100 protein-coding genes and 1 riboswitch (1 of these 101 cut by a window edge) are annotated in these 112,900 nt (G+C 72.4%); of the genes, 47 read left to right on the top strand and 53 right to left on the bottom strand.

What is annotated here, in order from left to right:
* Both IEZ27_RS13615 and IEZ27_RS13610 read left to right on the top strand, forming a co-directional pair.
* Positions 1–873 carry the 3' portion of a Gfo/Idh/MocA family protein gene (locus IEZ27_RS13615; RefSeq protein WP_189647505.1) on the top strand. It extends 135 nt beyond the left edge of the window, so the window shows 873 of its 1,008 coding nt (coding positions 136–1,008); its start codon lies beyond the left edge, outside the window; the stop codon is at positions 871–873.
* 125 nt (positions 874–998) lie between these two features.
* Positions 999–1,493 (top strand): hemerythrin domain-containing protein, encoded by a 495-nt coding sequence (locus tag IEZ27_RS13610; protein ID WP_189647504.1) that lies wholly within the window; start codon positions 999–1,001, stop codon positions 1,491–1,493.
* A gap of 115 nt (positions 1,494–1,608) precedes the next feature.
* Here the strand turns inward: IEZ27_RS13610 and IEZ27_RS13605 are convergent, their stop codons facing one another.
* From IEZ27_RS13605 to IEZ27_RS13565, 9 genes are all read right to left on the bottom strand, one after another.
* The gene (locus IEZ27_RS13605; RefSeq protein ID WP_189647503.1) at positions 1,609–4,287 is read right to left on the bottom strand and encodes a multicopper oxidase domain-containing protein; all 2,679 of its coding nucleotides are present in this window, start codon (positions 4,285–4,287) and stop codon (positions 1,609–1,611) included.
* 210 nt (positions 4,288–4,497) lie between these two features.
* Complete coding sequence (locus IEZ27_RS13600) at positions 4,498–5,562, bottom strand: Acg family FMN-binding oxidoreductase (RefSeq protein ID WP_189647502.1); 1,065 nt, start codon at positions 5,560–5,562, stop codon at positions 4,498–4,500.
* A 74-nt stretch (positions 5,563–5,636) separates the two neighbouring features.
* Complete coding sequence (locus tag IEZ27_RS13595) at positions 5,637–6,074, bottom strand: hypothetical protein (protein ID WP_189647501.1); 438 nt, start codon at positions 6,072–6,074, stop codon at positions 5,637–5,639.
* Complete coding sequence (locus tag IEZ27_RS13590; RefSeq protein ID WP_189647500.1) at positions 6,071–6,439, bottom strand: hypothetical protein; 369 nt, start codon at positions 6,437–6,439, stop codon at positions 6,071–6,073. The genes IEZ27_RS13595 and IEZ27_RS13590 overlap by 4 nt, the downstream gene beginning before the upstream one ends.
* Positions 6,432–7,616 (bottom strand): TIGR04053 family radical SAM/SPASM domain-containing protein, encoded by a 1,185-nt coding sequence (locus IEZ27_RS13585; RefSeq protein ID WP_189647499.1) that lies wholly within the window; start codon positions 7,614–7,616, stop codon positions 6,432–6,434. Before IEZ27_RS13585 ends, IEZ27_RS13590 begins: the two co-directional genes overlap by 8 nt.
* Entirely contained in the window at positions 7,613–9,034 is a 1,422-nt protein-coding gene (locus IEZ27_RS13580; protein WP_229823957.1) for a nitronate monooxygenase, read from the bottom strand. Before IEZ27_RS13580 ends, IEZ27_RS13585 begins: the two co-directional genes overlap by 4 nt.
* Positions 9,027–9,542 carry a hemerythrin domain-containing protein gene (locus IEZ27_RS13575; protein WP_185844615.1) on the bottom strand — a complete coding sequence of 172 codons (516 nt, stop codon included), beginning with the start codon at positions 9,540–9,542 and terminating at the stop codon, positions 9,027–9,029. The genes IEZ27_RS13580 and IEZ27_RS13575 overlap by 8 nt, the downstream gene beginning before the upstream one ends.
* Positions 9,543–9,592: 50 nt before the next feature.
* Entirely contained in the window at positions 9,593–10,078 is a 486-nt protein-coding gene (locus tag IEZ27_RS13570; protein WP_189647498.1) for a hypothetical protein, read from the bottom strand.
* A 36-nt stretch (positions 10,079–10,114) separates the two neighbouring features.
* Complete coding sequence (locus IEZ27_RS13565) at positions 10,115–11,281, bottom strand: globin domain-containing protein (RefSeq protein WP_189647497.1); 1,167 nt, start codon at positions 11,279–11,281, stop codon at positions 10,115–10,117.
* Positions 11,282–11,490: 209 nt separating this feature from the next.
* Between IEZ27_RS13565 and IEZ27_RS13560 the strand changes: the two genes are divergently transcribed.
* Positions 11,491–11,913, top strand: a complete 423-nt coding sequence (locus IEZ27_RS13560) for a pyridoxamine 5'-phosphate oxidase family protein (RefSeq protein ID WP_189647496.1) — start codon at positions 11,491–11,493, stop codon at positions 11,911–11,913.
* A 40-nt stretch (positions 11,914–11,953) separates the two neighbouring features.
* On the opposite strand, the gene IEZ27_RS13555 is transcribed toward IEZ27_RS13560, so the two are convergent.
* Positions 11,954–12,709 carry a sigma 54 modulation/S30EA ribosomal C-terminal domain-containing protein gene (locus tag IEZ27_RS13555; RefSeq protein ID WP_229823956.1) on the bottom strand — a complete coding sequence of 252 codons (756 nt, stop codon included), beginning with the start codon at positions 12,707–12,709 and terminating at the stop codon, positions 11,954–11,956.
* Between the two features lie 120 nt (positions 12,710–12,829).
* Positions 12,830–13,297 carry a MarR family winged helix-turn-helix transcriptional regulator gene (locus IEZ27_RS13550; RefSeq protein WP_229823955.1) on the bottom strand — a complete coding sequence of 156 codons (468 nt, stop codon included), beginning with the start codon at positions 13,295–13,297 and terminating at the stop codon, positions 12,830–12,832.
* Between the two features lie 69 nt (positions 13,298–13,366).
* Between IEZ27_RS13550 and IEZ27_RS13545 the strand changes: the two genes are divergently transcribed.
* The 3 genes from IEZ27_RS13545 to IEZ27_RS13535 are packed head-to-tail and all read left to right on the top strand — an operon-like array spanning position 13,367 to position 15,646.
* Complete coding sequence (locus IEZ27_RS13545) at positions 13,367–14,137, top strand: SDR family NAD(P)-dependent oxidoreductase (protein WP_189647493.1); 771 nt, start codon at positions 13,367–13,369, stop codon at positions 14,135–14,137.
* 55 nt (positions 14,138–14,192) lie between these two features.
* Positions 14,193–15,008 carry an SGNH/GDSL hydrolase family protein gene (locus tag IEZ27_RS13540; RefSeq protein WP_189647492.1) on the top strand — a complete coding sequence of 272 codons (816 nt, stop codon included), beginning with the start codon at positions 14,193–14,195 and terminating at the stop codon, positions 15,006–15,008.
* Positions 15,005–15,646, top strand: coding sequence for an NAD(P)-dependent oxidoreductase (locus IEZ27_RS13535; protein ID WP_189647491.1), 642 nt, complete (start codon positions 15,005–15,007; stop codon positions 15,644–15,646). The genes IEZ27_RS13540 and IEZ27_RS13535 overlap by 4 nt, the downstream gene beginning before the upstream one ends.
* Before the next feature lie 37 nt (positions 15,647–15,683).
* On the opposite strand, the gene IEZ27_RS13530 is transcribed toward IEZ27_RS13535, so the two are convergent.
* Complete coding sequence (locus IEZ27_RS13530) at positions 15,684–16,529, bottom strand: alpha/beta hydrolase (protein ID WP_189647490.1); 846 nt, start codon at positions 16,527–16,529, stop codon at positions 15,684–15,686.
* 95 nt (positions 16,530–16,624) lie between these two features.
* Between IEZ27_RS13530 and IEZ27_RS13525 the strand changes: the two genes are divergently transcribed.
* Complete coding sequence (locus IEZ27_RS13525; protein WP_189647489.1) at positions 16,625–16,921, top strand: DUF4287 domain-containing protein; 297 nt, start codon at positions 16,625–16,627, stop codon at positions 16,919–16,921.
* 45 nt (positions 16,922–16,966) lie between these two features.
* Here IEZ27_RS13525 and IEZ27_RS13520 read toward each other — a convergent pair whose 3' ends face one another.
* Positions 16,967–18,400, bottom strand: a complete 1,434-nt coding sequence (locus IEZ27_RS13520; RefSeq protein WP_229823954.1) for an MFS transporter — start codon at positions 18,398–18,400, stop codon at positions 16,967–16,969.
* 84 nt (positions 18,401–18,484) lie between these two features.
* Between IEZ27_RS13520 and IEZ27_RS13515 the strand changes: the two genes are divergently transcribed.
* Positions 18,485–18,805, top strand: a complete 321-nt coding sequence (locus IEZ27_RS13515; RefSeq protein WP_189647488.1) for an ArsR/SmtB family transcription factor — start codon at positions 18,485–18,487, stop codon at positions 18,803–18,805.
* Between the two features lie 141 nt (positions 18,806–18,946).
* On the opposite strand, the gene IEZ27_RS13510 is transcribed toward IEZ27_RS13515, so the two are convergent.
* Positions 18,947–19,801: a ferritin-like domain-containing protein gene (locus IEZ27_RS13510; protein WP_189647487.1), complete on the bottom strand. Its 855-nt coding sequence runs from the start codon at positions 19,799–19,801 to the stop codon at positions 18,947–18,949.
* A 456-nt stretch (positions 19,802–20,257) separates the two neighbouring features.
* Here IEZ27_RS13510 and IEZ27_RS13505 point away from each other — a divergent pair, with 456 nt between their 5' ends.
* Positions 20,258–20,533, top strand: coding sequence for a hypothetical protein (locus IEZ27_RS13505; RefSeq protein WP_189647486.1), 276 nt, complete (start codon positions 20,258–20,260; stop codon positions 20,531–20,533).
* Here the strand turns inward: IEZ27_RS13505 and IEZ27_RS13500 are convergent.
* Complete coding sequence (locus tag IEZ27_RS13500; RefSeq protein WP_189647485.1) at positions 20,511–20,762, bottom strand: hypothetical protein; 252 nt, start codon at positions 20,760–20,762, stop codon at positions 20,511–20,513. The two genes, IEZ27_RS13505 and IEZ27_RS13500, sit on opposite strands and share 23 nt — an antisense overlap.
* Positions 20,763–20,792: 30 nt before the next feature.
* Entirely contained in the window at positions 20,793–21,533 is a 741-nt protein-coding gene (locus IEZ27_RS13495; RefSeq protein WP_229823953.1) for a L,D-transpeptidase, read from the bottom strand.
* A 90-nt stretch (positions 21,534–21,623) separates the two neighbouring features.
* Between IEZ27_RS13495 and IEZ27_RS13490 the strand changes: the two genes are divergently transcribed.
* The 3 genes from IEZ27_RS13490 (at position 21,624) to IEZ27_RS13480 (ending at position 24,846) form a co-directional block, all read left to right on the top strand.
* Positions 21,624–22,307, top strand: a complete 684-nt coding sequence (locus IEZ27_RS13490) for a response regulator transcription factor (RefSeq protein ID WP_189647484.1) — start codon at positions 21,624–21,626, stop codon at positions 22,305–22,307.
* On the top strand, positions 22,304–24,079 hold the full coding sequence (locus tag IEZ27_RS13485) for a sensor histidine kinase (RefSeq protein ID WP_189647483.1): 1,776 nt from the start codon (positions 22,304–22,306) through the stop codon (positions 24,077–24,079). Before IEZ27_RS13490 ends, IEZ27_RS13485 begins: the two co-directional genes overlap by 4 nt.
* 119 nt (positions 24,080–24,198) lie before the next feature.
* Entirely contained in the window at positions 24,199–24,846 is a 648-nt protein-coding gene (locus IEZ27_RS13480) for a LysE family translocator (RefSeq protein WP_229823952.1), read from the top strand.
* A gap of 94 nt (positions 24,847–24,940) precedes the next feature.
* Here IEZ27_RS13480 and IEZ27_RS13475 read toward each other — a convergent pair whose 3' ends face one another.
* Both IEZ27_RS13475 and IEZ27_RS13470 read right to left on the bottom strand, forming a co-directional pair.
* Entirely contained in the window at positions 24,941–25,936 is a 996-nt protein-coding gene (locus tag IEZ27_RS13475; RefSeq protein ID WP_189647482.1) for a ribonucleotide-diphosphate reductase subunit beta, read from the bottom strand.
* A 17-nt stretch (positions 25,937–25,953) separates the two neighbouring features.
* On the bottom strand, positions 25,954–28,347 hold the full coding sequence (locus IEZ27_RS13470) for a ribonucleoside-diphosphate reductase subunit alpha (RefSeq protein WP_229823951.1): 2,394 nt from the start codon (positions 28,345–28,347) through the stop codon (positions 25,954–25,956).
* A 133-nt stretch (positions 28,348–28,480) separates the two neighbouring features.
* Positions 28,481–28,685: riboswitch (cobalamin riboswitch) on the bottom strand.
* A gap of 364 nt (positions 28,686–29,049) precedes the next feature.
* On the opposite strand from IEZ27_RS13470, the gene IEZ27_RS13465 reads away from it, so the two are divergent.
* Positions 29,050–29,289: a hypothetical protein gene (locus tag IEZ27_RS13465; protein ID WP_189647481.1), complete on the top strand. Its 240-nt coding sequence runs from the start codon at positions 29,050–29,052 to the stop codon at positions 29,287–29,289.
* A gap of 648 nt (positions 29,290–29,937) precedes the next feature.
* Here IEZ27_RS13465 and IEZ27_RS13460 read toward each other — a convergent pair.
* Positions 29,938–32,268 carry a DUF4132 domain-containing protein gene (locus IEZ27_RS13460; RefSeq protein ID WP_189647480.1) on the bottom strand — a complete coding sequence of 777 codons (2,331 nt, stop codon included), beginning with the start codon at positions 32,266–32,268 and terminating at the stop codon, positions 29,938–29,940.
* Between the two features lie 132 nt (positions 32,269–32,400).
* Between IEZ27_RS13460 and IEZ27_RS13455 the strand changes: the two genes are divergently transcribed.
* Positions 32,401–33,375 carry a hypothetical protein gene (locus IEZ27_RS13455; RefSeq protein ID WP_189647479.1) on the top strand — a complete coding sequence of 325 codons (975 nt, stop codon included), beginning with the start codon at positions 32,401–32,403 and terminating at the stop codon, positions 33,373–33,375.
* A 28-nt stretch (positions 33,376–33,403) separates the two neighbouring features.
* On the opposite strand, the gene IEZ27_RS13450 is transcribed toward IEZ27_RS13455, so the two are convergent.
* Positions 33,404–34,018, bottom strand: a complete 615-nt coding sequence (locus tag IEZ27_RS13450) for a TetR/AcrR family transcriptional regulator (RefSeq protein ID WP_189647478.1) — start codon at positions 34,016–34,018, stop codon at positions 33,404–33,406.
* A gap of 111 nt (positions 34,019–34,129) precedes the next feature.
* Here IEZ27_RS13450 and IEZ27_RS13445 point away from each other — a divergent pair, with 111 nt between their 5' ends.
* Together IEZ27_RS13445 and IEZ27_RS13440 are read left to right on the top strand one after the other, a co-directional pair.
* The gene (locus IEZ27_RS13445; RefSeq protein WP_189647477.1) at positions 34,130–34,777 is read left to right on the top strand and encodes an FMN-dependent NADH-azoreductase; all 648 of its coding nucleotides are present in this window, start codon (positions 34,130–34,132) and stop codon (positions 34,775–34,777) included.
* A gap of 2 nt (positions 34,778–34,779) precedes the next feature.
* Positions 34,780–35,100 (top strand): DMT family transporter, encoded by a 321-nt coding sequence (locus IEZ27_RS13440; RefSeq protein WP_125634024.1) that lies wholly within the window; start codon positions 34,780–34,782, stop codon positions 35,098–35,100.
* Positions 35,101–35,140: 40 nt separating this feature from the next.
* Here IEZ27_RS13440 and IEZ27_RS13435 read toward each other — a convergent pair whose 3' ends face one another.
* On the bottom strand, positions 35,141–36,673 hold the full coding sequence (locus tag IEZ27_RS13435; RefSeq protein WP_189647476.1) for an FAD-dependent monooxygenase: 1,533 nt from the start codon (positions 36,671–36,673) through the stop codon (positions 35,141–35,143).
* Between the two features lie 69 nt (positions 36,674–36,742).
* On the opposite strand from IEZ27_RS13435, the gene IEZ27_RS13430 reads away from it, so the two are divergent.
* Positions 36,743–37,381, top strand: coding sequence for a TetR/AcrR family transcriptional regulator (locus tag IEZ27_RS13430; RefSeq protein ID WP_189647475.1), 639 nt, complete (start codon positions 36,743–36,745; stop codon positions 37,379–37,381).
* Positions 37,382–37,401: 20 nt separating this feature from the next.
* On the opposite strand, the gene IEZ27_RS13425 is transcribed toward IEZ27_RS13430, so the two are convergent.
* Positions 37,402–37,959 carry an RICIN domain-containing protein gene (locus tag IEZ27_RS13425; RefSeq protein ID WP_189647474.1) on the bottom strand — a complete coding sequence of 186 codons (558 nt, stop codon included), beginning with the start codon at positions 37,957–37,959 and terminating at the stop codon, positions 37,402–37,404.
* A 49-nt stretch (positions 37,960–38,008) separates the two neighbouring features.
* Positions 38,009–38,782, bottom strand: a complete 774-nt coding sequence (locus IEZ27_RS13420) for an enoyl-CoA hydratase-related protein (protein WP_189647473.1) — start codon at positions 38,780–38,782, stop codon at positions 38,009–38,011.
* Between the two features lie 94 nt (positions 38,783–38,876).
* On the opposite strand from IEZ27_RS13420, the gene IEZ27_RS13415 reads away from it, so the two are divergent.
* The gene (locus tag IEZ27_RS13415) at positions 38,877–40,211 is read left to right on the top strand and encodes an aminotransferase-like domain-containing protein (RefSeq protein ID WP_189647472.1); all 1,335 of its coding nucleotides are present in this window, start codon (positions 38,877–38,879) and stop codon (positions 40,209–40,211) included.
* A 22-nt stretch (positions 40,212–40,233) separates the two neighbouring features.
* Complete coding sequence (locus IEZ27_RS13410) at positions 40,234–41,010, top strand: class I SAM-dependent methyltransferase (RefSeq protein ID WP_189647471.1); 777 nt, start codon at positions 40,234–40,236, stop codon at positions 41,008–41,010.
* Between the two features lie 16 nt (positions 41,011–41,026).
* Here IEZ27_RS13410 and IEZ27_RS13405 read toward each other — a convergent pair whose 3' ends face one another.
* Both IEZ27_RS13405 and IEZ27_RS13400 read right to left on the bottom strand, forming a co-directional pair.
* Positions 41,027–41,656, bottom strand: coding sequence for a response regulator (locus IEZ27_RS13405; RefSeq protein ID WP_189647470.1), 630 nt, complete (start codon positions 41,654–41,656; stop codon positions 41,027–41,029).
* Positions 41,653–42,717 carry a sensor histidine kinase gene (locus IEZ27_RS13400; RefSeq protein ID WP_189647469.1) on the bottom strand — a complete coding sequence of 355 codons (1,065 nt, stop codon included), beginning with the start codon at positions 42,715–42,717 and terminating at the stop codon, positions 41,653–41,655. The genes IEZ27_RS13405 and IEZ27_RS13400 overlap by 4 nt, the downstream gene beginning before the upstream one ends.
* Before the next feature lie 121 nt (positions 42,718–42,838).
* Between IEZ27_RS13400 and IEZ27_RS13395 the strand changes: the two genes are divergently transcribed.
* Both IEZ27_RS13395 and IEZ27_RS13390 read left to right on the top strand, forming a co-directional pair.
* The gene (locus tag IEZ27_RS13395) at positions 42,839–43,852 is read left to right on the top strand and encodes a hypothetical protein (RefSeq protein ID WP_189647468.1); all 1,014 of its coding nucleotides are present in this window, start codon (positions 42,839–42,841) and stop codon (positions 43,850–43,852) included.
* Between the two features lie 94 nt (positions 43,853–43,946).
* On the top strand, positions 43,947–46,184 hold the full coding sequence (locus tag IEZ27_RS13390; protein WP_189647467.1) for an Orn/Lys/Arg family decarboxylase: 2,238 nt from the start codon (positions 43,947–43,949) through the stop codon (positions 46,182–46,184).
* Positions 46,185–46,203: 19 nt separating this feature from the next.
* On the opposite strand, the gene IEZ27_RS13385 is transcribed toward IEZ27_RS13390, so the two are convergent.
* Positions 46,204–47,076, bottom strand: a complete 873-nt coding sequence (locus IEZ27_RS13385; RefSeq protein WP_189647466.1) for a hypothetical protein — start codon at positions 47,074–47,076, stop codon at positions 46,204–46,206.
* A gap of 134 nt (positions 47,077–47,210) precedes the next feature.
* Between IEZ27_RS13385 and IEZ27_RS13380 the strand changes: the two genes are divergently transcribed.
* From IEZ27_RS13380 to IEZ27_RS13355, 6 genes are all read left to right on the top strand, one after another.
* On the top strand, positions 47,211–47,723 hold the full coding sequence (locus IEZ27_RS13380; protein ID WP_189647465.1) for a SigE family RNA polymerase sigma factor: 513 nt from the start codon (positions 47,211–47,213) through the stop codon (positions 47,721–47,723).
* Positions 47,710–48,438, top strand: coding sequence for a hypothetical protein (locus IEZ27_RS13375; protein WP_189647464.1), 729 nt, complete (start codon positions 47,710–47,712; stop codon positions 48,436–48,438). Before IEZ27_RS13380 ends, IEZ27_RS13375 begins: the two co-directional genes overlap by 14 nt.
* Before the next feature lie 96 nt (positions 48,439–48,534).
* On the top strand, positions 48,535–49,128 hold the full coding sequence (locus IEZ27_RS13370; protein ID WP_125633997.1) for a helix-turn-helix domain-containing protein: 594 nt from the start codon (positions 48,535–48,537) through the stop codon (positions 49,126–49,128).
* 55 nt (positions 49,129–49,183) lie between these two features.
* The gene (locus IEZ27_RS13365; RefSeq protein WP_125633994.1) at positions 49,184–49,453 is read left to right on the top strand and encodes a metal-sensitive transcriptional regulator; all 270 of its coding nucleotides are present in this window, start codon (positions 49,184–49,186) and stop codon (positions 49,451–49,453) included.
* Between the two features lie 119 nt (positions 49,454–49,572).
* Positions 49,573–50,964, top strand: coding sequence for an MBL fold metallo-hydrolase (locus tag IEZ27_RS13360; RefSeq protein ID WP_189647463.1), 1,392 nt, complete (start codon positions 49,573–49,575; stop codon positions 50,962–50,964).
* Positions 50,965–51,004: 40 nt separating this feature from the next.
* A complete protein-coding gene (locus tag IEZ27_RS13355) occupies positions 51,005–51,598 on the top strand; it encodes a rhodanese-like domain-containing protein (protein WP_189647462.1) in 594 nt (197 codons plus the stop codon).
* Between the two features lie 60 nt (positions 51,599–51,658).
* Here IEZ27_RS13355 and IEZ27_RS13350 read toward each other — a convergent pair whose 3' ends face one another.
* Positions 51,659–52,252 carry a TetR/AcrR family transcriptional regulator gene (locus IEZ27_RS13350; protein WP_189647461.1) on the bottom strand — a complete coding sequence of 198 codons (594 nt, stop codon included), beginning with the start codon at positions 52,250–52,252 and terminating at the stop codon, positions 51,659–51,661.
* 61 nt (positions 52,253–52,313) lie between these two features.
* Between IEZ27_RS13350 and IEZ27_RS13345 the strand changes: the two genes are divergently transcribed.
* A complete protein-coding gene (locus tag IEZ27_RS13345) occupies positions 52,314–52,721 on the top strand; it encodes a VOC family protein (RefSeq protein ID WP_189647460.1) in 408 nt (135 codons plus the stop codon).
* A gap of 106 nt (positions 52,722–52,827) precedes the next feature.
* Here the strand turns inward: IEZ27_RS13345 and IEZ27_RS13340 are convergent, their stop codons facing one another.
* Complete coding sequence (locus IEZ27_RS13340) at positions 52,828–53,415, bottom strand: TetR/AcrR family transcriptional regulator (RefSeq protein WP_189647459.1); 588 nt, start codon at positions 53,413–53,415, stop codon at positions 52,828–52,830.
* Between the two features lie 66 nt (positions 53,416–53,481).
* Here IEZ27_RS13340 and IEZ27_RS13335 point away from each other — a divergent pair, with 66 nt between their 5' ends.
* The 4 genes from IEZ27_RS13335 to IEZ27_RS13320 are packed head-to-tail and all read left to right on the top strand — an operon-like array spanning position 53,482 to position 56,930.
* On the top strand, positions 53,482–54,723 hold the full coding sequence (locus tag IEZ27_RS13335; RefSeq protein ID WP_189647458.1) for an FAD-dependent monooxygenase: 1,242 nt from the start codon (positions 53,482–53,484) through the stop codon (positions 54,721–54,723).
* Positions 54,720–55,553, top strand: a complete 834-nt coding sequence (locus IEZ27_RS13330; protein WP_189647457.1) for a sugar phosphate isomerase/epimerase family protein — start codon at positions 54,720–54,722, stop codon at positions 55,551–55,553. Before IEZ27_RS13335 ends, IEZ27_RS13330 begins: the two co-directional genes overlap by 4 nt.
* A 23-nt stretch (positions 55,554–55,576) precedes the next feature.
* Entirely contained in the window at positions 55,577–56,011 is a 435-nt protein-coding gene (locus IEZ27_RS53840; protein WP_229823950.1) for a hypothetical protein, read from the top strand.
* Positions 55,995–56,930: an oxidoreductase gene (locus tag IEZ27_RS13320; RefSeq protein ID WP_229823949.1), complete on the top strand. Its 936-nt coding sequence runs from the start codon at positions 55,995–55,997 to the stop codon at positions 56,928–56,930. The genes IEZ27_RS53840 and IEZ27_RS13320 overlap by 17 nt, the downstream gene beginning before the upstream one ends.
* A gap of 21 nt (positions 56,931–56,951) precedes the next feature.
* On the opposite strand, the gene IEZ27_RS13315 is transcribed toward IEZ27_RS13320, so the two are convergent.
* The 4 genes from IEZ27_RS13315 to IEZ27_RS13300 form a co-directional block, all read right to left on the bottom strand.
* Positions 56,952–62,678 carry a WXG100-like domain-containing protein gene (locus tag IEZ27_RS13315; protein WP_189647456.1) on the bottom strand — a complete coding sequence of 1,909 codons (5,727 nt, stop codon included), beginning with the start codon at positions 62,676–62,678 and terminating at the stop codon, positions 56,952–56,954.
* A 6-nt stretch (positions 62,679–62,684) separates the two neighbouring features.
* Positions 62,685–62,987 (bottom strand): hypothetical protein, encoded by a 303-nt coding sequence (locus IEZ27_RS13310; protein ID WP_189647455.1) that lies wholly within the window; start codon positions 62,985–62,987, stop codon positions 62,685–62,687.
* A complete protein-coding gene (locus tag IEZ27_RS13305) occupies positions 62,984–63,367 on the bottom strand; it encodes a YbaB/EbfC family nucleoid-associated protein (RefSeq protein WP_229823948.1) in 384 nt (127 codons plus the stop codon). Before IEZ27_RS13305 ends, IEZ27_RS13310 begins: the two co-directional genes overlap by 4 nt.
* Positions 63,368–63,574: 207 nt before the next feature.
* Positions 63,575–65,047, bottom strand: coding sequence for an MFS transporter (locus tag IEZ27_RS13300; protein WP_189647454.1), 1,473 nt, complete (start codon positions 65,045–65,047; stop codon positions 63,575–63,577).
* 106 nt (positions 65,048–65,153) lie between these two features.
* Here IEZ27_RS13300 and IEZ27_RS13295 point away from each other — a divergent pair, with 106 nt between their 5' ends.
* Positions 65,154–65,741, top strand: a complete 588-nt coding sequence (locus IEZ27_RS13295) for a TetR/AcrR family transcriptional regulator (protein ID WP_125633969.1) — start codon at positions 65,154–65,156, stop codon at positions 65,739–65,741.
* Positions 65,742–65,932: 191 nt separating this feature from the next.
* Positions 65,933–66,187 (top strand): hypothetical protein, encoded by a 255-nt coding sequence (locus tag IEZ27_RS13290; RefSeq protein WP_189647453.1) that lies wholly within the window; start codon positions 65,933–65,935, stop codon positions 66,185–66,187.
* 5 nt (positions 66,188–66,192) lie between these two features.
* Here IEZ27_RS13290 and IEZ27_RS13285 read toward each other — a convergent pair whose 3' ends face one another.
* Together IEZ27_RS13285 and IEZ27_RS13280 are read right to left on the bottom strand one after the other, a co-directional pair.
* Positions 66,193–67,356, bottom strand: coding sequence for an MFS transporter (locus IEZ27_RS13285; protein ID WP_229823947.1), 1,164 nt, complete (start codon positions 67,354–67,356; stop codon positions 66,193–66,195).
* On the bottom strand, positions 67,353–67,817 hold the full coding sequence (locus IEZ27_RS13280; RefSeq protein ID WP_189647452.1) for a GNAT family N-acetyltransferase: 465 nt from the start codon (positions 67,815–67,817) through the stop codon (positions 67,353–67,355). The genes IEZ27_RS13285 and IEZ27_RS13280 overlap by 4 nt, the downstream gene beginning before the upstream one ends.
* A gap of 26 nt (positions 67,818–67,843) precedes the next feature.
* Here IEZ27_RS13280 and IEZ27_RS13275 point away from each other — a divergent pair, with 26 nt between their 5' ends.
* Positions 67,844–68,371, top strand: a complete 528-nt coding sequence (locus tag IEZ27_RS13275; RefSeq protein ID WP_189647451.1) for a CGNR zinc finger domain-containing protein — start codon at positions 67,844–67,846, stop codon at positions 68,369–68,371.
* Positions 68,372–68,436: 65 nt separating this feature from the next.
* Here IEZ27_RS13275 and IEZ27_RS13270 read toward each other — a convergent pair whose 3' ends face one another.
* Positions 68,437–69,072, bottom strand: coding sequence for a transcriptional regulator (locus IEZ27_RS13270; RefSeq protein WP_189647450.1), 636 nt, complete (start codon positions 69,070–69,072; stop codon positions 68,437–68,439).
* Entirely contained in the window at positions 69,069–69,464 is a 396-nt protein-coding gene (locus tag IEZ27_RS13265; RefSeq protein ID WP_189647449.1) for a DNA-binding protein, read from the bottom strand. Before IEZ27_RS13265 ends, IEZ27_RS13270 begins: the two co-directional genes overlap by 4 nt.
* Positions 69,465–69,523: 59 nt before the next feature.
* Between IEZ27_RS13265 and IEZ27_RS13260 the strand changes: the two genes are divergently transcribed.
* Positions 69,524–70,765: a PEP/pyruvate-binding domain-containing protein gene (locus tag IEZ27_RS13260; RefSeq protein ID WP_189647448.1), complete on the top strand. Its 1,242-nt coding sequence runs from the start codon at positions 69,524–69,526 to the stop codon at positions 70,763–70,765.
* An 88-nt stretch (positions 70,766–70,853) separates the two neighbouring features.
* Positions 70,854–71,468, top strand: a complete 615-nt coding sequence (locus IEZ27_RS13255; protein ID WP_189647447.1) for a histidine phosphatase family protein — start codon at positions 70,854–70,856, stop codon at positions 71,466–71,468.
* Between the two features lie 30 nt (positions 71,469–71,498).
* Here the strand turns inward: IEZ27_RS13255 and IEZ27_RS13250 are convergent, their stop codons facing one another.
* From IEZ27_RS13250 to IEZ27_RS13230, 5 genes are read right to left on the bottom strand one after another with little or no spacing between them, the layout of a single operon-like run.
* Positions 71,499–74,594: a DUF5722 domain-containing protein gene (locus IEZ27_RS13250; protein WP_229823946.1), complete on the bottom strand. Its 3,096-nt coding sequence runs from the start codon at positions 74,592–74,594 to the stop codon at positions 71,499–71,501.
* Between the two features lie 9 nt (positions 74,595–74,603).
* Entirely contained in the window at positions 74,604–76,046 is a 1,443-nt protein-coding gene (locus IEZ27_RS13245) for an ABC transporter substrate-binding protein (RefSeq protein WP_189647445.1), read from the bottom strand.
* 48 nt (positions 76,047–76,094) lie between these two features.
* Entirely contained in the window at positions 76,095–76,919 is an 825-nt protein-coding gene (locus tag IEZ27_RS13240) for a carbohydrate ABC transporter permease (protein ID WP_229823945.1), read from the bottom strand.
* Entirely contained in the window at positions 76,916–77,797 is an 882-nt protein-coding gene (locus IEZ27_RS13235; RefSeq protein ID WP_125634795.1) for a carbohydrate ABC transporter permease, read from the bottom strand. Before IEZ27_RS13235 ends, IEZ27_RS13240 begins: the two co-directional genes overlap by 4 nt.
* Before the next feature lie 30 nt (positions 77,798–77,827).
* Positions 77,828–80,974: a glycoside hydrolase family 78 protein gene (locus tag IEZ27_RS13230; RefSeq protein ID WP_189647444.1), complete on the bottom strand. Its 3,147-nt coding sequence runs from the start codon at positions 80,972–80,974 to the stop codon at positions 77,828–77,830.
* Between the two features lie 173 nt (positions 80,975–81,147).
* On the opposite strand from IEZ27_RS13230, the gene IEZ27_RS13225 reads away from it, so the two are divergent.
* Complete coding sequence (locus tag IEZ27_RS13225; RefSeq protein WP_229823944.1) at positions 81,148–82,185, top strand: LacI family DNA-binding transcriptional regulator; 1,038 nt, start codon at positions 81,148–81,150, stop codon at positions 82,183–82,185.
* A gap of 89 nt (positions 82,186–82,274) precedes the next feature.
* The gene (locus IEZ27_RS13220; RefSeq protein ID WP_229823943.1) at positions 82,275–83,825 is read left to right on the top strand and encodes a DUF5722 domain-containing protein; all 1,551 of its coding nucleotides are present in this window, start codon (positions 82,275–82,277) and stop codon (positions 83,823–83,825) included.
* A 57-nt stretch (positions 83,826–83,882) separates the two neighbouring features.
* Here IEZ27_RS13220 and IEZ27_RS13215 read toward each other — a convergent pair whose 3' ends face one another.
* From IEZ27_RS13215 to IEZ27_RS13205, 3 genes are all read right to left on the bottom strand, one after another.
* Positions 83,883–88,334: a ThuA domain-containing protein gene (locus IEZ27_RS13215; protein ID WP_189647443.1), complete on the bottom strand. Its 4,452-nt coding sequence runs from the start codon at positions 88,332–88,334 to the stop codon at positions 83,883–83,885.
* A gap of 206 nt (positions 88,335–88,540) precedes the next feature.
* Complete coding sequence (locus IEZ27_RS13210) at positions 88,541–89,728, bottom strand: ROK family transcriptional regulator (protein ID WP_229823942.1); 1,188 nt, start codon at positions 89,726–89,728, stop codon at positions 88,541–88,543.
* A gap of 101 nt (positions 89,729–89,829) precedes the next feature.
* Complete coding sequence (locus IEZ27_RS13205) at positions 89,830–91,005, bottom strand: PAS domain-containing sensor histidine kinase (RefSeq protein ID WP_189647442.1); 1,176 nt, start codon at positions 91,003–91,005, stop codon at positions 89,830–89,832.
* A 79-nt stretch (positions 91,006–91,084) separates the two neighbouring features.
* Between IEZ27_RS13205 and IEZ27_RS13200 the strand changes: the two genes are divergently transcribed.
* From IEZ27_RS13200 to IEZ27_RS13180, 5 genes are read left to right on the top strand one after another with little or no spacing between them, the layout of a single operon-like run.
* Complete coding sequence (locus tag IEZ27_RS13200; RefSeq protein ID WP_189647441.1) at positions 91,085–91,627, top strand: helix-turn-helix domain-containing protein; 543 nt, start codon at positions 91,085–91,087, stop codon at positions 91,625–91,627.
* Positions 91,628–91,630: 3 nt separating this feature from the next.
* Positions 91,631–91,993 (top strand): hypothetical protein, encoded by a 363-nt coding sequence (locus IEZ27_RS13195; RefSeq protein WP_189647440.1) that lies wholly within the window; start codon positions 91,631–91,633, stop codon positions 91,991–91,993.
* Positions 91,990–92,877 carry an ABC transporter ATP-binding protein gene (locus IEZ27_RS13190; RefSeq protein ID WP_189647439.1) on the top strand — a complete coding sequence of 296 codons (888 nt, stop codon included), beginning with the start codon at positions 91,990–91,992 and terminating at the stop codon, positions 92,875–92,877. Before IEZ27_RS13195 ends, IEZ27_RS13190 begins: the two co-directional genes overlap by 4 nt.
* Complete coding sequence (locus IEZ27_RS13185; RefSeq protein ID WP_189647438.1) at positions 92,874–93,671, top strand: ABC transporter permease; 798 nt, start codon at positions 92,874–92,876, stop codon at positions 93,669–93,671. The genes IEZ27_RS13190 and IEZ27_RS13185 overlap by 4 nt, the downstream gene beginning before the upstream one ends.
* 52 nt (positions 93,672–93,723) lie before the next feature.
* The gene (locus tag IEZ27_RS13180; protein WP_189647437.1) at positions 93,724–94,731 is read left to right on the top strand and encodes an alpha/beta fold hydrolase; all 1,008 of its coding nucleotides are present in this window, start codon (positions 93,724–93,726) and stop codon (positions 94,729–94,731) included.
* A gap of 48 nt (positions 94,732–94,779) precedes the next feature.
* Here IEZ27_RS13180 and IEZ27_RS54940 read toward each other — a convergent pair whose 3' ends face one another.
* From IEZ27_RS54940 to IEZ27_RS13155, 5 genes are all read right to left on the bottom strand, one after another.
* Positions 94,780–101,016: an RHS repeat domain-containing protein gene (locus IEZ27_RS54940; protein ID WP_189647436.1), complete on the bottom strand. Its 6,237-nt coding sequence runs from the start codon at positions 101,014–101,016 to the stop codon at positions 94,780–94,782.
* A 19-nt stretch (positions 101,017–101,035) separates the two neighbouring features.
* Positions 101,036–104,242, bottom strand: a complete 3,207-nt coding sequence (locus IEZ27_RS13170; RefSeq protein WP_229823941.1) for a LamG-like jellyroll fold domain-containing protein — start codon at positions 104,240–104,242, stop codon at positions 101,036–101,038.
* Between the two features lie 368 nt (positions 104,243–104,610).
* Positions 104,611–104,967 (bottom strand): hypothetical protein, encoded by a 357-nt coding sequence (locus IEZ27_RS13165; protein ID WP_189647434.1) that lies wholly within the window; start codon positions 104,965–104,967, stop codon positions 104,611–104,613.
* A gap of 11 nt (positions 104,968–104,978) precedes the next feature.
* Positions 104,979–105,536 carry a TetR/AcrR family transcriptional regulator gene (locus tag IEZ27_RS13160; RefSeq protein WP_189647433.1) on the bottom strand — a complete coding sequence of 186 codons (558 nt, stop codon included), beginning with the start codon at positions 105,534–105,536 and terminating at the stop codon, positions 104,979–104,981.
* Between the two features lie 86 nt (positions 105,537–105,622).
* The gene (locus IEZ27_RS13155) at positions 105,623–106,075 is read right to left on the bottom strand and encodes a winged helix-turn-helix transcriptional regulator (RefSeq protein ID WP_229823940.1); all 453 of its coding nucleotides are present in this window, start codon (positions 106,073–106,075) and stop codon (positions 105,623–105,625) included.
* Between the two features lie 86 nt (positions 106,076–106,161).
* Between IEZ27_RS13155 and IEZ27_RS13150 the strand changes: the two genes are divergently transcribed.
* Complete coding sequence (locus tag IEZ27_RS13150; RefSeq protein WP_189647431.1) at positions 106,162–107,370, top strand: MFS transporter; 1,209 nt, start codon at positions 106,162–106,164, stop codon at positions 107,368–107,370.
* 10 nt (positions 107,371–107,380) lie between these two features.
* Here IEZ27_RS13150 and IEZ27_RS13145 read toward each other — a convergent pair whose 3' ends face one another.
* From IEZ27_RS13145 to IEZ27_RS13135, 3 genes are all read right to left on the bottom strand, one after another.
* The gene (locus IEZ27_RS13145; protein ID WP_229823939.1) at positions 107,381–108,205 is read right to left on the bottom strand and encodes a nitroreductase/quinone reductase family protein; all 825 of its coding nucleotides are present in this window, start codon (positions 108,203–108,205) and stop codon (positions 107,381–107,383) included.
* A 237-nt stretch (positions 108,206–108,442) separates the two neighbouring features.
* Positions 108,443–108,856 (bottom strand): VOC family protein, encoded by a 414-nt coding sequence (locus IEZ27_RS13140; protein WP_189647429.1) that lies wholly within the window; start codon positions 108,854–108,856, stop codon positions 108,443–108,445.
* An 89-nt stretch (positions 108,857–108,945) separates the two neighbouring features.
* Positions 108,946–111,429, bottom strand: a complete 2,484-nt coding sequence (locus tag IEZ27_RS13135; RefSeq protein ID WP_189647428.1) for a tetratricopeptide repeat protein — start codon at positions 111,427–111,429, stop codon at positions 108,946–108,948.
* 180 nt (positions 111,430–111,609) lie between these two features.
* Between IEZ27_RS13135 and IEZ27_RS13130 the strand changes: the two genes are divergently transcribed.
* Together IEZ27_RS13130 and IEZ27_RS13125 are read left to right on the top strand one after the other, a co-directional pair.
* The gene (locus IEZ27_RS13130) at positions 111,610–112,065 is read left to right on the top strand and encodes a carboxymuconolactone decarboxylase family protein (RefSeq protein WP_189647427.1); all 456 of its coding nucleotides are present in this window, start codon (positions 111,610–111,612) and stop codon (positions 112,063–112,065) included.
* A gap of 61 nt (positions 112,066–112,126) precedes the next feature.
* A complete protein-coding gene (locus tag IEZ27_RS13125) occupies positions 112,127–112,591 on the top strand; it encodes an iron chaperone (protein ID WP_189647426.1) in 465 nt (154 codons plus the stop codon).
* Between the two features lie 85 nt (positions 112,592–112,676).
* On the opposite strand, the gene IEZ27_RS13120 is transcribed toward IEZ27_RS13125, so the two are convergent.
* The coding region (locus tag IEZ27_RS13120) for a hypothetical protein (RefSeq protein ID WP_189647425.1) at positions 112,677–112,900 on the bottom strand (224 nt) is incomplete at its 5' end.

The following is a 112,900-nucleotide window of genomic DNA, read 5'->3' as shown; positions in this document are numbered from 1 at the left end:
GCCGACTTCGGGGTGCCCGCCTTCACCGACCCGGCCGAGCTGTACGCCTCCGGCCTGGTGGACGGCGTCGTCATCGCCACCCCGCACGCCACGCACCACGCGCCGGCCAGAGCCGCGCTGGAGTCCGGCGTCCACGTGCTGGTCGAGAAGCCCATGACGACCAGCGCGGCCGAGGCGTGGGACCTGGTGGCCACGGCCGAGCGCACGGGGACGCACCTGTCGGTCGGCTACACCGGGCAGTACAGCGCCGCCGCTGTACGGGTGCGGCAGGCCGTACGGGAGGGGGAGATCGGCGAGCTGGTCTGCGTCAACGGCGACTTCTCCTCCGTCATGATGAACCTGCTGACCGGCACCCCCACCTACGCCGCCCCCGGCGCGGGCGGGCAGGGCCACTCGCAGCTCACCCACCTGGCCGGCGCCCTGACCAGGGCCACGGGACAGGGCGCCGAGCAGGTCTTCGCCTACATGGACCACCGCTCGCTGCCGGTCGACGTGGTCGACGCGCTCACCTTCCGCCTGGCCGGTGGCGCGGTGGGATCCCTGACGGCGACCGGGACCGTGCCCGAGGGCCTGCCGACCCGCCAGCGCCTGCGCCTGTACGGCACGTCCGGCATGGTCGAGCACGACCTGCAGTACGGCACGGCCACCGTGCACCGGCCGGACGGCACCCGGGTCCGCCTGTCCCCCGATCCGAGCCGGCCCGCGTGGGGCAAGCACGCGCCGGTGGAGGCGTTCGGGGAGCTGATCGCGGGCCGGGGCCCGAACCACGCGCCGGGCGACGAGGCCGCCGCGGCGGTGGACCTGGTCGAGGCCGCCTACCGGTCGGCCCGTACGGGCCTCCCCGTCACCATCACCCCGGCCTTCCGCAGGTGACCGATGGCGGGGGTCCGGGGGACCTTCGGCCCTGACCAGGGGTCAGTACGGCCGGGAAGGGTGGAAGGCGGGATCCGGCCGCCGCGGCACGCGCGCCCGGACCGCTACGCCCTGAGGACGTGACCATGTGCAATTACTGTGGCTGCCGGGACTTTCCGCTGATCGGCCGCCTGTCCCAGGAGCATTGGGACATCCAGGAGAGCGCGGGTGCGCTGCGCCGCGCCATCGGCGAGGCACGGCACGGCGAGGCCGTGACACTGCTGGACGACCTGGTGGCCCGGCTGATCCCGCACACCGACACCGAGGAGAACGGCCTGTTCGCCGAGCTGCGCGCCGAAGGGTCGCTGGCCGAAGAGGTCGAGCGGCTGTGCGCCGAGCACGCCGACATCCACGGCGTGCTCGGCGCGATCGACCGGGCGGCGCCCGACTGGCCCGCCGTGCTGGACGCCCTGGAGCGGCTCCACCGGCACATCGACCACGAGGAGCACGGCCTGTTCCCGGCGGCCGTCATCATGTTGCCGCTCGCCGCCTGGGACCGCATCACGCCGGGCCGGTCCCCTGCCGCGACCGATGAGCGGCACCGATCCGCCGGCCCGACACCCGGTCGGTGGCGCTCATGACGGGCATGCACCCAGCGGGTGGCGAGCCGTTCTTGTGAGGGCCCCGTCTCCCGGCTCGCCGCCCCTCGGGTGAAGCCGCCGCGATCTGTCGCGGCGGCTTTCCGCGTTCCGGCGGTCAGTCCTTCTGGCGGGCGCCGACCTTGAACACGCCGTGCGCGCCCGCCTCAGCCTGGCGCATCGTGTGGTCCACGATCGGGTACGTGCCCGCCTCGGGGAAGACGAGCTCGGCGAAGCCGCCCTGCGCAGGGGCCAGGTCGAGCGCCTGCGCGCCGCCGGCGTCCCGGGTGCGCAGCCGGTAGGCGCCCTCCTTGTAGACCGTGTCGAACGGCGCGCCCACCACGTGCAGCGACGTGCCGGAGCTGGGCCCGGCGGACACGGCCCAGATGCGCACCCGCTCCCCCGCCTCGGCCGTCAGCGGCGCGTGGTCGTAGCCGGCGGCGGTGCCGTTGAACATCCAGCCGTCCGGGTCGCCCTCGCGGATCTTGGCGACCTGGGCCTGGCCGCCCGGCTCACCGAGATACAGCTCGCCCTGGACCAGCAGGTACTCGCGGTCCACCGCGGGCAGATCCGGCGGATCGATGACGACGGCGCCGTACATGCCGTTGGCGATGTGCTGGGTCATCGGCATGGTCGAGCAGTGGTAGAGCCAGGCTCCGGCGTAGTCGGCGCGGAAGCGGTAGGTCAGCCGTTCGCCGGGCTGGATCGTGCGCATCGGGCCGTCCGGCGCGGTCGCGCCGGCGTGGAAGTCGATGCCGTGGCCCATGGTCGCGGCGTTGACGAACGTCACGACGAACACGTCCCCGACCTTGCCGCGCAGCACCGGGCCGGGCATGGTGCCGTTGAAGGTCCAGACGCGTTGCCGTACCCCGGGCGCGACCTCCTGGACGAGCCTGTCGTCGGCGCGGATCTCGACGTGGTGCTCAGTGCCGCCGGGGGCGGGCTTGAGCGTCGCGTCGTACGGCTTCCAACCGGGCGACATGGGCGCCGCCAGATCGAGCGGCGCGGCGGGATCGGTGCCGGTCATCGTGTGGCCGTCGTGGCCGGTGGCCGATCCCGCCGGTGAGGCCGGTGGGGCCGGTGGGGCCGCCCGCGTGCCGCCGGTCGGGACCAGGCGCATGGTCATGCCCGCGGTGCGGTGCCCGGCGACCGTGCACCAGCCGTCCACGGGCGCGCCCAGCGGGGCCAGGGTCAGGGTCGCGTTCTGGCCGGGGCCCAGCAGCGGGGTGCGTTCGCCGGTCGCCAGGCGCAGGTCGTGCCGCTGGGCGTCGGCGTTGGTGACCCGCAACGTCAGTACGGTCCCCACGGGGGCCTCGATCACGGCGGGACGGATCCTCATCCCGGACAGCGTCACCTCGACCGTGCGGGAGCCGGTCGCGGTGACCGTGGCGGGTGCCGTACCGCTGGTCGTGGCGGCGACGACGGCGGCGGCGGTCAGCAGACACCCGACGGCCACCCCGGCGAGCGCGGGCAACGCCCCCCGCCACCCCGCGCCCGACCGGCCGGAGCCCGCCTTCTCTCCTGAAGCCCCCGCGGCCGTCCGATGTGGGGCCGGGCGGTGGGCGCGGGTCAGGGCGGTCACGGCCAGTACGACGAAGGCCGTCGCGGCCGCCAGCACCAGCCCCCACCCCAGCAGCCTCACCGGCGGCGGCACCGGCAGCACCAGCAGCGGCACCCCGAGATTCAGCGCCACCAGCCGGACCACCCAGCCGCGCTCCAGCAGCGCCGCGTTCTCCTTGAACCGGACCGGCCCGCCGCCCAGCACCGCGGGCAGCAGGTGCAGCAGCGAGCCGAGCAGCACCTGCGCGACGAACCCGGCCAGCACCAGCGGCAGCAGCGGCGCCAGCGCGGCGGCGACCTCGTGCGCCGGTCTGGTGGCCACGACCACGAGGTCGGCGGCCAGCGCCACCTCGAACCAGACGATCGCCGCCCCCAGCATCCACGCCGCGCCCGTGTGCGGCCTCCGGCGCCGCAGCGCGTCGCCCAGCGGTACGAGCACCGCCAGCCCACCGGCCGCGTACGCGACCAGCCCCGTGAACGCGATCCACCGCCAGCCGGCCAGCAGCCCGGCGACGGCCACGGCCAGCCCCGGCGCGGCCAGCCACAACCCCACCCGGGAGGCCCGGCGGGTCCGGTCCGACATACGGGTACGCAGGACCGTCGGCCACAGCGTGAACAGGGTGCCGAGCACGGTGAGGCCGATCCAGCCGAAGACGTTCACCTGGGCGTGCGCGGCGCTCATCCGCTCGTGGACCGCGCCCTGGACGGTCTGGGCGGCCATCAGCCCGCCGAGGACGCCGCCGGTGGCGAGCGCGCAGCCGGCGGTGACGTACCAGCCGATGACGTGCCCGAACCGGCCGGGCAGCGCCGCGCGGACGAGCAGGACGAGGACGGTCGCGTGCCACCCGACCACCCCTGCCAGCAGCGCCGCGCCGGCCGCCGCCACCTGCCAGGGGCCGTACGCGACCCCGGCCAGGACCGCGACCGTGGCCGTGTTGAGCAGGGCCAGCCGGGTCAGGCTGCCCCGCTCGGACGGGCCGCGGACGCGCAGCAGCGCCACGGTGAAGTGCTCGCTCCAGATGAGGACGGCCGTGCTGACAGCGCCCAGCAGGAACACGTGGATCAGCAACCACGACGGCGCCGGCAGCACGTCGCCGGCCAGTGCCACCGCGACCGTCAGGGCCAGCCAGGCGACGACGATCGCGTTCGCGCGCAGGTGCCAGGACGCGCGGGGACGTTTCGGCGGCGGCGGCAGGTCGATCGGTCTGCTGTTTTCTATGCGGATATCGACCGGCATTCCGGACACCTTCCTTTCGCGGCCGGAGAGCGTCAGCACGATCGCGCGTCCGGCGAACATCAGCAGAGCGAGGGCAGCCGGCGGAACCCGCACGCTCACGGCCGCGAACGCCGCACAACACACCCCCGGGAACCACCGACACACCCCCGGAGCCCGAGCGGGGGGCCTGGACGGAAGGCCGGACGGGAGGCCGGGTGTCGGGTGGGTGGGTCAGGCATGTCGGGGGCCTCGGCGGTCGAGGACTTCGTAGACCGGGCGGCGGGGGACGCGCGGGACCGGTGGGCCGTAGCCGAACCTGATCAGCATCTGCACGTGCCCGAACGGTCCCGCCTTGTCACCGCGGTGCTGAGGCGGGCGCAGGTCGAGCGGCTGGCTGAACATCGAGGCGGCCACGCCGTGCGCGGTGGCGGTGAGCAGGACGCGCTGCAACGCCTGCCCGGCACGCAGCCAGTCGCCCGGACCGTCCCCACGGGTGAACAGGGCGGCCAGCTGCGGATCCGCCTCGAAGTCCGCGACCTCGCCCCCCGGCCCGCCACTCACCGCGAACCCCCTCGTCCCGGGAGCGCCGTCGTGGAGGTGGGTGGTGGGGATGGCCGCGGGTGGGGTGCCGTTCCGGAGGGGGGTGGTGGTGAAGTCGCGCATGGGGAGGGTGGCCGTTCGGGGGCGGGGGCCGGCCGCGTGGCCGGGGACGCCGTCGGGGCCACTCTCGGAACGGGTCCAGCGGGCCAGCTCGGCGCGGTACGCCGGGTCGGCCGTCAGCGTGTCGTCGGCCTCGGCGACCATGTCCAGCACGCGCCTGGCCGTCCCGCCCTTGACCAGGAGCAGCGTGGCGCCCTCGTCGTGGGCGGCGTTGACCAGGTCGACCAGGACGTTCCTGGGCAGCGGGCGGCCGTCGAAGGGAAAGCGGCTGGTACGCCGGTGCGGGATCATGTCGTGCAGCAGCCGCTCGTCCGCGCTGGGCGGGCCGCCGGGCGTCGCGCGTACGGTCGCCAGCAGCTCGGGCCGGTCGGCGGGGTCGGGCAGCGGCAGGACGCGCGGGTCGTGCCCGGTCATCCGGACCGCCAGCCGCAGGTTGAACAGCGCGGCCCCGCAGCTGATGCCGAGCCCGCGCCCGAGGGGGTCGGTGACGGTGAGCAGCCGGTCGAGGTCGGCGTACAGCTCGACGGTGGTGTCGTCGACGCGGCGGAAGCGCCACGGCTGGGTGTTGTGCACCGAGGGCGCCGCGACGGCGGCGGCGACGACCCGGCGCAGGCCGGCACGCGAGGCGAAGGGCATGTCTCCACGATGTCGCGGCGGCCGTGCGCCCGGCAGGGACGAAAGTCCCTTCCCGTACGTCCGATCGGCCATGATCAGGTGGCGGGCAGCGCGGCGGCCAGCAGGACGACGCCGATCGAGCCGACCAGCGCGCCGACCGCCATCGTACGGGCGAACCCGGCCCGGCCCGAGGCGCTGGCCCAGCCGTGCAGGCCGGCGGCGGCCATGACCGCGCAGAACAGCAGCAGTTTGGCGGCCAGGACGCGGCCGTAGCCGGGCTCGGCCAGGGAGGCCCAGGTGACGCCCTTGTGCCAGGCGATGGCGACGCCGGTGGCGAGCTGGAGGGGCAGGAAGAGCGTGCCGGTGAGCATTCCGAAGCGGCGTCCGACGGCGTTGAGCATCTCGGCGCGCCGGCTTTCGTCGAGCAGGCGGCGGGCCAGGGGCAGCACCACGAGGGAGACCGCGAGCTGGCCGCCGACCCACAGCGCGGCCCCGAGCACGTGCAGGAAGCGCACCACCGACCACCAGGTCATCGCGCGCCCGCCCGGTCCGCCGGGGCCCGGCGGGGGATGCCGGTGGCTCCCAGGTGGAGCCGGTCGTAGAAGTCCTCGATGGCGGCCAGGGTGCTGTTGATCGTGCTGGGGGCGTAACGGCCGCCGAGCTCGCCGTGGTAGGCGTGCGCGGTGCGTACGGCGACGATCGTGTCGGCCAGCGGTTCGCGGGCGAGCAACCCTTGGGCCGAGGCCGAGGCGACCCAGGTCAGGTAGCGGCCGACGCGGCGCAGGTAGCTGGCCCTGCTGGAGGCGGCCAGCGGCGAGCCGGCCAGCGCGGCGGCGTACGCGGCCAGCATGGTGTCGTAGGGTGCGGCCAGCCCGCGGGCCGTCCTTCTCTCATACATGGGCGGCCAGCTCCCGCTGGTAGGGGAAGCTGCCCGGCTCGTAGGCGCACCAGGGCTCCTCGCCGAGCACGTCGCCGGAGCAGGCGTAGGCGCGGGAGCGGGAGCCGCCGCAGATCGTCCGGAACTCGCACGCCCCGCACCGGCCGCCCAGCCGGTCGGGGTCACGGAGAGCGGTGAACAGCGGCGCCGACCGGTAGATCTCGGTCAGGGGCCGGTCGCGCACGTTCCCGGCGTCCACCGGCAGGAAGCCCGACGGGTGCACGGACCCGGTGTGGGAGACGAAGACGAAGCCGCGTCCGGCGTTGACGTCGACGGGCGGGCGGCGGGTGCGTCGTTCCTCGACCAGCCCGGCCTGCTCGGCGCGGAGCCGCAGGGTGCGGTAGAGCGGGCCGAGCCGGAGCGCGTCGGCGTGGTCCACGCCGTGTCCGTCCAGGACGAGCCGCTGTACGGCGACCCGGCGGAAGTGGTGGGCGGTCTTGACTGGGATCGCCGTGCCGACGTCGTGCAGGAAGTGCAGGACGTCCTCGGTCTCCTGCGGGGTCAGGGCCGACAGGTCGCGGCCCCGGCCGGTGGGCACGAGGAAGAACACGCTCCACAGCAGCGCGCCCTCGTCGCGTACCAGGGTGGCGATGTCCGGCAGGCAGGCCAGGTTGTGGCGGGTCACGGTGGTGTTGATCTGCACCTTGAGCCCGGCCTCGCGGGCCGCCCGCCAGGCTCGCAGGGTACGGGTGAACACGCCGTCGTACCCCCGGAAGGCGTCGTGGACGGGGGCGGTCGCGCCGTCGAGGCTGAGCGAGACGGCGGCGGCCCCGGCCTTGCGCAGACCGGCCAGGTTCGCCGGCGTGAGGGCCGGGGTGGCCGACGGGGACACGGCGGGGGCCAGGCCGCGGGCGCGGGCGTACCGGACCAGGTCGAGCAGGTCGGGCCGCTCGAACGGGTCGCCGCCGGTGATCACGAACAGCGGCGGCGGCGTGCCGAAGGCGGCCACCTGGCGCATGAGCCCGTGGGCCTCCTCGGTGGTCAGCTCCAGCGGGTGCCGGTCGCGTACGGCCTCGGCGCGGCAGTGCAGGCAGGCCAGCGGGCAGGCCCGGGTGGCCTCCCAGATCACGATGAACGGGCTCACGGCGACGTCGCGCCGGATGCGGCGCAGCGGCCGCCGCCCGGGTGGTGCGGTCATGCGGGTGCTCCTCGCAGGATGTGGTCCACGACGTCGGCGGCCGAGTGGTCGTCTGGCAGGCCGTCCAGGAAGTCGAGGTCCTGGCCCAGGGTGAGCAGGGCGGGCTCGTGGTATCCGTCGGCGCGGCGCTGGCCCAGGCCGATGGCGGCGGTCAGCCCGTTGCACAGGCACTGGCGGCCTTCGGCCTCCTCGGCGGGCCGGCCCTTGCGGGCGTAGGTGTCGACGGGTTCGGCGGGACAGCGGTAGCCGATCGAGCCGCCGGTCCGGACGTACGGGGTGCGCAGGTAGCCGAGGTCGCACAGCCGGGGGCGCCGTTCGTGCAGTTCGGGCTCCGACAGAGTGCCGGGCACGCGCGCGACCTTGAACGGGAAGCCGGTCGGCGAGGCGCGCGGGTCGTTGCGGACCTCCAGCGCGCCGTCGCGGGCCCGGCGCAGCAGGCTGCGCCTGTGGTCGTCGTCGAGGCCGGACTCCCGGCACAGCGCGAAGGCCGACCCGACCTGGATGCCGGTGGCTCCGGCGGCCCGCGCCCGGTCCGCCCCGCCGGGGGTGGCGTAGCCGCCGGCCAGCCAGAACGGCAGCCCGAGCGCGGCGACCTTACCGGTGTCGGCCTCGTCGCGCGGCCCGTAGACGGGCTCGCCGCCCTCGTCCAGGCGCAACCGTCCGCGCGGCGGCGCGCTGTGCCCGCCGGCCACCGGCGTCTCCAGCACGAACCCGTCCGGCCTGGTGGCGGGCGAACGGGCCAGGTAGGCGGCCAGCACGTGGGAGGAGACGATCGCCAGCAACCGGGGACGCCGCAGCGGCCGGGCGGGCGCGGGCCACAGCGCGGCCGGGTCGAGCCCGGTCGTGTGCCGGGCGTCGCCGGCCTCGGCCACGGCGACGGAGATCTCGGCCGGGCGGTGCGCGGCGAAGGCGTCGAGCAGCGCCGGGATCTCGGCCGGGATGCCGGCGCCCATCAGCACGAAGTCGACGCCGGCCAGCATCGCCCCGTAGGCGGCGGCCGGCGTGGCGAGCTGGATCTTCTCCAGGTAGTTGACGCCGACCGGCCCGTCGTGGCCCTGCTTGGCCAGGAACACCTCGGCGAAGTTGGCGACCACGGCCAGTTCGTCGCGGGCCGGGCTGGGCCGCAGCCCGAGCCGGGGCACCGGCCGGTACGGCGTCCCCGGCGCGATCCCGCCGGGCACGAAGTAGCGTCCGAGCACGCGTTCGGCGATCGCCGGGATCGGGAAGCAGGCCAGCGCCCGGCGCAGGTCGCCGCCCGGGTCGCCGCGTTGCAGGCGGCGGGCCAGGGTGACGTCCAGGGCGGTGCCGGACACCACGCCGAGCTGCCCGGTACGGGCGACCGCGCGGGCCAGCCGCCACCCCGACACCCCGACGCCCATGCCGCCCTGGATCAGGACGGGGAGCCGGGCCTCAGACACGCCGCGCCCGCAGCGTCCCGGCCCACGTCAGCACGTCGGCGTTGATCTCCCTGGCCACCTCGCGGGTGGCCAGGATGTGCACGACGTCGTCCTCGGGCAGCGTCTCCACCATCAGGGACAGGCCGTCGCAGTCGCTGAGGTGCGGCAGGATCTCCCGTACCAGCGCGATGCCCCAGGCGGCCTGGTTCTCGCCGATCGTTCCCAGGGTGTCCACCTCGGCCGTCTCGGCCAGTTCGGCCAGCTCGCGGATGTTGCGGATCGTGTCGTCGTGGTCGCTGAGCAGTTTGTCCATGTAATGCGCGCCGAAGACCGGTTTCAGGCCGGGGTACATGGCCTCTTCCTCGTAGCGGAAGTGGGGCCCGATCGCCGCCGACAGGGCCTCCACCAGTTTCCTGACCTGTGCCGCGTCGCCGCCGGTGAAGGCGTCGATCAGCGCGAGCAGCAGGTCCCTGACCTCGCGGTGCTCGGCGTGGAAGGTCTCGGTGAAGTGATGGGCGATGGACAGCACACAGTCCTCCAGCTGTGTCGTTCCGGACGGTCGCACGGGTGGCCGTCCCGTCACTCGGCGAGGGTGGCGCCGGTGGCCAGCAGGGCGGCGCCGGTGGCGGTGAGCAGACCGCCCAGGCCGACGACCAGGGTGCTGAGCTGCCAGGCCTGGTAGGCGTTGAGCAGGGAGGCGCGCAACATCTGGCCGGTGAACGCGGTCCGCCGCAGCTCCTCCAGCTTCTCGTCCGCGCCGCCCGCGGCGAACAGGTCGGCGCTGACCTGCGCGTACGTCCGGCCCCCGGTGGCCGTCAGGACGTTGCGCCCGATCACCTCGGCGTACGCGCGGGCCTGCGGGCCGGTCAGGACCGTACGGCCGTGGTGGGGGGCCAGCTCGGCGGGCAGCCCCTTGCCGGGGAAGGTGATGTCCTGGCGGCGCAGTTCCGCCCGGATCTCGCCGCGCGCCTGGATCCCGCGGGCGGCCATGACGGGCCCGGCCGTCACCATCGCGGCGCCGGCCGCGCCCAGCAGCGCCCTGGCCGCGCCTCGGACAACGCTCATGTCATGCTCCTTGTCGGGTGAACACCTGGCGGGCCGTCAGCCGGCGGCGAGCCACAGGTCGGGGCCGAAGACCTCGTAGTGCACGTCGCGCGCCGCCACGCCGGCCCTGAGCAGCGCGGCGCGGGCCTCGCGCATGAACGGCAGCGGGCCGCACAGGTAGGCGACCGCGCCCGCCGGGATCTCGACGCCGTCCAGGTCCATCAGGCCGCCGCGGTCGGGGCTCTCGGCGTCCTGCTCGTACCAGAAGTGGTGCTCGGGGGCCAGGCGGGCCATATCCTCGCGCAGCGCGTGCCGGTCGGGCGAACGGTCGGCGTGCAGGGTCAGGACGCGGCGGCCGGAGCCGGTGGCGGCGAGGTGGTCGAGCATGGCGACCATGGGCGTGCAGCCGATGCCGGCGCTGACCAGCACCAGCGGCGCCTGGGAGTCGTCCAGCGTGACGTCGCCGAAGGGCGCCGACAGCGTGAGCTCGTCGCCCGCGCGGACGGTGGCGTGCAGCAGCGTGGACACCTCGCCGGCGGGGTCGTCGTCCACGCGCTTGACGGTGATCCTGCGGGCGCCGCCGCCGGCGTTGGACAGCGTGTACTGGCGGAGCTGGCGCACGCCGTCGGGCATCACCACCTGGACGCTGACGTACTGGCCGGGGCGGGCGGGCGGGGGCGGCTCGTCGCCGACCGGGGTGAGCAGGAAGGAGACGACGTCGGGCGTCTCGTCGCGGCGGGCGGCCACGCGCCAGCGCCGCCAGGTGCCGCCCTCGCGGGCGCCGGCGTCGGCGTAGATGCGGGCCTCCATGGCGATCAGCGCGCCGGCCATCAGCCAGTAGACCTCGTCCCAGGCGGCGGCCACCTCAGGGGTGACGGCGTCGCCCAGCACCTCGGCGATCGCGCCGAACAGGTACTTGTGCACGATCACGTACTGGTCGTCCGTCACGCCGACCGCGGTGTGCTTGTGCGCGATACGCGCGAGCAGGTCGTCGGGGCGCTCGTCGGGGTGTTCCAGAAGCATGGTGGCGAAGGCGGCGATCGAGCCGGCCAACGCCTTGCGCTGCTCACCGCTGGCCTGGTTGCCCCGGTTGAACAGGCCGTCGAGCAACTCCGGCCGGTCGGCGAACATCGTCGCGTAGAACCGCTCGGTGATGGCGTCGAGGGAGGCGCCGACGACGGGAAGCGTGGCGCGGACGACGGCGGCGGATTCCGCGGACAACATGTGACCTCCAGGGGAAGAGACCCGCACAGTGCGGGCGAATTCAGGCTAGGAGCGCGGGTGGTGCCGTTCACCGGGGCGAACGTCCGCACTTGGAGGGCCGAAAGTCCCGGACAGGACATCCGGGCGGGAGCGGTTGCGGGCCGCCCGGCGGGGAAGATGGGACTTTCGTCCCTGCCGCGGGCGGGGTCCGGCCAGGGATCCTGGAGACCATGCAACTCGACTCGTCCGGACTTCAGGTGCTCTCCGAACAGGAGTGCTTCCTGCTGCTGTCCTCGGTGCCGATCGGGCGGATCGTGTTCACCGATCGTGCCCTGCCGGCCGTCCAGCCGGTCAACTTCTGCCTCGACGGCCGTTTCATCGTGATCCGTACGGCGACCGGGTCGAAGCTGGCCGCCGCGACCCGGCATGCCGTGGTGGCCTTCGAGGCCGACGAGTTCGACGCGGCCATGCGTACCGGCTGGTCGGTCACGGCGGTGGGGCACGCGCGGGAGGTGAGCGACGCCGCCGAGCTCGACCGGCTGGCCCGGCTGCCGCTGACGACGTGGGCGCCGGGCAACCGGGACCACTACATCGTGGTCGAGGCCGAGCAGATCTCCGGCCGCCGCATCGCCGCGGTGACCGCCGGCGCGTGAGGGTGACGCGCCGCCCCCGCTCCGGGGGCGGCGCGCCCGGTCAGGCGTCGCGCGCCGTGGTGACCAGGCCGTAGTCCCCGTCGTCGCGGCGGTAGAGCAGGCAACCAGCGCCGGTGCCGGGATCGGCGAAGAACACGAACGCGAAACCGGTCAGCTCCAGCCGGTCGACGGCCTGCGCGACGGTGAGCCGGGCGGCGGGCAGCGGGCTGACCGAGATGTCCGCGCAGGTCGGGGCCGGCAGGTCCGGGCGGGGTTCGAGCTGGGCGAGCCGGTAGCCGTCGTCGGTGCGGTAGATCACGCTGTCCTGGCCCGTCGCGGTCTCGGTGAACAGCAGGAAGTCGTAGTCGAGGTCCTCCATGTCCACCGCCGCCTCGTCGGGCACGGCGCGGGCCGCGGTGAGGGTCCGGACGATCCGGTGCTCGACGGCGGGCCGGGCCGGGTGCTGCGGCCGGGGGTGGCGTCCGCGCCGGTTCTCCCAGTCCCTGGTGCTCTCCAGCAGGCGCGCCCGCAGCCGGTCGCCCAGCAGGTGGATGGCCGCGCGGGTGGAGTCGGCGCCGGCCCTGGCCCTGATGAGCCGGCCCTGGACGTCCAGGACGGCCTCGGCCGTACGCCGTTCGCCCGCGGGCCGCGGGGTGGCGGCAAGCTTGACCGTCGCGCCCAGGACCGGCTCGTGGGCGAGCTTGGTCAGGTCGGCCACGGTGTGCCTGGCACGCCGTACGTCCGCCGACCGCACGCCGCCGCCGCGGATCCTGACCTGCACGTCGTCGGCGTCAAGGGCGATGGGCCTGTGCCTCATTCGTGAACACCTTCTTCGCATCCGGTGGTGATGACCCAAGCCTCTGACCTGAGCGGATGCGGCTGCCAGAGCCGTAGGTCCCACCCGGCCGGGACCTACGGCCCACCGGGGACGCGGACGTCAGGACCGGCGGTAACCGGGGTGCACGCCCGGGGTCAGGCCCTGGTCGTCGGCGACCAGTTCCAGCAGCGCGAGGAGTTGCCCGCGCTGGTCGGGGCTGAGGCACGAGGTCAGGTCGGCCTCGTGCGCCATGGCGGTCCTCTTGACGTCCTCCATGACGCGCGTGCCCTCCGCCGTCAGGTGCAGCTCGTGGTTACGGCGGTCGCCGGCCGACCGGCGCCGCTCCACCAGGCCCGCCCGGTCCAGCGGGTCGAGCATGGCGGTGACCCGGCTGGGCACGACGCCGAGGTCGGCGGCCAGCGACTGCTGGCTGCGGCCGGGCTGGAAGGCGATCATCCGCAGCAGCCCGACGTCGGCGGGCGACAGGCCGAGCTCGGCGACCCGCGCGGCGAACCGACCGGCGGCGTGCGCGCCGAGCTGCGCGAGCAGGAACGCGACGCCGATCGGGCGGTTGCGGGATTCGGACACAGCGCATACTGTACTCCCCACAGAACCATTCACAAGAGTGAACCTTTCTCTAGAGAGAAGTAATATGCGATGACCACCGACTGGCCCATCCATCCGGGACTGGCAGGCAGGGTCGCCCTCGTCACCGGCGGCTCGCGCGGCATCGGCGCGGCGACCTGCCACGCCCTGGCCGCCAACGGCGTCAAGGTCGCGGTCACCGGCCGCGACGCCGAGGCCGTGGCCCGCGTCGTCGCCTCGATCACCGGCGAGGGCGGGCAGGCCCTGGCCGCCCCCGGCGACGTCACCGACGCCGCCGCCCTGGCCCGCATCCACGCCGAGGTCGAAGCCGGGCTCGGGCCGGTGGAGATCCTCGCCCCGTTCGCGGGCGGGCAGGGCGCGCCCGCCCCGACCGCCGGCCTCGACCCCGAGCGCTGGCGCGCGGTGCTGGAGTCCGACCTGACCTCGGTGTTCCTCACCGTCCACGAGTTCCTGCCGGGCATGCTGCGCCGGCGCGCCGGGTCGATCATCCTCATGTCGTCCACCGCCGGCCGCCGCCCCGGCGGCGCCAACGCCGCCTACGCCGCCGCCAAGGCCGGCGTCGTCATGTTCGCCCGGCACCTGGCCGCCGAGGTCGGCGGCGACGGCGTACGGGTCAACTGCCTGGCGCCCTCGGCCGTGCTCAACGACAAGCTGGCCGCCCTGCCCGCCGAGCGGCTCGCCCAGCTCGCGGCCACCTTCCCGCTCGGCCGGGTCGGCCACCCCGACGACGTCGCCCAGGCGGTCCTCTATCTCGCCTCGCCCGCGTCCTCCTGGGTGACCGGGGCGACGCTCGACCTCACCGGCGGGCGGGTGGCCGGATGAACGCCGCCCCGGTCCCGCCGTACCCCGCACGTACCGTCCTGACGGAGAGCCTGTGATGATCGACCCCATGACCGAGCGGCTCGTCCGCTTCCAGCGGCCCGGCGCCCTCCCCTATCTCATCGGCGCCGACGAGACCCGCGTCGCCGCCCTGTTCGGCCTCGACGCCGCCGCCTACCGGACGCTGCTCGACGGCTTCGACCAGCAGACCCGCCAGGCCGCCGAGACCCTGCTGGCCCTGCCCGGCCTCGCCGACGCGGTGGACCGGCTGCCCCTGCACGGCCAGGACGCCTTCCACGTCGTCGCCGTCGGCGAGAGCACCACCGCCGACCGCCTGTCGTGGTTCGAGATCCTGCGTCACCTCGTGGCGCTGCGCCGTCCCGGCGACGCCGTCCGCTTCACCAATCTGGCGATCTCCGGCAGCACCACCACCCAGGCGCTCACCCAGGTTCCCGCACTCGGCTTCCAGCGGCCCGACCTGGTGCTGTGCATGATCGGCGGCAACGACTCCCAGCACCTCGCGCCCGACGCGCCGACCCTGGTCAGCGCCCCGGAGACCGAACGCAACCTGGCCATGCTGCACGACCTGGCCCAGCGGCGGGGGCCCGCGTGCTGGGTGTGGCTCACCCCGAGCCCGATCGACGAGGCCCGCGCCGGCGACTACCAGCACTTCCGGCGTGCCGGCATCACCTGGGCCGGCAAGGACGTCGACGCCATCGCCGACCACCTGCTGAACCGTCCCGAGCTGACCGTCGACACCAGGACGGCCATCACGGCCGACCACCACTTCCTCGACGACGGCGTGCACCTGAGCATCGAGGGCCACCGCGAGATCGCCGCCGCCGTCGTCCACGCCCTGGCCGGTGCGGCATGAAGCTGACGGTCTTCGGCGCGACCGGCGGCACCGGCCGCCAGGTCGTCGCGCAGGCCGTCGCCGCGGGCCACGACGTCACCGTCGTGGCCCGCGACCCCGCCCGTGTCCCGGCGGCCGACCGGGCGCGCGTGATCGGCGGCGACGTGCTCACCCCCGGCCCGTGGCAGACGGCCCTCGCCGGGCAGGACGCCGTGCTGTCGTGCCTGGGCAGCACCGACCGCGGCAATCCCACCACCGTCTACTCCGGCGGCACCGCCGCCATCGTCGCCGCGATGCGCGAGGGCGGGGTGCGCCGCCTGCTCTGCCTGTCCTCGGCGGGCCTGGAGATCCCGCCCGGTACGCCGCTCGGCCGGCGCCTGGTCACCCGCTTCGTGATCCAGCGCCTCTACCGCCACGGCTACGCCGACATGGAACGTATGGAACGTGCCCTGGCCGACGTACGCGACATCGACTGGACCGTCGTACGCCCGCCGATGCTGACCGACGGCCCGCTGACCGGCGTCTACCGCACCGCCGTGAACGCCAACCTGGCCAAGGCGGGCACGATCTCCCGCGCCGACCTGGCCCACTACCTGATCGCCCAGGTCACCGACGACCGGACCAGGCACGCCGTCGTGGAGATCTCCGGCGGTTCCTGACCCGTCCCGCGCCCCCGGTGCCCGCGTCCCGGGGGCGTCAGCCGCGCAGCAGGTCGAGGATGTGGGGCCAGGCGTCGGCGCCGAGCCGGGCGTCCGCGGCGGCGTCGCCCCCGTACAGGAAGTCGGGCGACTCCGGGGCGGGCCCCTCGCCGGGAAGGCGCGGACGGTGGCCGGCGTCGGCCCGGCTCACCAGCCGAGCCGTACGACCGGCGGCGCGGCGCCGGGCGACCAGCCGCTCGGCGTACGGCACCGACGGCCACATGGCGTCGTCCCCGCCCGCCACCAGCAGCACGTCGGCCTCGGCCGCCTCGACGGGGATCTCCGCGGCCGGCAGCAGGCCGGCGAACGTGCGCTCGCTCAGCTCGTACAGGGCGCGAAGAGCCAGCGGGCCGCGTTCCGGCTCGGCCTCGGCCCAGTCGTCGTCGTACGGGACGAAGGGCACCGGCCGCCCCTTCCACGTCCAGGACGACCGGTACGGACGTTTCTCCCCGTCCGGCCCCGGACCGACGTTGCCCCACACCAGCGAGGTCGGCGACATCGCCACCACCCCGTCCACCCGCCGGTCACGGACGCAGGTGAGCAGCGCGGCCTCCGCCCCCTTGGACATCCCCAGCAGGCAGATACGCCGCACTCCGGTCGATTCCAGCAGATCGACGGCCGACACGAACGTCTCCAGCGGGATTTCGCAGATGCCAGGAGACTGCCCCGGACCGCCGAACCACCGGATCGACAGCGCGGTCATGCCCTCCCGGGCGAGAATCCGGGCCCTGTCCCGTTCGATCCGCCCGCTCGACCCCGCCAGGACGAGGACGCCGGTGTGACCGGCCGAGCCCGGGGTGACCAGGACTCCTTCCCACGGAGAACTCAGCTCCTGCTCGTCCATGGAACCGCATTCTACTGAGCACGCCTCGCCACGCCTGCAAACCGCCATCAATGGGACACTGGCCCTGCAACACCCCATGAAGACTGGAGAAAGCCATGTCGTTCCAGGCGTATCTGGACAACATTGAAGAAAAGACCGGACTGACGCCCCGCCAGTTCATCGCCCTCGCCCAGGAACGCGGCTTCGACGACCCGTCCACCAAGGCGGGAACGATCATCGACTGGCTCAAGCAGGACTACGACCTCGGACGCGGCCACGCGATGGCCCTGGTGCACGTGATCAAGAAAGGCCCGAAGATCGACGCCAAGCACGTCGGCACCACCGGCGTCCACCGGGACGAGTCCGACACCCTGTGGCTGGACGGCAAGGGCAACCGCCCCGCAGCGGGCTGACACACGAGGGTCCCGGGACGACCGACGCCCGGCCTCCCGGGACCGTCACCCCCGCCGCGCCGCGGGGCGAGGGTCGGACCTCACCAGCCACAGGCCGGTCAGCACGGCGCAGGCCAGCGTGACGACACCGGCCACCACGAACGCGCTGCCGAGCCCCGCCTCGAACGACGCCCCGCCCGCCTCGCGCGCGCGGACGACGGCCCCCAGCACCGCCACGCCGAGCACCGCGCCGATCTGCCGGGTCGTGCTGCTGACGCCCGACGCCAGGCCGCCCTCCTGCGGGCCGACCGCCTGGATGGCGGCGCCGGTCAGCGGGGACATGGTCAGGGCGAACCCGACGCCCGCGACGGCCAGCCGCCACCACACGTTGCCGTAACCGGTGTCCGCGTGCACGAAGCCCAGCGCGACCAGCCCCAGCCCGGCCAGCACCAGGCCGGCGGTGACCACGACGCGGAAGCCGTACCGGGCGGCGAGCCGGCCCGCGTACGGGCTGACGACCACCATGGCGAGGGTGGCGGGCAGGGTCTGCACACCCGCGCGCAGGATCGAACTGCCCTGGACGTACACGAAGAACTGGGAGAAGAAGAACGACGAGCCCATGAGCGCGAAGCCCACCACGACCATGGCCGTGTTGGACACCGTGAACAGCCGCTGCCGGAACAGCCGCAGCGGCAACATCGGCGCCGGACGGCGTGCTTCGACGACGACGAAGGCGGCCAGGACCACCACCGCGGCCCCGAAGCTGCCCAGGATCACCGGCGAGGTCCAGCCACGTGAGCCGCCCTCGATCAGCCCGAAGGTCAGCGCCCCCACCCCCAGGACGGACAGGACCGTCCCCGGTACGTCGATCCTCGGCGCCGCCGGATTGCCGGACTGGCCCAGCACCCGCAGACCGGCCACCACCAGCACGGCCCCGATGGGCACGTTCACGAGGAAGATGGCGGGCCAGCCGAAGACCTCGACCAGGACGCCGCCGGCCAGCGGCCCGGCCGCCAGCCCGATCCCGCTGAACCCGGCCCACAACCCGATCGCCCTGACCCGTTCCTGCGGGACGGGGTACGCGGCGCCGATCAGGGCCAGCGAGGCGGGGCTCAGCGCGGCGGCCCCGACGCCCTGCGCCACCCGTCCCACGATCAGCCAGCCGAGCGAGGGCGCGAACGAGCACAACACGGACGCGAGGGTGAACACCACGACCCCGGCCAGGAACAACCTCCTGCGGCCGAAACGGTCGGCGAAGACGCCGCCGGACAACAACAACATGGCCACCAGCAGCACGTAGGCGTCGACGATCCACTGCAGGCCGGTCAGCCCGGTGTGCAGTCGTCGCTCCATGTCGGGCAGCGCGGCGCCGACGATCGTGCTGTCGAGCAACACCATGAACTGGCCCAGACAGGCCACTGCGAGCAACACGGCCCGGTTCGATCGAACGCCCGCGGCCTCGGGCGCCTCGGGCCTCGTCGTGCTTTCCTGCGCGGTCAACACTGCTCCCTCTCGTCAGGCGGATGCTCCGGCACACCATAGTTCGATACTTCCGAAATGTCGAAGTATTGATACCATGAGGGCATGCGACCGCTTCCCGAGCCGCCGCGCGAGTCGCTGACGCTCGCGCCGGTGCTGCACGCGCTCAGCGACCCGGTCCGCCTGGAGCTCGTACGCCGCGCCTGGGCCAGCCCCGAGTCGACCTGCTCCGCCCTCGCCGACGGCCTGGGCGTGCCGCTCTCGACGTTGTCCAACCACTTCCGGATCATGCGCGAGGCCGGGCTGATCAGCATGACCGTCGACGGCCGCAACCGGCGGGTCCGGCCACGCGCCCGCGACCTGAGCGAACGTTTCCCCGGCCTGCTCGACCCGATTTTCCGCCTGGCCGCCGCCGAGAACGCGTAGCCGCCCCCGGACGTCCGCACCTCGATCGACGGGCAGCCGGAGCCGTCAGCCGACGGCAAGGCGATGAAGGACGTCTAGCTGCCGCCCTTCGAGCTCACCCTGACGACCGAGACCGTCCTCGCCCCCGCCTCGGTGGCGCTGTTACGACGGATCCAACCAGGTGAAGTCCGGGCGGATGCCCCGTCCGATGAGATCCTGACCGGTTGATTTCAGATCGAACATCGCCGACAGGTCCGGTTCGGTGCCCGGCGTCGTCCAGCAGGACTCCAGACTGGTCAGCAGGCCGCTCAGAGTGCGCCGGAACTCCAGCGACAGGTCCGGCTCCGCCGTCGAGGGCATGAAGTCATGCACTTCCGGCAGGGTGATCGGCGCGCCGCTGAAACTCCACACCCCATCGACCTTGACCAGCCGCTTCTGGACGAACAGCTCCTTGAACAGGTAGTAATGCGCATGGTTCGTCCCCTCCCTGGTGGGGACGTCGGGCGAGCCGGGAACGCCTTCCCCTTCGCGCTTGATCCGGTCGATCGTCTCGATCGCGTCGTCGACGGTCCGGATCGGCGGCGCGAGGGGAACCTCCACGGCGAGCGCGTCCTGGTCGATCGCCGGCTCGGTCTCCTGGAACGTCGCGATGATCGTGTCGTAGAAGGCGCCGATCGTCGGCGGTGGCGGCGTGTCCCGACGGGCGACAGGAGGAAAGTCCGGGTGCTCGATCTGCATGAACACCGCCAGCTGGTCCTTGACCAGTGGCTTGAGATCGACCGGTCGCTCCTGCGCGATGCCGCCGGGCAGCTCGTTCGCCGGGTAGACGGGCAGGAAGTCCGCGTGGGCGATCGACGGCGTGCCCCCTACCGCAGTCAGCAGGTTGCCCGCCAGCGCGAAATGGTGCATCTCCTGGATCACCACTTGGTGGACGACGGTCCGGGTGTGGTCCGGATCGTGCCCGACCGACCATTCGGCGCACAGATACGGCGGGATCGTGGCGAACTCCAGCCGCATCGCGAGTTGCAGAGCGCCTCTCAGGTCGTCCCGCGAGAGAATTCGCGCCTCGACGTACTCCCTGAGCGTCTTCATGGGAGGAGTCCCCGTCGTCATCGAGCTCATCGCACAACGCCACTCTCAGTTCACCGGGGCCGCGAACTTTCGCCGGTACCGGCGTCGCGTCCGCATTTTTCTCAGACGCCGGAGATTTTTCCCGGGTTCATTCGGGCTCATGCGTCAGCATTGTTTTGCCGAAACCCGGAATACGGGAGACGGAAGCGTTCTGCCCGACTGGCCGGCCCAGGGTGCGCTGGGGTCGCGTCTGGTGTCCGTGGAGCGTCTCCGCCGAGGAGACGTCCAGGTGGTAGCCGTGGCTTGTGCCTCGATGGTCGCTGAAACAGCGCCGCAGCATCTCTCCACAGGGTCGCCGGAGAAGACGGACCCCGGCCGTGGTGCAGACGGACGGATGTTCTGGTGGCCGGAGTCGCAGGCCCCGGCCGGGGGACGGGCGGCGCCACGGACGCCGTGCCGTGCGAGGTCAGGGACGCCGTGCCGTGCGTGGTCGGGGACGGCGTGGCCGCCCCGATCGCCGCCTCCGCCGCCCGCACGTGGCACCGCGGTGTCCGGGTCCTGCTCCTGCTCCTGCTCCTGCCCGCGATGGCCAGGCCGCTGACGCGGCCGACGGGCAGGAGCAGGAGGGATATCACGCGGCGGCGACGTGTCGTGATCAGCCGGTGTAGCGCGGCTTGACGGCGACCGGCTCCTTCGGCCCCGCCGTCCGCTCGACCTCGGGCCGGCCTTCGGCGGGCGCCGGGGAAGGCGCCGCAGAGGGGGCCGCGGATGGGACCGCGGAGGGGGCTGCGGCGGGCACCACGGCGGGCTTCCTGGGCTCGGCCGAAGCCGTCCCCGAGAGCCCGGCCAGGCCCGCCGCGAGGGCCAGCGCCGCGCCGGCGCCGACGAGCATGGTTCTGATCTTCATATGGATTCCTCTCATCCTTCGAGCAGGGCCTCAGCCCTTCACGACGACCGGAGTGCCGATCGCCAGGTTCTTCGCCATCCAGGTGATGTCGTCGTTGCCGACCCGGACGCAGCCGTGGCTGGCCCGCGTGCCGATGGCGGAAGGCTTGTTCGTCCCGTGGATCGCCAGCTGGCCGGGGCCGCCGGCGAAGCTCTTCAGCACCGGCGAGAAGCCGCTCAGCCCGAAGGCGTAGGCGCCGTAGGCCCCGCCGTCACCGGTGGGCTTGACCAGCTCGGTGAAGAAGTAGCGGCCCGGAGGCGTCGGCGTCCCGGCCTCGCCGGTCGCGACCTTGCCCGTCCTGACGGGCCGGTCGCCGTCGTAGACCGTGAAGCGGAACGCCCCGCGATCGATCTCCACGCGGTGGGAGGTCTCCGCGAGCGTCACGTCGGCGGCCTTGATCCAGCCCTTGCTGCCGTTCGGCCGGATCGGCAGCAGCACCTGGAGCCAGTCGCCCTCGTCGCGTTCCACCAGGAAGACGCGCGTCGCGCCGTAGTCGTTGGGACTGGTGATCGTCCTCTGGGGCGTCCCCTGTTTGTCCCGGTAGATCCTGATCCGGGCCCCCTTGACGCTCGCGATCTTCGATCTGGCGCCGCCCGCCGGCTCGGCGCGCACGACGGTGTTCGCCGGGTCGGGTCGTACGGCGCGGCCGGTGCTGCCGGTGCTGCCCGCGCAGCCCGCCAGCAGGAAGGCGAACGTCGTCGCCGCGGCCGTACGAAGCAGGTTGGTTCTCACCCGGCGCAGCCTGGCGACAGAATGTGTGGAACCTGTTTGCCTGTCATGCGGATCCCGTATGCACTCGGGGAGTGCGCATAACCTCGGGCCATGTGCGCGTACGTACTGGTCGCCGAGGACGACCCCAAGCAGGCCGAACTGCTCAGGCGCTACCTGGAGCGGGAGGGCCACGAGGTCCGCGTCGTGCACGACGGACGTTCGGCGATCGACGAGGCCCGGCAGGGAGATCCCGGCCTCGTGCTGCTCGACGTGATGATGCCGAAGGTCGACGGGCTGGACGTCTGCCGGGTGCTGCGCGCCGAGTCCGACCTGCCGATCCTGATGCTGACGGCCCGGTCCACCGAGGACGACCTGCTGCTCGGGCTCGACCTCGGCGCCGACGACTACATGACCAAGCCGTACAGCCCGCGCGAGCTGATGGCCCGCGTGCGCACGCTGCTGCGCCGTACGGGCAGGTCGCCGGAGGCCGGCCGGCTCTTCCAGGCGGGCGACCTCGCCGTCGACCCGGTCAGGCACACCGTCACCGTGGCGGGCACGCCGGTGGACTGCACGCTCGCGGAGTTCCGGATCATCGAGACGCTGACCGCCGAGCCGGAACGGGTGTTCACCAGGAAGCAGTTGCTGGAGCGCATCCACGGCTTCGACCGGTTCATCACCGAACGCACGGTCGACGTGCACGTGATGAACCTGCGCAAGAAGATCGAGCCCGACCCGCGCCGCCCGTCCCGGCTGTTGACCGTGTACGGCGTCGGCTACAAGCTGACCCAGGCATGAGGTCGCTGTTCGTCAGGCTGCTCACGAGCTCGGCCGTCGTGGCGGTCTGCTCGATCACGGCGACGGCGTGGCTGGCCGCCAACAGCACCTCCGGCGCGATCCAGCGCGAGCAGGGCCAGACGCTGGCCAGCGACACCCAGATCAACAACAGCCTGCTCGGTTACGCCTCCCGCCATCCCGACTGGTCCGGCGTCGCCGCCACCGTACGCGACCTCGCCGCCGCCAACAGCCGCCGCATCGCGCTGACCACCGAGAAGGGCGCCCTCATCGCGGACTCGGCGGCCACCGGGACCCCGCTGCCCGCCAGGGTGTCGGCCGTCGTCGATCCGCTGGCGGTGGACGTGACCCTGGTGCCGGGGGCGGCCGAGGACCGCATCGATCCGCGCGCGGTGGGCCCGTTCCTGCTGCCCGACCGTGATCGTGTCCGGCTGGGGAAGGCCGCCGAGGCCTACGCCGTCTGCATGAGACGTACCGGGCAGGCCGTACGGACGACCGTCTCCCCCACCGGCAGGCCCTTCGTGACGACGACCGGCGAGGGTGTCCCGCAGGAGCCGAGCCCGGTCCCGGCGGTGACGGCTCCTTGCGACGCCGTCACCTTCAACACGCCGACGCGCACCGAGAAGTCCGCGTTGAAGCAGCTCAACCTCCTGGTCGGCAGATGCCTGAAGGGCAAGAGCGCGGAACGCGGCTCGGTCGGCCTCGACTTCACCTGGGTCTCCAAGGAGAGGCGGCCGGTGTCGTCGGCCGCCGAACCCGGCCAGACGATCTCCTCCTGCATCGTCACCGCCCGCAAGGAACAACTCGATCCCTACGTCGCCCCGGCCGCCTACCTGTACATCGGATCCCCCGCCGAGGCCACCGGCCCGCGCATCCCGCTGCCCTCGATCGCCGGCGCCGCCCTCCTCGTGCTCGTGCTGACCGTCGGCGTCAGCGTCATGGCGGCCAGACGCCTGGTCGGCCCGGTCAACGCGCTCACCCACGCCGCCCGGCGGATGCGCGACGGGGACAGCTCCGCCCGCGTCCAGGTCAGGACGACCGGCGAGATCAGCGAGCTCGCCACGGCGTTCAACGAGATGTCCGAGCACCTCCAGCGCATGGAGGAGCAGCGCAAGGCCATGGTCAGCGACGTCTCCCACGAGTTGCGCACCCCGCTGAGCAACCTCAGAGGCTGGCTGGAGGCGGCACAGGACGGCGTCGCCGAGCTGGACCCCGCGCTGATCGCCTCCCTGGTCGAGGAACTCCTGCTGTTGCAGCACATCGTGGACGACCTCCAGGACCTCGCCCTCGCCGACGCGGGCAAGCTCCGCCTGCACCTCGAACCCGTCCACCTCGGCGACCTCCTCGACCAGGTGGCCACCGCCCACCGGGGCCGCGCCGAAGCCGCCGGGCTCACCCTGACCACCGCCATCGCCGGCGCCCCCACCCTGACCGCCGACCCCGTACGACTCCGCCAGGCCGTCGGCAACCTCGTCACCAACTCCCTGCGCTACACGCGGGCCGGCGGGCACATCACGCTGGGCGCCCGCCAGGACGGCGACCACGTGATCATCGAGGTGACCGACACGGGGATCGGCATCCGCGCCGAGCACCTTCCGCACGTCTTCGACCGGTTCTGGCGGGCGGAGAAATCCCGCAACCGCCGTACCGGCGGCAGCGGCCTCGGCCTCGCCATCGTCCGCGACCTGGCCGCGGCGCACGGCGGAACCGCCACGGCCACCAGCACCCCGGGCATCCGCACCACCTTCACCTTGCGCCTTCCGGCACGACCGTGATCCTGTGAGGACACGTCCTGACGGTACGGACGCTGCCGCCCTGCCCTGGACGCGGATGCGTTCGTCGTCCAGGCGCGGGCGCCGCACACAGAGGCGATCTCGAATGCGGGAGCTCGTGGGTGAATGGCAAAATTACCCAAATGCCGATTGATTTACACCTGCTCGCCGTGTTCACGGCGACCACTATCGTGGCTTTGATCACCCCTGGCCCCGACATGCTGTTCGTCATGGGATGCGGCATGCGGGGCGGCGCCCGGGCCGGGCTGCTGGCCACGCTCGGTGTGATCACGGGTGACGCGTTGTACGTCGCCGCGGCCGCAGCCGGGCTCTCCATGCTGCTGACGGCGTTCCCCGTCGTGTTCACGGTGCTGCGGCTCGCCGGGGCCGCGTACCTGATCTACCTCGGCGTACAGATGTTCCGCAACCTCAAGAAGGGGCAGGCCACCGATTCGGCCGGCGGGATGACCGGCAGGCGCGCCTTCCTCAACGGCGTGGTGTCCTCTGCGGCCAACCCGCAGACGTTCGCGTTCATGGTCGCTTTCCTGCCCCAGTTCATTGATCCCGGGGCGGGGCCTGTCTGGCTGCAGTTCACCATCCTGGGCGCGGTGTTGATCGTCTTGGAGTTCCTGGCCGACGCGACGGTCGGCGTACTGGCGGGGCGGCTCGGTGGCTGGCTGCGCAATCGGCAGGCGGTGCGCCGCCGGCTCGACGCCGCGACCGGAACCGTGTTCATCGGCTTGGGCATCACTCTCGCGACCCAACGCTAGGATTCGAGACCCATGATCGGTGCCGGGCGGGATCACGGCGGCGCTGGTCATGGCCGCCGCCGGATCCCTCCTTGCGAGGTTGCCGGCTTCGACGTCAGAAGTCGGCGTCGAAGCTGACCGAGCCGGTCACCCCCACCTGGTACGCCGACACGCGCCGCTCGAAGAAGTTCGACAACTCCTGCACATCCTGCAACTCCATGAACGCGAACGGGTTCTTCGCCCCGTACAGCGGCTCGATGCCGAGCTGGGCCAGCCGCCGGTCGGCCACGTGTTCCAGGTAGGTGCGCATGTCCCCGGTCGACATGCCCGGCACGCCCTGCCCGAGCAGGTCCTCGGCGAACTGGGCCTCGCAGTCCACCGCCTCGGCGAGCATCTCCTTGACCTGGGCGGCCATCTTCTCGTCGAAGAGGTCCGGCTCCTCCTGCCGTACGACGTCGACCACGTCGAAGGCGAAGGCCATGTGCATGGACTCGTCGCGGAAGACCCAGTTGGTGCCCGAGGCCAGCCCGTTCAGCAGGCCGCGCGAGCGCAGGAAGTAGACGTAGGCGAAGGCGCCGTAGAAGAACAGGCCCTCGATGCAGGCGGCGAAGCAGATCAGGTTGAGCAGGAAGGCACGCCGGTCGTCGCGGGTCTCCAGCCGCTGGAGGTTGCCGATCGAGTCGATCCAGCGGAAGCAGAACTCGGCCTTACGGCGGATGGACGGGATGTTCTCCACGGCGGCGAACGCCGCGAACCGCTCCTCCTCGTCCGGCACGTACGTGTCGAGCAGGTTCAGGTAGAACTGGACGTGCACGGCCTCCTCGAAGAGCTGCCTGCTCAGGTACAGGCGCGCCTCGGGCGCGTTGACGTGCTGGTAGAGGTTGAGCACCAGGTTGTTGGCGACGATCGTGTCGCCGGTGGCGAAGAAGGCGACCAGGCGGCTGACCAGGTGGCGCTCGGCCGCCGACAGCCTGGCCAGGTCCTTGAGGTCGGAGTGGAGGTCCACCTCCTCGACCGTCCAGGTGTTCTTGATCGCGTCGCGGTAGCGGTCGAAGAAGAGCGGGTAGCGCATGGGCCGCAGGGTCAGGCTCATGCCGGGGTCGAGCAACATCGGGTTCTCCTGGGGGTTCACTGGCAGGCCTCGCAGGACTCGGGGTTCTCCAGCGAGCAGACCAGAGCCTCCTCGGACTTGTTCACGAGGGGCACGGTGGCCTGCTGGATGCGGGTGGCCGGTCGCGAGCGCAGGTAGTAGGTGGTCTTCAGCCCGGACTTCCAGGCGTACAGGTACATCGAGGAGAGCTTGTCGATCGTCGGCGCGCTCATGAACAGGTTGAGCGACTGGCTCTGGTCGATGTACGGCGAGCGCGCGGCGGCCATGTCGACCAGCGCCCGCTGGGGCAGTTCCCAGGCGGTGCGGAACAGCCGGCGCACGTCCTCGGGCAGTTCGGCGATGCCCTGCACCGAGCCCTCGGCCTGCTTGATGGCGGCCCTGACCCGCTCGGTCCACAGTCCGCGCGACTTCAGCTCGGCCACCAGCGCGTTGTTGATCTGCAGGAACTCGCCGCTCAGCGTCTCGCGCTTGAAGAGGTTGGACACCTGCGGCTCGATGCACTCGTAGCAGCCGACGATCGAGGCGATGGTGGCGGTCGGCGCGATCGCGATCAGCAGCGAGTTGCGCAGCCCGTACGCGGCGACGCGCTCGCGCACCGCGTCCCACCGCTCGGTCTGGGTGCCGCTCTCCCCCCACAGGTCGTGCTGGAGCCTGCCGCGCGCCGCCCACGTCTGGTCGTAGGCGGGGTGGGCGCCGAAGCGCTCGGCGAGACCGGCCGAGGTCTCCAGCGCCGACAGGTAGATCTCCTCGGCGACGCGGGTGGACAGCTCCTTGGCCTCGGCCGAGTCGAACGGCAGGCGCAGGGCGAAGAGCACGTCCTGGAGGCCCATCACGCCGAGGCCGACCGGACGCCAGCGCGGGTTGCTGGCCGCGGCCTGCTCGCTCGGGTAGTAGTTGATGTCGATCACGCGGTCCAGGAAGGTCACCGCGGTCCGTACGGTGACGCGCAGGCGGTCCCAGTCGATGCCGTCGCCGGTCACGTGGGCGGCGAGGTTGACCGAGCCCAGGTTGCAGACCGCGGTCTCGGCGTCGTTGGAGACCTCGATGATCTCGGTGCACAGGTTGGACAGGTGCACCACGTTGCCGGGCTCGGCCGCCTGGTTGCACAGGCGGTTGGCGGCGTCCTTGAAGGTCATCCAGCCGTTGCCGGTCTGGGCGAGGGTGCGCATCATCTTGGCGTACAGGTCGCGGGCCTTGACCTGGCGGACGTACCGGCCCGCCTGCTCGGCGGCGCGGTAGGCCTCCTCGAACGCCTCGCCCCACAGGTCGGGCAGCTCCGGCACCTCGTCCGGGTCGAACAGCGACCATGTGCCGTCGGCCTCGACGCGGCGCATGAACTCGTCGGGGATCCAGTTGGCCAGGTTGAGGTTGTGGGTACGGCGGGCGTCCTCGCCGGTGTTGTCGCGCAGCTCCAGGAACTCCTCGACGTCCGGGTGCCAGGGCTCCAGGTAGACGCAGGCCGCGCCCTTGCGCCGGCCGCCCTGGTTGACCGCGGCCACGGACGCGTCGAGCGTGCGCAACCACGGGACGATGCCGTTGGAGTGCCCGTTCGTGCCGCGGATCAGCGCGCCGCGCGAGCGCACCCGCGACCAGGAGATGCCGATCCCGCCGGCGAACTTCGACAGCTGGGCCACCTGCGCGTAGCGGTCGTAGATGGAGCCGATCTCGTCCAGGGGCGAGTCGACCAGGTAGCAGGAGGACATCTGCGTGTGCCGCGTACCGGAGTTGAACAGCGTCGGCGAACTGGGCAGATAGGCCAGCGACGACATGAGCCGGTAGAACCCGACGGCCTCGGCGGGCGTCTCGGCCAGCCCGCACGCCACACGCAGCAGCCAGTACTGCGGCGTCTCGACCACCAGCCGGGTGGTCGGGTGGCGCAGCAGGTAGCGGTCGTAGACCGTGCGCAGGCCGAAGTACTCGAAGCGCAGGTCGGCGGTGGCGTCGATGGCGTCGTCCAGCTTGCGGGCGTTGGCTTCGACGAACGCGGCGGTCTCGTCGCCGATGAGCCCTTCGGCGTGGCCCAGCCGGATCGCCTGGCTGAAGGAGGCCACGCCCTGCCCGCGGACCTCCTTGTCGACGTAGCCGGCCAGCAGGCGCGCGGCCAGGCGTGAGTACTGCGGCTCCTCGCCGATCATCTCGGCGGCGGTCTGGATCGACAGGCGGTCCAGCTCGGAGGTGGTCGCCCCGTCGTAGAGCCCGCTGATCGTCTTGGTGGCCACCCGCATCGGGTCGATGTCGGTCAGATCGGTCGCGCAGCGTTCCACCGCGCGTACGATCTTGTTGACGTCGACCGGCTCGGCGGTGCCGTTGCGCTTGCGCACCTGCATCTGGACGCGCCGCGGTGCGCGCTTGTCGCCGTCCGCCCGCGCCGTCTCGGCCAGGTCGATCGATGGGTCCCCGGTGACCGTCACTGCGCTCTCCCCTCGTGAACTCGGTCAGGTACTCCGAGAACACGCGCAGGAGGCGCCGGCAAGGACGCCGCACAGCCCTCGCGCCGGTGCCGTCAGCCGTCCCGCGCGGCCTCGGAGCAGCCGCGCACGCATGATCGTGCACGGCGCGCCGGCAGGTCTTCGGACTCGTGGGCATGTCGCTGCTGCCTACTGGCCGTCGCTTCCCAGGCCCTTGGCCCAGTGCGCCTGACGGCGGTCGTTCCCACTCACCGCTGCGGGGCAGTCCCGGATTTCCACCAGGTTCCCTCTTGCCTCGACCGCCCTGGATGGGCGACCGAACCGGCTGCAGGGGACACCATATATAGGGCGGATCAAAAAGTCACACCCAACATGTCGTGTTGGAGGACACCCGCCTCGACCCCCGAGACCATCGGGCACGACCGCCGCCACGACGAACGTCCACGACGTCACGCCCCGCTCGCCAGCCGGTACATGATGACCCCGGCGACGACCGGCGGGGCGAGAACCATGGCCGTCGCGAGGAAACCGGTGACCCGCCTCCCCCACTTGACGGAACGGTAGGGCGGCCGGGCCAGGTCCCCTTCCGCGTTCGGGACATGGTGATACTCCGCCTTGGAGGGCCATCAGTGCGACCAGCACGGTCCAGCCGCCCGCGACGCAGGTCACGAGCGGCAACCAGGGCCCCAGCAGGACACGCAGCCGGTGCAGGCGTTCCAGCTTGCGTTTCTCGGCCTCCCGGAGCGCGGCGAGCGTGCGGATTCTCGACGCGCGGCGCCGGTTCTCGCGAAGGTTCTCCAGCAGGGTCAGCACTTTCGACCAGGCCGCCCGTTCCTCTGGCGGCAGCGCGGCGAAGTCGACCTTCTTGGCGATTTCCCCGAGAACGGCCTGCTCGTCCACGGCCAGTCGCGCCGTTCTCCGGAACAACCGGCCGTTCTGGCGTAACAACATTCGTTGTCGGCTGATCCACTGCTCACGGAGTTCCACGCCGGAACGGCGGGAGATCAGCGAGACCAGCCAGGCCCGTGAAGCGACGAATGACTCCCGACCTGCGGGAACGCCGCTCCCACGACGGGTGCCCAGAACACCGCCGAGGCGATCGAGAATGCCCTTTCCCATCGCACGCCAAAACGGTGAACCATCCGGGCGATCGTCGGCGAGCACCGGCGTGGAGTCCCCCAGCACCCGAAAGGACTCATCGATGTTCCTGGCGATCCGCACGTTCACCGCGTCCAGATCGGCGGCAATCTTCGAACGCTCGTCGCCATGCCGTCGAAGTTGCTCCGCCAATTGCGCGTCCAGCTCCCGCAACTGCCTGACACGCCGTTCGAGCGTGCTCGCCGCTTCTTTCGTCCTCCGTTCGACGTCGGCCTCCAGCTTGCGCAGCGAATCGAGCTCGTCGCGCTTGCTCGCGATCCGGTCGAGAAGAAGCTGATCGGCCCTCAGGTGGCTTTCCACCAGCATGCTCACCCAGAAAAGGGCGGCCAGCGTCACTCCGACGGAGAAGAACTCAGGATCCGGATCCGCCATCATTTCCCCTCCTGGCAAAGGAACGGCCGCGCTGCACCCCGGGAAACGAACCAGGCCCACCGTTCACTCCCCGTTTCGGCGGGTCCCCTCGATCTGGCGGAGAATGTGCTCGTCGGTGATCTTGCTGTCGGCGGCCAGCAGGAACGCCTTGCTGAGGATGAGCGACAACTGCCCGTCCTCCTCGAAGGGGAGGAAGAGCCGGGAATCGCGTTTGCGGGCCGGGACCAGGCACAGATAGGCGTCGTCCGGGTCCATCAGGACGTTCGCGCTGCCCAGATGGATCTTGTACATGCGCAGATCCCCCTGGACCACGAGGAACCGGTCGGCGAGGGTGAGCCGGTCGGCGATGGACGTACGCGGGATCAGCCGGGCCAGCGCGTCATGCCGCACCTCGGCCGACGGCGGCAGCGGGCCGGTGGAGGTGTGGCGCCAGTAGGTCCGGTGGTCGTCCTCGCCGCGGTCCCGCCAGTCGGGGTCGGCGGCGATCGAGGTGAGGGCCACGAAGAGGTCGGCGTCGCGCATCGCCTCGCTGAACACCAGCGGTGGCACCTCGGCCAGCTCCGCCTGCGCGAACCCGCGCCCCTGCCGCCGGGCGAAGCGGATCCGGCCGGTGGCGGCCAGCGTCACCTCGCCGCCTTCGACGTGGGCGCTCTCGTAGCGGAAGCCGACCTGCCAGGCGCCTTCGGCCAGCTCCTTCTTCGCCTCGGTGGCGTGGCCGTCGTAGAAGGCGCCGAGCCAGGTGGTGCGCCACTGGCGCTGTCTGAGCAGCGCGTAGAGGCGGGGGTGGTCGACGATGTGGGCGGCGAAGCGGTCGGAGTGGACGCGCGCCTGCTCCTCGGCCGGGGTGAGCAGGTAGACCTCGCGGTACGCCTGCTTGAACGGCTGCCGCAGCCGCCGCGCGGTCACCGTCCCCCGCCAGGCGGCGATCTCCTCCAGGGAGGCGCGGGCGGGATGCCACAACCGGACCTCCGAGCCGGGCACGACCTCCTCCGGCAGGACGCCGCGCCCGCCGGACCGCCAGATCAGCCCGCGCGTCACCGCGCCGGTGATCGGGTGGTCGCGGTAGTGGCGGGCCCACTCCTCGTACGGCCACGCCCGGTCCGCGGTGAACAGCGACTCCAGGCGGGCGCGTTCGGCCGAGAGCGTCTGGCGGATCTCCTTCCGCACGGCCTTGAGCGCCGCCAGGTCGTCGCTCTCCTTGAGCGCGGCGGGCACGGTGCGCACCGTCGCGCCGTCCGGCGACCGGAAGCCGAGCCGTACGGTCATGGCGTCCTCGACGGACAACACCGCGGTCCAGTCGCCGATGGCGCGCGTCAGCGTGCCGTCGGGGGCGAGCCCGTGGTCGGGGATACTGCGTTCCAGCAACTGGCCGGGCGTGATGCCGGAGCGGCGGGCGGCGGCGCCGAGCGCGATGTCGATCTGTTTGCGCAGCGCCCGGTGCCTGATCAGCTCTCGCAGCCGCCACAGCGCCCCCACGGCGGCCGGGTCGGCGCAGTCGCCCAGCGCGTTGATCGCGGCTCCGGCGAGCTTCAGATCCTCCCGCATCCCCCGCCGGACTCCGGCGGCCCGCGGCACGAGCTCCGACAGCACCGCCACGGCGTCGTCGGCCTCCAGCAGGACGACCGCCCAGACGAACCCCCTGGCGACGTCGGCGTTGGCGTCGGAGACGATCGACCGGACCGTCCCCCAGTGGCGCCGCACCTCGGTGTCCTCACCGAAGGCGCGCATCGCGGCGCGTACGAGGTCGCCCGCGCCGTCGGCGCGCAGCAGCTCGCGGCAGCGTACGCGCCACCGCTGGGTGGGCCGCGGTTTGTCGAGCTCGGTGAGGTGGTGGACGAGCCGCACCAGGCCCTCCGGCGGCGCGTCACCGAGGCGGTCGCGCAACGCCGTCGCCCACTCGTCACCGGGGACCAGCGCCGCCAGGGGCATCGCCTCGGGGCCCGTGCGGAAGACGCGCCCGATCAGGCGATAGAGCCGGGGGCGGGCCCCGGCGTCGATGCCGCCCTCGCACACCGCGTCGATGACCGGCCACAGGTGTTCGCCGACCGTCGCGCGCCCCTTGTCGTCGAGGCCCGCCGCCGGCTCCAGCGCGAGCACGAGCCACTCCTCGTCGCGGAAGCAGAGCCCCCGCTCCCCCAGGACGGTGAAGAACGCGGCGAGCTCCGGCGCCGTCCACCCGTCGCAGCCGGAGAGCGCCAGGCGCAGCTCCTTGGCGTGGCCGTCGAACGCGGGCCGGGCCAGACAGACCGCGGCGGCCCGCCGGGCGTAGCCCCGCTCCTGGGACAGCCGGCTCGCCAGGCGGCGGCGGTCGGCCGTCCGCGTGATCCAGGCCGCTTCGGCGAGCGCGGCCTCGATCGCCGCCGCCACCTCGGGGCTCGGGAGTGGTTGACGCATGGCCGGAAGCATGTCAGGCCGGGCCGACAGTTCCCGTCGTACGGGCGGACCGGGTGATCGGGCTCTCGCGCGGGGGTGGGTTCTGCTTCATGATGCGGAGTGTCACCCGTTGCCCCCCGGATGGGACGGTCAGTGAAACGCATCCTTGCCTGGATCGGCGTCAACGTCGACATCCTCGTCGCGCTGGCGGTGGCGGTCGTCGTGAGCGTGCTGGACGTGGCGGGCATCGCCACCGCGGAGGCCGTCAGCAACGCCACGGTGGCCACCCTGGCCGTGCTGGCGTTCGTCATGCTGCGCAGCCGTATGCGCGCGGAGTCGGCGGAGAACACCGTCGAGCGGGCCGTCCAGGCCGCCGACCGCAAGATCGACCTCCTGCCTTCCCTCCTTCAGGAGCAGTCGGCCGTCCGGCTGGTCAAGGGTGAGGAGTTCAACCGGGTGCTGGCCGAGGCGCGCGGGGACACCGACCGGTGGATCTTCAAGGGCTCGACCGGGGCGTACGTGCGCGCGGTGACGCTGCCGGAATGCCTGGACAAGGCCCGCCAGGGGCGGCGGGCGCTGCTGATCCGCCTGGAGATCCTGGACCCGGACGACCTCGGGCTCTGCGAACGTTTCGTCCGGCTGCACCAGAGCCTGGCGTTGAGCCCGGACAGCCCGGAGTCGACCTGGACCGGCGACGGCACCCGCAAGGAGCTGTACGCGACCGTGCTCTCGGCCTGCTGGCACCAGCAGCGCTACGAGCTGCTGGACGTCGAGATCGGGTTCTCCTCGATCGCCTCGACGTTCCGCTACGAGCTGTCCTCCCGCCACATGTTCATCACGCAGCGCGGGCCCGACTTCCCGGCCACGGTGATCACCGGGAACGCCCTCGCGCTCGACTGCTGGGCCACCGAACTGCACGCCAGCCTCCGCCAGGCGCGCTCGCTCGACATGCGGCTCGGCAAGGAGGTGACGTTGTCGTACGCGCCGACCGCCGACGAGGTGCGCGCCCTCTTCGACCGGCTCGGCCTCGCCTTCCCCGGCGCGTACGGGGACGACGACATCGACGAGATCATCGGGATGGCCTTCAAGAACGTCGATCCGTACGACAAGGCGGCGGCCTGGGGCTGACGTCCCGAGAGGGTACCCAGATCCCCGCCTACGCGGTGTCGTCGGTGATGCCGTGCGCCAGCCGGGTCAGGGCCGCGGTGATCTGCTCCGGTGTGAGGCTCTGCCTGCGCTGTTCGGCGTAGACGTCCGGGCTCAGCGGGGCGAGGAGGATGTCGGCCAGCGCCTCGGGCCACGGGATGCCCGCCTCGGTCAGCAGCACCCGTACGTGCGCCCGCCAGAACCCGTACGCGCCGGTGGCGTAGCGCAGCGCGCCCTGCTCGGCGCCGAGGACGAGTGAGATGTGCTCCTCCAGCAGCTCCACCATCGCCGCGTAGAAGGCGGCGAGCCGGTCGCCGGGGGGCGCGCCGGGGCCGAGCGGCGGGTCGCCGCGCAGCAGGCGTTCCTGGAGGGCGCGTTCGTGCTCGTCCAGCAGCGCCTGGGCGATCGACACGGTGTCGGGGTAGCGGCGGTAGAGCGTGCCCCGGCCCACGCCCGCGGCCTTGGCGATGTCGTCCATCGTCACGCCGCGCGGGTCGCGGGCGGCGAACAGCTCGGCCGCCGCGGCGAGCACCTTGGCGCGGTTGCGGGCGGCGTCGGCGCGTTCGCGCGGGCGGCCCGCCTCCTCCACGGGACGTCCGGTGAGCAACTCGGTACGGGACTCCATGCCGGCGACTCTAGCCGACCCCAAGCTAAGTGGACAACGTGCCCACTTAGTTGCTACGTTCACGTCGACACCAAACCGGACGTAATGTCCACTTACCGAAGGAGCCCCCTCATGCCCGCACTGCTGCACCTGGACGCCAGCGCCCGCCGCCGTTCGATCAGCCGCGAGATCGGCGACGCCTTCGCCGAGTCGTGGCGGGCCTCGAACCCCGAGGGGACCTACGTCCACCGCGACCTGGCGGCCGAGCCCGTGCCGCACATCGGGGAGGCGTGGACCGAGCTGTGCGACTACGTCATGGCCAACCGCATCACCCAGATCGGCCGCTACCACGAGGCCGTCCGCACCCCGGAGCAGGCCGCCGCCTGGGCGGTGATCGACCCGCTGCTGTCCGAGCTGGTGGCCGCGGACGTGGTGCTGATCGCCACCCCGATGTACAACTACTCGATCCCCTCGTCGCTGAAGGCGTGGCTCGACCAGGTGACCTTCCCCAAGATGTCCCTCGCCGGGCGGCGCTTCGTGGTCGCCACCGCGCGCGGCGGGGCCTACTCGCCGGGCGCCCCCAAGGAGAAGTTCGACCACCAGGAGCGCTACCTGCGGGACTTCTTCGCCGGCCACTTCGCCGTCGAGGACACCACCGTCGTCGCCGCCGAGTGGGCCAACTCCCGCGTCGACCCGGACCTCGCCCACCTGCGCGACAAGCACGACGAGCTGTACGCCGACGCGCTGCGGACCGCCCACGGGCTGGGGAAGGAGTTCTGACGATGAACTGGCTCATCCTCGGGCTGGCCGGGCTGATCGAGATCGCCTGGGCGCAGAGCATCAAACCCACCCAGAACTTCACCAAGCCGCTGCCCACCCTGCTCTGCTTCGTCCTCATGGTGGCCGCGGTCTGGTTGTTGTCGTACTCGATGAAGACCCTTCCGGTCGGCACCGCGTACGCGGTGTTCACGGGCATCGGCGCGGTCGGCGCGATCGCCCTCGGGGTCGTCGTCCACAAGGACCCGCTGTCGGTGGGCCGGATGATCGCCCTGGCGCTGATCGTGGGCGGGATCGTCCTCGCCCGGATCACCAGCCCCGAATAGCGGCGCCGACGTCACTCCGGAATCCGCGTCCAGGAGTCCTTCAGCGTGGGCCGGACCAGCGGGTGAGGGCGGCCTCCAGGCCGTCGGGGTCCGCGCCGGCCCAGGCGACGTAGCCGTCGGGCCGGACGAGCAGCGCGGGCGCGGGGGCGCCGGCGGCGGTCGCGGGCATGTGGCGCACCCGGTCGTTCCAGGGCCGCGCGGTGGCCGCGAGGACGTCGCCGCCGGTCAGGTCCAGGAGCAGCGGGCGGGCGTCGCGCAGCAGCTCGGCCAGACGTCGCGGTCGCCCGTCGCCGGTGACCAGGTCCAGCGGCGGCACGAACCAGCCGGTCGGCGCGGCGGGCCCTTCCTCGCCCATGTCGTGGCGGACGTCGCCGCCCGCCATCAGGCCGGCGATCACGCGCAGGTTCTCCGCACGGCCCAGGAGCTCGGTGAACAGGCTGCGCAGCGCGGTGACCTCGGCCCCGGGGGCCAGCAGGGCGGTGGCGGCCAGGGTGTGCGTGACCACCCGTTCGGCACAGGCGCGGCGTTCGGTCCCGTAGCTGTCCAGGAGCCCTTCGGGGGCGTGGCCGCGCAGCGCGGCGGCCAGCTTCCAGGCCAGGTTGGCCGCGTCCTGGAGGGCCAGGTTCAGGGTCGGGCCGTGGCTCACCTGCGCGGCGTCTCCGGCGAGGAAGACCCGGCCGTCGCGGTAGCGCTCGGCGAGCCGGGTGTTGCGCCCGCACAGGCGGCGCAACATCGTGGGCGCGCCCTCGGGCGGCGCGGTCAGGGGCACGCGCACGCCGAGGACACGTTCGACGCTCTTCTCCATCTCGGCCAGCGTCATCGGCGCGCCCGGCCCCGGGAAGGCGTCCGCCGGGCGGTCCTCCCATTCGGCCGTGTTGATCAGCGGCCGCCGCGGGTCGTGCGCCAGGAGGGTGAAGACGCCGCGGTCGGTACGGTGGAAATGCGCCGGGATCTCGCCGAGGCCGTCGATGTGCACCCGTCCGCCGGGCAGGATCCTGATGTGGTCGCTCGGGCCGACGAGGGCCGAGCGGTCGACGACGTGGTCGTCGCTGACGCCGGGGAAGGCGATGCCCGCCTGCTTCCTGACCAGGCTGTGGCCGCCGTCGCAGCCGACGAGGTAGCGGGCCGTGAGGGTCGTCTCGGTGCCGTCCGGGGCGCGGGTCAGCACGTCCACCTGGTCGTCGGTCTGGCCGAAGGAGATCACCTCCCAGCCGCGCCGGACCTCCGCGCCGAGTTCGGCCGCGCGTTCGCCGAGGACCCGTTCCAGGTCGCGCTGGTCGCAGGGCAGGAGGTACATGGGGTTGTCCGCGCCGAGCGTGTGCAGCGGGAGCGGCATCCCGCCGAAGAAGAACCCGGGCGCGGGCGCGGGCACGCCGCGGCCTCCGCAGCGTTCGTACAGGCCTCGGTGGTCCAGGAGCCGTACGACCTGGCCGGCCAGGCCGTGGGCCTTGTCCGACAGGTCCGGCTCGGGGCGTCGTTCGAGGACCAGCGGGCGGGCTCCGGCCAGGCGCAGCTCGCAGGCGAGGAAGAGACCGGCGGGCCCGCCGCCGACGACGATGGCATCGAAGATCACTGACGTTCCTTAAGGTACGCGAATGTATCTAACAGGGGCCACCGTAGGGCGGAGCGATAAGATACGCAAGTGAATCTCAAGCACGACGGGACGGGGAGCCGTACCACCGGGGGCGCCTCGCGCCGGCGCGGCGCCGCGCTGGCGGACGCGATCCTCGACGCCGCCTGGGACGTGCTGGTCGAGCACGGCTATCACGGCTTCACCTACGAGGCGGTCGCCGCCCGCGCCGGCACCAGCCGCCCGGTGCTCTACCGGCGCTGGCCGCAGCGCGACGACCTGCTGCGGGCCACCCTCACCAAGTTCTGGCGGCTGATCGAGGTGCCCGACACCGGCAGCCTGCGCGAGGACGCGATCGGGTTCCTGCGCAACGCCGGCGACGACCGCGCGGGCATGATCACGCTGATGAGCGTGCGGCTCGCCGACTACTTCCGCGAGACCGGCACCAGCCTCACCGAGCTGCGCGACTCCCTGCTGCCGCCGGGCCACGCGACCGCCTTCGAGACGATCGTGGCCCGCGCGGTCGAACGCGGCGAGCTGCCCGACCTGCCGCGTACGTCCAGGGTGGTGAACCTGCCGCTGGACCTGTTGCGGCACGACATGCTCGTCACGATGCGCAAGGCGCCGGACGAGTCGATCGTCGAGATCGTGGACGAGGTGTGGCTGCCGTTGCTTGGCGTCCGGGAAGGCCGGCGGCCCGGTCGGAGGTGAGGCCGCCGGCCGGCCCCGCGTCACCCCTGGTAGTCGCGGATCTCCCAGTACCGCGACGGGTGGCCGTCGCAGGTGTACTGGACGGCCTCGAGGTTGTTGGCGCTGCTCACCCCGCCGGCGATGGTGAGGCATTTGCCGGTCTGCACGTTCCGGAACTCGACGTACTGGCCGGCGCGGTTGCCGAGCGCCCAGTAGCGCGAGGGGTGGGTGTCGCAGGTGTACTGGAGGGCGACGACGTTGTTGTCGGTGCTGACGCCGCCCGCGATGGTCAGGCACTTGCCGGTCTGCCGGTTCCTGACCTGGAGGTACGCGCTGGAGTAACCCCAGACGTCCCAGCGGCGGGAGGGGTGGCTGTCGCAGGTGTACTGGACGGCGTGGACGTTGTTGTCGGTGCTGACGCCGCCCGCGATGGTCAGGCACTTGCCGGTCTGCCAGTTCACGAGCTGGACGTTCGAGGCGGCCCAGACGGCCGTGGCGGACGCCGGGGCGGCCGGGGCGGTGGTGACGCCGAGGACGAGGAGCGGTGCGACGACGGCTGCCGCGCGCAGCCCGGTCGAACGGAGGATGTGTGGCTTCATGTGACCAAGCGTGCGCGCGCGGACCCGGTACGGCCTGAGTACCGGCTACTCAACAGGCGGCGGCCCGGTCGAGGAAGCGGCGCAGCCCGAGCCGTACGGCCTCGGTGGGGACGGTGGCGGCGAAGCAGGCCGCCTCGACCGCGAGCCCTTCGTCGATCGGCAGGTTGACGCCCCGGGTGACCGCCCGCAGGCAGGCCGCCACGGCGGTGGGCGCGTGCCGGGTGATCCGCGCGGCCAGGTCGCGTGCGGCGGCCAGGAGTTCGCCCTCGGGCACGACGGCGTTGACGAGACCGAGTTCGGCGGCCCGCCGGGCCGGGATCGGGTCGCCGGTCAGGATCATCTCCAGGCCGCGCTTGCGCCCGGCGTGGCGCGGCAGCCGCTGCGAACCGCCGAACGGCGGCGGGAAGCCGAGGCCGATCTCGGGCTTGGCGAACGTGGCGTGCTCGGCGGCGATCGCGAGCGGGGCGGCCTCGACGAGCTCGCAGCCGCCGCCGTAGGCCAGGCCGTTGACGGCGGCGATCACGGGCTTGGGGAACTCCTCGATGCGCCGGGTGAGCCCCTGCCCGCGCCGGACGATCTCCCGCAGGGCGCGTTCGGTCCCGCCCTCGATGCTGCGCGCGAGCGACGGGATGTCGGCGCCCGCGCTGAACGCCCTGCGTCCGGCGCCGGTCAGGACGACCGCGCGGACGGAGTCGTCGGCCTCGACGCGGTCGAGCGCGGCGAGCAGCGCGTCGATCGTGGGGTAGTCGAGGGCGTTGAGCTTGTGTTCCCGGTCGAGGGTGATCGTGACGAGGTGGTCGTCCCGGTCGAGGTGGACGGTCATGGGCGGGGTGCTCCGTTCCGCTCGGGGTGGAGGCACCAGGCTAGAAGCCGTAAATTAGGACGATCCACTTATTGTCCTAGATACAAGGTGCGGTATGCGTCCCGCGTCCTACAAGGCCGTCGTCGACGAGTTCGCGGCGGCGATCCGGTCCGGCGCCCTTCCGGCGGGCGCCCGGCTGCCCACGCACCGCGAGCTGGCCCGCGAGCGGCGGGTCGCGCTGGCCACCGCCACCCGGGTCTACGCCGAGCTGGCCGCCATGGGGCTGGTCGTGGGCGAGCCGGGACGCGGGACGTTCGTCCGCGACCGGTCCGGCCACGACGGGCTGGAACCCTCGCGCGAGCTGCCGGTGCCACGCGTGGCCGACCTGTCGTTCAACCAGCCCCTGGCCCGTGGGCAGGCCGACCTGCTGCGCCTGGCGCTGCGCGGCCTGTCGACCTCGGGCGAGGTCGAGTCGCTGCTGCGCCAGCACCCGCCCGGCGGCCGGCGGCACGACCGGGCGGTCGTGGCCACGTACCTGCTGGGGCGCGGGATCGACAGCGCGCCGGCGAACGTCCTGCTGACCGGCGGGACGCAGCAGGCGCTCGACACCGTGTTGCGCGCGCTCACCCGGCCCGGCGACGTCCTGGCCGTGGACGCGCTCACCTATCCCGGCGTCAAGCTGATCGCCCGGGAGCAGGGGCTCGACCTCGCCCCGGTGCCCGTGACGGCGACGGGACCGGACCTCGACGCCCTCGACCGGCTGTGCCGCGCGCGGCCCGTACGGGCGGTCTACACGATGCCCACCGTGCACAACCCGCTGGGCTGGGTGCTCGACCGGGGATCGCGCGACCGGCTCGTGGCGATGGCCCGCGCCCGCGACTTCGTGATCGTCGAGGACGGCACGTACGCGTTCCTCGACACCGCGCCGCCTCCTCCCCTGCGCGCCCTGGCCCCCGAGCGCACCTGCTACGTCGCCGGGCTGTCGAAGAACGTGGCGACCGGCCTGCGGTTCGGCTTCGCCGTGGTGCCCGACCGGCACGTCCGGGCGGTCACCGCGAGCCTGCGCGCGGCGGCGTGGGGCGTACCGGGGATCGTCACCGCGCTGGCCACCGGCTGGATCGCCGACGGCACGGTCGCGCGGCTGGAACACGACCGCCGCCGGGACGCCGCCGCCCGCCAGGCCCTCGCCCGCGCCGCGCTGGCCGGCCTGGATGTCACCGCGCATCCCGCGTCCTACCTGGTGTGGCTCGGCCTGGAGCCGTACCAGCGTCCCGACCGCGTCGCGGCCCTGCTGGCCGGGCAGGGCATCCTCGTCTCCACGGGCGACGCCTTCGCCGCCGGCCCGTACCGTCCCCACGCGCTCCGGCTGGCGCTGGGCAGCCCGCCGCTGGACGAGCTCGGGCCCGCGCTGCGCCGCCTCAGGGCCGCGATCGAGACGATCCCGCCGTGATCATGATCGTAGGATCGGGCACATGACAACAGAACGGATTCAAGGAAGGGTTTTCGGCGAGGTCGCCGACGAGTACGACAGGGTCCGGCCCGGCTACCCCGCCGAGCTGCTGACCGACGTCCTGGCCTACGCGGGCGGACCGGCGCTGGAGGTGGGCGCGGGCACCGGGAAGGCGACGGAGCTGTTCGCGACGGCCGGCATCGACGTCGTGGCCACCGAGCCCGACCCGGCCATGGCCGCCGTGCTGGCCCGGCGGGTCGCCGACCGGCCCAACGTGACGGTCACCGTCTCGACGTTCGAGGAGTACGTGCCGCCGCGGCCGTTCGGGCTGCTGTACTGCGCCCAGGCGTGGCACTGGGTCGACAAGGACGTGCGCTGGCAGCGGGCCGCCGCGGCGCTCGCCCCCGGCGGCGGCCTCGCCCTGTTCTGGAACGGCGACTGGCCCGCCGACGCCGGTGTGACGGCCGCGCTGCTGGCCGCGCACGAGGAGCTCACCCCGCACCTGAGGCCGAACCTCGGACCGATCAGCAGGCCGATCGGCGAGGAGGCCGGGGCGCTGGAGTGGGCGGCCGAGATGGGCCTGCCGCCCGAGTTCGGGGACGTCGGCACCCGCCTCTACCAGTGGGAACGCACGGTGTCCGGGGCCGACTACGTCGCCCTCCTGTCCACTCAGTCCGCCTACCGGATCCTGGCGGAGGACGTGCGCGAGCGGTTGTTCGCCAGGCTCGGGGACGTGCTCGGCGCGCAGGTGAGGCTGAACGTCGAGACCGCCCTGTACCTGGCCCGCCACCTGCCCTGACGCGGCCACGGCGGGCTCAGGGGTCGGCCCTGCCGGTCGCCCACGCCCACGCGGCGATCATGACGCGGTTCCTGGCGCCGGTCTTGCGCTGGACGACGGCGATGTGGTTCTTGACCGTGCCCGGGGACAGGTGGAGCTCGGCGGCGATCTCGGCGTTGGTCCGCCCCTGGGCGACCAGGGCCGCGATCTCCTCCTCCCTCCCGCTGAGCACGACGTCGGACGCCTCCCGCCGAGGGGCGTTCTGCCGCAGCAGCTTGACGGTGAGCTGGGGGCTGATGAGCATGTCGCCGTTCATCGCCGCCCGGACGGCCTCGACGAGCAGCGCGGGGCCGGAGCGTTTGAGCACGAACCCGGCGGCGCCGTGCCGGAGGGCGGCGTGGACGTACTCCTCCAGGCCGAAGGTGGTGACGACCACCACATGGATGCCGGTGCCGGCCAGGGCGCGGGTCACCTCGATGCCGTCGGCGCCGGGCATGCGGACGTCGGCGAGCACGACGTCCGGCCGGACGGCGAGCGCGGTGTCGATCGCGGCGCGGCCGTCGGCGGCCTCGGCCACCACGGTCATGTCGGGCTGGGCGTCGAGGATCAGCCGGAAGGCGGCGCGGATGCCCTCCTGGTCGTCGGCGATGAGGATACGGATGCTCACCCGGGAGATTGTGGCAGCGGCAGGCGGGCGGCCAGCGACCACCCGTCCGGTACGGCGTGCGCGACCAGCTCCCCGCCCTGCCCGGCCACGAGCGCGGCCAGGCTCGGCAGCCCGGAACCGCCGCGCCGGCGGCGTGGCGCGCCGGACACCCCGTCGTTGGCCAGCGTGATCTCCAGGACGCCGCCGGGCGTCGTGACGGACAGGTCGATGCGCCGGGCGCGCGGCGCGTGCCGCCGGATGTTGGTGAGCCCTTCGATGACGATCCGGTACGCCAGCGCCGCCGTCTCCGCCGGGACCGCCGCGGTGGGCCCGGTACGCAGCCGCACCCGCGCGGGACCGGCGGCGGAGAACCGTTCGGCGGCCTCGGCGATGCCGGCCAGGTCGCCGGCGGGGCCGGGTGGCCGGTCGTGGTGGAGCATGTCGAGCGTACGGTCGAGCGTGGACAGGGCCCGCTGGCCGGCGGCCTCGACGCGCCGGAGCGCCTCCAGCGGATCGCCCGCCACGGTGCCCGCCTGGGCGTGGGCGACCATCTCGCTGATGTCGTGGGCGAGGAAGTCGTGCAGGTCTCCGGCCAGCCGCAACCGCAGGACGGTACGGGTGTCGGCCACAGCACGCTCCCGCCGTACGTCGAGCAGGCGCAGGTAGGCGCCCACGGCGGCGGCCAGCAGCGCGCCGAGACCCCAGAACGCGCCCGCCCCCACCGTCTCCAGCGGCGAGGCGGGCGTGAACACGCGCGGCACCCACGCGGCCGCGGCGAGTCCGGCCAGGAGCGCGGCCGGCGCGGCCCGGCGCACCGGCGCGTGGCGGACGACCAGACCGATCGCGACCATCAGTCCAGCGCTCTCGGCCATCCCCAGCACGCCGACGGCACCGCCGGCCGCGCCGGTCCGTACGCCCGAGGCGAGCAGGCCGGCCGTGACGGCCAGCGACAGGCCCGCGGCCGCCAGGGTCAGCGCGGGAAGCAGCCGGTCCCTGCCCCTGGGCCGGAACGCCCCGATCGCGGCCACCACGACCGCGACCGACGCCGACAGCGAGGCGGCGACCACCCACAACACGTTCACCCGGGCAACGATATGCGCCCACGCCCGCGCGCCCCCATGTGCCGAACGGCACCACCGCAGACCAGGACAGGTGCCGAACGGCATCTGGCCGCCTGTCCGCCCGCGCTGGAACGCTCGTACCATGACGATCTTCACTTCCGGCCGGTACGGCCACGCGGCGGCGCTGTGGGCGGTCGCCTACGGCCTGCTCGGTGCGGCGTGGGCGCTGGGGGCGCCCGGCTTCCCCTGGGGTTCCGGCGATCCGGACCCCGACGGCGCGCTGTCGATCCTGGCCGGCACCGCGCCGCCCTTCGGCTGGTGGATCACCGCGTTCTCGGCGGTCGTGGCCGTCACCGGGGTGGCGCTGGCCCGGCCCGGCCGCGGCCGGGCGCCCGTCCTGGTGGCCTGGCCGCTCGCCGCGCTGCTGGTGCTGGTGGTCCCCGACTCGCGGCTGATGATGGGCGTCGCCTACACGCCGCTGCTCCTGGTCGCCCCCGTGTTCGGCTGGGGGCTGGGCGGGGCGACGTTCGCCGACGCCTGGCCGTGGCCGGTGCTGAACCAGCTCGTGTGCGTGCTGGGCGGCCTGCTGCTGGCCGCCGCCGCACTGGCCCACGGGCGCGACCGGGATCGCGGGAGCTGGTTCACCCCGGCGCGCGGGCGGATCGCGGTGTACGTGGCGGTCGCGGTGCCGCTGGTGTACTGCGCCACCCGGTGGGCCTGGGCGCTGGGCGTCCCGCTCGGTGTGAGCGCGGAGTTCCTGGCCGAGGGCGAGGACGGGTTGTGGCTGGCGGGGGCGTACCTGGCGACGTTCGGCGCGTTCGGCGGCGTGCTCACCCTCGGGCTGATCCAGCGGTGGGGCGAGGTGTTCCCGCGCTGGATGCCGGGGCTGCGCGGGAGGCGGGTGCCGCCGATGCTGGCGGTCGTCCCGGCCGGGTTCGTCTCGATCGTGGTCACCGTGGCCGGGCTCACCTACATCCGCTGGACCGTGGCCGGCCGGTTCGAGCTGGACGAATGGGGCGCCTGGCTGCCGGAGTGCTTCTGGCCGGTGTGGGGCGCGGCGCTGGCCACCGCCACGGTCTGCTACCGCCGCCGCCGCGCGCGGGCACAGGAGAAGAGGTGCTCGACGACCAGCTCGGGCCGTTCCTCGGAACGGTAGTGGCCGCCGCCCGGCTTTCGTCACCGAGTGTGTCTTTACCGTTCCTTGGCGTTACGATCGGGAGGCCGTCCCCCGATCGATCACGGAGAGCCGCATGGAGCGAACCGTTCTGGCCGCCGTCACCGAACACCCCGACGCCGACTCCGCGCTCGCCGAGCAGATCCGCCGGGTGTGCGCGGCGATGGACGAGCTCGGGCTGCAAGTGCGCTGGACCCACCGCACGTCCGACGCGCTGGCCGTGGTCGGCTCCGACGCCTCGCTCACGGCGATCCTGGCGGCCTGGGACGCACCCGGCGCCGAAGACCTGCTCGGCGCGGTGGCCAAACGTTTCCGCGGCCTGCCGGTCTTCCTGATCACCCAGGACCAGGAGCTCCCGCTGTGGGTGTACGAGGTCATCCAGGGCTACGTCTTCCCGCTGGAGGACACCCCGCAGTTCATCGCCGGCCGCATCGCCCACGCCGCCGACCAGTACGCCGACCAGATCCTCCCGCCGTTCTTCCGCGCTCTGCGGGACCTGGAGGACCATCACCCCTACTCCTGGCACACCCCGGCGCACGCGGGCGGCGTGGCGTTCCTGAAGTCCCCCGTGGGCCGGGCCTTCTTCGACTTCTACGGCGAGCGGCTGCTGCGCACCGACCTGTCGATCTCCGTAGCCGAGCTGGGCTCGCCGCTCGACCACACCGGCCCGATCGGCGAGGCCGAGCAAAACGCCGCCCGCGTCTTCGGCGCCGACCGCACGTTCTTCGTGGTCAACGGCAACTCCACGGCCAACCGTGTCGTCGGCCACCACGCGATCGCCCGCGACGACACCGTCCTGGTCGACCGCAACTGCCACAAGTCGATCCAGCACGCGCTGGCCATCAGCGGGGCGCGGCCGGTCTACCTGGTGCCCGAACGCAACGGGCTCGGGCTGGCCGGGCCGATCCCGGCCGCCGCGCTGGAGGCGTCCGCCGTCCGGGAGCGGGTGGCCGCCCATCCGCTCGCGGCCGGCGACCCGTCGTACGCGGTGGTCACCAACTCCACCTACGACGGCGTCTGCTACGACGCGGTCCGCGTCGCCGAGCTGCTGGGCGCCGGCGTGCCGCGGCTGCACTTCGACGAGGCGTGGTTCGCCTACGGCCGCTTCAACCCGCTCTACGCCCGCCGCTACGCCATGGCGGTCGACGAGCACACGCTGCCCGGCCCCGGGCGGCCGACCGTGTTCGCCACGCAGTCGACCCACAAGCTGCTCGCGGCGCTGTCACAGTCGGCGATGTTGCACGTCCGCCCGTCGCCGCGGGCGCCGGTCGACTACGACGCCCTCAACGAGACCTACCTCATGCACGCCTCAACCTCGCCGCTCTACCCGATGATCGCCTCGCTCGACGTGGCGGCGGCGATGATGGACGGCCCGTCGGGGTCGTTCCTGACCGGGGAGGCGATCGTCGAGGCGGTCCGGTTCCGGCAGGCGATGACCCGGCTGGCCGCCCGCATCCGCGAGGACGGCCGCCGTCCCGAGTGGTTCTTCGGCCTCTGGCAACCACCCACCGTCGTCGACCCGCGCACCGGCCGGGCCGTCCCGTTCGCCGACGCCGATCCCGCGCTGCTGTGCGCCGAGCCGCGCTGCTGGGTGCTGGAGCCGGGGGCCGCCTGGCACGGGTTCGACGGGATGCGCGACGACTACGCCCTGCTCGACCCGGTCAAGGTGACGATCACGTGCCCCGGCGCGGACGCCGCCAGGGGCACGCTGGAGTGGGGCGTCCCGGCCCGGATCGTGGCCGCCTACCTGCAGCGGCGCGGCATCGTGGTGGAGAAGACCGGCGACCACACCCTGCTGGTGTTGTTCTCGATGGGCATCACCAAGGGCAAGTGGGGCACGCTGATCGACGCGCTCACCGACTTCAAGAACGCCTACGACGACGACCGGGCCCTGGCGGACGTGCTGCCCGGGTTCGGGCCGCCCGGGGTCTCGTTGCGGGCGTTCTGCTCCGCGGTCCACGGGAGGCTGCGCGAGTCGGAGGTAGGCGCGCTGCTCGACCAGGTCTTCAGCGCGCCGCCCGAGCCGGTCTCGACGCCCGCCGAGGTCTACCAGGCCATGATCAGGTCCCGTACCGAGCGGGTCCCGCTGGACCGGCTGGCCGGGCGGGTCGTGGCCGCCACCGTGGTGGTCACGCCGCCCGGCATCCCCATGCTGATGCCCGGCGAGGCGACCGGGCCGGCCGACGGCCCGCTGATGCGCTACCTGCGGGCCCTGGAGGACTTCGACCGGGCCTTCCCCGACCTGGCCACCGACATCCACGGCGCCCATCGCGACGGCGAGGGCCGCTACCGGGTGGAGGTCGTCCGCGACTGACCGGCGGCCCCGGCGGGGGTCAGGGCAGAGCCGGCACGACGGGCTGCGCGTCGGTCCAGCCGACCTCGGCCAGCGTCGTGACGTACGTCTTCCCCGCCAGTCCCTTGTCGTCGCGATTGGCCTTCCGCTCGTGTGTCAGCAGCACCATCCTGGCGGTGTCGACGATCAGCCTCTCGCTGAACGGCTCCGGCGCCTTCCCGTCCCCGTCCGGGGTCTGGATCACGACGGCGGCGCCGGGGCGGCCGAGCTCGTCCTTCCCCTGGCCGTCGGCGCGTACGCCCGGCATCGTCAGCAGTACCCGGTAGGCGGCGTCGCGGACCTCCTTCGGGGCGGGCACGTCGTACATGAGCCGGGTCAGTTCCGGGGTGATCCAGGCGGACAGGGCGCGGTCGGGGACCTGGCCGACCCGGGCCGCCCGGGTGAGCCAGTCCTTCAGGCGGGCGGGGTCGGCGGGCAGGCGCTGGACCTCGTCGTAGGTCAGGTACTGTTGCGCCAGCTCGAACTTGCCGGTGTTGCGTCCGGGCGACACATGGCCCTTGGTGGGCGCGGTGGACAGCCGCACGGTCTTGCCGTCGATCGACCTGTCCCATTTGGCGGGCGAGCCGTCACGCTGCCACGCCTTCCTGTCGGCCGGGGTCTGCGGTGTCGTCCCCAGCTCGCGGTAGCCGACCCAGTTCCTGCCGTCGGGGGCGTTCCACCGTTCCATGACCGTCCGCTGGGTCAGCGAGTACGGGTTCGCCTTCGTGCCGAACCGCCCGGACTGCGGTGTGGTCATCACCTCTCTGACATGCCAGTACGCGCCCTCCGGCGGGGCCGCCGCGACGGGCGCCGGCGTCACCAGTGCGGCTCCCAGTGCCAGCCCGAGGCCCAGGAACATCCCCCTCCGGGACACCGCCGCTCTCCTCCATGAATACGAAGTCATGACCATCCATACGCCCGGGCCACCCGCATGGTTGCCCGCCACACCGGGGCAACCATGCGGGACGGCCCAGGCGTATAAGGAAGCGTGAAATCGGACAGACTGCCGTGACCGGCAAGGAACATGACTTCGGCGCCTTCGTGGCCGCGCGCGCCACGAGCCTGCTCCGGGTCGCCTATCTCGCCTGCGGGGACGAGTCGGAGGCCGAGGACCTGCTGCAGACGGCGCTGGAGCGCACCTACAGGAACTGGGACCGGGTACGCCACGACAGCCCGGAGCCGTACGTGCGCCGGGTCATCGTCAACGCGGCCATCAGCCGGGCGCGCCGCCGGGCGATCCTCAGGTTCATCCCCATGCACAGCCCGCCGGACACCCCGGCCCGCTCGACGGACACCGACCTGCGCCACGTGCTCATGGAGGCGATGCGCGCCCTGCCGCCACGGCAGCGGGCGGTGATCGTCCTGCGGTACTGGGAGGACCTCAGTGAGACGCAGACCGCCGAGGTGCTCGGCTGCTCGCTCGGCACGGTCAAGAGCCAGGCGTCGAAGGCGATGGCCAAGCTCCGTACGGCGCTCGGACACGAAACGATGGAAGGAGTGATCAGGAATGCCCACGCTTGAGGAGAACCTCCTCCGGCTCATGACGGAGGAGACCGCGCGACTGCACGCCGCGCCGGACCTGGTGGAACGGGTGATGCGCTCCTCGCGGGGCAGGCGGATCAGGGTCAGGATCGCGGCCTTGTCCGCGTCCCTGGCGGTGGTCGCCGTGCCGGTCGCGTACCTGACGGCCGGGTCGGTGGCCACGTCGGGCACCGAGGTGACGATGTCGCCGGCGCCGGAACCGCCCGCCATCGACGACACCCCGGCCCCGCGCACCGAACCGCCGAGCCTGGGCGACCTGGGTGACGGCAAGGAGTTCGGGCACGTCAAGCTGGGATACCTGCCCGAGCGGCTGCAGTGGTCCCGCTGGTCGCTGGACTACGGCGAGGTGTACACGACGTCCTACTTCTACAAGGGCGACGGCCCGGGCTCCTACCGGGTGCAGATCTTCATGTACGAGGACAAGTCCATCCAGGAGATCCAGAACCGGATCCAGGTGTACCGCGACGAAGAGGACGGCGAGGAGATGACCATCGGCGGCCGGCCCGGTTACCTGGTCGTCCAGAACGTCGGCGAGGACGGCATGAGCGGCACCCCCACGGCCTACGTCCAGGTGAGCGACCGGCAGTGGGCCGAGATCATGTTCAGCCCGGTGTACGCCAAGGAGTTCTCCGGCGCCGACGCCGTCAGCGCCGAGCTGAAGAAGATCGCCGAAGGTCTCACCTCCACCCTGTGAACAGCGCGACCGGACCAGGCCAACCGGGGCGGCCCGGTCCGGACCCGCGTCGCCCGGCCCCCGCGCCCCGGTAGGCGGTCTTGCGGCTCTGGCAAGATGGCCGTCGTGGCCGACGACATGGACGAGGTGCTGGACGCGGTGGGGCCGCGGCTGCGGGCGCTGCGCCGCGACCGCGGCCTGACGCTGGCCGACCTCGCGGCGACGACCGGCGTGTCGGAGAGCACGTTGTCCCGGCTGGAGAGCGGGCAGCGCCGGGCGACGCTGGAGTTGCTGCTGCCGCTGGCCCGCGTCTACGACGTCCCGCTGGACGACCTGGTCGGCGCCCCGCCCACCGGAGACCCGCGCATCCATCTGCGGCCGATCACCCGGTTCGGGATGACCTTCGTACCGCTGTCCCGGCGGCCGGGCGGGGTGCACGCGTTCAAGATGATCATTCCGGCCCGGCCGCGGCCGCTCGACCCGACCCCGCAGACCCACGAGGGCTTCGAGTGGCTCTACGTGCTCAGCGGTCGCCTGCGGCTCGTGGTCGGCGAGCGCGACCTGACGTTGCCGTCCGGCGAGGCGGCCGAGTTCGACACGTCCGTGCCTCACTGGCTGGGCAGCGCCGACGGCGGCGCGGTCGAGCTGCTCATCCTGTTCGGCCTGCAAGGGGTGCGCTCGCACGTACGGCCCGGCGCCGGGTCCCGCTGAGGAGCGTACGCGGCATCTTACCCCGGGGGGTATATTGGCCGTGGAGGTGGATCTGATGGACATGAACGCGGCCGTCCTGGCCGAAGCGCTCACCCGGCTCAAGCGGGCCCACGGCCAGCTCGGCGGGGTCATCGGCATGATCGAGAACGGCGACGACTGCGAACGGGTGCTGACCCAGCTCGCGGCGGTGTCCAAGGCGCTGGACCGGGCCGGATTCAAGATCATTTCTACGGGTCTCCAGCAGTGCCAGGCGGCCCGCGAGCGCGGCGAGGAGCCGCCCATCACCCCGGAGCGGCTGGAGAAGTTGTTCCTGGCCCTGTCCTGAGACCGGCGGGGGGCGACATGCCCATGTCTTTGCCCTGTATATACCCCCTCCGGGTATTAGCGTTCAGAGCACCCCCGTGACCGGAGACCGACACCGACCATACGAAGGCGGCGAAGACGATGAGCACGATCCACATCGAGGTGGTGGCGACCTCGTCCCTGGGCGACCGCAGCTACCTCGCCCACGACGGACAGGTCGCCCTGGTCGTCGACCCGCAGCGCGACATCGACCGGATCCTCGCCCTGGCCGGGCGCCTCGGCGTCCGCGTCACCCACGTGGCCGAGACCCACCTGCACAACGACTACGTCTCGGGCGGCCTGGCCCTGGCGCGGCTGACCGGCGCCGAGTACCTGGTCGCCGCCGACGAGACCGTGGGCTTCGCCCGCCGGCCGATCGCCGACGGGGACGAGATCGCCCTGTCCGACACCATGAGCGTCAAGGCGGTGGCCACCCCGGGCCACACCTTCCACCACCTGTCGTACGTCCTCACCGGTCCCGGCGGTCCCGAAGGCGTCTTCACCGGCGGCTCCCTGCTCTTCGGCACGACCGGCCGTACCGACCTGCTCGGCGCCCAGCACGCCCACGCCCTCGCCCACCGCCAGCACACCTCCGCGCGCCGCCTGGCCGACCTGCTGCCCGACGGCGCCCAGGTCTGGCCCACCCACGGCTTCGGCAGCTTCTGCTCGGCGACGCAGTCCGACGCCCCGGCCTCCACCATCGGCCGCGAGCGGCAGGCCAACCCGGTGCTGCGCCTGGAGGCCGACGACTTCGTCGCCCAGACCCTCGCCGGCCTCGACGCCTACCCCGCCTACTACGCCCACATGGGCCCCCGCAACGCCGAAGGCGCCGGGCCGATCGACCTCACCCCCGTACAGGCCGTTGACCCCGACCGGCTCAGGGAGCGGATCGCGGCCGGCGAGTGGGTGGTCGACCTGCGCTCCCGCAAGGCGTTCGCCACCCGCCACCTGACCGGCACCCTCAGCTTCGGCCTGGACGGCCCCATGGCGACCTGGCTCGCCTGGATGGCGCCCTGGGGCACGCCGATCACACTCCTCGGCGAGGACGCCGACCAGGTCGCCGCCGCCCAGCGCGAACTGGCCCGCATCGGCATCGACCGCCCCGCCGCCACCGCGACCGGCTCCCCCGAGCAGTGGGCCGGCGGCCAGGAGGACCGGCTGAACGAGCTGCCGGTGGCCACGTTCGCCGACCTGGCCGCCGCCCGCGCCGGACGCGCGCCCGCGCACCTGCCCGCCCCGGACGTCGTCCTGGACGTGCGCATGACCAACGAATGGCGGGCCGGTCACGTCGAGGGCGCGACCCACATCCCCCTGCCCGACCTGCCGTCCCGCCTGGCCGACGTACCCGGCGGGACGGTGTGGACGCACTGCGGGTCCGGCTACCGGGCCGCCGCCGCCACCAGTCTGCTCGCCCGCGCCGGACGCCGCGTGGTGCACATCGACGACGCCTTCGCCGCCGCCGGCGACGCGGGCCTGACCATCACCGACGCCTGACCTCCCTCACTTCACCGCCATTTCGGACAAGGACCCCCGTATGACCGCCGCCGGCAACCCGCCGAACCCCGCCGCCGTGGACACGGCCACCCTGCGACGACTGCTGGACGCCGGTAACCCGCCCCGGCTGATCGACGTACGCACCCCCGGCGAGTTCGACGCCGCCCACATCCCCGGCTCCCGCAACGTGCCGCTCGACCTGCTGCGCGCGCACGGGGACGTGCTGCGCGCCCACCTGGACGAGCGGGCGGTGCTCGTCTGCCACTCCGGCCGGCGGGCCGGCCAGGCCGGGCGCGTCCTCGCCGACGCCGGTCTGCCCGGTCTGCGTGTGCTGGCGGGCGGGATCAGCGCCTGGCAGGACGCCGGAGCCCCGCTGGCCACCGGGAAGCCCCGCTGGGCACTGGAACGCCAGGTGCGGCTGGTGGCCGGCTCGATCGTGCTCGGCTCGGTGCTGACCAGCGCGCGCCTTCCGCGGGCCAAGTGGGTCGCCGCGGGCATCGGCGCCGGGCTCACGTACGCCGCCCTGTCGAACACCTGCGCCATGGGCATGCTGCTGTCCAGGCTCCCCTACAACCGCGGCCCCCGCACCGACCTCACCACCGTCCTGGACGCCCTGGCCACCGGCGGGCGATGACCGTACCGGACGCCTGGGCGCGGTGAAGGCGGCCCCTCAGGGGGCGATGGCGTCGCCCCCTCAGGCGTGTAGAGAATCCAGCAGGCGGGACAGGGCCGCCTGGGTGTCGGCCAGGTCGCCGGGGGCCGACTGCGCCAGCCACAGCGCGGCCTCGTTCATCGCCCCCGACAGCAGGCGGGCCAGCGGCGCGACCGGCTGGGCGGGGATGCGGCCGTCCGCGACGAGGACGGTCAGGGCCTCGGTCAGGTGCCGGACGCTGGTGGCCTCGTCGATCGCGCGCCACTCGTTCCAGCCGAGCACCGCGGGGCCGTCGATGAGCATGATCCGCTGCACCCGCGGATCGGCCCCGGCCGCGACGAAGGCCGCGCATCCCGCCTTGAGCTGCGCCCACGGGTCGTCCTGCGCGTCGGCCGCCGCGGCCACCCGGTCGGCCACCTCGCGCTGCACCTGTTCCAGTACGGCCCGGAACAGGTCGGTCTTGCCGCTGAAGTGGTGGTAGAGCGCGCCTTTGGTGACGCCGGACTCGCTGACGATCTCCGCCAGCCCCACCCCCGCGTACCCGCGGGTCGCGAACAGCCGCCGCGCCGTGTCGAGCAACGTGCGCCGCGTGCGTTCCTTCTGTTCCGTCCTGGTCACTGCACCCCTCTTTGACATACCGACGGTATCCCAACTAGCGTACGCCCACATACCGTTGGTACGTGAAAAGGAGGAGCACATGGAGCTGAGCAGCGTGTACCCGGTGGTGTGCACGGCCGATGTCGCCGCGTCGAAGGACTTCTACGTCCGCCTGTTCGGATACGAGGTGACCTTCGAGGCCGACTGGTACGTGAGCCTGCGCCGCGGGCCGTACGAGCTCGCCCTGCTCGACCACCGGCACCCGACGCTGCCCGCCGCCTACCGCCGGCCGGTCGCGGGGCTTCTGATCAACTTCGAGGTCGCCGACGTGGACGCCGAATGGGAGCGGCTGGTCGTCCGCGAGGGGCTGACGCCGGAGCTGACGTTGCGCGACGAACCCTTCGGCCAGCGCCACTTCATCGTCGCCGACCCCGGCGGCGTGCTCGTGGACGTGATCACGCCGATCCCGCCGTCACAGGAGTACGCGGCCCAGTTCGCCGCCCAGTAGAGCCGGCGGCGAGCGCCCACCCCCGGGGCACGCCGGGCGGGGCCGGCCGGCGTGCCCCCCGCCGCCCGGGTGCGGAACGCCTCCGGGCGGCCCTCGCGGCTGCCGGCTACTGGCCCAGCATGCCCCTGAACAGCTCCCGGACTCCCAGCCGGATGTCCTTCTCGGTCGGCTCGGGCCCGGCTCCGGCCAGGGCGTCGAACATCACACCTTCCAGGAACGCCACCGCCTGCTGGCCATGCCGTGCCGGATCCGGCGAGCCGAGTGCGGTGAACATCGCCATCACCGGATCGCGCAGCCGACGGCTCACCGCGTCGTAGAGTTCGCGCAGTCCCGGGTGCCGCGTGGCCTCCATCGCCAGCTCATATCGGGCGATGCTCTGGCGGCGCTCGGACGTGAGCCGGGTGTGAAGCGTCCTGGCGGTCATCGCGGCGAACACGTCGAGCACCGCCGCCGTAGCCATCCCCTCCAGCGCCATCGGCTCCGCGCCGAACCCGAACGCCGCCGTGTCGAGTTCGGCGAGCCGTTCCAAGGCCAGCTCCAGCAGCGCCAGCCGGGTTCGGGCCACGTTGGAGGCCGACCCCGGAGCGAGGCCGGCCGCCTCGTCCACCGTGCGGTGGGTCAGGCCGTGGACGCCGCCATCGGCCAGCACGGTGATGGCCGTATCCGCGACAAGTGCGGCACGTTGCGATTTCATGGCCCGGCTCCCTTTGTGATACTACGATCATAGTAAATCAAACTACGCCCGTAGTAAGGAGACATCATGGGACACGCTGTGGTGATCGGGGCCGGGATCGGCGGGCTGGCCGCCGCGGTGGCGCTCCAGCAGCGAGGATGGGAGGTGACGTCCCTTGAGCGCGCGCCGTCCATCGAACCCGTGGGCTCGGGGCTGTCCATCTTCGCCAACGCCCTCAAGGCACTGAGCGTGCTCGGCGTCGACGACCAGGTGAGGGCGTTGTCGGCGATCCGCGGTGTCGGAGGCGTACGGCGCGCCACCAGTGGACGCTGGCTGGTGCACATGAACGAGGAGGCCGCCGCCCAGCACGGCGACCCGGTGGTCCTCCTGCGCCGCGCCGACCTGGTGGAGGCGCTGGCGGCACGCCTCAAGCCAGGCACGATCCGGCTGAACACCACGGTGACCGGCGCCGATCCCGACACCGGCCGCGTGACCTTCCGGACCGGCCAGGAAGGACACGACAACGGGCCGGGCGGAACGGGTGAGGTGACAGGCGATCTCGTGGTCGCCGCCGACGGAATCCATTCACCCATCCGGGCAGCCCTGTTCCCCGATCACCCGGAACCTCGCTACGCCGGCATCACCGCCTGGCGCATGCTCGTCCCCGGTCACGGCGTGCCGGGCCAGACCTTCGAGACGTGGGGCAGCGGCAAGGTCTTCGGCTACATGGCGCTCGCCGACGAGCTGGCCTACTGCTACGGCACCGACGCCGTTCCCGCCGGCGGTGGCGGGGGCGATCAGCGGGAGGAACTGCTACGGCTGTTCGGCGGCTGGCACGACCCCATCCCCGCCCTTGTGGCCGCCACTCCGCCGGCGAACATCATCAGGAACGATGTCTACTACCTGCCGACCCCGCTGCCCGCCATGCATCGGGGCAGAATCGCGGTGCTCGGCGACGCGGCCCACGCCATGACGCCCAACATGGGCCAGGGCGCCTGCCAGGCGATCGAGGACGCCGTCGTACTGGCTCATGTCGCAGGTCAGGAGCACGGCCTGGCCGCCTACACCGCCGCCCGACTGGCGCGCACCGCCAAGGTGGTGGCCCGGTCCGCCGCGATCTGCCGCGTCATACGCTGGCGCAACCCGCTCGCCGTGCGGCTGCGCGATCTCGGCGTGGCGACGACCTGGCGACTCGCTCCACACCTCCTGACCGGCCCGCTGGACGACCTCCTGACCTGGACCCCGCCCACCGGCGACGACAGCGACGGTGGTGGACTGCAAAATGTGATCAACCTTCGATCTCTACCGCATACGGGAGAAGACGGATGAAGCTCGCCTGCTCGGACTACACCTTCCCACTTCTCGACCACGAGAACGCCTGCGCCCTCATCTCGAGCCTCGGCTTCGCCGGGATCAACATCGGCGTGTGGGGCTCGACCACCCAGCTGCGGGCCGACGAGGTCGCGGCCGCCCCGAGCACCCACGGGCGCCAGGTGGCCGAGCGGCTCGCCCGCCACGGCCTGCTGCCCGCCGACGTGTTCCTGATGGCCGACCCGGACTTCTCGGTCCTGGCGGTGAACCATCCGGACCCCGAGGAGCGGGCCCGTTCCAGGGAGCGCTTCCAGCGGTGGATCGAGTTCGCCCACGCCGTGGGGGCGAGCGGGCTGACGATCCTGCCCGGCCTCGACTTCGACGGTGTCGCCCACGAGGACTCGCTCTCCCGGGCGGCGGAGGAGCTGGCCGTACGCGTCCAGGCGGCGCGGGAGGCCGGGCTGGAGGTCTCGGCGGAGCCGCACGTCGGCTCGATCGTCGCCGCCCCCGACGACACCCGGCGTCTGGCCGAGCTCAGCCCGGGCCTCGGGCTGACTCTGGACCACTCGCACTTCGTCATGCAGGGGTACGCCGTACCCGAGCTGGACCCGGTGTTCGGACGGGTCCGGAACCTGCACGCCCGGGGAGCCCGGCCGGGCCGGCTCCAGGTCGGGATGAAGGAGAACGAGATCGACTACGAGCACGTCGTGGGCGGCCTGCGGGACGCCGGCTTCGACGGGTTCCTGATCACCGAGTACATGTGGATCGACCAGGCCCGCTGCGACGAGTGTGACACGCTGTCGGAGACGATCCTGATGCGCGACAGGCTGCTCGCCGCCGCAGCCTGACCTCGGGGCTCCCCCACCACTACTTGACGCCGACCGTCCGGGACCTGTCCCGGGTGCGCGGCAGGGTGGTCGAACGGGCGGGCGCGTGGGCTCTGGCCCTGCTGGGCGAGGACGAGGTCCTCGCCCGGCACACCGCGATCCGGCTGGTGATCACCCTGTATCCCGGCGACGAGGGCTTCGACCCGCCACCGGGCTGGTGGCAGACCCCGCTGGGTCAGGTCATGGTCCGCAGGGTCGGGCATCCGGCGGCGGAGTCCGTGTCGTACGCGGTGGCGGGCGCGATGCTCGGCATCACCCGGCAGGGGGTCCACGACCTGGTCACCCGGGGCAAGCTCGACCGGCACGAAATCGGGGGCGTGACGACCGCCTCCGTGCGGCGACGTACCACTTCGTCCGCCGGGCGGGACACCCGCCCGCGCGTCTCACGAGAAGAGGCCATCGGTGGGCCAGGGGAATGAGCCCGCCGCCGTCGCGGGACGCTTCCAGCCGGCCGCGAACCTGAGCGTCAACAGGATCGGCTACGGCGCCATGCAGCTTCCCGGACCGATGATCTGGGGCCCGCCCGCCGACGAGGACGCGGCGCTCGCGGTGCTGCGCCGGGCGGTGGAGCTGGGCGTCGACCACATCGACACCAGTGAGGCCTACGGCCCGCACGTGGCCAACGAGCTGATCCGCAAGGCGCTCCACCCCTACCCCGGGCACCTGGTGATCGCGACCAAGGTCGGCGTCGTCCGCGACGAGTTCAAGACCTTCAACGCCGAGGCCACTCCCGAGGGCCTGCGCGACCAGCTCGAGGAGAACCTGTCGACGCTCGGCGCGGCCCGCCTCGACCTGGTGTACCTGCGGGTCGGCGGCGACGGCATGATGTTCCCGGCCGAGACGCCCTTCGAGGAGTCGTTCGGCGCGCTCGTCCGGCTCCGGGAGCGGGGCCTGATCCGCGACCTGGGGCTGAGCGGGGTCACCGTGGCGCAGTTGGAGAAGGCGCGTGAGATGGCCCCGGTGACGTCCGTGCAGAACCGTTTCCACCTGCTCGACCGGGCCGCCCATGACGTCCTGCGCTACTGCGAGCGGAACGGCATCGCGTTCGTGCCGTACTTCCCGCCGGCGGCCGGGATGCTGAACCCGGGCATCGACAAGTCCCTGCTCCCGCCGGGGATGGGGAGGTCGGACGCCCAGGAGTCGTCCCTTGACGCGATCGCGGCCCGGCACGGCGCCACCCGCTCCCAGGTCGCGCCGGCGTGGCTGCTCGCGCTCTCCCCGGCGACCCTTCTGATCCCGGGCACCAGGTCGATCGCCCATCTTGAGGAGAACATCGGCGCGGGGACCGTCCGGCTCACCGACGACGACATCGCCCAGCTGGACAAGTTCGCCTCCTGAGCGGTGGCGACCAGGGCGGAGTCAGCGCGCTATCACGCCGGGATGCGCGGCCTCGAACGCGGCGAGCCCGTCGGCGGTGAGCCTGAGATGAAGGCCACCGGCGACGTCCACCATCAAAGGCTCGCCCTTGCCGTAGAAGACAAGGGAGATATCCACCTCAAGGTAGGTGTTGTCGTGCTGCTCCTCCAGGAAGTTGCGTTCGACGATGTTGGCGTTCCGCGACGCGGCCTCGTCCGCCGTCTTCGTGCTGCCGCCGACGCCGCCGAAGCCGAGGCTCCCGTCCTGCGAGCCGCCGGACCCGCCCGCTCGGGCCGCCACGCCCCGGCCCTGTTCCTGGCCGTGCCCGACCGTGCTCATGGTCTGGGCGTAGACACGCTGCTTGACCAGCGCGGTGGCGATCTCGCGTGCTCCGGTGACGTCGATGCCCACCCTGCCGATCCCCGGGAGCTCGTACTCATGCGCGAGCAACTGCTCCAGATGGGCGCGCATGGTCCGTTCCTTGGTGGCTTCGGCGAGTGACATGCCGGCCGGGCGGGAGAGCTCGAACCCGTCGGGCCGGTCGGCCAGGGACGGGGCCTCGCCCCGGAGTCTCGGCGGTACCGCGCTCATCGGCGCCCATTGCTCGACGAGCGTGGCGGCCGGGAACGCGACCTGACTGACGTCCCCCTTGGGGACGCCGCCGCCCAGGGTGGCTGACATGGAGTTGGGCCCCACCGGGTCCGCCCAGCGCGGATCCGCGGCGACGACCGGCGTACGCCCCGCGACCGGCGTGCCCTGCGGCACCTCCGTGGTGAGGTGGCCCGGCACCAGGAGGCCGACCGCGCCGTCCGCGACCGCCCGGGACGTCGAGGTGACCCCGGCATGCCGGTCGAACAGCCTCCCGGCGCCGTCGTGCCCGGTCACCTCGCCCACCTTGAGCAGCACGTTGCGGGCCACGTTCTGCACCGGCTCCAGGAGCGGGCGGACCGGGACGTGTTCGAGCGTGATCTCGAACCGGACCGGGTGCCTGAACTCGTGCGGGGCCTCGCGTGTCTGGAAGCGGTTGATCTCCTTCGCGATCGTGCCCCGCCCGTCCACGGTGTGGGAGTCGCGGTTGTTCGCGATCCCCGCCTCGGCTCCCCTGAGTTCGCCGTCCGAGGACGCCATGTAACGCACGATCGCCTCCGCGCCGCGGTCCGTTCCCGCCTCCCGCACACTCAGGTCGCCGCTCAGGCGCTCGTTGCGCACCATGAGGCCGGCGTCAGGACGCTCACCGACGTGTACGCCCTTGCCGACGTCGGCCGTGACCCGGATGCCCACGCGTTCGATGACCCGGTGGTTCTCGTCCGTGATGAACAACCAGGAGGACACGCCGTTCCCGCGAAGTTCGCCCAGCTTGGTGCCGAGCGCGGTCTGGCTGTAGTTGCCGCGCAGGTGTTCGGCCACCGGATGGTTCGTGAACTCCTGGCCGGGAGGGATGAGGCCGGCGCGGCGGAGCAGCCCCACGATCTCCGGCAGCACGGCCTGCGCGTCGAGGTACTGGACGAAGGCCGTGTTCAACGCCGCCTCGGGCGCCACGTAGACCCGCGTCGTGTCCCCGGCCCGCCCGGCGGGCTCCACCGCCTCCGGGCCGTCGAGCCCGTGACGGCGTGCCACCTCGTCGGGAAGCACGAGGTCCATGATCTCCTCCACCCGGACGTACGTGGTCGGGCCGTGTTCGACCGTTCCTCCGCCGGTCCTGCTGGGGGTGACCTCCAGGACCAGGTCCGCGCGGTACCAGTGGGAGGTGGTGCCGTCGGAGTAGGTGACCCGGGACACGTCGCTGCTGCCGAGATAGGAGCTCTCCACGGCACTGCGTTTCGCGGCGCCGTGCACCCCCGCCCGCGCCACGATCTTGCGCTCGGTTCCGCCGGATTCCCCGGCTCCGTGCGAGGACCCCGCGGCCTCGCCGTCGCTGAGGGTGACGCGCAGGCCGGTCCTGACGTGCCCGCCGACGCCACGCCTGCCGCGTTCGCCGTCCAGCGCCCTGGAGTTGCTGCTGGAGTAGCTCTCGTGCTCCACCCCGGTCTCCGACTTGACGTGCCTCACCCCGGCCACGTGCGCCTTCACGTGCACGTCGTGCCGCGACCCCGAACGGTCCGACACGGTGTAGTGCAGGCCGTCGGGATGAGATGTGATCATGGTTTCCAGGTTGATCACGTCGGTGGCGGTCTCGAACACCGGCGGCACGTCCAGCCGCTCCGCGGGCGCCCGCAGTCCCGCCCACCGGTGGTAGACCTCGGCCAGCGTCGAGGGAAGGTCGGGCATGGCCCCCATCCGGACGATGGCCGACAACTCGTCGGCACCGGGCCGCCACAGGTCGGCGGGCCGCTCGGCCGACGACTCGATGCGTCCCAGACCCGCGACGTCCTGGGCGAGCACCGGCCGCTCCGGCAGGTGGACGTCCGGCACGAGGACCTCCGCCCTGCTGCCGTGCACCTCCCACGAGGTGTTCAGCGTCTCCGTGCCGTCCCGCGAGATCCTCATCCTGACGTCGAAGGAGAGATCCCGCGTGATGGTGAACCCGCCGCCGGTCTCCGTACGGTCGTATCTCGTGTGACCCGAGGAGAAGCCGGTGCTGTCCGACTTCGTGCCGCTCCCGGTGAGGGACAGGTTCAGCGGGTCGATCTTGAGTCGCTCGTTCACGTCGAGGCGCGCGACGCCACGCACCTCCGCCCGGCCCGTGCGGGAGCTCTCCCGCTGGCTGGTGTCGGTACGCGAGGTGATCCGGCGCTCGTTGACCGTCAGGTCGGACGCGCCGACCTCGTGCCGCCGGCCCAGCGTGCCCTCGGCCAGGATCTCGACGGTGTAGCCGCCGATCGTCTTGTCGTACCTGATGCCGTGGAGGGCGTGCGTCAGGTCGGCTTCCAGTGCGGCGACGCCGAAGCGGGCCTCGACGTCCCGCATGATCTGCCGTCCGATCTCCGGCGGGAGGTCGGGCAGCGCCTGGTCGACGGCCTGGCGGAGCTGCGTGCTGAGCAGCGTCTCGCCATGGACGCGGACGCCGCTGCCGAGGCCCGTCCCCCGGCCGGCCGCGAGCGTCTCCGGCTCCAGGACGTGCGGGTCGTAGCCGCGGTTCGGGTGCTCGCCCCTGGCCGGGTACTCGCCGACCGGTTCGCTCAGTGCGAACTCCGCCCGTACGTCGTCCATCTCCCGGTGGAGATCGGCGAGCTTGCGCTGGATGTCGTTGAACTCTCCCGGCGGGCGCAAATCGTGCCCGAAGACGTCCTGCTCCATCCGGGACGCGTCGCGGGTCGGGACGATCAGCTCGGCGTTCACCTCCACCTCGAAGCTGCCGAGCTTCTCGGTCTCGACCTGCAGCCGCATGCGGGCGTCGTACATGGTGACGTCGCCGCGCCTGGTCAGGACGGTGTGGTTGCCGTGCGCCCTGTTGGTGGACGTGACATGGTCCGTCCCGTAACCGAGCCCGCCGACGGCTCTGGCGACGACCTCCGCGCGCTCCCCCAGCGGCAACCCGATCTTGCCGCCCGCGTGCACGCCGAGGCTCGCTCCCTGCCGGCGCGACGTGCCCTCGCTCTCGCGCCGCCCGAGGTCGTCCCGGAACATCGTCTCGACCGGCGCGCGCCCGCTTCCGTCGATCGGCTCGACCCGCGTGATCTCGCCGGCGATCCTGACGGAGTCCTCCTCCGACCGCAGCAGCGAGGTCTTGTACCGGATCGCCTCGGAGGAGACCCCGCTCGACAACATCGACTGGCTGCGGTTCTTCATCCCCTGCTCGCTGAGCAGGCTGGAGGTGAGATGGTCGGTGATCCTGACCACCTCGCCCGCGGGCAGCCCCGCCGCCAGCCCCCGGCGCTGCACCTCCAGCACGAGAGGCGTGACGTCCAGTCCGGTGATGGCGATCCCGTGGTCACGGAACCTGTGCCCCGCCCCTTCCGGCACCTCGTGGCGAGGGGGCGGCGACGGGTGGTCGGCGCTCAGCAGCGGCCCTTCCCGGGTGAACTGCTTGGGGAAGGGGATGGTCAGCGAGAGGTCGGGGACCGCCGCGGTCTGTGTGACCTTCTCGCCGTCACGGTAGATGTCGAGGGCGATGTCCGTGGCGAAGTAGTCATGGGCCGGGGAGATGGCCTTGTGCCCGCTGATGACCTCGGTGCCGTTCGTGTGGGTCGTCCGTACCGTGTTGCTGATGCCCGAACGGGGCAGGGCGTTCGCCTCGGCCTCGTCCGGCGACTGGTAGAGCCCCTTCATCAGCCCCGCGGTCCGATCCAGTGAGGTGCCCCGCGAGGACTTGCCCTCCACACCGTCCCCGCCGAAGGCGACCGGCTTCTCCGGGGCCAGACTCGGCTGCTCCACGTGCGTGAACTCGCTCGGCCTGAGCTTGAGGTAGATCACCTTGTCCCCGACGCCGAGCGCCACGCCTCGTTGGAGGTGGTTGGTCCAAACGTCGCGGTCGCCGCTGGACAGCGCCTCGGTCAGCCAGAGGCGGATCACGGCCCGTTCCCGCGGAACGATGCCCGTGATGCCGGCGGTCATGGCGTGAGCCGTCGCCCTCGGGTCCACCGGCACCCTGACGTCGTGCACGGCGGTCTCGCCCAGGGCGCCGATCTCGACGACGCGAGGCGGATGGATCTCGGGCTTCGGCAGCCCCGCGTCGGCGGACGCCAGCTGGGACGTCAGCCCTTGGAGCACGTCGGACGGGAAGTCGGGGCTGTGCCAGGCGGGCGACTGGATGGTCTGCCGGTTGTGGTTCACCGCCGCCTGGACCGCGTCCGCGCCGGTCCTGGGCCCGTGCCCGGGGCCTCCGTCCGGGCCGGAAGGCGGACGGCCGGACGAAGCGGACGAGTGGGGCGCGGACGGGCCGTCGGCGCCGTGCGGCAGGGGCGAGGCCAGGTGTTGCCCGTCCGCGCCGAGCGCGCTGGACGTGATGCCCTTGGCCAGCAGGTCCCAGCTGAAGTTGCCCTGGAAGATCATGGTGCCGGCCGTCGTGATCCCGCCGGCCAGGGCGAACTGCCCGGCCTGGCCGTACAACGAGGAGTGGGCCGCCGCCAGCAGCTTCTCGGCCGTGGACATCTCGGCCCTGGTCAGACCGGCCCGCAGCGTGGGGGTGGCCAGGCTGCTCAGCCCGCCCGAGGCCAGTCCCATGAGCCCGCCCATGGCGGCGCCGCTCACCGCCGAGATCGCGAGCTGACGGAGATCGATGTCGTCCCTGCGGCCCTGCAGCATCTGTGTGCCCTGGATGCCCAGGTCCATCCCGGTCACGATCCCGGCGAACAACAGCATGTTGCGCCGGCACTGCCTGGCGATCTGCCCGACCGTCAGCCGGGCGAGCTGCAGCCGCGGTGGAATGAGCGCCAGACTCGCCCCACCGCTGGCCAGGGCCGCGGCCAGCAGATACCCCAGTTGCACGATCAGCAGCCAGACGGTGACCTCGATCATGTACTTGGTGTACTGGATCTGCACGCCCACGCCGTTGAGCGCCACCGCGGTGTCCACGAGCCGCTTGACCGCGAGGGCGATCTGACCGCCCGCCACCTTGCCGACGTGGGCGGCGAAGGCGAGATGGGCCTCCCCGTCCCAGTCCTTGCCGATCCTGCGCGCGCTGCCCGGCAGGTCGGCGCCCGTGCCCTCGACGAGCCGGTGCGCGGCGATCACGCAGGCGTCGGCCAGCCGGAAGCAGCCGGTCTCGTCCCCCTCCGGCCAGTCCATGCCGACCACCCAGCCGATGTACGGCTTGGCGAACTCGGGCACGAGGAACCCGTCGAACCCCATGGACGATCAGTTCCGCGTTGCGGGGGGAGGGTGCTCCGCCGCCTTGTAGTTACGGGCGCTCGTGCTCAGCCCCATGGCGACGTCCTCGAGCTCGTCGATGTACTTCGTCAGGACGTCGAAGATGCCGCGCTCCATCTCGGGCAGCTTCTTGGCCAGCTCCGCGCCGTACTCGTCGTCGCCGAGCGTGTTCCTGTCCCGGTTGAAGGCGGCGCGGAGGTCGGCGCGCACCTGCTCCACGTTCCCCGCGAACAGCTCGTACGTCCTGGCTTCCCGGTACAGCGCCTCCCGCCGCACGGAGTAGCCGCTCACGGGGCCGGCTCCACCGGGCTGGGGAAGAACGCGTCGAGCGTGGCCCGCTCCCCGAAGACCTCCTCGTACGGCATGCCGTCCGGCATGAGGGGGTTCAACAGCTGCCGGCTCTGCTCGGAGACGGCGGCGGTGGCCTCGTTGGCCTGCCGCATGATGGCTTCGGCCAGCTGGGTGGGAGACAGGCTGCGATATGCCCGGGGGTTCAGCTCGACGCCGCGCAACTGGCCGTGGCGGCCGACGGTCACGCTCACCATTCCGTCCGCCGACCGTGCGGTGTGCTCCAGGGCGGAGAGCTCTCCGAATGCTTCACGTACGCGGGCCACCTGCTGGTTGATCTCGCCCGCGAGCGCGCTGACCTCCACCTCGAACGCATCCGCCACAAAAACACCTTTCACCCGCCTAATACCGAAAGGCATCATACGTCACCCTTTTTCGCAGAATTGAGGGTGTCAGCATCGTTTGCCTTCTGTTAACAAAACTGTCATGAGGCGACCGAGTAACGTCCTTCTTCGCGGGGCGCGGCGCTCGTGCGGCAGTGGCGAGCCGGCCGCCGGACGCCCGGCGACCCTGGGCGCGACGTGCCCTTGTCATCGGGTGAGTTCCTCCGCGGCTGCGGGTTCGACCGTGGGAGCCGGCCGGTTCTTCATGGTCAGGGCCAGGAGGATGGCGCCGGCGGTGAACACTGCTGCGACCGTGAAGGCCGCGGTGACTCCCTCGGCGAGGATCTGATGGGCCGGTCCACGCGAAGCGCGCGTGGCTGCGCCGAACACCGTGACGAGGACGGCCAGCCCCAGCGCGCCACCGATCTGCTGCATGACATTGAGCAGGCCGGAGGCGGCACCGGCATCCTCGGCCCGGATCCCGGAGGACAGCACGGTGGTGGCTCCCACCAGCAGGACGCCCATGCCAAGACCCGCCGTCATCATCGGGCCGAGCAGCGCCGTGGCGTAGTCGGACTGAGGCGTCATCCGCGTCATCCAGAGCAGGGCCAGGCTGATCGCCCCGGCGCCGACGCCGATCAGCGTCTTGGCCCCCAGACGCGGCAGCAGCCGGGCCGCCACGCCGGAGGAGACCAGGATCACGAGGGCCAGCGGCACGAAGGCGAATCCTGCCTGCAGAGGGCTGTACCCGCGGACCTGCTGCAGGAACTGGGTGAGAAAGAAGAACATGCCGTTGCCCGCGGCCAGGACGAACAGCAGCACGACGTAGCCGCCGGCGCGGTTGCGGTCAGCGAACAGCCGCAGCGGGACGATCGGCTGCCGGGCACGGGACTCGACGGCCACGAACAGGACCAGCAGGACGGCGGCCACGCCGAGCGCGCCGAGCGCGACCACGTCACCGAAGCCCTGCTCGGCGGCGCGGATGAAGCCGTAGACGAGGGTGGACATGCCGAGTGTCGAGGTCAGCGAACCCGCCAGGTCGAACCGGCCCGGGTGGCGATCGGTCTCGGTGATGAACAGCGGGGCCAGGATCAGCAGGACGACGCCGATCGGCACGTTGACGAACAGCACCCACCGCCAGGAGATCCAGTCGGTGAGCATGCCACCGGCGATGAGGCCGACCGCGGCGCCGGAGCCGGAAACCGCCGCGTAAGCCCCCAGCGCCCGAGCCCTGCGTGCGGATTCCGGGAAGCCTACGGTGATGAGGGCGAGCACGGTTGGCGCGGCGATCGCGGCGCCGACGCCCTGACCGGCACGGGCCGCCAGCAGCGTCCCAGCCGAGGTGGCCAACCCTCCGGCCAGCGAGGCGACGGTGAAGATGATCACCCCGCCGATGAGCGCCCGCCGTTGGCCGACGATGTCGCCCACGCGACCGCCGAGCAGCAGCAGACCGCCGAAGGCCAGCATGTAGGCATTGAGCACCCAGGACAGGCCGGCCGCGGAGAAGCCGAGGTCGCGCTGGATGTCGGGAAGGGCGATGTTCACCACGTTGGTGTCCAGGATGAACATCGTCTGGCAGATCAGCACGATGGCGAGCACCAGGCCGGGGTGGCGCTGGGGGCGGGAGGCGCCGGCGGGCGCGGGTCCCGCTGTCGCCACGTGCGTGCTGTGTTCGGTCATGGCACTCCTCAGGATGGTACGCAACAAAGCGAGGAAGCTCCTCGTTTTCTGATGGGCTAAGATATGAGGAGGTTCCTCGTTTTGGCAACTGGGTGGAGGGTTCCCCGTGGTGGCTCGATCGACGCAGGCCCGGCCCGCAGGGCGCAAAGACGCGCGACGCAATTACGAGCGGCTCTTGACGACCGCCCGGACGGCTTTCGCCGAGCACGGCGTCGGCGCCTCCTTGAACGACATCGCGCGCACCGCCGGCGTCGGCAACGTGACCCTCTACCGGCACTTCCCGACCCGCCAGGCGCTCCTGGAGGCACTGCTGGGCGAAAGCCTGCGTGGCCTGAAAGCCCGCTCGGACGAGCTGCTCGCCTCCCCGTCCCCGCACCAGGCCCTGGCCACCTGGATGACGGCCGCGGTCGAGCACGCCATGGCCTATCGCGGCCTGGTCGACGCCCTCGTCAACAGCCTCGCCGACCCCACGTCCGAACTCCACGCCACCTGCCAAGCCGTCAAGGCCGCCGGGGCGCAACTCCTGACCAGAGCCCAGCACGCAGGGACGATCCGACCTGACATTGACGCTTCCGCCCTTTTCTCCCTGATCGCTTCAGCAGCCTGGGCGGCGGAGCGGACCCCCGCATATCGTGATCAGCTTCTGGCCGTCATGATCGACGGGCTCCGCCGCCGGACGGATGAGCCGATGTGAACCTGCCGGTCCGACGAGGGGGTTGGCGCGAGAGCCGGGCTTCGATCATCTTCCCGGTCTCACCGTCGATCTTGAAATCGCGGCACGTGCTCCGCGCCGGCCCTCTCCGCGCGAGATGGTCGCAGAGGTGGCCCCGGAAGAGGCGGCCATGGTCCACGTTCGGGGCCTCCTGGCCCCGGCCGGTCGTCGCCGTGCTCGTACCCTTCGTACCGGTCGTCGCCGTCGTGGCCGCCCTGCCGTTCGCCGCCCGCAGGAGCGAGCGGGCCTGCGGGTTCCTCACCGAGAAGGATGTCCCCGCCGTCACACGCGCCTCCCCCGAACTGCGCGCGGCTCAGGCGGCGGCCTGGTCGAAGTACGGCGGAGGCGTTCTGCTCAGCCGGTACGGCACCGGCGCCGACCACGAGCGCGGCCGAGGAGTGGGTCGTCCAGGGCTACGCGCCGACTGAAGCGCTCACAGCCGGGCTGTGGTCGTCAGGGTGACAGCGGTCAGCGCGGCGAGCAGGGCCCAGGCGGGCGCGAAGCTGCCGGTCAGGTCCGTGAGCAGGCCGAGCACGGATGGCGCCAGGATGACCGCCACCTGGTTGACGGCCATGGCCAGGCCGAGGGCGAATCCGGTGTGGTCCGGCGGCGCCGATTCGGCGGCGTAGGCGACCCAGGGGCCGTACCAGCCGATTCCGAAGAAGCCGAGCCAGATGAAGACCAGGCAGGCCGCGACGGGAGAACGACCGATCGGCGTCGTCAACACCGTCATGCCGATGATCACGGCGGCCAGGCAGGTCGTGACGCAGGCGTAGCGGCCGGACCTGTGACGGTCGCTCCAGGCCGCCAGGCAGATACGGCCCAGCGCGCCCGCGCACTGGACCGCGACGTAGACCAAGGCCGCCGAGGCGGAGTCCATGGACGTCACCTCGTGCAGGTACAACACCGTGAGAACGCCCACGCCGCCGTGCACCGACACCATGCTCGTACCGGACAAGATGATCTTCTTCATGTACGGTTCGCGGAGCAGCTCCAGCCGCACGCGGGACGTGGCCGGCATTGACGGCCGGTCCGGTGGACGGCGGTAGAAGGCCATGAAGGCGACGGCGCCGGACAACGCGACGAACGCGCCGGCCACGAGCGTCGACCGCCAGCCGAAGGCCGTCGCCAGCACGGGAAGCGCGGAGGCGGCGAGGACGCCGCCGAGCGGAAGTCCCGCCTGGCGAATACCCATGGCCAGACCGCGCTGCGAGGCGTCGAACCAGGACGCCACCGATTTGCTGCCGCCCGGCTGAATGGCGCTGTACCCTGCTCCGGCGATCAGCAGGACGACGAGCAAGGAGGCGTACCCCGGGGCCGCGCCGCCGGCGGCCAGCGCGACGGCGACCACAAGAGCACCGATCCCGACGACCCAGCGTTCGTCGTGGCGGTCCAGCAGTCGTCCCACCACGAGCAGTCCGGCGAGAGGAAGCAACTGAGCCGCCGACTGCAGCAGGCCCAGTTGGGTCGTGTTCAGCTCCAGGTCTCGTCGCAGGTGGACACTCATCGCGCCGATGCCCTGCACGAAGAACGAGGCCGCGGCCTGAGTGAACGTCGCGACACCCAGAATGACCCAGCGGTACCGCGATGTCTTCACGGCTTCCAGCACAACAGGGGATCAGGGTGGTCTGCGAAGCCGAGTTGCCGGTAGAGCGGTTCCGCCTCGCGGGAGGCGGTGAGGTCGACCCGTACGGCGTCGCGGTCGCGGAACCAACCGAGCAGACCGAGCATGATCGCCCGGCTGTGCCCACGCCGCCGGTACGACGGGTCGGTGACCATGCCGATGACGTGGCCGATCCTCCCGTTGCGGGAATGGGGACCGGGGAACCACTGCTCGATCGTCCCGATGCCGCAGGCGGCCAGGCCGGTGTCGCCGTCCACGACCAGGATCTGGCAGTCGGGTTCGGTCAGCTTCTGCCTGAGAACCCGTGCGAGCGTGTCACGCCAGTCGTCACCGGCGTTCGCGGGGTTGAAGAAGTCGCCGCCGAGGTCGTCGAAGAGCAGTGACCGGAGGCGGACAAGTTCCGGAATATCGGCTTCTGTCGCTGTTCGCGTCATGACGTACAGGCTGATGTAATGGGCTTGTGCACCTCAACCCTTACGGCGCGGACGTGGTGAACTTCGCCGCGGAACTGGCGAACCGCCCACCGGCGAGCGCCCATGAACTCGCCGACCGCTGCCGCACGGCCGGCCTGGTGCTGGAACGCCCCGTCGAACCGTCGGATCTCGACCGGACCCTCGCCGTCATCGATGCCTGGACGAAGATCGTCGACGCCCCGGGCGAGCGCGAGAAGGCCGGCCTGGTCAACGAGATGCTGGCCCGGTCGGCCGCCTATCCCCGGCTGACCGACCACGCTCATGGCTGGCACCTGCACTATCGCGACGACCTTCAGCCGCTCGGCGCGGTGCTGTTCGCGCTGATCTCCGTGGGCACGGCGCTGCACCTCGTCAGCCGGGGCATGGACCGGCTCGGACGGTGTGCCGCCGCCGATTGCGAGGCGATCTTCGCGGACACCTCACGCACCGCCCGGCAGCGTTACTGCTCCCAGCCATGCGCCAACAGGGATGCGGTACGCCGCCACCGTGCCCGGCAGTCCACGCCCGGCGCCTGACCGGCCGGCAGGCGACGGCAGCCGGCAGTCGTCGGCCATCTGGCCGACGACGACGCGGGCCCGCGTCAGGGGTGGGCGTGGCGGTTGAGGCCGAGGGTGGCTATGAGGTCCTCGTGGAGCTCGAACCAGACGCGGTGGCAGGAGTCGACGTCGCTGCTGTCGACCCAGGAGCCCTCCCCACCCCGGACGCGCGCCAGGGCCGCGGCGAAGCGGGTGTCGTAGCCGCCGAACCGGGCGAGCACGCCGGCCAGCCGTTCGGCGAGCGGGGCGAGCGCGCGGCCGACGACGGTGAGCTCGTGGAGGATCCGGGCGTCCCAGGCCGGGTCGGAGTGGTCGTTGACGGCGAGCCGGTCGCGGCCGTCGGGCCGGAGTTGCCAGTCGGTGCAGGCACGCAGCAGCAGGGCGTTCAGCGGGAGGAACTCGCCGTAGACCTCGCGGACGACCTCCGCGCCGCCGGCGAGATCGAGCTCGGCGGCGAGCCGGCGCTCGTCCTCGGCCTTGCCCGCCTCGCTCAGCGACCAGCCCCCCGTACCGGCGAACTCGCTGCGCGTCACCCAGCCGCACGCCTGGGCGTCGAGCAGCTCCTCGCGGGTCTCGGCCGTGCCGAGCCCGTACCGCCGGGCGATCATCGGGGTGTCGGCGTAGCCGGTGACACGTACGGCATGCAGGACCAGGAGGTCCTGCGGTGAGTTCCGGGTCATGAGCCCGCCTCCTGTCGCGTCGTCAGGCGGGTGTAGTGCTGCTGGCACGCCTGCGGCGAGTTGAACCCCATGGCCTGCGCCATCTGCGCCCAGGTCAGCCCCGCGCTCCGGGCCGTGAACAGCAGGGCCGACTCGATCGCCTCGACCTCGGCGCGCGCGGCGGGCAGGAAGGCGAGCGCGCTCAGGATGTCCTCCGGTTCGAGGACGGCGCCGCGCCAGAGGGCGAAACGCGCCAGGTCGACCGCCGACGGCGGCACGGGCGGTGGTTGCCACGGGCGGGGTTCGAGAGCGTCCGCGCCCAGGTCCAGCAGGCGGCGGCGGGCCACCGCCTCGCGTTGGGCCTGGAGATGGTCGGCGTTCGTGGTGTGGGAGAGGTCGTGGTTGCGTGGCATGCAGGACATGATTCACAATCGGCGGAACATCGTCAACATTTTGTTGAAAGGCGGGGCGGATGTTCGTACCCCTCAAGGAGGCCGTCGCCGGGACCTGCGGGGGCAAGGCCGGCGCGCTCGGCGCGCTGCTGCGGGCGGGCCTGCCCGTCCCCGACGGCTTCGTCGTCCCGTTCGGCGCCTACCTGGCCGCCGTCAGCGATCTCGACCTCGGGCGGTACGCCGCCGAGCCGGACGCCCAGGACGCGGCCCGCCGGGCGATCGAGGCCGGCCCGGCGCACCCCGGATTGACCGCCGCGCTGGGACACGCGCTCGGCGAACTCGGCGACGCGCCCGTGGCCGTACGCTCGTCGGCGGCGGACGAGGACACCGGCCAGACCTCCGCGGCCGGCCGGTACGAGAGCTTCCTCGCCGTACGCGGGGCCGCCGGGGTCGCCGACGCCGTGCGTGCCTGCTGGGCCTCGTTGTTCTCGCCGCGCGCCCTCGGCCACGGGCCCTTCGACGACCTGAGGATGGCCGTCGTCGTCCAGCGTCACCTGGACGCCGAGGTCTCCGGGGTCATGTTCACCCCCTTCGAGCCGGACGACCCGGCCGAGATCGAGGCGTCCTGGGGCCTGGGTCCCAGCGTCGTCGGCGGGACGGTCACCCCCGACGCCTACCGTGTCGCCGCGGACGGAACGGTCACCCGTACCGTCGCCGACAAACGCACCCGGCTCGATCGGGACGGCGACCGGCTCGTCGTCCGCGACGTGCCCGCCGAGGCCCGGGAACGGCCGGCGATCGACGACGACACCGCCGTACGGCTCGCCGGGCTGGGCAGGCGGATCGCCGCCGAGCGCGGCGGGCCGCAGGACGTCGAGTGGGCGGTCGCCGACGGCCGCATCTGGATCCTCCAGGCCCGCCCGATCACGGCCGCCCTCCCTTCACCGGCCCAGGCAGGTCCGGCAGGCGGCGGGGAACGTGGGGCGGCTGATCGAGATGAGGTGCTGGCGGGGACGCCGGGGAGCCGGGGAGCCGTCACCGGGGTCGCGCGGGTCGTGCGGGGGCCGGACGACTTCGCGCGGGTGCGGCCGGGCGACGTGCTCGTCTGCCCCTTCACCGATCCGGCCTGGACGCCGCTGCTGCGCATCGCCGCCGGCGTCGTCACCGAGACCGGCGGCGTGCTCTCCCACGCGGCGATCGTCGCCCGCGAGCATGCCATCCCCGCCGTGCTCGGCATCCCGTACGCGACGAGCAGGCTCCGCGACGGCGCCGTCGTCACCGTGGACGGCACCGCCGGCACCGTCACGCCGGCGAACGCGTAACCAACCAACCCGGACGAAAGCCACCGACCAACCCGGACGAAAGGAGAAGGGAGGCCGACCCCGTACGGACGCCGCCTCCCGACCGTCAATGGCGACCCGACACCTCTACCTGGCCCGGCACGGCGCCGCCGACGCCTTCGGGCAGCTCACCGACGCCGGCCGCCGGCAGGCCGGCCTGCTGGGCGAACGGCTGGCCGGCATGCCGGTCGACGCCGTGTGGCACTCCCCGCTGCCGCGCGCCGCGGCCAGCGCGCGCGAACTGGCCCGGCACCTCCCCGGTGTGCCCGTGGCCGAGGCCGCCGAGCTCATCGACCAGGTGCCCTACGTGCCCGGCCCGGCCGAGACGCCGCAGTCCTGGGTCGGCTACTTCGACGGCTACGACGAGGCCGAGGCCGCCGCGGGCCACAGGCTCGCCGAGGCCCTGGTCGCCCGGTTCACCGAGGCGCCCGGCCCGGCGGCGGACGCGCCCCCGTCCGACACGCACGAGGTGCTGATCACGCACGCCGGGCCGATCGCCTGGCTGGTACGGCACGCGCTGGACGCGCCGCCGGCCCGGTGGCTCGGGTTGAACAGCGCCAACACCGCGCTGACGATCATCGAGTACCGCACCGGCCTGCCGCCGACGATGGTGATGTTCAACGACCTGAGCCACCTGCCGGCCGACCTGCGCTGGACCGGCTTCCCGCAGGGCATGTGGCCATGAGGCAGGTGGCCCATCACCGAGGTGAACCGGTCAGGAGATGCTGCGCCCTTCCACCGCGTCGAGCACCAGCGGGCTCGGGCCGGCGTCGCCGCGTACGCCGAAGCCGTAGCGGTAGCCGGCCCTGACCTCGGGGTCCGACAGCTTGGGCAGGTGCTCCAGCGTGGCCGCGGTGACGAGCTCCCAGCCGGAGCCGGTGTCGGCGTACATGGCGGCCCGCTCCCCCACCAGCGACAGCGCGAAGCGGCCGCCGTCGGGGATGGTGACGCCCTGCTTGACGCCGAAGACCGCCAGCCCGCCCGGCACCTGCGGGCCGCGTACCTCGAAGCCGGCGAACTTCTGGGTGTTGACGTAGAACGCCGCGATGTCGGTCTTGCCGTCCTTGACCAGGCCCGTGTAGACGGTGTCCATGTCAGTGGAGTCGCCCTGGAACTTCTTGACGGTGATCGCCGTGGCGAACGCCGGGTTGCGCGGCGAGACGCCCGACGACAGCAGCCCGAACCAGGACGCCGACGGGTGCCCGGCCGACAGCGCGCCGCCCGCGTACGTCACCTGCGGCAGTTCCTTGGCCTCCGGCTCCACCCGGTGAGCCTGGTAGTCGCCGGGCCGGTCGAAGCCGTCGGCCAGCTCCTGGTTGGCGAAGGCGTCGGGGGCCGGCGGCACGTACGCGGCCTGCGGCGGCAGCCGGAACGTCACCCGCCGCGCGTCTCCCAGGTAGGCCGCGCACACGACCGGGTACTCCTGGTCGGCAGGCGCGTACGCGGTCAGCGCGGTCTCGAACGTGCGGCTCTCGCCCGTGCGCAGCCCGGTCACCCGCAGCGCGGACGGGTCCACGCCCACGCCGTCGCAGGCGGACAACGTGACCTTGCCGGCCATCGGCAACACGTGCCGGTTGGTGACGGTGAAGGTGACCTTCGAGCCGACCCGGCCGCGCTCGGCGGTGGACGCGCTCACCTCGACGTTGCGCCGCTCCAGGCCGGGCACCGCCGCCGCGGCCAGGCTCAGCCGGTCGAGGTCGTACGAGCCCGCCCAGTCGGAGCCGACCGAGCCGCGTACCCACACCTTGACGCGGGAGATCGCGGCACGTGGGGCCCAGCGGGACAGGTCGAGCGTGAGCCGGTTCCAGCCGAGCGCCGGGTCGATCGTGCCGGTCCCCTCGGCGACCGCGCCGCCGCGACCGTACGCGCGGACCTTGGCGGTGAAGACGTTGCCCGGCTTGAAGCCGGCGGCGGCGTCGGCCGGCACCCGGACCGACACCGACAGCTGCGGCGTGCGCGAGGCGTCGAGCGGCGTGCCGAACAGCACGTCCGCGCCCTTGTACGACTTGGCGTACCGCGACCAGCCGGGCAGGTCGCGGTCGAAGCGCACGCGCAGCGCGTGCCCGCCCTCGACGGCCACCCGCTCGACGGCGGCGGCGTTGTCCGAGGGCCGCCAGCCGCCGGTGTCGGTCTCGAAGCCGGAGATCACCCGCTCGGCCACGGGCCGGGCGCCGAGCTGGGTGCCCGCCACGGCGGGCGGCTTCCTGACGGCCAGCTTGGCGGGGTCGAAGCCGGGGATGACGTCCTTCCAGTCGGAGATGCCGATGATCTTCTTGGCGAACTCGGTCACCTCCAGTGACCGTTCGGTGTCGATGGCGGCGAACACCTCGTGCAGCGGCTTGCGCTCGCCCGCGTTGGAGGGCGCGCTGTGCTCCTCGTCCCATGTCCACAGGCCGAGCCGCAGGCCGCCCTCCTGCTTGTGGTCGACGTGCCGGTGCAGGATGAAGGAGTCGATGCCGTCGGCGAAGGCGATCTTGTAGTAGGCGTAGGCGTAGGCCGCGGCCTGGAGCTCAAGCTCCTTGGCGGAGTAGTCCTGGGAGTTCAGCCCCTGCTCGGAGAGGATCACCCGCCGCCGCTGCCCGCCGTAGGTGAGGTGATCCTGGGCGAGGTAGCGCGGCAGCAGCTCGATGTTCTTGAACGTGATCCGCATCGTGTCGAAGCTGTCCGTGGCGGTCTTGTCGTTCCAGAACGCCGGGTTGAACAGGTTCTCCGGGTAGGGGTGGTAGGCGATGTTCCAGTCGAAGTCACCCTGGCGCTTGGTCAGCGCGTTGAGCCCGTCGACCACGTCGCGGCCCTTGTAGGTGTACTTCGGGTCGTCGTTGGCCGCGCCCGTCCAGAAGTGCGTCAGCGAGGTGTAGACGCGGGCGGCCGCGTCGGCCTTGCGCACGGCCTGCCAGGTCAGCCGCATGGCGCGGGCGTACTGGTCGAGGAACACGTCGCGGTCCTGGCGGCCCATGTTGTACCAGAACTGCTGGGCGTCGATCTCGTTGCCGACGATCCAGCCCCACGCCCGGCCGTAGCGGCCGTCGGCCTGGCTGTAGCGCTGGGCGAAGAACTCCATCGCGGCGGTGAAGTGCGCCTCGCCCTCGGCCGTCTTGGTGTTGAACGCGTACACCGTGCCCTTGCCCAGCTCGGCGTCGGGGTGGATGAGCGTGCGGGCGGCGGAGTTGGGGGCGCCGCTGTTGTAGACCAGCACGATCATGTTGACCAGCACGCCGTTGTCGGACAGCGGCTTGACCTGGGCGTCGAGCCCGGCGACCGCGCCACGGTCGAAGTAGTACGTCTTCCCCTGCGAGACGAACTCGATGGTGTTGCCCGGGGCGCCGGGCCCGGCCGTCATGACCGAGTCGAGCGCCAGGTTGATGCCGGCGTGCTGGACGCCGATCTCCTCGGCGTCGTCGGTCATCTGCACCTGAAGCCCCTTCTTGCCCGGTATCTCGGGATAGGGGGTCCGGTTGGCGGCGGCGAAGCCGAGCTTGTCGGCGTAGTGCACCTCGCCGAGCGGCCCGTCCGCGCCGACCGCGAGGAACTTGTCATAGAGCCGGTCCTGGTCCCCGTCCATCCGGGGCACCTCGACGCGGAACTCGCCGGCCTCGACGGTCGCGACCGGCTTCTCCCCGGCGGGTGTGTCCTGCCAGGTGTCCAGCGCGTACAACTCGGCCGGCCCGGGGGCGGTGCCGGTGACGACGATCGTGCTCTCACCGACCTCGACACCGCTCACCCCGCCAGTCTCAGCGCCGGTTCCCGCGTACGCGGGCCCGCTCACGGCCAGCATCGGCACGGCCAGCGCCAGGGCGATCAACATTCGCATGGTCATCTCCTACTTGGCCCAGTCCTCGTCGCCCCAGGCGTTCTTCTTGATCCCGGCCTCGATGCCGCGCTTCCACCACTTGTCCAGGTCGGTCAGCTCCTCCTCCAGCGAGCGCCGGCCGAGCAGGTAACCGTCGAACACGTCGCGGAAGGAGGTCCCCTCCGGGCCGCCCGGCAGGGCCACCACCCGGAACGGCTTGCCCCACTCGCCCTCCAGCAGCCCGGCGGTCTCGGCCGACGGCTCGACGCCCTCGATGGCGGGCAGGCCGCCGGTCGCGTCCAGCCAGGGCTTGATCGCCGGGGAGCTCATGTACTGCAGGAACTTGACCGCCGCCGCGTACTTCTCGCCCTTGACGGTGGAGGGGATCATGTAGCTGGTGCCGCCGATCGAGGCGCCGTAGCGGGCCGGGGCCTCCGACGACAGCGGCGTGCTCTCCTTGGTGATCGTCGGGAACGGCATCGTGCCGAGCGGGAACTTCGCGTCCGTCTTCAGCGCCTCGACGGCGAAGTCGGTGCCCCACGACATGGCGGCCTTGCCGGAGACGAAGTCGCGGTAGCCCACGGTCGCGCCGCCGTCGGCCACGCCCGTCCAGTTCGGCGTGCCGCAGTCGAAGAACTCCTTGTAGATCTTGAGCGCCTCGGCCACCTCGGGGGTCTTGGTGGTGAGCGTGCCTTCCTTGATGGCCTTGCTCATCGACTTCTCGGTCACGGTCGGCGCCTTGCCGGGCTTGCCGGTGGCGTCGAAGAAGTTCCAGTCGTCGTAGTACTTGTCGATGAGCTGGGTGCTGACCGCCTCCCACGTCCAGCCGGTGGCCAGGCCGCCCTTGTCGAGGGCGACGGGGTCGTAGCCGGCCGCCTTGAGCTTGGCGCAGGCGCCCTTGAAGTCCGCCCAGGTGGCCGGGGGCCCGTCGAGGCCCGCCTTGGCGAAGGCGTCCTTGTTGTAGAACAGGCCGATGGCGACCAGGTTGAACGGGACGTACTCCAGCTTGCCGCTCTCCTTGCTCAGGGCCTTGGAGACGCCGGGGCCGTAGTACTCCTTCCTGAAGACGTCGATCCAGCGCTGGTTGCCCGCCACGTACGGGTTGGGCTTCTGCAGCTCGTCGTCGAGCGCGTGCACCTCGTGGGCCTTGTGCGGCGGCTGGTTGAAGACCAGCTCGGGCGCGGTGCCGGCGGCGAGCTGGGTGGTGATCGTCTGCATGAAGCCGTCGAGGGGCAGCACCTGCGTCCTGACCTCGATGCCGGGTTCGCGCTTCTCGAAGGAGTCGACCAGCGCCTCCCACGCCGGTCCGAAGCTGCTGCCGCTCGCGTTCCACTGGTTGGGGCCGGCCAGGGTGATGGTGACCTTGCCGCCGCCGTCCGGGGCGTCCGTCCCGCCGGTGCCGAGCAGGCCGCAGCCTGTCAGCGCGAGCAGCATGGCCGAGGCCGCGAGCCCGCGCTTGGGGGGTGTTCTCATCGGGATACGGGTCCTTTCTTATTGATACGTTTCAATCGAGCACGCGGCTCACTTGCCGGAGACGATGCCGCCCTGGATACCCGCCAGGAACCACTTGGACAGGAAGGTGAACAACACCACCAGCGGAAGGCTGGCCAGGACGTAACCGGCGAACAGCGGCCCCCATTGCTGGGCGTTCTGGTTGGCGAAGAAGGCCAGCCCCGCGGGGATCGTCCGGTAGGTGTCGGTCTGCACGGTGAGCAGCGGCCAGAAGTAGTCGTTCCACACGCCCAGCACGGTCATCAGCGCCACGGTGCCGATCACCGGCCGGGCCAGCGGCAACATGAAGGCCAGGAACAGGCGGACCCCGCCCGCGCCGTCCACCCGCGCCGCCTCGAAGATCTCCTCGGGGATCTGCGCCATGTACGTGCGCATGACGACGATCCCGAAGACCGTGTTCGCGGTGACGTGCGGGATGATCAGCACCAGCCGGCTGTCGAGGATGCCGAGGTCGCGCATCAGCACGAAGAGCGGGATCAGGCTGGTGATCGAGGGCACCATCAGCAGCGCCGCGACCATCCCGAACAGCACGCCGCGCCCCGGGAAACGGTAGCGGGCGAACACGAACGCCGCGGCCGGGGCCAGCACCATCGTCCCGGCGATGGCCAGCACCGCCACCACGAACGAGGTGAACAGGTACGGGCTGACCTGCTCCCAGGCCGCCGCGTAGTTGTCCAGGTGCAGCGGCCAGGCCGGCGACCAGTAGCTGGCGAAGAACTGCTCGTTGTCCTTGACCGAGGCGGCCAGCATGAACAGGTACGGGAACAGCCCGGCGAACGCCAGCACCGCCAGCACGCCGCCGGCCACCAGGTCGGTCCTTCTGGTACGGCTCACGATCCGGACCTCCTGCCGAGCATCAGCGCGACGAGGCTCACCCCGAGGGTCAGCGCGAACAGCACGGTGCCGAGCGCGGCGGCGTACCCCCAGCTCGTGTCCACGAAGGCGGCGTCGAGCATGCGCAGCACCGGCACCTGCGTGGCGTTGTCAGGCCCGCCGCGGGTCATGATGTGGGCCTGCATGCCGTACTGGAGCACCGAGATCACCGCCAGCACGAACAGCAGCTTGACGTCGCGGAACATCATCGGCAGGTCGATGCTCCAGAAGCGGCGCAGCCGGCCGGCGCCGTCCACCTCGGCGGCCTGGTAGATCTCGGCCGGCACGTTCTGCAGCGCCGACAGGAAGACCAGGAACGGCAGGCTCGCCACCCACGGGAAGCCGATGGTCATCAGCGCGACGAGCGCCGTGCGGGGGTCGCCGATCCAGTTGCCGGCCAGCCCGTCCAGGCCGGTCGCGCGCAGCAGGCTGTTGACGACGCCGTCGCGCGGGTCGTACATGAACTGCCACAGCAGCACGTTGACCACGGCGGGGAAGGCCAGCGGGAGGATGAGCAGGGTGCGGAAGACGAAGCGCAGCCGCTCACTGGACAGCGACATCACCAGCTCGGCGGCCAGCAGCGGGAACACCCACATGAGCGTGACGGCCCAGACGAAGATGATCCCGACGTTGCGGAAGGAGGCCCACCACAGGTCGTCGCCGAGCATCGTCAGGTAGTTCTCCAGGCCGACGAACGGCGAGTCGAAGCCCGGCCGCCACTCGTACAGCGAGTGGATCATGCCGTTCAGCGCCGGGTAGTAGGCGAACGCCGCGAGCAGGGCGAAGGTGGGAAGGAGGACGAGGTAGACGCCCCACGGGATCCGGCGGCGCGCTTTCATGCTGGTCACGATCGAACTGCCTCTCAGCCGTCACAGGGTCCGGAACGCGTACGAGCCGGAGCCGACCCGGTAGACCGCGTCCCCGTCGTCGAGGCGGTCGAAGGTCACGCCCGCCGCCTCGCCGGCCGGCCGGCCGCCCTCGGTCACCCGCTCCGGCGGCGCGGGCACGTGCACCTCGGCCCGGGTGTTGGGCGGCACGACCACGTCCAGGGCGAAGCCGTCGTCGGCCAGCCGCCAGGAGATCTCCACCTGGCCGTGCCGGGTGCGGTGGGCGGTGCGCGCCCAGCCGATCCCGCCGCCGGGGCGGGGGCGTACGACGATGTCGGCGTAGCCGGGCGAGCCGGGGGCGAGGCCGCCGACCGTCCGGTACATCCAGTCGCCGACCGCGCCGTAGGCGTAGTGGTTGAAGGAGTTCATGCCCGGGTCCTGGAGGCCGCGGTGGTGGCTCCAGGAGTCCCAGCGCTCCCACATGGTCGTCGCGCCGCCGTGCACCACCGGGTAGAGCCAGGACGGGAAGGTGTCCTGCGTCAGCAGCCGGTAGGCCACGTCCAGCCGCCCGGTCGAGGTGAGGGCGTCCAGCAGGTACGGCGTGCCGAGGAAGCCGGTCGACAGGTGGCCGCCGCGCGCCTCGATGTCGCGGACCAGCCGGGCCGCGGCCCTCGGCAGCTCGTGCTCCTCCAGCAGCCCGGCCGTGATGGCCAGCACGTACGCGGTCTGCGTGCCGCTCGCCACCACGCCCGGCCCTTCGACGAAGGTGGCGCGGAAGGCCCGCCGTACCCGCTCGTACAGCTCCAGGCAGGCCCGCTCGTCGGCGTCGCGGCCGAGCGCGGCGGCGAGCCCGGCGAGCTGCCGGGCCGACAACGCGAAGATCGCGGTCCCGACGAGCCGTTTGGGGGTCTCGGCGCCGATCGACAACCAGTCGCCGAACCCCTCCTCGGGGAAGATCCCGCCGTCGGAGCGTTTGTCCAGGTACGCCAGCCAGCGCGACATCGGCTCGAAGCAGGCCGCGACCAGCTCCGCCTCGCCGCGCAGCCGGTGCAGCGCCCACGGCAGCTTCACCAGCGCGTCGCCCCAGCCGGGCGAGCCGGCCTCCTTGGGGTTGGGCGACAACCCGCGGCCCGACAACACGTCGGGCACCACGTGCGTGACCGCGCCGTCGTCGCCCTGCGCGGCGATCACGTCGGTCAGCCAGCTCCGCAGGAACGCGGCGGCGTCGTAGTTGAACAGCGCGGTCGGGGCGAAGGCCCAGATGTCGCCGGTCCAGCCGAGCCGCTCGTCCCGCTGGGGGCAGTCGGTGGGGACGGCCAGGAAGTTGCCCCGCTGCCCCCACACGATGTTGCGCTGAAGCCGGTCGAGCCGCTCGTCGGAGCAGGTGAACTCGCCCGCCGGCTCCATCGCGGCGTAGGCCACCCGGGCGGTGACCGCCTCGGGGGCCGCGCGCAGCCCCGAGATCTCGGCGTAGCGGAAGCCGTGGAAGGTGAACCTCGGCTCGAACGTCTCGGCCTCCTCGCCGCGCGGCAGGAACTCGTCGGTCGCGCGGGCCGAGCGCAGGCTGGCCAGGTGGAGCCCGCCGTCGTGGTCGAGCACCTCGGCGTGCCGCAGCACGACCGGGCGGTCACGGGCGGCGCGGCCGGTGAGCCGGACCCAGCCGACCAGGTTCTGCCCGAAGTCGGCGATCCACACGCCGGGCCGCTGCTCCCACAGCGCCACCGGCTCGATCTCCTCGTGCACCCGGATCGGCGGCGCGACGGAGGCGGTCAGCCGGCCCGCGGGCGGGCTCACCGGGACCGCGGGCGCCCAGCCGGAGTCGTCGAACCCGGCCGCCGTCCAGCCGAGCGGCTCGGCGGCCAGGTCCTGGCGCTCGCCGTTCTGCAGGTCGGCGTACCGGATCGCGCCCGAGCCCGCCCGCCAGTCGGCGTCGGTGCTCAGGCGGGTACGGGTGCCGTCCTCGTGCAGGATCTCCAGCTCGGCGCGGAAGGCCAGGCGGCGGCCGTACTGGAAGGAGCCGAACCAGCTGATGTTGCCGGCGTACCAGCCGTCGGCCAGGACCGCGCCGATCGTGTTGTGTCCCTCCGACACCAGGGCCGTCACGTCGTAGGTCTGGTACGTCACCCGGTCGCGGTAGTCGGTCCAGCCCGGGGCCAGATGGTCGGCGCCCACCCGGGTGCCGTTCAGGTGGATCTCGTAGACGCCGAGCGCGGTGGCGTACAGCCTGGCCCGGCGCACCGGCGAGGGCACGCCGAACTCGCGCCGCAGGTACGGGCTCGGCCGGTCGCCGACCGGTTCGCGGCCCAGCGGCGGGTCGCCGTGCAGCCCGACCTCCTCGGCCAGCCGCCAGTCCGCGTCGTCGAACCCGGGCCGCTCGAACCCGTCGCCCGGCCGGTCCTCGGCCCGCCACCGGCCGCCGGAGGTGACGGTCACCGTGCTCTCGCCGGCCACGGGCACGAGCTGCGGGAGCGCCGGCCGTCCCTCGACCACGACCTCCAGCCGTACGCACAGGCCCGAGCCGGTGGCCCTGATCGCCAGCACGTTCTCGCCCGAGGCCACCAGGTCGCCCGCGTCGGCCACGAACGCCCCGTCCCGCCGCTCCCCCGCGACGGGCGTGCCGTTCACGTACGCCTCGATCTCGTCGCCGCCGCCGATCACCAGCCACGCCGACAGCGGCCGGGCGCCGCCCGGCACCGAGAACCGCGTCCTGAACGCCCCGGACGGCGAGTCCGAGGGCCCGAGCGGGCCGGCGACCCAGATGCGTGGCACGTTCTCCAGCGACGGCAACCGCTCGGAACCGGGCACCACCGGGGTGCCGATCCAGCCCGCCATCCATCCGCCGGCCTCGCCGAGCCCGGTCTCGAACCAGTGCGCCGGGCTCCAGCCGGACCACTCACCGCTCTCGTCGGCCACCTTGACCCGCCACTGGTAGCGCGTCCTCGGGCGCAGCTCGGCGCCGCCGTACGGGAGGCCGTAGGTCGCCGCCGAGGCCACGGCGCCGCTGTCCCAGACCGGCTCGGCCCCCTCGTCAACCGGGTCGCACTCCTGCCCCACCACCAGCCGGTACGCGCTCTGGGCCCGTCCCCGTCCGGCCCCGGTGATCCGCCAGGAGAACTCCGGCGCGCTCACGTCGAGGCCCAGCGGTTCGGCCAGTCCTTCCACGCGCATGTCGGTCACGGCGAGATGCATCAGAGGGGCTCCCCGAGTAGTTGAAACATTTCAAGCACTGGGCACGGTAGGCATCCCGAGGTATTCCCGTCAATGCCTCGGAACCAGATGCTCACATCACGGACGTTCGACTGAAACATTTCAACCAGTAGACTGGCAGTCTCTGCCAGGTGATCAGAAGGGGCTGCCCACCGGTGACCGACATCCTCAAGCCGGCCGGGCGCCGCCGGCTCAGCATGGTCGACGTCGCGGCCCATGCCGGCGTGTCCGTGGGAACGGTCTCCAACGTGCTCAACCGGCCCGAGCTGGTGGCCGAGCGCACGCTGCGCCGGGTGCGCGCCTCCATCAAGGCGCTCGGGTTCGTGCCCAGCGCGCCGGCCCGGCAACTGCGCGGCGGCTCCGGCCGGTCCGTGGGCGTCATGGTGCGCGACATCGGCAACCCGTTCTTCAGCGAGGTGCTGCCGGGCATCGAGACCAGGTTGTCGCAGGAGCAGCTGCTCCTGGTGTTGTGCAGCTCCGGCGACTCGGCCGAGAAGGAGGCCCACTACCTGCAGATCCTGGAGCAGCACCGGGTGCCCGGCATCCTCATCACACCCGCCGGGCCCGACATCTCCCATCTGGTGGAGCTGCGGGCGCGCGGCGTCGGCATGGTGCTGCTCGACCGGCCGGGCGCCGACGCCCAGCTCTGCGCGGTGGCGGTCGACAACGTCAGGGGCGGCGAGCTGGCCGGGGCCCACCTGCTCTCGCTCGGCCACCGGCGCATCGCCTTCCTCAACGGGCCGCCGATCGTGCGGCAGTGCGCCGACCGGCGCGAGGGGCTGAACCGGGCGGTGCGCGCCGCCGGGCTCGACCCGGACGAGGTGATCACCGAGGTCACGCTGCCCGCGCTGACGCCGCGCGAGGGCGAGGCGGCGCTGGAGCGGCTGCCCGCGCGCAAGGGGCCGACGGCGCTGTTCTGCGTCAACGACACGGTGGCGCTGGGGGCGCTGCGCGGGCTGGAGCGGCGCGGCGTGCGCGTCCCGCACGACATGGCGGTCCTGGGCTACGACGACGTGGAGTTCGCCGAGCTGCTGTCGCCGTCGCTGACCTCGGTCCGCCAGCCCAAGCACCAGCTCGGCCAGGCGGCGGCCGAGCTGCTGCTCACCGACGCCCGCGGCGACGTGAACCACTGGCACCAGGAGATCGTCTTCCAGCCGGAGCTCATGGTCAGGGCGTCGACCGTCCCTCAGTGACGTTTCAAATCGGGCTGCCGCAGGAAATCGGGTCTTGCTCGGCGGGCTTCTGGGCCTCATTGTTGAGACGTTTAAATCCAGGAGGTCCCATGCGTTGGGTTGCCCGTCTCGCCGCCGCCCTGTTACTGCTCCTTCCCGCCGCTCCAGCCGTCGCGGCCGCCGCGCTGCCGTACCCGGTCCGGTCCGACTACCGCATCAAGGGTCTGCAACCGGATTTCTGGCCCGACAAGAACGAGATCGCCGGCAACAACGCCGGCGGCGTCGCCATGAACCTCATCTGGGCCGAATGGGAGCCCAGCGTAAAGGCGCCGCCGTGCGCGGCGGGCGCGCAGGAGTTCGGCGGTCGCTGCTACACCGTCAATTCCGCCGTCGACGCCGCCATCAAGGACTGGACCGCCCGCGGCCTCGTCGTCACCGCCGTCGTGTACGGCACCCCAGCCTGGGCGCGCGGCACCCGTCCCTGTACGCCGGCCGCCCCCGGGTTCGAGAAGTTCTGCGTGCCCGACGACCCCGCCGAGTACGGCCGCTTCGCCGGCATGCTGGCCCAGCGTTACGACGGCCAGCACGGCAACGGCCGCATCGCGGACTTCGTCGTCATGAACGAGGTCAACAGCAACACCTGGTTCGACATCGGCTGCGGCCAGGGCACGGCGTGCGACACCACCGCCTGGCTGGACGCCGTCGCCGCGAACTACAACGCCGCCTACGACGCGGTCATGGCCCAGCAGTCCACGGCGAAGGTCCTCACCTCGCTCGACCACTACTTCGGCACCGCCTACGACCAGCCGGCCGCCTACGAGGCCAAGCTGTCGGGCATGACCGTGCTCAAGGGCCTGGCCGCGCGGGCGGGCAACCGGGCCTGGCGGGTCGCCTACCACCCCTACCCGCCCGACCTGCTGGCGCCCGGGTTCTCCGCCGACGACTTCCCGCGCGTCACGTACGGCAACATCGGCGTGCTGGTGGGCTGGCTGCGGCAGCAGTTCCCGAACACGCCCTCGGCCTGGCAGGTGCAGCTCACCGAGAGCGGCGTGAACTCGTTGTCGCCCTCGTCGGAGGCGGCGCAGGCGTCCCAGCTGTGCAACACCTTCCGCAATGTCCTCGGCACGCCGGGCATCGAGAGCTACATCTGGCACCGCATGAGCGACCACCCGGACGAGACGGCCGCCGGCCTGGGCGTGGGCCTGCGCCGTACCGACGGGTCGGCCAAGCCGGCCTGGGCCACGTGGGCGCTGGCCAACCGGGCCGACCTGTCGCCGCCGCAGCTGTCGTGCGGTTTCGAGCTGCTGCCCCACACCCAGCTTCGCCGCGGCTACCAGTCGAGCAAGGGGCACGTCGCCAGCTCCCGGCTGCTGCCGCCCGGCTTCACCCAGGAACGCGTCTGGAAGCTGCTGCGCAACCAGGCGGCCGGCACCGTGCCCCTGTACGAGTGCAAGGTCGGCGCGCACACCATGCTCACCCGCGACCCCGGGTGCGAGGGGCAGTTCCCGATGGGCCCGGTCGGGCACATCTACACCAGCCAGGTGTCCGGCACCGTCCCGCTGTACCGGTGCCGGGCCGCGAGCGGTGACCACCTCGTCACCGACCAGTCGACCTGCGAGGGCCTGACCCGCGAGCAACTCCTCGGCTACGCCCTGACCTGACCCCGACCTGGCTGACCGGGCCGGTGGCCGTCCGCGCGACGGCCACCGGCCCCGCGGCTACCCGGTCTTCCCGGGTGTCGCGGGGCGGATCAGGGTGAGGTCGTCGACGTCGAAGTTCGCCCCGGTGAACACCAGGTACAGCCGGGCCGCGCCGGCCGGGACGCCGGTCAGCGCGGTGGAGACGTCGGCGTAGGACTCCCAGCCGCCGGTGTTCGGCACGGTGACCGCGCCGAGCACCGGGCCGGTCGGGGACCCGGCGCGGATCTCGAAGCCGCCCGACGGTCCGGGCGAGGCGACCCGGGCCCTGACTGCGGTGACGCCGGTGAGGTCCACGTCGTAGGCCGCCCAGTCGCCGGGGTTGACGTAGCCGAGCACCGTGCCGCCGTGCGCGGGCGCGTGCGGGTAGGTGGCCACGCCGCTGGCCTGCGCCCAGGTCTCCGCCTGGACGACGGTGTCGCCGGTGGGCGGGCCGAGGTCCTTGATCCGGATGTTGCGGAACGCCACCTCGTCGCCGTCGCCGTGGTTCTGGATGCCGATGTGCCCGTTCCTCAGCGAGCGGGCGGGGTCGGTGTTGGTGAAGTCGTTGATCCGCACGCCGTTGAGGAAGACCTGGAGACGCTCGCCCTCGACGCGGATCTCGTAGGTGTTCCACTGCCCCGGCGGGTTCAGCGCGGCGTCGCGGGCGGCGGTGTCGGCGGCCTTGAACCCGTAGACCGAGCCGGTGGTCCGGTCGGGGGCGTCGGTCGCGTCGATCTGGATCTCGTAGCCGTTGTCCACCGCCGACGCCGGGTCGGTCGAGGGCGGGAAGCCGACGAAGACGCCGGAGTTGTCGTCACCGGCCAGCTTCCAGTCCAGTTTGAGGGAGTAGGAGGTGGTGTACTCCTTCGCCTTGTACCAGAGCAGGCCCATGCCGCCCTGCGAGGTCAGCGTGCCGCCGGCGTTGGCGAAGCTCCCGGGGCCGGCCTGCTCCCAGCCGGTGGTCGAGCCGTTGTAGAGGGCGGTGTACCCGCTCTCTGGGCGGCAGTCGGCCTTCGCCTCGCCGGTGGCGTAGGCCAGGCCGCCGCGCAGGTGCTGCCGGAAGGCCGGCTCGGCGAAGGACTCCGCGGTGTGCCCGCCGCCGGTGTAGAAGGACCGCCCTCCGTCGTACGGCTTGCACCAGGCGATCGGGTGGTCGGCGCCCATCGTGCCGCCCGAGTAGGTGGACTCGTCCAGGGTGGCCAGCACGTGGGCGCCGGTCCTGGCGTTGGTCCGGTAGTCGTACCATTCGTCCGTACGCTGCCAGGCGGCGTCCAGGTGGGCGGTGGCCGGGTTCGCCCGGTCCTCGACCTTGACCGTCGCCTTCTGCACGGCCGGGTGGGCGGCGAACCAGGCGCCGACGAGGCCGCCGTACCAGGGCCAGTCGTACTCGGTGTCGGCCGCCGCGTGCACGCCCGCGTAGCCGCCGCCCGCCTTCACGTACGTCTCGAACGCGGTCTGCTGCGCGGCGTCGAGCACGTCACCGGTGGTGTTGAGGAAGACGACCGCCTTGTAGGCGGCCAGGTTCGCCGCCGTGAACGCGCCCGGGTCCTCGGTGGCCGTCACGGTGAACCCGAGTTCCCTGATGGCCTGCACGCCCGCGGCGATCGAGTCGTGCCGGAACCCCGCCGTACGGGAGAAGACCAGGACGGCGGCGCCCCCGGCGGCGGGGGTCGCCGTCGTGAACCTCTGGCTCGCGCCGCCGGTGCACGCCCTGATGACGAGCTGGGCCGGGTCGGCGGCGTCGAGGCACTTGCCGAGCGCCTTCAGCGCGCCGCCCTCGGCGGTCCACTTCTGCGCGCCGGTGCCGTTGCAGGTCCAGATCTGCACCTTGGTGCCGTCGGCGCTGTTGGCGCCGGCCACGTCGAGGCACTTGCCGAGCGCCTTGACGGTCTGGCCGTCGATGAGCCAGCTCTGGGCGTTGGTGCCGTTGCAGGTGTAGAGCTGGACCTTCGTGCCGTCGGCGGTGGCGGCTCCGGCGACGTCCACGCACCTGCCGTCGGCGGCGTGGATCGGGCCGACGGCCAGGGCCGCCTTGTCCAGGGTGAAGTCGTCGAGGTCGAACAGCGCCCCGGCGCCGCCGGTGAAGACCAGGTAGAGCGTGGTGGTCGCGGCCGTCGCGCCGCTCAGCGGGGCCTGCACGTCGGTGAAGGTCTCCCAGCCGCCGGTCACCGGGACGTCGGCCTTGCCGAGCAGGGGTCCGGTCGGCGAGCCCGCGCGCACCTCGATCGAGCCGCCGGCGCCGCCCGAGGAGACCCGCGCCCTGAACGTCCTGGCATCGTCGAGCCGGTAGGGCTGGAAGGCGATCCAGTCGCCGTTGTGCACGTCGCCGACCGTCTTGCCGCCGTGCGCGGCCGCCTTGGCGATCTGCGAGACGCCGGACATCGTCGCGTAGTGCTCGGCCTGGCGGTGGCGCGGCTGGAGGATGTGCTGGGTGTGGGTGGTCAGGCCGCCCTTGTCGGTGTATTCGGCGTCGAACACGGCGAAGATGTTGGCCGCGTCGTCGTGCTCGCCGTCGGCCGGGATCGTCAGCTCGCCCGAGCAGCCGTTCTTGGAGGTGATCTGGTGGCCGTGGCTGTCGTGGCCGAGCACGTACGTCATCTTGACCTTGGCGCAGTCGACGGCGGTGTCCTCGGGGTCGGTCACCGTGATCGTGAACGGCACGGTGTCACCCCAGGTGAACAGCGTTCCGGGGGCGGGCGTCCCGATGGTCACGGTGGGGGCGGTGTTGCCGGCCGTGATGACCACACTGGCCGTGCCGGCGTTGCCCTGCGGGTCGCGTACGGTGAGCGTGGCGGTGTACTCGCCCTCGGTGGTGTAGGTCTTGGCGGGGTTGGCGGCGGTGGAGGTGCTGCCGTCGCCGAAGTCCCAGGCGTAGGTGAGGGCGCCGCCCTCGGGGTCGGCGGACCCGGCGCTGGAGAACGCCACGGTGAGCGGGATCTTGCCGGAGGTCCTGTCCGCCCCGGCGACCGCGACCGGCGAGCGGTTCCTGTCCTTGATGTACTCGACGCGGTAGAGCGCGGAGTTGGCGTCGCCGCCGAAGTACCCGGAGCCGTAGTCGAGGACGTAGAGCGCGCCGTCGGGTCCGAACGCCAGGTCCATGACCTGGGTGCCGGTCCAGGGGAAGGCCGCGATCGCGCCGCGCGAGCCGTCGGCGGCCACGTCGATGGCCTTGATCCACTTGCGGCCGAACTCGCCGGCGAAGAAGTGCCCGTCGAGGTCCTGGGGGAACTTGACGGCCGAGTTCAGGGCGGCGTCGTAGCGGTAGACCGGGCCGCCCATCGGCGACTCCGAGCCGCCGCCGAACTCGGGTGGCGAGCCGGCGTCGCCGCCGTACCTGATCCAGGCGGCCTTGGCGGGCGGGAGCTTGGCCAGGCCGGTGTTGCGCGGCGAGTCGTTGGCCGGGCCGCCCGCGGCGCAGTCGTACTTCTGGCCGGAGGGGCCCGAGGGGAAGGTGTAGTCGTTGTAGGTCTCGGTCAGGGTGTTGGTCCCGGTGCAGTACGGCCAGCCGTAGTTGCCGGGCCCGGTGACGCGGTCGAACTCGACCTGCCCGGCGGGCCCGCGGTTGGGGTCGGTGCTGCCGGCGTCGGGGCCGTAGTCGCCGACGTAGACCACGCCGGTGGCCTTGTCCACGGTCATCCTGAACGGGTTGCGGAAGCCCATGGCGTAGATCTCGGGCCTGGTCCTCGCGGTGCCCGGCGGGAAGAGGTTGCCCGCGGGGATCGTGTAGGTGCCGTCGGCCGGGTTCACCTTGATACGCAGGATCTTGCCGCGCAGGTCGTCGGTGTTGCCGGCGCTGCGCTGGGCGTCGTAGACGGGGTTGCGGCCGGGCCGCTCGTCGATCGGCGCGTAGCCGGCCGAGTCGAAGGGGTTGGAGTCGTCCCCCGTCGACAGGTACAGGTTGCCTTGGGCGTCGAAGTCCATGTCGCCGCCGACGTGGCAGCACATGCCGCGGTCGGCGGCCACGTCGAGCACGGTCCGCTCGGAGGCCGGGTCGAGCGTCCAGTCGGCCTTGACGGTGAACCTGGCCAGGCGGTTGACGCCCTGCCAGGCCGACCAGTCCGTGCCGGTCGCGGGCGCGTCGCCGGCCGGGGTGCTCAGGCGGGGGGCGTAGTAGAGGTAGATGGTCCGGTTGGTGGCGAAGCCGGGGTCGGCGGCGACGCCCTGCAGACCCTCCTCGTCGTGGGTGTAGACCGGCAGCGCGCCGACCACGGCGGTCTGGCCGCGGGCGTCGGTACGCCGCAGCGTCCCGTCGCGCGCGGTGTGCAGCACCGACAGGTCGGGCAGCACCGCCATGGTCATCGGCTCGCCCATCTCGGCGACGCCTTTGGCCAGCTCGACGCGCTGGTAGTCGGCCGGGTCGATCGCGGCGTGGGCCTGTGCGGGCGCGGTCACGGTGAGCGTGGTGAGCACGGTCGCGCCCGACATGGCCAGGAGTAAGGCGCTGGTTCGCGCCACCCATCGGGAGGCACGGCTGAACCTGCTGGGGGACATCGCGGAGGTTCCCTTTCCTTGGGGGGTGGGCCGGGAAGGAACGGCTTCCATTGGCTGACGATCGAAGAACCTTCGTAAATCCGGAGATTAGAACCGGCTTTTGATGATTGTCAACGAAAGTCCGCCAAGTCCAAGACGTAACGGTCCTCCGGAACGACGAAGGCCGCCCCGGCCCTGGACGAGGGCGGGGGCGGCCTTCTGGACGTTCAGCCGGCCAGGCTGCTGTCCACCGCGTCGGGGGCGAGGACGTTCTCCAGCACCATGACGGCCGCTCCCACGACGCCGGCCCGGTCGCCCAGCTCGCTGACCTGGATGCGCAGGTGCTGCGTGGCCAGCGGGAGCGAGCGCTTGTAGATCGCCTCGCGGACCCCGGCGAGCAGATGTTCCCCCGCGTCGGCGAGGTCGCCGCCGATCACGATCGCCGCCGGGTTGAAGAAGTTCACGATCGTGGCCAGCACGTCGCCGATCTCGCGGCCCGCCTGGCGGACGAGCTGGGCGGCGTCGCGGTTGCCCGCGCGCAGCAGGGTCACGACGTCCCGGCCGCCCTGGGCGGGCACGCCCGTCGAGGAGATCCGGGCGGCCAGCGCGGCCCCGCCCGCCAGGGCCTCCAGGCAGCCCACGTTGCCGCAGTGGCACAACACGTCGTCGCCGGCGGTGGCGACGCGGATGTGCCCGATGTCGCCGGCCGCGCCCTGGGCTCCCCGGTGGAGGCGGCCGTCGGAGATCACGCCGCAGCCGATGCCCGTACCGATCTTGACGAAGACGAGCTGGCCGGCCTCCTGCCGGCCGGCCCGCTGCTCGCCGAGCGCCATGATGTTGACGTCGTTGTCGACGAAGACCGGCGCACCCAGCCGCTCCCCCAGCCACTCGGGCACCGGGAAACGGTCCCAGCCCGGCATGAGCGGCGGGTTGACCGGACGTCCCGTGGAGTACTCGACGGGCCCCGGCAGGCCGATGCCCGCGCCGCACACGTCGGCCAGGTCGCGCCCGCTCTCCTCCAGCAGCTCGGCGAACGTGCGCGCGAGCCGTCCGAGCGTCGCCTCCGGGCCCCGGCCGATCGGCACGTCGGCGGTCCGCTCGGCCAGCACCGCGCCGCCGAGGTCGGTGAGCGCGACCCGCTCGTGCATGACCCCCAGGTCGGCGGCCAGGACGAGCCGCGCCGTACGGTTGAAGGCGAACATCGCCGCCGGACGCCCGCCCGAGGACACGACGTCGTCGGCGGGCAGCACCCAGCGGTGGCGCAGCAGCGCGTCGAGTCGTTGCGAGACCGTGGAGCGGGCCAGGCCGGTGAGCTGAACCAGCTCGGTCCGGGTGCGCGGGGGTCCCTCCCGCAGCAGGGAGAGCAGCGCGCCGGCCCCCGCCGTCGCGCCGTGGAGCGTGTCCAGAGTCAACACCAGCCTCTCCGCCGATGACGGCAGCCACTTCAGAGGCTTCCAAGTCTATCTACGACGGCAAAACCCGAACTTATGGCTGACCATCGGCATAAGTGAGGGAGCTAGGACGCCAGCGGGAGCCGCAACACGAACCGGGCGCCGTCCGGGTGGTCGGCCACGAAGAGGTCGCCCCCGTAGGCGTGGGCGATCTCGCGGGCGATCGGCAGGCCGAACCCGGAGCCGCCGGAGTCCAGGGCGCGCGCCTGGTCCTGGCGGTACAGCCGGTGGAAGATGCGCTCCCGCTCCTCGCGCGGGATGCCCGGCCCGTCGTCGACGACCTCCAGCACCGCGTACGGCGCGGCGGCGGCGACCACGAACTCGATCCTGCTGGTGGTGTGGCGCTCGGCGTTGGCCACCAGGTTGGACAGCAGCCGGGCCAGCCGCACCCGCGAGGCCCGGACGACCACGTCCTGCTCCAGCCGGGTGACGACGGCGGCGCTGGGCGGGTGGGTGTCCAGCTCCTCCACGACCAGGCGGGCGAGGTCGACGAGATCGGCGCCGGGCGGCGGGGCGGTGTACAGGCGGGCCAGGGCGAGCAGGTCGCCGACGATGTCGTTGAGGCGTTCGGCGTCCCGGCGCAGGCTGTGGAGGGTCCGGCGCAGGTCGGCTTCGGGGTCGGACAGCGCCTCCTCCAGCTCGGTCAGCAGGCCCGTGATGGGGTTGCGCAGGTCGTGGGCGGCGTCGAACACGAACCGCTGCTGGTGCTCGATCGTCTCGTGCAACATCGAGACCTTCTGCTGCTCCTGGCGGTAGGCCTGGTGGAGCAGCGCGTTCGGCTTGAGCGGGCCGGAGACGCGCCCGCCGGGCGGGACGTTCGCGGGTCGTCCGCGTTCGAGGGCACCGGTGATCTCGCCGAAGACGACGACGATCGTGCGCACCTCCCCCGCCGGGTCGAGCACGGGCGCGTTCGTCAGGCGCCAATGGCACTGGTCGGGCGGCTCCCAGTCGTGCCGCAGCAGCGGTACGACGTCGCCGACGCCCGTACCGGCCACCCGCTCCAGCGAGGCGCGCAGCTTCGCCGCCCCGGACCCGCTCAGGTCGCCGAGGACCGGCGGCTCGCCCAGCAGGCCGCGGCCGACGATCTCCTCCCGGTCCTGGCCGGTCATCCGCAGGTACGCGTCGTTGACGGCGAGCACGACCTGCCCGCGCGTGAGCACCACGCAGGGACACGGCAGTGCCTCGAATGCCGCCTGGTAGTCGACCGACGCTCCCATCACCGGGTCCCCCTCAGCCGCCATCTACCCTCACAGGGCCCTTGACATGCGGGAACGCCCTCCGATTGTCATTCTCATTCTCGATAGTGATAACGTGTCCAACGTGAGGATCTCGACAGAGCGCTGGGCCGAGCTGGCGCTGCATCCCGTGCGCATCCGCATCCTGCGCGCCGTCGCGGGCGGCCACCGTACGGCCTCCGACCTGGCGGGCCTGCTGCCCGACGTGCCGCAGGCGACGCTCTACCGGCAGATCTCGACGCTGGCCAAGGCCGGGCTGCTGGAGGTGGTCGAGGAGCACAAGGTCGGCGGGGCGACCGAACGGGTGTACGCGGTGCCCGAGGGCGGCCTCACCCCGTCCCCCGAGGCGCTGGCCTCGGCGACCCCGGACGATCACGCGCGGTGGTTCACCGCGTTCGCCGGGAGCCTGCTGTCGGAATTCTCGCGCTACCTCGACCGGGATCACGTCGACCTGGCGGCCGACGGCGCCGGCTACCAGCAAATGGTGCTGCACCTGGACGACGAGGAGTTCATCGCTTTCGCGCAGGGGTTCGCCGAGCTGGTGCGGCCGCTGCTGGCGAACGAGCCGGGAGGAGGGCGTACGCCACGGCTGCTGGCGACGGTCCTGCTCCCCCTGAAGGAAGGCTGAGCTGTGGCGACGGTAATGGTCAACGAGGGTCGGGTCACCATCGGACTCGGCCGCTGGGAGCGGCTGCTCGCCGGTCGCGGCGGGTACGTCTTCCCGCTCGCGGCGGTGCGGGAGGTGCGGGTCGCCGGGGAGCCGCTGCGCGTCCCGCGCGGCGCGCGGCGGGGGCTCGCCGTGACGGGCCACACCAAGATCGGTGTGTGGGGCCTGTACGGCGGCCCGCGGCAACTCGTGTCGGTCACCCGCGGCGTCCCGGCGGTGCATCTGCTGCTGGACCGCGCCGCGGCCGGCGGCGAGTTCGACGAGGTGGTCATCTCGCTCCCTGACGCGGCCCGGGTCGCCGCGACACTCCGGGCCGTGGTCGCGTGACCGGCGTCGAGGTCCGCGACCTCACCAAACGGTACGGCTCCCTGACCGCGGTCGACGGCCTCAGCTTCACGGTCAGGCCGGGCGCGGTCACCGCGTTCCTCGGCCTGAACGGGGCCGGGAAGACCACGACGATGCGGATGATGGTCGGCCACGTCACCCCCACGCGCGGCGGCGTGACCATCGGCGGGCGGCGTTACCGCGACCTGCCGCGCCCGACCACGGTGGTGGGCGCGATGTTCGACGCCGCGTCGTTCCATCCCCGGCATTCGGTCAAGGACCATCTCCGGATATATGCCGCGATGGGCGGTCATCCTGACGGGCGGGTCGACGACCTGCTGGGCCTGGTGGGCCTGGCCGGGGCCGCCGGGCGGGCGACGGGCGCCCTGTCGACCGGTATGCGGCAGCGGCTCAACCTGGCCACCGCCCTGCTCGGCGACCCGCGCGTCCTGCTGCTGGACGAGCCGGGCAACGGGCTCGACCCCGAGGGGGCGGCCTGGTTGCGCTCGTTCCTGCGCGGGCTGGCCGCCGAGGGCCGTACGGTCCTGGTGTCCAGTCACGTGCTGGCCGACGTGCAGCAGGTCGCCGACGACGTGGTGGTCATCGGGCGAGGGCGGCTGCTGGCCGCCGGACGCCTGCGGGAGTTGTGCGGCGCCGAGCCGGACGTGCTGGTACGCACCCCCGACGCCGCCGGGCTGCGCGCGGTCCTGGTGGCCGAGGCCGAGCTGGTGGAGCTGACCGGGCCGCACGACCTGCGGGTCCGCGGCCTGGCTCCGGCGCGGGTGGCCGAGCTGGCCGCGGCCCACGGGCTGCCGGTCCACGGCCTGACCGCCGAGCAGCCGACCCTGGAGCGGCTGTTCCTCGGGCTCACCGGGGCGGCGGCATGAGGGCCTTCGTCCGGGCGGAGTTCCGGCGGCTGCTGGCCACGCGGATGTGGTGGGCCATGCTGCTGGTGGCCGTCCTGCTCGGGGGCGGGCTGATCGGGCTGCTGGCCGTCGTCGGGCCGGAGAACTTCGAGCCGCCGATGCCGGGGCTGCACACGGAGGCGGGGGTGCGGGCCGTCCTGGGGTTCCTCGGGTTCACGGCCTTCGTCCCGGCCGCGGTCGGCACGCTCGCCGTGACGTCGGAGTACCGGCACCGCACGGTGAACTTCACGTTCCTGTTCGCGCCGGACCGGTGGCGGGTGCTGGTGGCCAAGCTCGTCGCCTACGCCGTGGCGGGCCTGGCGTACGGGCTGGTCCTGGCCGGGTCGGCCGGCGCGGCGCTGTTCGGCGCGGCCGCGGCCCGCGGCGTCGGGCTCGGGCTGCCCGCCGCGACGATCGTGGAGCTGCTGGCCCGGCTGGCGGTGGCGATGGCGGTCTACGTGGTGCTCGGCGTGGGGATGGGCGCGCTGCTGCGCCACCAGGTCGCCGCGCTGTGCGTGGTGATCGGCTACCTGTACGGCGGGGAGCTGCTGCTGATCATGATCCCCGGGGTCCGGGAGCTCTACCCGTGGCTGCCCGGGGGCGCGACCTCGGCGCTGACGGACTTCACCGCCGTGGCCGACGCGCTGGCCGCGCAACTGTCCAGCGAGCCGGTACGGCTGCTGTCCCCGGCGGCCGGAGCCCTGGTCCTGCTGGCGTACGCGGTGCTGGCGAGCACGGCAGCCGTCCTGCGACCGTTGCGCCGCGACGTGGCCTGACCGGGAACATTCGTCCAATCCGGCGGGCGGCGGGGGCGGCCACAGTGTCGTCATGAAGACTTCCCTAGAGGTCCACACCTCCGCCGTCCGGACGGGCGCGCGGCGCGCGGGAGGGCGGCGCAGGCGCCGGCTCGTCGTCGCGGGCGTCCTCCTGGCCGTCGCCGGGCTGCTCCTGGTGAACACGCTGACGGTGTCGGGCCAGGAGGCCGCGGCCACGGGCGAGTCGATCGTGCCCGTCGACGGCGGTGGCCTGTACGTCCGCCAGGACGGCCCCGCCGGCGCCCCGGCGCTCGTGCTGATCCACGGGCTGGCCGGATCGACCCGCTGGTGGGACGCGGTCGTCCCGGAGCTGGCGCGCTCGCATCGTGTCATCCGGATCGACCTGCTCGGCCACGGCCGGTCGGCCAAACCGGCCGGCGGCGGCTACACCATCCCGGAGCAGGGCCGCCGGGTCGGCGCGGCGCTGGACCGGCTCGGCGTGCGGCACGCCGTCGTGGCCGGCCACTCCACCGGCGGCTCGGTCGCCACGTCGCTCGCCGAGCAGCGGCCCGGCCTGGTGAGCGCGCTCGCCCTCATCGACTCCGGGCCCCGCCTCGACGCCTTCATCTCGGACGGGTTCGTCGGACAGTTGCTGTTCGTGCCCGTCGCCGGGCAACTGCTGTGGCGCCTGCGCACCGACGGGATCCTGCTCCGGGGGCTGGAGACCGCGTTCAGCCGACCCGGCTACCGGATCCCGCCGCAGCTCGTGGAGGACGTACGCGGCACCACCTATCACTCGCTCACCAGCACCTCGCAGGCGGCGGACGCCTACCTGCGGCAGCGCCCGCTGCCCGACCGGCTGGCCGTCCTCGGCAAGCCGCTGCTGGTGATCTTCGGCCAGGACGACCGGAGATGGCGCTCGGCCTCGGCCGCCGGCTACCGGGCGGTCCCGGGGGCCACCGTCGAGCTGCTGCCCGGGGTCGGGCACTCCCCCATGCTGGAGGAACCGTCCCGGACGGCGGCCTCTCTCCTGGCCTTCACCACGGCCCACGACGTCCGGGCGGACGCGACGGCCGGGTGAGCCACGGGCGCGAGGGCCGGGTGCGGTCCTCACGCCCGTGGCCGGGGATCAGAACAGGCCGCCGAGGAGGTCGTCCAGGCCGCTCTGGTCGATCCAGCGGGTGACGCGGGCGCCGGTCTCGGCGATCGTGCCGGTCCGCGTGTTCTCCGGTTCGACCTTCTCGGGTCTGAAGATCTGCTTCTCACCCTGTCCGGAGCCGCCGGGCCTGGTCAGGCTGGGCGGCGGCGGCCCGTCCGGGTACATCCTGCCGTCGCGGTAGACGGTGTAGGACTGCGTCGGCTGCCTGGTGCCGTCGTTCCGGTAGACGTGGCTCGGACGCGGCTGCGCCGGCTGCCTGCTGGCCTTCGGCGGCGACTGCCGCTGCACCGCTCTGTGGCTGGTCGGACGGCGTGCCGGTCGCTGTGCGGCCTCGGCGCGCCGGGCCCGCTCCGCCCGGTAGCGGTTGCGCGCCCTGGCCGCCGCCGAGGCCCGCCGCTTCGCCGCCGCCTCGGCGGCCTTCCTGCGTGCCTCTCTCCTGGCCGCCGCTGCGGCCCTTCTCCTGGCCACGGCCGCGGCCGCCTTCTTGGCCTTCTCCGCGGCCTTCTTCCTGGCCGCGGCCAGCGCCTTGCGCTTGGCCGCCGCCGCGGCCTTCTTCTTGGCCGCCTCCAGCGCCTTCTTCCTGGCCAGCGCCGCCGCCCGCCGCTTGGCCGCCGCGATGGCCGCGCGCCGCGCCGCCGCCCGCGCCGCCGCGAGCGCCGCCCGCCGGGCCGCCGCCTGGGCCAGCTTCCTGGCGATGATGCGGGCCGCGATCCGCGCCGCGATGCCGACCGCGATCCAGAACAGCTGGCCGTCGGGGTCGCTCATGGTGACGGGGCTGTTGTTGGCGTAGGCGTAGGCGTTGAGCTGCTGCGGGTCCTCCTCGTCGATGATGGGGTCGACCGACAGGAAACGGCCGTTCTTGGGGTCGTACTCGCGGGCGCCCAGGTGGACGAGCCCGGTCGTCGGGTCCTGGGTGCCGCCGACGAAGGCCCGTTGTCCGGGCCACCATGGCGGCGGCGACCCCCGGTCCTCACCGAACGGCGTCATCCGCCGTACGGCCAGCTCCCCGGTGCCGCCGTTCACCGCAGCCTGCGCGGTGCCCTGGTGGTCGGCCGCCAGGAAGTAGACCTGGTTGTCCGGCGTACGGACCGCGATCGGCTCGCCGTTGATGGTGTAGTAGCGGGTCTGCTCGACGGCGTCCTTGGCGAAGTCGAAGCGCAGCTCCATGTCGTCCACGTACAGGGTGGCGTCCGTCGGGGTCTTGCGCAGCAGGCGGTCGCCGTCGGCGTCGTAGACGAACGACGTGGTCTTGCCGGCCTCGGTGACCGACTCCAGGTTGCCTTCGGCGTCCCAGACGAGGCTCTGGTCGGCGGTGCCGACCTTGCGCCGGGTGGTGTTGCCCGCCTCGTCGTAGGTGAACAGGTCAGCGCCGATGTTCTGCACCGCGTGCGGCTGCTTGGCCCCGGCGGCCGGGTAGGTGGAGGTGCGCACGGTCTCGGGCGCGCCGCCCCAGGCGTGCTTGGTCTCCTTGATCCGGTTGCCGGTGGCGTCGTAGCCGTAGCTGACCGCGTACGGGGCCACGCCGCCGATCTTCCCCGAGGTCGGCGTGCCGCCGGCGCAGTCGTCGGTGGCCGTCCACGCCGAGGTCATCCGGCGCAGGTGGTCGTAGGTGAAGCACTGCGTGTCCTGGCCGCCCGCCTTCTCGGCGATCTTGGTGATGTTGCCGGCGGCGTCGTAGTCGTAGTTGAGGTCGAGGTCGGTGGCGGCGGCGCCTTCCCTGTCCAGCCGCATCCTGGTCAGCCTGCGGGTGGACTCGTCATGGGTGTAGGTGAGCCAGGTCTTCTTGCCGCCCGAGCCCAGCTCGTACTGCAGGGTCTCGCCCAGCTTGGAGTAGCGGGTCGCGGTCACGTACGACGACAACCCGCTCACCTTGGTCGGCTGGCTGAGCTCGTCGTAGGAGTAGACGACCGACTCGGCCTCCAGTCCGCCCCCGGCCGGGAAGCTGACCGACTGCACCTGGTCGTCGAGGGTGTAGCGGGTGTTGAGCACGTACGAGCCGGCCAGCTTGCCCTCCCGCGCGGGGACGGTCACGGTCTCGCGCAGCGTGCGGTAGTCGGCGTCGATCGCGTTGATCTCCGCCTTGTACGCCTGCCCGCCCGCGTACCGGATGCTGGCGTTCATGTGGCCCTTGGCCAGCGCGTCGTACTTCCACTCGGCCAGCAGCGTGCCGGTGGCCGAGCCGTCGCGCAGCTCCTTCTTGCGCCCGAGGTCGTCGTAGACGTACCAGAGGGTCTTGCCGCGGGAGTCGGTGGTGCTGACCAGGTCGTCGGCGTCGTTGTACGTCATCGTGGTGACGCCCTTGTCCGGGTCCTCCGTCTTGATCTCCCGGCCGCGCACGTCGTAGTTGTGCCGCCACACGTTGCCCGCCGGGTCGGTGACGGTGGACAGGCGTCCGGCACGGTCGTAGGTGTACTTGGTGGCCTCGTACGCGCCCGTCGGGGTCGCGCCCTTGTACTGGCGCAGCTCGACCAGGCGGTCGTCGGCGTCGCCGATCCGGGTCGTGGCGGTGCCGCCGGCCGGCGGCGTCACGTGGATCCGGTCGCCCTCCTGCGTGGCCGAGACCCGGTACTTCTCCACGCCCTTGGCCTTGAGAGCCTGGGCGTTGACCTCGCCGGCGCCGTCGAAGAACGACACGACCTGCGTCGGCACGTCGGTGTCGGCGACCGCGAGCAGATCGGTGGCGGGCGTGCCGGTGGCGAAGTAGCCGGTGTTGGACTTGCTCACCTCGCCGAGCGAGTTGTAGAAGGTGTCGGTGATCGTGCGCCCGTCGCGCAGCGCGGGGTCCTGCGTCTGGTCGTCGCGGGGCGCGGGTTCCTGCGTCTGGCGCTCGCGCATGAGGCCGTCGTACAGCTCGTGGCTGACGGTGTAGCCGCCGTCGGCGCGCAGCGTCTTGGTGGTGACGTAGCTGGGGCCGTCGGTGCGCATGGTGTAGGCGAACTCGGTGCTGGGCGACTGCCCGGCCGCCTTGCTGCGGTCCGGCTGCCACACCTTGACCAGGCGGCCGAGCGCGTCGTGCTCCATGTCGACGCGCCGGTTGTTGGCGTCTACCTCGGCGACGGGCTCGCCCCAGGCGGGTTCGAGCATGGTGCGCTCGACGTGGCCGAGCTGGTTGGTCTCGACGACCTCGGTGGCCGGGGCGCCGGTCGCCGGGCTGTAGGTGGTGGTGGACGTGGTCCCGACCGGGTCGGTCTCGCTGGTCTCGCGACCATAGACGTCGTAGGTGTGGGTGCTGTCGGTGACGGTCGAGCCGTCCGCGGCGGCGAGCTGCTGGACTGTGGTCACGTCGCCCTTGGTGGGCGCCTGGCCGTACGCCTTGTCGTCGTACTGGACCCGCTCGTCGGAGATCACCTCACCGGCGGCCAGCGCCGAGACGGCGGTGCCGCAGCTCGCGGCGACCCTCTGGATCCTGCTGGTGTAGTCGAGCATCCAGGCGGTGTCGTTGCGGGCGTAGGTGTAGCGGGTGCACTCGTCGTCGTCGGCGGTGGCCAGGTCGCCCTTCTCCTCCACCTGCGTGAGCAGGCCCTTGGCGTCGTACGAGCGCTCCTCGCCGGTACGCCGCCACGCGCCGCCCGCCAGCGCCGTACGGGTCACCATCGACTTGGGCTCGACCACGTACGCGGTCTTGGTGACGCCGCCCTGCGTGGACTCGGCGGTCTTGAGCGACCATGGTTCCTCGGCGGTCGCGGTCAGGATCGCGCCGCCGTCGCCGTTGTAGAGGATCTCCTCACGCTCGAAGCCGGAGAGCTGGTCGAGGTCGTCCAGCTTGACGCCCTCGGTGTCGACGACCTGCGCGCTGCGCTTGGAGCCGTCGGCCTGCTTGTCGCCGTGCATGCCGCGGAAGTACCTGAACTCGGTGAGCGTGCGCTTGGTGTCCTGCCCGTCGCCCTCGCGCACCCGTACGCGGCCGAACCCGCGCCAGTCCGCCCATGTGCGCTGCTCGGGCTTGACCAGGATGTTGTCGGCGTAGCGCCAGGCCGCGCCGTCGAGGTACTCGTAGTCCTTGACCACGTTCGGGGAGCCCGCGACGCGGTCCACCTCGATCGTCTGGGTCACGACGTACTTGTGGAACCAGTCGGTGACCTCGCCCTCGGCCGGCGGCGCCCAGCGCTGCGGGAAGCAGAGCCGGGTGTTCTTGTCGGCCGCCGCCGGCACGTCGCCGGGCTTGCAGTCGGCCGCCGCGTAGTTGACCCGCAGCTCGCCGCCGCTCTCGTTGTTCACGGCCTGCACCCGCCACTTGACCAGCGGCGCGCGTCCCTCGTTGCCGTCCACCCGGTTGGGCAGCTGCACGCCGGTGAACGTGACCTTGGGAAGGGTGAGGGTGCCGCCCACGTGGCCGCTCTGCTGGAGCGAGGCCAGCCACAACGACGGGCTCAGGCCGTCGCCCGTGGCGGGGAACTGGTGGGCCAGCGTCCAGGAGTCCACCGCCGCGTACTGGCCGGCGGGGTTGAGGATCTGCGTGGTGACCTTGGCCAGGCGCTTGCGCGAGAAGAACGTCGGCGACAGGCGGTCGGTGCACTTGACCCCGGAGTCGCAGATCTGGTCGAACGGCACGTCCGGCCAGGACGCCGCGGTCTCCTTCTTGAGCTGGTCGGGGGCGCAGGTGATCGTCCCGGAGGGCAGGCAGCGCTCGGCCACGTCGAAGACCACCCGGGCCGCGGGCGACCTGGTGAACAGCTCGTTCTGCAGGTAGCCGTAGTCGATGCGGGTGAGGTACGCGCCGCGCACGTACACGGTGCCCTGTTCGGGCTTCATGTTGCGGCCGTAGTAGTTCTTCTCGTTCTCGTACCAGTACGTGGTGGCGTTGCCGTGGGTGTCGACCGCGTAGTCGAGGTTCCACCGGTAGCCCTGCTGGCACCAGGCGTTGGCCGGGGTGCTGGAGTAGCAGGGCTCACCGCTGTTGTTGCCGAACACCGGCACGGTCTGCACCGACTTGGTCTCCGGCTTGCCGGTCGCCCAGCCGGGCAGGCGGTTCAGGCCGAAGCTGTACTGGGTGCCGTCGGCGGTGGTGACCCGCCAGTACTCGCCGTTGTTGTCGCCGTTGGTGGCCCCGGTCAGGTACTCGACGCGGGTGCCGTCGTCGCGCTTGGGCCGCCACTGCTTGGAGGTGGCGTCCTTGACCAGCTCGACGGCGGAGTTGCCGAGCGACAGGGTGGCGTTCTCCTGGTCCCAGCACAGGTCGCCGGTCTTCTTGCCGTCGATCATGCAGGCCTTGTAGCGGCGCTCGACGTAGCCGCTGGGGTTCAGCTCGAAGCCCTCCCCCACCCACGACGGCTGGTTGTTGGTGGAGACCGTACGGCCGTCCACGCTCTGGGAGGAGTAGTCGAGCGACAGGTCGGGCTCGTCGCCGCCCAGGGCGGGCGGCGTGCGCAGGCCGTAGCTCCAGGAGAAGTCGCCGGACTGGTTGCCGACGCTCCAGCTCGCCGAGGGGGCCAGCGAGGTGGCGGCGTGGTCGCCGGACGGGCCGGAGGCGGCTGCGGTGACGGCGTACAGGCCGGTGGTCTCGACCTCGGCGGTCAGCGTGCCGGCCTTGGGGTCGTTGTCGCTCTTGACCGGCTGCGGCGCGGCGCAGCCGGTCGCCGCGGCGTCGAGCGCGCACTCGGGCAGCTTGACGACGCGCAGGCGGGCGCCGTAGTCGCCGCCGGAGGCGTAGCGGAAGCCGGAGTAGTCGATCTCCAGCCGGGTGCTGCCGGACGCCTTGGCCGCCGCGACGCCCTGGCCGGGCGACAGGCGCATCGCGACGCCGAGCAGGTCCGTCTTGAGCAGCTCGACCTTGACCGGGGTGGCGGCCGCCGCGGCCACGCCCTTGGCGGGGGCCAGCCGCACCGGGAACCCGGCGGCCAGCGTGGCGGTCGCCGCGCCGCCCAGCTCGGCCGTCTGCGGCGCGGGCCAGGCGACCGCGGGCGGGGCCTTCCACGCCCGTTCGGCGACGGGGTCGGCGAGCGGCCGCAGCACGGGCACCTTCCCGCCCTTGACCGGCGTCTCCTTCTGCACCGACGGCGCCTTGCGGGGCGCGGCGGAGGCGGGCATCGCGTACGCCATCGGCGCCAGGAGCACGACCGCGAGCACGGTCGCCAGCCGGCGCGGCCAGGCGGCTTCGGGCGTCACGCCCTCGAAGCGGTTCCAGCGGGGATCGGGGGCGTCGGGTTCGTCGGCGGGCTGCTGAAAACGATTCCAGCGGGATTCTGGCAGCTCTAACTCACTGTCCACGGTTTCTCCCAGGGAGGGGCTACTGGGCTGCTAGCTGGGCTATCTGCTCGGCGCTGAGCACGCCGTCGTACGTGCGGACGTCATCGACGGTCCCCGGCCAGTAGCCGGTGAAGACGCCCGCGGTCCTGGTCCGGCCCAGTTGCAGCGGGCCGGTGGCGTTCCAGGTGCTCACGTGGGGAGTGACGGTGGTGGCCGACAGGCGGCCGTTGACGTAGACGCGCAGTTCGCCGGCCAGGGCGTCGTACACGCCGGCGATGTGCGTCCATTCCAGCGGGGCGGGTACGGCGTCGGAGCGGGTACGGACGAGGGCGGCGGCATCGGTGTCGGCGGCGGCCATGCCGAGGACCCACCGCCCCTGTTCCTTGTCGAAGCCGAGCTGGAACCCGGCCGCCCTGGTGCCCGGCTGGGCCACGGCGGCGGTGTCCTTGGCGGGCAGGTAGTCGAGCTGGGTCCAGGCGGCGACGGTGAACCCGGACCCGGTGGCGACCGCGGGCGCGGCGGCCTGGGCGTAGCCGGTGGCGCCGTCGAGCGCGAGGGCGCCGTCCAGCCAGCCGTCGGTCCAGGTGGCGGCGCCGGCCAGCGTGGCGGGCGTGGCCCGGCCGGAGGAGTCGGCGGCCGACAGGCCGCTCCCGTCGTCCAGCTTCCAGTGGCCGACCAGCGTGGCGGCGCTGTTGACCAGGTCGGCGACCTCGTCGGCGAACAGCGCGCGGCCGTAGAGCCGGACCTCGTCTACGTCGCCGGGCCAGAAGTCGGCCGCCGCGCCGGCCGTCCTGCCGCGGCCGATGGTCAGCGGCCCGGCGGCGTTCCACGGCGCGGCGACGGTGACCGTGGACTCCAGACGGCCGTTGACGTAGAGGGAGATCTGGCCCGCGGCCGAGTCGTAGACGCCGGTCAGGTGGGTCCACTCGTTCAGGCGGGGCGCGGCGGCCGACAACGCGCGCACGACCGGGGCGGCGTCGGTGTCGGCGCCCGTCACGGCCAGCGCCCAGCGGTTGTCGGCCTTGGCGTACTGGAGGGAGAACGCGCCGGTCCTGCCGCCTTCCTGGGTGACGGCGGTGGCGGAGGCGGCGGTGCCGGTCAGGCGTACCCAGGCGGTGACGGCGAAGTTGCGGCCGGTGTCGGCGACCGGACCGGTGGTCTGGGCGTACGCGCCGGCCAGCCGCAGCGCCGAGCCGGTCCGGCCCGGGGCCCAGGTGGCGCCGTACAGGGTGGCGGGGTGGGTTCCGGCGGCGTCGGCGGCGGTGCCGCCCTGGCCCTCGTCCAGGGGCCAGTGACCGGCCGGCGCCCGTCCGGCGTTGACGTTGAAGACGTACGTGCGGATCGGGCCGAGTTGTCCAGCGCGGTCCTTGCTGCGCACCGACAGGACGTTCGGGCCGTCGTGGCGGGGGGTGAGCGTGATCGCGGCCGTGCCGTCCTGGGCGGGCGGGATCTCGATCTTGGGGGCGGTGTCCAGGCCGTAGACGTAGGCGGCGACGTCGGTGACGCCGTTGGGGGCGAAGGTGAACCCGCCGGCCAGGCCGACGCCGTCGCTCCAGCCGTTCTCCGCGAACTGCGCCGAGGACACCTCGGGCTCCCGGCCGGGGGCGGTGGCGTCCACGGTCGCCTCGCACCAGGGGCTCCACGCGCTGTTGGCCTTGCCGTCCTCGGCGCGGACCCGCCAGCGGACCAGCGCGCCGTCGGCGTACAGGCTCTGCGGGACGACGGCGTTGAAGGCCGTGCCCGTCGATCCGACGGGGGTCAGGTATTCGCCCGCCTTCGTCCCGTCGGCCCGGTACCACTCGAAGCGGCCCCTGACCGAGTTGTCGACGTCCTTGAGCCGGGCCCACAGCTTGGGGGTGGGGGTGCTGATGACCGGCCGCCCGTCGCCGGAGACGCACGGGCCGCCCGGGTCGGACCAGGCGTCGGCCGCCACCGGGTCGGCGGGCAGCGAGTTGTACTCAATGACCAGGCTCGGGTTGTTGCGGAACTTCTTCCAGGCGTACTGGTCGGTCTCGCTGGTGGCGCGCAGGCCGACGGTGATGTTGGGCCACTTGTTGGCGGCGGCGTCCACGACCTGCGAGGTGACGTCGAACTCGACGCCGCCGGGCAGGCAGGCCGAGCCCCAGCCCTTGGCCACGTTCACCGTGGAGAGCTTCTTGACCCACTTCGGCTGGTTGCTCCAGGTGGTGCTCTTGCTGATCGTGTTGGTGGACCACGCCTCGACCGCGCGGGCGCTGCACGAGTACGACCACGTCTCGTACGTGCGCAGCGTGCCCTTGATGATCTGCTTGCCGTGGATCGTGGAGCCGGTGTTCATCTGGAAGAAGGAGCGGTTGGTCTGCGAGTTGACGTGCCCGACACGGGCGACGTCGCTGGAGTTGAGGTAGTTGGAGCTGGGCCAGTTGCTCCACACGGCGGTCCAGGCGCCGCGCGCGGCCGAGAAGTACGGGTCCAGGAACACCGGATAGCGCGTCTTGGGGTCGTTCATCATCGCGCGGTCCGGCCGCAGCCGCAGCTTCCTGCCTTCGAGCGAGACCCCCATCGTGGCCTGGCGGGCCTCGGGGGCGCGGCCCTCCTTGACCGCGGCCTGGCTCGGGGCGCCGGTCGAGTCCCACATCGTCGGGGTGGGCGCGATGAAGATCGTGCCGCCGGTCCGGTCGACCGCCTCCAGGTTGCCCGCCTTGTCCGAGGTGAGCGACAGGCCGCTGACCGACAGCGGGAAGTCCAGGTCGGGCAGCGTCCTCGCGGCGGCCCGCGTCTTGACCACCAGGACGTGGGAGAACCCGTCCACGTCGGCGGTGACTCGCAGGTCCACGCCCGGCAGCACCTCGGGGTAGGTGGCGGTGTCGCCGTTCAGGGTGGGCTTCGGCAGCGTGCCGGGCCAGCTCAGTTCCAGGGCCTTGCCGCCGCGGGACAGGCGGGCGAGCGGCTCGCCGCCGCCGCCGGAGAAGGTCAGTCCGGCCGCCGTCGCCACGGGCTCCACCGCGCCGTCGGGCCGCAGGCGGAGCGTCGTGTCCACGGGCACCCAGCCGGTGGCCTGGCGGACGCGGACGGGGCGGGCGTGTTGTTCGAGGGTGAAGGTGCCGTCCGGGCGGGCGAAGACCTGGCGGGTCTCGCTCCGCATCGACTCGATCTCGACCGCCGCGCCCGTACGCCTGGCCGTCGCGACCGCCGCCTCTTCGGCGGCCGGGGGCACGCTCACCGCGGGCGTGCCCGCGTCCGGCGGTTCGGCTTGGGCGGGCGGCACCGCCGGAATCGTGAATGCCAAGAAGGCCGCGACAAGCCCACGCACAACCCGCATCGGTCCTCGCATGTCGACCAGAGGTCCGCGCAGGACCAGGTGATCTTCGATTGACGAACGGATTGTCACCCGCGTAAGTGCATACGTCTAGATCTTCTGGCGAAATTCGCCAAAAGTCGGTACATGTCTGGAAGGAACCGTCGCTACCCGCCGGTAGCCCTTCGCCGGGGACAGCCATGGCCCGGCCGCCGCGCCACCCGCTGGGGCGCGGGACCTGCCAGGATGGGGTGGATTTCGGCACCGGCATCGGCGACGCCGGTCCGCCACCCGCACGTCGACCACTGCGGCGGCAACCCGCCGCCGGCGGCAGGCGGTCAGCTCACGGCCGTGGCCCGCTCGATGAGCGCCACGGCGGCGCGGGGGTCGGCGACCTGCACCACGAGCCGGGCGTAACGTTCGTCGGCCAGCTCGATGACCACGGCCTTGGCCGCGTCGTGCACGTCCCAGAAGACCTTCTCGCCGTTGAGGTGGAAGGTGCCGGCCGTGATGACGCCGGGCAGGTGCGCGCCGGGCGCGCGCAGCCCCTTGGGCTCGCCGACGATCCCCGGGTCGGCCGTGGCGCCGCGCACGTTGGCCAGCGGGATGACCAGCCGGCTCTTGAGCGCCCACAACTTGTCCAGGCCCTCGATCTCCACGACCAGGTTCTGCCCGTCGATGCTGATCTCTGCCATGTTCGTACTCCTTACGCGTGTTGGGTGAGCCGGCGGGCCAAGGCGGCGCCGGCCTGGTCGATGTCGGTGCCCGCGGTGCCGGACCGGGCCCGCAGGCGGAGCCCGAGGACGGCCGCGGTGACCGCGAAGGCCAGGTCGTCCTCGCCGCCCTGGGCGGGGGGTTGCGGCCCGGCCGCCGCCCTGGCGGCCCGGTCGAAGGCGGCCAGCACCGTGGAAAGCTGATCGGCGACCTCCTGGTCCACCGGCGCGCGTTCGACCGCGGCCAGCAGCAGCAGGTTGAGCCCGACCTCGGCGGCGGGCTCGGCGACCGCCACGCGCAGCGCCTGGTCCAGGTCGCCGGCCCCGGCGACCTGGTCGATCAGCGGGGCGATGTCGTGCTCCAGCGACCAGCGCAGCGCGGCCTGGTAGAGCCCGCGCTTGCTGCCGAACGTCTTGTACAGGCTGTTGCGATGGACGCCGAGGTGGGTCACCAGATCGTCCATGGAGATGCCGTCGTAGGACCGGGTCGAGAACAGCTCTGCCGCCGCCCGGATCACCGTGACCTCGTCGAATCCTCTTGGTCGTCCCATGGGTCGATCGTAGCCAGTTTAGGAACAATCAGTCAAGAACGTTCGTTCCTTAATTCCGCGACAGGCCGTCGTACGGCGGGGCGGGCTCAGACGGCCTTGCGGACGCGTGAGGTCTCGACGGAGAGCGGCTCGCCGTCCTGGCCGAGCGGGCAGAGCGGGGCGAGTTCCCGCCCCTGGTCGTCGACAAGGACGGAGTGGGTCTCGTCCGGGGCGAAGGCGTGGCGCTCGCCCCACTGGCGCAGCGCGACGACGGCCGTGAAGAGGTCCCGCCCGGCGGCGGTGAGCAGATAGGCGTGCCGCCTGCCGTCGCCGGTGGCGCTCTTGGCCAGGATGCCGTGCTCGACGAGCCTGCGGAGCCGGTCGGTGAGGATGTTGCGGGCGATCCCCAGCCGCTGGTGGAACTCGGTGAAGGTGCTCGCACCGTCCATCGCGTCGCGGACGATCAGCAGGCTCCACCGGTCGCCCACCAGGTCGACAGCCCGCGCGACCGGGCAGAACGGATCGGTCCAGGCGCTTCCCGCAGCGAGTGTGACGTCCACCGAACCCCTCCTCGATGAGTTGCAATCTGAAACCATTATGCCCTAACCTCCGATTGGTTGCACTTTGAAACTTATTGGAGGTTGTCATGCCGGCAGGATTGACCCGGCGGCAGCGGGTCCTGCTCGCCCTGGTGTGCGCCGTGGCGGTGGCGCCCGTCTACGGCATTCAGCCGGTCCTCCGGGCCGCCGGCCAGGATCTCGGGCTGACGGAAGGAGCGCTGGGATGGCTGGTCGCCGCGGGCCAGATCGGCTATCTCGCGGGGCTGGTGCTGCTGGTCCCGCTCGGCGACCTGTTCGACCGCCGCAAGCTCATCACGGCCCATCTGGTGCTCGTGGCGGCGGGCGCGGCGGTGACCGCCGTCGCGCCCGCCGGCGGCGTCGCGATCGCCGGGCTGGCCCTGGCCGGGCTGTTCGCCGTGGTCGTCCAGATCACGGTGGCCTACGCCGCCGCCGTCTCACCCGCCGCCGAACGCGGCCGTACCATCGGCACGATCACCTCGGGCGTCGTCGCCGGCATCCTCGGGGTGCGGATGGTCGCCGGCGTGCTGGGCGAGCTGGCCAACTGGCGGGTGGTCTACCTGGTCATCGCCGGGCTGTGCGCGGTGCTCGCGTTCGCCGTCCGCCGTACCCTCGGCGCCGACGTCCGCAGCCCCGGCGCCCGGTACGGCGCCATGCTGTCCTCGCTGGGCCGGCTGGTCACCGGCGACCGGCTCCTGCTCAGCCGGGGACTGGTCGCCTTCTTCCTGTTCGCCTCCTTCGGTACGTTGTGGAGCGGGCTGGCGCTGCCGCTCGCCGACGCGCCGTGGCATCTCGGCACGACCGCGATCGGGCTGTTCGGGCTCGCCGGTCTCACCGGTGCGCTGGGCGCGGCCCGGGCCGGCCAATGGGCCGACCGGGGCCTGGCCTCGCGGGTCACCTGCTGGTCGCTGGCCCTGCTCACGGCGTCCTGGCTGCTGATCGGCCAGGCGGGGTGGTCGTTGTGGCTGCTGATCGCCGGCGTCATCGTCCTGGACTTCGCCGTGCAGGCGGTACACGTCAGCAGCCAGCACCTGCTGACCACGGCCCGCCCCGACCGGAGCAGCAGTGTCATCGGCGCCTACATGGCCTTCTACTCGCTGGGGTCCGCGCTCGGCGCGGTCACCACGACCTCGGCCTACAGCATCGGGGGATGGCCGGCCGCCGCCGTGCTGGGCGCCGCGTACGGCGCGCTCGGACTCCTCGTGGCGGTCCTGTCCAGGCGTCTGGCCACGCACCCGCGGGCGCACGCCGTGGACCAGCCCGCCGTCTCCCGCTGACGGCCCCGGCTCAGGCGAGGTCGAGGATCGGCACGAGCTGCTCCTCCTCGTACGTCAGGTGCGCCTCGAGCTCGTCGACCAGCCGCTCGATCTCGGCGCGCACCCGCATCGGGTCGTCACCCGACAGGGCCTGCCTCAGCTCCTCCACCAGCACGCCGATGCGCTCGTGCTCCCTGGACAGCCGCTCGATGGTCGGGGCGAGCGAGGGATGCCGTTCGGCCAGGGCCGGGAACATCATCAGGTCCTCGCCGGTGTGATGGTGGTGCAGCCCCTGGCACATGGTCAGGCAGTTGATCCGCAGCTGCACGCCCAGGCCGGGGCGGCCGGAGCCGGTCAGCTCCTTGCGGATCAGCGCCAGCTCGCGGCGGAAGCCGTCGTGCACCTGCTTGAGGTACGCGCCGCCCGAGGACGCGTTCGACCGGGGCGGCCCCGGTTCGACCTTGAGCGCGACGACCGGGATGGTACGCGCGGTCCTGGCCTGGTAGTCGGCCCAGCCGGGATCGCTCTCCACGGCGCGGGCGAAGGCGGCGTCACGCTCGGCGCCCTCCAGGATCTCCGCCTCGACGTCGAAGACGAAGACGCCGCTCTCCACGGTGGCCCGGGGGTCGGCCCGCAGGTTGCGGTACCAGTGGGGATCGTGCGGCGCTCCCCCGGCGGAGGCGATGACCAGCATGCGCTCGCCGCCGTCGGGGAGGTAGCCGAGGGGGACCGTGTGCGGCCTGCCCGAACGGGCGCCCGTCGTGGTGAGCAGGAGCAGTCTCGCCCCCTCGAAGGGGCCGCCGACCTGGCCGTTGTTGGCGCGGAACTCCTCGATGACCTGCTTGTTGAAATCCACTCTTCTCCATGGTGTCGGTACTCGCACTGACATGCTGAATGGAGAAGAGGAACGGCGGGCCGCGGGCCCGCCCGGCGATCACGCGAGGGCCGGGCTGCTCTCTGGTTCGTGGCCCAAGGCCGACCCGGCAGTCACGGGGTCAGGCTACTTCATCAAGATTTTCTTCGCAAAGCGGGACGACACCGGCCTTGAGGGGCAGGGGGGCGCCGTCCCGCGCCCCCGTCCGCCCCGGAAACGCTACTCGGCGTACGGCTGGTCCTCTCCCTCGGCGCTGTAGCCGAGGCTCCAGACGTAGCCGTCGGGGTCGGCGAAGGTGCCGCCGTACCCGCCCCACGGCAGGGCGCCGGCGGGCTTGAGGATCGTTGCGCCGGCCTTCTCGGCCTCGTCCATGATCTCGTCGACCCGCGCCTCGCTGCGGACGACGTACGTGAGGACGACCCCGCTGAAGCCGCTGCCCTCCGGGCTCAGGCCCACCAGGCCGGCCAGACCTTCGCGGCCGTAGAAGCCGACGGGCGAGGCGCCGTCGGACTCGAAGAACACCGAGATGCCGTAGTCGTTCTTGATCTTCCAGCCGAGCCCCTCGGTGTAGAACCGCTTGGCCCGGTCCATGTCCTGTACGGCGAGAAGGATCGAGCTGACGTGCGCCTTCATGTCATATCTCCTTGGTGCGGAAGAGCTCCTGTCGATGCACCCCACGCTACGGAGGCCGCCGCACCCGGCGCTTCTCGATTCCTGACCGGTTACCGGGCCGGCTCCGGGATGAGCTCGCGGCGCAGGGCCTGGCTCGCCGCGCGGTGCTCGGCCGCGGCGGCCGGGTCGGTCGCGTCGAGCACGGCCGCGATGCCCTCGTGCGCCAGCACCTCCTTGTGCCGCGCGCCCACCTTGGGGGCCAGCTCCAGCGCCTGGCGGTGCAGGCGCAGCGCCTCCTCCGGCAGACCGGCCAGCCGGCAGGTCTCGCCGTAGCCGTAGAGGAAGTGCACCTTCCAGTGCTCCTCGAACAGCTCGTCCAGGAGCGCGAACGCCTGCCGGTGGCTGTCCAGCGCCTCCTCGTGGCGGCCCATCTGGCGCAGGGCGACGCCCAGGCAGTTGAGGCACCATGCCTCGTTGTGCTTGTGGCCGTCCTCGCGGGCCAGCTCCAGGGCCTGGCGCAGGTGCCGCGCGGCCTCGTCGGGCTGGTCGTGCACGATGGCCATGCCGAGCGTGATCCGGGCGGTCAGCGTGGCGGGCCAGCCGGGCTCGCCGCCGGTGTGGCCGAGCACGTCGCGGGCCAGCCGCGCCGCCTCCTCGGGCCGTCCGAGCTGCAACATCGCCCACGCCTCGTCGGCGGCGGCGTGGGCCGCGCCCGTCGGGCAGCCGGCGTCGGCGTACCGCCTGCCGGCCTGCCTGAAGAGGTCGAGCGGCGCCTCGACGTGGCCCTCGTCCCAGCTCAGGTGGCCGCGGCGCATCATCAGGTCCGCCTCGGAGCGCGGGTCGCCGACCTCCGACACCAGGGGCGCCGCCGCCTCGTACGCGGCGCCGGCCTCGGCCATGCGGCCCGCGTTGTAGCGGGCGAAGCCCAGGTCGCTGTGCGCCTCGGCCAGTTGCCACGGATCGCCCAGGCGTTGCGCCGCCGCCAGCGACCGTTCGAAGAGCATGTTGAGGTGGGTGGTGCCGCAGCGCCGCGCGAAGAACGTACGCATGAAGCGGGGCAGCTCGCAGGCGTGCGCGTCGGCCCCGGTGGCGACCGCCACCTCGAACGCGCCCATCAGGTTGGTGTACTCCGCGACGAACCAGCCGAGGGCCGCGTGCTTGCTGCCGAACGCCGGCAGCTCGGCCGGCGGGCTGCCCGCGGAGGCGGCACGGCTGCCCGACTCGTACGGCATAGCGGCGTCGGCCGCGGCCGCCGCGTGCACGTAGTAGTCGAGCACCCGGCCGAGCGCCTGCTCCCGCTCGGCCGGCGTGTCCTGCTCCTCGGCGGCCCGCCGCGCGTGCTGGTGGACCAGGTCGTGCAGCGTGTAGCGGCCGGGCGAGGGCTGCTGGACGAGGTGGGCGTCGAGCAGGTCCTCCAGCATCGCCCGCGCTCCGCGCAGCGGCACGCCGGCCAGCGCCGCGGCCACGTACTCGTCGAAGGAGGACCCGGACAGCAGGCCCAGCAGCCGGAACAGGCGGCGCTGCGCCCGGTCGAGCTGCCGTACGGACATGGCGAAGGCGGTGTCGAACTCGCTCGCGCCCTCGGACATGCGTTCGACGAGGATGCCGACGGTCCAGCCGGGCCGGTGGCGCAGCCGGGCCCCGGCCAGGCGCAGGGCCAGCGGCAGGTGGCCGCACAGTCGCAGCACCTCGGCCGCCGCCTCCGGGTCGCGGCCCAGCCGGCCGTCCGGCCCACTGGGGTCGCCGCTGGCGCGGGCCAGCAGTTGGGCGCTCTCGTCGGGGGTGAGCACGTCCAGCGAGACGGGCGGCACCTCCTCCAGGCCCAGCAGCCGGTTGCGGCTGGTGATCAGGGCCACGGACTCGCCCGCGCCGGGCAGCAACATGCGGACCTGGTCCGCGCCGGCGGCGTTGTCGAGGACGACCACGGCCCGCCGGGCCGCCAGCTCCGACCGCCAGCACGCGGCCAGCGGCTCGATGCCGCCCTCCTGCGGGATCTTCTCCGAGGGGACGTCGAGCGCGGCGAGCAGGGTCCGCAGCGCGGGGTCGGGATCGAGCGGTTCGCGCCCGTCGGTGAACCCGTGCAGGTCCAGGTAGAGCTGGGCGTCGGGGTAGTCGGCGGCGAGCCGGTGCGCGGCGTGCACCGCCAGGCACGTCTTGCCGACGCCCGCCATGCCGTCCACGGCCACCACCCGGCTGCCGGCGACCGCGGCGAGCACGGCGTCGAGCTGAGCCTCGCGTCCCGTGAAGTCGGGCACGTCGCGCGGCAGGTCGTTGCGGGGCGGCCGGGGCGCGCCGGCGGGCGGCGACGGCGGCTGGACCTGGCGGCTCGCCTTCGGAGGCGCGGGCAGGGGGTTGGCGGCCCGTTCCCACAGTGGGCGCAGCGGGCGGGGGTCGCGCTTGACCAGGCGGCACAGCTCGATCACCGCGGGCCAGGGCGGCACCGACTGGCCGCTCAGGTAGCGCGACAACGACGACGAGCTGAGGCCCGTCTCGCGCGCGAGTGCCCGTACGCCGTGCCCGGACAACTCCTGGAGCAGGCGCAACCGGGCGGCCAGCTCGTCCTGGGGGTCCGCCTTGAGCGTCTGTCGTCCCACGTGATTCTGCCTCTCTGTCCCGTCGCGGAAGAAACTTACCGGGACGAATCCCCGCAGGCCAACGGCGTTCCGGCTGTCCCACGGTGTCCCACGGGCATCGTGGTGAGGCGGGCGTTCGGCTGAGATGGAGTCACGCCCCGGGGGACGGGGCGGCGGACCAGGGAAAACAGGAGAACGACCATGCAGTCCCGTATGAAGAACCCGGCCTTCGTCCTGTCCGGCGCGATGCAGCCCATCCAGGATCTGTTCAAGGCGGTGCACTCCGGCGGCGTGGACGCCCAGACGCTGGAGCTGGTGCACCTGCGGGTCAGCCAGATCAACGGTTGCAGCGCCTGCGTCGACGCGGGTGTCAAGACCGGCCGCAAGGCCGGGGTGAGCGAGGAGCGGCTGGCGACGGTCGTGGCCTGGCGGGAGGCGCCGTACTTCAGCGAGGAGGAGCGGGCGGCGCTGGAGCTGGCCGAGGCCGCCACGCGCCTGGCCGACCGGGCCGACGCGGTCAGCGACGAGGTCTGGGACCGGGCCGCCACCTACTACGACGAGAAGCAGCTCGCCGCGATCGTGCTGATGATCGGCGTGACCAACCTGTTCAACCGGCTCAACGCCACGACCCGGCAGATCGCCGGCGCGTGGGGCTGAGCAGCACCCCCCACAAAACGGTCAGCACTAGCATTCACCCCAGAAAGAAGGAGATTTCACCATGAGCAGCACCGAGAACACCGCCACCACGGGCAAGGGCTTCGACGGCTTCAGCGACGACGAGCGCGCGGCGATGAAGGCGCACGCCAGCGAGCTGAAGAAGGCCGCGCGGCGCGGCGGGAAGGCGTCGGCGGCCGACGGCGAGCGCGACGTGCTGGAGAAGATCGCCGAGATGGCCGAGGACGACCGTGTGCTGGCCGAGGCGGTGCACGCCGTCATCAGGGCCGCCGCCCCGGACCTGACCCCGAAGACCTGGTACGGGATGCCCGCCTACGCCAAGGACGGCGCCGTCGTGTGCTTCTTCAAGCCCGCGACGAAGTTCAAGTCCCGATACGCCACCCTCGACTTCAACGACGGGGCCACCCTCGAGGACGGCGCCATGTGGCCGAGCGCCTTCGCGCTGAAGGAGCTGACCCCCGACACCGAGGCGCGCATCGCCGCTCTCGTGCGGCAGGCCGCGGGCTGAGGTCCCGCGAACCCGCCGGTTCTGCTCCACCGCAGCGCGCCGGACCCGGCTCCGGCCCGGCCCGCCGCAGTGGAGCAGGGGACCGTCAGATTTCTTCCACGCTGCTCGGCTCACGCCGGGACAGATCGATACCGAGTTCCTCCGCCGCGCGGAAGACGTCCTCGTCGGTGTCGCGCATCTCGATGGACATGCCGTCGCTGGACAACACCTCGACGTTGAGGCACAGCGACTGCATTTCCTTGATGAGGACCTTGAAGGACTCCGGAATACCCGGCTCGGGGATGTTCTCGCCCTTGACGATCGCCTCGT

The organism is Nonomuraea spiralis (assembly GCF_014648435.1).
Classification (GTDB): domain Bacteria; phylum Actinomycetota; class Actinomycetes; order Streptosporangiales; family Streptosporangiaceae; genus Nonomuraea; species Nonomuraea spiralis.
This window is presented reverse-complemented; position numbering and strand designations above follow the sequence as displayed.

Coding starts and splice junctions, on each gene's coding strand:
- IEZ27_RS13490 (WP_189647484.1), top strand. CDS start 21,624: ATGTGCGCGTACGTACTGGTCGCCGAGGACGACCCCAAGCAGGCCGAA.
- IEZ27_RS13460 (WP_189647480.1), bottom strand. CDS start 32,268: ATGCGTCAACCACTCCCGAGCCCCGAGGTGGCGGCGGCGATCGAGGCC.
- IEZ27_RS13230 (WP_189647444.1), bottom strand. CDS start 80,974: ATGCATCTCGCCGTGACCGACATGCGCGTGGAAGGACTGGCCGAACCG.
- IEZ27_RS13280 (WP_189647452.1), bottom strand. CDS start 67,817: ATGACGCGAACAGCGACAGAAGCCGATATTCCGGAACTTGTCCGCCTC.
- IEZ27_RS13165 (WP_189647434.1), bottom strand. CDS start 104,967: ATGGCAGAGATCAGCATCGACGGGCAGAACCTGGTCGTGGAGATCGAG.
- IEZ27_RS13260 (WP_189647448.1), top strand. CDS start 69,524: ATGTTCGTACCCCTCAAGGAGGCCGTCGCCGGGACCTGCGGGGGCAAG.
- IEZ27_RS13335 (WP_189647458.1), top strand. CDS start 53,482: ATGGGACACGCTGTGGTGATCGGGGCCGGGATCGGCGGGCTGGCCGCC.
- IEZ27_RS13250 (WP_229823946.1), bottom strand. CDS start 74,594: ATGCGAATGTTGATCGCCCTGGCGCTGGCCGTGCCGATGCTGGCCGTG.
- IEZ27_RS13365 (WP_125633994.1), top strand. CDS start 49,184: ATGGACATGAACGCGGCCGTCCTGGCCGAAGCGCTCACCCGGCTCAAG.
- IEZ27_RS13370 (WP_125633997.1), top strand. CDS start 48,535: ATGGCCGTCGTGGCCGACGACATGGACGAGGTGCTGGACGCGGTGGGG.
- IEZ27_RS13340 (WP_189647459.1), bottom strand. CDS start 53,415: ATGAAATCGCAACGTGCCGCACTTGTCGCGGATACGGCCATCACCGTG.
- IEZ27_RS13315 (WP_189647456.1), bottom strand. CDS start 62,678: ATGGGGTTCGACGGGTTCCTCGTGCCCGAGTTCGCCAAGCCGTACATC.
- IEZ27_RS13140 (WP_189647429.1), bottom strand. CDS start 108,856: ATGAAGGCGCACGTCAGCTCGATCCTTCTCGCCGTACAGGACATGGAC.
- IEZ27_RS13215 (WP_189647443.1), bottom strand. CDS start 88,334: ATGTCCCCCAGCAGGTTCAGCCGTGCCTCCCGATGGGTGGCGCGAACC.
- IEZ27_RS13440 (WP_125634024.1), top strand. CDS start 34,780: ATGAACTGGCTCATCCTCGGGCTGGCCGGGCTGATCGAGATCGCCTGG.
- IEZ27_RS13355 (WP_189647462.1), top strand. CDS start 51,005: ATGACCGCCGCCGGCAACCCGCCGAACCCCGCCGCCGTGGACACGGCC.
- IEZ27_RS13395 (WP_189647468.1), top strand. CDS start 42,839: ATGACGATCTTCACTTCCGGCCGGTACGGCCACGCGGCGGCGCTGTGG.
- IEZ27_RS13545 (WP_189647493.1), top strand. CDS start 13,367: ATGACCACCGACTGGCCCATCCATCCGGGACTGGCAGGCAGGGTCGCC.
- IEZ27_RS13535 (WP_189647491.1), top strand. CDS start 15,005: ATGAAGCTGACGGTCTTCGGCGCGACCGGCGGCACCGGCCGCCAGGTC.
- IEZ27_RS13590 (WP_189647500.1), bottom strand. CDS start 6,439: ATGTATGAGAGAAGGACGGCCCGCGGGCTGGCCGCACCCTACGACACC.
- IEZ27_RS13420 (WP_189647473.1), bottom strand. CDS start 38,782: ATGACCGTCCACCTCGACCGGGACGACCACCTCGTCACGATCACCCTC.
- IEZ27_RS13425 (WP_189647474.1), bottom strand. CDS start 37,959: ATGAAGCCACACATCCTCCGTTCGACCGGGCTGCGCGCGGCAGCCGTC.
- IEZ27_RS13515 (WP_189647488.1), top strand. CDS start 18,485: ATGCGACCGCTTCCCGAGCCGCCGCGCGAGTCGCTGACGCTCGCGCCG.
- IEZ27_RS13410 (WP_189647471.1), top strand. CDS start 40,234: ATGACAACAGAACGGATTCAAGGAAGGGTTTTCGGCGAGGTCGCCGAC.
- IEZ27_RS13595 (WP_189647501.1), bottom strand. CDS start 6,074: ATGACCTGGTGGTCGGTGGTGCGCTTCCTGCACGTGCTCGGGGCCGCG.
- IEZ27_RS13130 (WP_189647427.1), top strand. CDS start 111,610: ATGCAGTCCCGTATGAAGAACCCGGCCTTCGTCCTGTCCGGCGCGATG.
- IEZ27_RS13600 (WP_189647502.1), bottom strand. CDS start 5,562: ATGCCCTTCGCCTCGCGTGCCGGCCTGCGCCGGGTCGTCGCCGCCGCC.
- IEZ27_RS13300 (WP_189647454.1), bottom strand. CDS start 65,047: ATGACCGAACACAGCACGCACGTGGCGACAGCGGGACCCGCGCCCGCC.
- IEZ27_RS13585 (WP_189647499.1), bottom strand. CDS start 7,616: ATGACCGCACCACCCGGGCGGCGGCCGCTGCGCCGCATCCGGCGCGAC.
- IEZ27_RS13560 (WP_189647496.1), top strand. CDS start 11,491: ATGCAACTCGACTCGTCCGGACTTCAGGTGCTCTCCGAACAGGAGTGC.
- IEZ27_RS13150 (WP_189647431.1), top strand. CDS start 106,162: ATGCCGGCAGGATTGACCCGGCGGCAGCGGGTCCTGCTCGCCCTGGTG.
- IEZ27_RS13375 (WP_189647464.1), top strand. CDS start 47,710: ATGCCCACGCTTGAGGAGAACCTCCTCCGGCTCATGACGGAGGAGACC.
- IEZ27_RS13415 (WP_189647472.1), top strand. CDS start 38,877: ATGCGTCCCGCGTCCTACAAGGCCGTCGTCGACGAGTTCGCGGCGGCG.
- IEZ27_RS13360 (WP_189647463.1), top strand. CDS start 49,573: ATGAGCACGATCCACATCGAGGTGGTGGCGACCTCGTCCCTGGGCGAC.
- IEZ27_RS13540 (WP_189647492.1), top strand. CDS start 14,193: ATGATCGACCCCATGACCGAGCGGCTCGTCCGCTTCCAGCGGCCCGGC.
- IEZ27_RS13180 (WP_189647437.1), top strand. CDS start 93,724: ATGAAGACTTCCCTAGAGGTCCACACCTCCGCCGTCCGGACGGGCGCG.
- IEZ27_RS13445 (WP_189647477.1), top strand. CDS start 34,130: ATGCCCGCACTGCTGCACCTGGACGCCAGCGCCCGCCGCCGTTCGATC.
- IEZ27_RS13390 (WP_189647467.1), top strand. CDS start 43,947: ATGGAGCGAACCGTTCTGGCCGCCGTCACCGAACACCCCGACGCCGAC.
- IEZ27_RS13205 (WP_189647442.1), bottom strand. CDS start 91,005: ATGGCGGCTGAGGGGGACCCGGTGATGGGAGCGTCGGTCGACTACCAG.
- IEZ27_RS13450 (WP_189647478.1), bottom strand. CDS start 34,018: ATGGAGTCCCGTACCGAGTTGCTCACCGGACGTCCCGTGGAGGAGGCG.
- IEZ27_RS13475 (WP_189647482.1), bottom strand. CDS start 25,936: ATGTTGCTCGACCCCGGCATGAGCCTGACCCTGCGGCCCATGCGCTAC.
- IEZ27_RS13245 (WP_189647445.1), bottom strand. CDS start 76,046: ATGAGAACACCCCCCAAGCGCGGGCTCGCGGCCTCGGCCATGCTGCTC.
- IEZ27_RS13350 (WP_189647461.1), bottom strand. CDS start 52,252: ATGTCAAAGAGGGGTGCAGTGACCAGGACGGAACAGAAGGAACGCACG.
- IEZ27_RS13255 (WP_189647447.1), top strand. CDS start 70,854: ATGGCGACCCGACACCTCTACCTGGCCCGGCACGGCGCCGCCGACGCC.
- IEZ27_RS13555 (WP_229823956.1), bottom strand. CDS start 12,709: ATGAGGCACAGGCCCATCGCCCTTGACGCCGACGACGTGCAGGTCAGG.
- IEZ27_RS13270 (WP_189647450.1), bottom strand. CDS start 69,072: ATGACCCGGAACTCACCGCAGGACCTCCTGGTCCTGCATGCCGTACGT.
- IEZ27_RS13510 (WP_189647487.1), bottom strand. CDS start 19,801: ATGCGGCTGGAGTTCGCCACGATCCCGCCGTATCTGTGCGCCGAATGG.
- IEZ27_RS13330 (WP_189647457.1), top strand. CDS start 54,720: ATGAAGCTCGCCTGCTCGGACTACACCTTCCCACTTCTCGACCACGAG.
- IEZ27_RS13530 (WP_189647490.1), bottom strand. CDS start 16,529: ATGGACGAGCAGGAGCTGAGTTCTCCGTGGGAAGGAGTCCTGGTCACC.
- IEZ27_RS13525 (WP_189647489.1), top strand. CDS start 16,625: ATGTCGTTCCAGGCGTATCTGGACAACATTGAAGAAAAGACCGGACTG.
- IEZ27_RS13500 (WP_189647485.1), bottom strand. CDS start 20,762: ATGAAGATCAGAACCATGCTCGTCGGCGCCGGCGCGGCGCTGGCCCTC.
- IEZ27_RS13220 (WP_229823943.1), top strand. CDS start 82,275: ATGCGTTGGGTTGCCCGTCTCGCCGCCGCCCTGTTACTGCTCCTTCCC.
- IEZ27_RS13570 (WP_189647498.1), bottom strand. CDS start 10,078: ATGAGCGTTGTCCGAGGCGCGGCCAGGGCGCTGCTGGGCGCGGCCGGC.
- IEZ27_RS13485 (WP_189647483.1), top strand. CDS start 22,304: ATGAGGTCGCTGTTCGTCAGGCTGCTCACGAGCTCGGCCGTCGTGGCG.
- IEZ27_RS13345 (WP_189647460.1), top strand. CDS start 52,314: ATGGAGCTGAGCAGCGTGTACCCGGTGGTGTGCACGGCCGATGTCGCC.
- IEZ27_RS13605 (WP_189647503.1), bottom strand. CDS start 4,287: ATGCCGGTCGATATCCGCATAGAAAACAGCAGACCGATCGACCTGCCG.
- IEZ27_RS13235 (WP_125634795.1), bottom strand. CDS start 77,797: ATGAAAGCGCGCCGCCGGATCCCGTGGGGCGTCTACCTCGTCCTCCTT.
- IEZ27_RS13185 (WP_189647438.1), top strand. CDS start 92,874: ATGAGGGCCTTCGTCCGGGCGGAGTTCCGGCGGCTGCTGGCCACGCGG.
- IEZ27_RS13160 (WP_189647433.1), bottom strand. CDS start 105,536: ATGGGACGACCAAGAGGATTCGACGAGGTCACGGTGATCCGGGCGGCG.
- IEZ27_RS13610 (WP_189647504.1), top strand. CDS start 999: ATGTGCAATTACTGTGGCTGCCGGGACTTTCCGCTGATCGGCCGCCTG.
- IEZ27_RS13565 (WP_189647497.1), bottom strand. CDS start 11,281: ATGTTGTCCGCGGAATCCGCCGCCGTCGTCCGCGCCACGCTTCCCGTC.
- IEZ27_RS13265 (WP_189647449.1), bottom strand. CDS start 69,464: ATGCCACGCAACCACGACCTCTCCCACACCACGAACGCCGACCATCTC.
- IEZ27_RS13125 (WP_189647426.1), top strand. CDS start 112,127: ATGAGCAGCACCGAGAACACCGCCACCACGGGCAAGGGCTTCGACGGC.